This window comes from Streptomyces sp. NPDC050759 (genome assembly GCF_044456945.1).
Lineage (GTDB): Bacteria > Actinomycetota > Actinomycetes > Streptomycetales > Streptomycetaceae > Streptomyces.
Genome location: NZ_JBITGI010000012.1, coordinates 69,881 through 185,223, shown reverse-complemented (window position 1 = coordinate 185,223; position 115,343 = coordinate 69,881). Strand labels below are relative to the sequence as shown.

Below are 115,343 nucleotides of genomic sequence, written 5' to 3'. Positions count from 1 at the left end.
GAGTACGTCCTCGGCCTGATCCTCGCCCTCGCCAAGGACTTCCCCGGCACCTGGGAGCACCAGCGGCGCCGCGAGTGGCGCCCGCGCCCCAGTGACGGCATCACCGGACGCACCGTGCTGGTCTGGGGGACGGGTCCGATCGGCCGGGCCACCGCCCGGCTGTTGCGCGCCGTCGGGATGCGGGTGTCCGGCGCGGGCCGCAAGGCCCGCACGGACGACCCCGACTTCGGCACGGTCCACGGTGCGTCGACCCTGCGCTCCGCCCTGACGGAAGCGGACTACGTCGTCCTGGCCGCACCCCTCACCCAGGGCACTCGGGGCATGGTCGACGCCCCCGTGCTCGCCGCCATGAAGCCGGGGGCACGGCTGATCAACGTGGGCCGGGGCGGACTCGTCGACGAGGAGGCGCTCGTCGACCACCTCGCCGCCGGACGGCTCGGCGGCGCAGCCCTCGACGTGTTCGCCCAGGAACCGCTGCCTGCCGAATCGCCCCTGTGGGACATGCCCGGCGTGATGATCTCCCCGCACACGGCGGGCGAGACCACCAGCGAGCGGGAGGCGCTCGTCGAGGTGTTCCTCGACAACCTCACCCGGCACCTCGAGGGCCGACCCCTGCGCAACGTGGTGGACAAGCGGCGCGGATACGTGGTCGACGAGACGCACCCCGCCTGAGGGCGGCACTGTCGGCAGCAAATTACCGGCACTCAACACATCGCGCCCGCACACGTCTTGACTCCCGTTTTCAGCCACCCCAATACTCGTCGGCAACGTTCACGTGAACGTTCACGGGAGCTTGACATCGTTGTCCTACCCTGTCCCGGAAAGCGAGTGCGCGCCCATGCCACACCGAACGATGTCCCGCAGGCGCCTGCTCGGCGCCTCTCTCGGCGGGGCGGGTGCCGCTCTGCTGGGCCTGTCGGGGTGCGGGAGCGCGAGCGGCTCGATCTCCGCGGGCACCGACCACCTGACGATCTGGTACTGGAACGGCTCGCTGAGCGACAAGCTGCTAGCCACCTCCGCACGCGGCGTGCCGGGGGCGAGCGGGCTGAAGGTCAAGGGCGCCCCGATCGCGGGCGATTACCGGGGCAAGCTGCGGACCGTCATGGCGGCCCGCGCCTATGTGCCGGACCTGGCCTGTCTCAACTCCCCGATCGGGGACTACTTCCCGGACGAGAACGAGTTCGTGGACCTGAAGGACCTGGGCGCGGACGCCGTCGAGGACGAGTACCTCGCCTGGAAGTGGAAGAGCTGCATCAGCCCGGCCGGCCGGATGATCGGCTTCCCGCTGGACGCCGGTCCCACCGCGCTCTACTACCGCCGTGACCTGTTCGAGCAGGCCGGTCTGCCCACCGAACCGGAGGAGGTCGCCGAGGCCACCTCGACCTGGGAGAAGTACCTCCAGGTCGGCAAGACCCTCAAGGCGAGGGCGCCGGGCCATCCGTATCTGGTCTCGCAGATCGCCTATGTGTTCCGGATGGCGCTCTACCAGAGCCCCAAGCAGTTCGTCGACGCCGACAACCGCTTCATCGGCGACCAGGAACACGTGAAGCGCGCCTGGGATCTGGCCGTCGAGACCTACCGGCAGGGGCTGAGCGCCCGGACCCTCGACGGCACGCCCGACTTCAACTCGGCTCTCAGCGGCGGCCGTATCGGCACGATCAACAACGCGGTCTGGTACATCGGCGGCCTCAAGGAAACCGCGCCCAGGACCTCGGGGAAGTGGCGGCTGACCACCATGCCGGACGGTCCGGCGAACTACGGCGGGTCCTACGTCGGCATCACCCGCTACTGCCGTGATCCGGAAGGGGCGTTCGCCTTCCTGAAGTGGATGCTCGGGCCGGCGAACCAACTGAAGAGCTATCAGGAGATGTCGCTGTTCCCCACCACCCCGGCCGTCTACTCCCAGCCGGCGATGCGCGAACCGGACCCGTTCTTCGGCGGGCAGATCCCCGTCGACGTCTTCGGACCGGCGGCGAAGAAGGCCCCGGTGATCTTCTTCAGCGCCTACGAGAACACCGCGAACACCCCGGTCTACCAGGAGCTGACGAACGTGGAGACGCTCGGCAAGAACCCCGACAAGGCCTGGCGCGACGCCATGAACGCCGCCGAACGGGCGCTAGCCCAGCGGGGGGTGAGCTGACATGGCCACCCTGGCACAGGCACCCGCGTCCGACAGCACCGAGGAGCAGGTCCGTACGGAGGCACCGCGGGGCAGGTGGCGGCGTCATCTACCGCCGTACGTCGCCATCTCGCCGTACTACATCCTCTTCGCCCTCTTCGGCGCCTTCCCGGTGTTCTTCTCGTTCTACCTGTCCTTCCACGACTGGGACGGCATCGGGAGCATGAAGTTCGTCGGGTTCAGGCAGTACTACTGGCTGCTGCACGACTCGGTGTTCTGGCACTCGATCGTCAACACCTTCGAGATCTGGTTCATGTCCACGGTGCCGATGCTGTTCCTGGCGCTGGTGCTGGCGTTCCTGCTGCACTCACAGGTGCGGTACTCGGCCGCCTGGCGGGTGGCGTACTTCATTCCGAACGTCACCTCCATGGTCGCCATGACCATCGTGTTCGGGTCGGTCTTCGCGCAGGCGGGGCTCGCCAACTCGTTGCTCAAGGCGGTCGGGGTGGACGGCATCGGCTGGCTGACCTCCTCCCTCGGGATCAAGTCGGCGATCTCCCTCATGGTCATCTGGCGATGGGTCGGCTACAACGCCCTGATCTTCCTGGCCGGTCTCCAGGCCATCCCGAACGAACTCTTCGAGGCCGCCCGGGTCGACGGGGCGAGCAGCCGCCAGGTGCTGTTCCGGGTCGTCGTGCCGCAGCTCAGGCCGGTGATCCTGTTCGCCATCATCACCTCCACCATCGGCGGTCTCCAGATCTTCACCGAGTCGCAGGTGCTGTTCTACTCGGACGACCCGGGCACCGCGGGCGGTCCCGGCCAGGAAGGCATGACGATCGTGCTCTATCTGTGGCAGAAGTCCTTCAACGACCTCCAGTTCGGCTACGGCGCCGCGATGGGCTGGATCCTCTTCGCCCTGATCGCGGTCTTCGCCGTCATCAACTGGCGGCTGGTGTCCGGGGGCGACCGCGACGACCGCCGGGGCATCCCGCTGCTGCGCAAGGGAGGCCGCAATGGCCGCTGAGCACACGAGCTCCAACGCGGGCCTCGCGATCGGCGCCGGCAGCAGGCGGACCCGGGTCCTGGTACGGGTTGCCCTGCTCCTGGGGGTGCTGGTCTCCCTCTTCCCGTTCTACTGGCTGGTGGTGATGGCCTCCGTCACCACCCAGGACATCCTGGCCTACCCGCCCCGGCTGGTGCCGGGCACCCAACTCCTGCACAACATGCGGGAGGTGATCGACCGGATCGATTTCTTCACCTCCCTCTTCAACACGGTCGTGGTGGCCACGGTCGGCACGCTGCTGGTGCTCTTCTTCGACTCCCTGGCGGCCTTCGCCTTCGCCAAGTACGAGTTCCCGGGCAAGAGGATTCTCTTCGGCGTCCTGATGGCGACGTACATGATCCCGTCGCAGTTGGCGCTGGTGCCGCAGTTCGTCACCATGGCCGAGTTCGGCTGGGCGGGCACGCTGAAGGCGCTGATCATCCCGGGGGCGGCCAACGCGTTCGGTATCTTCTGGATGCGTCAGTACGCCCAGAACTCGCTGCCGGACGAGCTCCTCGACGCCGGCCGGATCGACGGCGCCGGGTTCTTCCGGCTCTACGCGCAGGTCGCGCTTCCGCTGTTCCGGCCCGCGCTCGCCTTCCTCGGCATCTTCACCTTCATCAGCCTCTGGAACGACTACATCTGGCCCCTGGTGGTGATGGTCAACCCCGACAAGGTCACCCTCCAGGTCGCCCTCGCCAACCTCAACATCGCCTACAACACCGACTACGCGGTGGTGATGGCCGGCGCGCTGATGAGCGTCCTGCCGCTGATCGTCGTCTTCCTGATCGGCGCACGGCACTTTCTGCGGGATCTGGCGGCGGGGGCGACGAAGATGTGAACGCGGGCGGGTACGGTCCCGGGATGGGGAAGAGCGAGGGCGTTCCGGAGAAGGTGGCCTGGGTTCTGGTGCGTGACGGGCGGGTGTTGGTGACCCGCTGCCGCGGTCTGGATGTCTTCTACTTCCCGGGCGGGAAGCGGGAGCCGGGTGAGTCCGATGCCGAGACCTTGGCGCGCGAGATCGCCGAGGAACTCCGGTCCCGGGTCGACACAGCCACGATGGTGCACGTCGGCACCTTCGAGACGCGGAGGGACGGCGACGGAGGCACGGAGTTCCGGATGATCTGCTACACCGCCGAGTACACCGGTCCGCTGGTTGCCTCGAGCGAGATCGAAGAGTCGGACTGGTTCGGCTACGACGATCGTGCGCGGGTCTCGGCCGTGGACCAGATGGTGTTCGACGCGCTGCACGCCTCCGGTCGGCTGCCCTGAGGGGACAGGCCAGGATTCGGTACCCTGCGGGGAGAGTCTCCGGTTCGCAGGGAGTATCTGGATGACGCAGGTCAGACCCATGCGCGCGGACGCTCGGCGCAACTACGAGCGGTTGCTGAAGGTGGCGGCGGAGGCCTTCGCCGAGCATGGGGAAGGTGCGTCGCTGGACGACATCGCCAAGCGGGCCGGTGTGGGGTCCGGGACGCTGTACCGGCATTTCCCCACGCGGCAGGCCCTGTTGGAGGCGGCGTACGTGGACCGCGTCGAGGGGTTCGCGCGCCGGGCCGACGAGCTCGCGGAGGAGTTGCCGCCGGGGGAGGCGCTGGCGGAGTGGCTGTACGAGCTGTGCGTCGGGACGATCCAGGTGCGGGGGCTGAAGACGCTGCTGGGGTCGGCGGTGGCCGACGAGAGCGAGGCGATGCTCACGGTGTGCGGGACGCATGTGCGGGGCGCGGCGACGCGCCTCGTGGAGGCGGCGCGGGCGGAGGGGACGCTGCGGGCGGACGTCGAGCCGATCGAGTTGCTTCGGCTGGCGCACGGGGTCGTCGGCGCGGCGGAGCTGGCGGACGGCGGGGGCGAGTCCATCCGGCGGTACCTGACACTGCTCACGGAGGGGCTGCGGGCGTAGGGCGCCTGTGGATGTGCCTCGCCGTGTGATCGTGCGCGTACGGGTGCGTCGTGGCTGGTCGCGCCCCGCGGCGGAGCCGCTGATGTCACAGCCCCGCGCCCCTTCTGGGGGCGCGGGGAGCCGAACAACCACCCCCCGGCTCTCCCTAGAGCGCCTGTGCCGCCGGCTTCACCATCCCCCGCACCGTGCGGGACTTCACGAAGTCGCCGATCGCCGTCATCTCCCACTCACCGGAGAACTGCTTGATCAGCTTGGCCATCATCACGCCCGTCTGCGCCTCCGCGTTCGTGAGGTCGAAGCGGACCAGCTCCTCTCCGCTCGCGGCGTCGATGAGGCGGCAGTACGCCTTGGCGACCTCCGTGAACTTCTGGCCGGAGAAGGAGTTGACCGTGAAGACGAGGCCGGTGACCTCCTGGGGGAGCCGGCCGAGGTCGACGACGATCACCTCGTCGTCACCGCCGCCCTCACCCGTGAGGTTGTCACCGGAGTGCTTGATCGCGCCGCCGACGATGGACAGCTTGCCGAAGTAGCAGCTGTCGATGTGGTTGCGCTGCGGCCCGTAGGCGATGACCGACGCGTCGAGGTCGATGTCCTTGCCGCGGTACGCGGGCTCCCAGCCGAGACCCATCTTGACCTGGGAGAGAAGCGGACGCCCGCCCTTGACCAGGGACACCGTCTGGTTCTTCTGGAGACTGACCCGACCCTTGTCGAGGTTGATCTTCCCGGCGCCGGGGGCGGGAGCGGGCGGAGCCGGGGGAGCGGCGGGCGCCGACGGCGCGGCGAGCCGCGGGTCGACGGCCGGGGCGGGCGAGGCCACCGGGGTCTGCACGGTCGGCGCGGGCGGCGGAGTCACCGGCTGCGGCGGGGCGACGGGGGCCGCGGCGGGCGTCGGGGCGGGCTCCTCCACCGTCACGCCGAAGTCCGTCGCGATCCCGGCCAGCCCGTTGGCGTACCCCTGCCCCACCGCCCGGGCCTTCCAGGCGCCGTTGCGCAGGTAGACCTCCACGATCACCAACGCCGTCTCGGTGCCGAGCTGCGGCGGCGTGAACGTGGCCAGCACGCTGTTGTCGTCCGCGTTGCGGATCGTGGCCGTCGGCTCGACGCCCTGGAAGGTCTGGCCCGCGGCGTCCGGGCTGGCGGTGACGACGATCTTCTCGATGCCGGGCGGTACGGCCGAGGTGTCGACGGTGATCGCGTCGGGGGCCGTACCGCCGCCCGAGCGGTACGTCACCCCCGGGCCTGAGGGCTGGTTGTAGAAGATGAAGTCGTCGTCGGAGCGCACCTTGCCGTCGGCGGTGAGCAGCAGGCCCGATACGTCGAGGCGCACGGGCGCGGCGACGTCCACCGTCACGCGGGCGGCGGACAGGGGGATGTTCGAGCCGGGGGTCATAGCTGTCATGCCCCGTGAACGATCGGGCCCACTTTGCCGTTCCCTTACCCGACGGCCAAATGGCCGAGCGGGGCTACGGCACCACCACGATCTTGCGTCCCACCCCCGCCGCGAACTGCTCCAGCGCCTCCGGATACCGGTCCAGGGGCAGCCGGTCGCTGATGAAGATGTCCGGGTCCAGGACACCGGTCGCGAAGAGTTCCGCCGCGCGTTCGAAGCTGTGCAGGACGGCCATCGAGCCGGTGATGGTGATCTCCTGGTTGTAGATGCGGTACGGGTCGATCGTCACCCGCGTCGCGTAGTCGGCCACCCCGAACTGGAGGAAGGTGCCCGCCTTGGCCACCCGCTCCAGGCCGTCCTGGATCGCCGCCGCGTTGCCCGTCGCGTCGACCACCAGGTCCCAGCCCTGCGGACGGTCCAGCTCGTCCGGGTTCGCGGCGGACGCCGAGACGCCGAGCCGGCGGGCCGTCTCCAGGCGGGTCGGGTTCACGTCCACCATGTCCACGCTCGCCGCGCCGGTCCGCTTGGCCAGCTCCAGCATCATCAGGCCCATCGTCCCCGAGCCGTAGATCAGGACATGGGCACCCAGGCGGGACTGCAGGACGTCGTAACCCCGGACCGCGCAGGACAACGGCTCCACCAGCGCCGCGTCCTGGGTACGGACGTGTTCGGGCAGCCGTACGCAATTGGCCACCGGCGCGACCGCGAACTGCGCCGCGCCACCCGCCGTCGTGACGCCGATCGCGGCCCACCGTTCGCAGAGGTTGTTGTGGCCCGTACGGCAGTACCGGCACTCGTAGCAGTACAGGGACGGGTCGACCGCCACCCGGTCGCCGACCGCGAGCTCGGTGACCTGGGTGCCGACGCCGACCACCTGGCCGGCGAACTCGTGGCCCGGCACGATCGGCAGCTTGGGGGCGAACTCGCCCTGGAGGATGTGCAGGTCGGTGCCGCACAGGCCGCACGCGGCGACCTCGACGACGACCTCGCGCGGGCCCGGCGTCGGGTCCGGGACCTCGGCGACGACGGCACGGCCCACGGACTCGATGACGGCGGCCTTCATTTCACGGCTCCCAGTGACAGGCCCTGGACCAGTTTGTCCTGGGCGGCGAACCCCGCGGCGAGCACCGGCAGGGAGATGACGAGCGACGCGGCGCACACCTTGGCCAGGAACAGGCCCTGGCTGGTGATGAAGCCGGTCAGGAAGACGGGGGCGGTCTCGGCCACCACGCCGGTCAGTACCCTCGCGAACAGCAGTTCGTTCCAGCTGAAGATGAAGCAGATCAGGGCCGTCGCCGCGATGCCGGGCAGGGCGATCGGGGCGACCACGCGCGCGAGGATCGTCGGAAGGCGGGCGCCGTCCACGCGCGCGGCCTCGATCACGGCCACCGGGACCTCGGCGAGGAAGGACTGCATCATCCAGACGGCGATCGGCAGGTTCATCGACGTGTAGAGGATGACCAGCAGCCAGATGTTGTCGAGCATGTCGGTGTTCTTCGCGAACAGGTAGATGGGGAGCAGGCCCGCCACCACCGGGAGCATCTTCGTCGACAGGAAGAAGAACAGGACGTCCGTCCACTTCTTCACCGGGCGGATCGACAGCGCGTACGCCGCCGGGAGGGCCAGGAGCAGGACGAAGAGCGTCGAGGCCAGGGAGGCGACCGTCGAGTTGATCAGTGCCGGCCAGGGGCTCGCGCCGCCGCCGGTGCCGAAGAACTCGCGGTAGCCGTCCAGGGTGAGGGCGGCGCCGAAGGAGGGCGGGTTGGTGGCCGCGTCCGTCTCCGAGTGAAAGGACGTCAGGGCCATCCACGCGATCGGCAGGAAGAAGACGATTCCCAGCAGCCAGGCCACCAGGCCCAGGCCGACTCCCTTGCGCGGTACGGCTCCTTTGGGCTTTACGGCGATCGTGCTCATGCCCGGCCCACCTCCTCACGGAACAGGGACGACACCACGCGCAGGGCGAAGGTCGCGATGATGATCGAGCCGATGACGACCAGGACGCCGGCGGCCGAGGCGAGGCCGTTCTCGTGGGCCTGGTAGAAGCTCTGGTAGACGGTGTAGGGAAGGTTGGCCGTGCCCAGGCCGCCGGACGTGATCGTGAAGACCGCGTCGAAGTTCTGGACGATGTAGATCGAGCCCAGCAGGGCGCCCAGCTCCAGATACCTGCGCAGGTGCGGGAGGGTCAGATAGCGGAAGATCTGCCAGTCGCTCGCGCCGTCCACCCGCGCGGCCTCCATCTGCTGCTGGTCGCGGCTCTGCAGGCCGGCCAGCAGGATGAGCATCATGAACGGCGTCCACTGCCAGACCAGGGAGGCCTCGACGGCGAGCAGCGGGGTGTTGGAGATCCAGTCCGGCTGTGGGCCGCCCACATAGTGCAACAACCCATTGAGCAGGCCGTATTCGGGGTTGTAGAGCACATGTTTCCAGAGCAGGGCGGCTGCCACCGGGACCACCAGGAACGGTGCGATCAGCAGGGTGCGGACCACGCCCCGGCCTTTGAAGCGCCGGTCCAGGAGCAGGGCCAGGAGCAGTCCGAGGACGAGGCTGACCAGGACCACCGTCACCGTCAGCAGGACCGTCGTCCATACGGAGTGGCGCAGGTCCGCGTCGGTGAGGACGTCCTTGTAGTTGTCGACCCCGGTGAAGTGACGGGCCTTGGGATAGAGGGAGTTCCAGTCGAAGAACGAGATCACCACCGTGGCCACGAACGGCAGCTGGGTGACCACGATCATGAAGATCAGGGCGGGGAGCAGCGGGGCGCGGGTGGCCCAGGCGCGGAGGCGGGCCTTCGACGGGTCCGCGGTGCGTACGGTCTCGGTGGCCGGCGGGGCCATGGTTGTCGCGGTCATCGTCCCTCGTACTCCTCGGAGATCTTCTCGGCGAGCTGCTGGGACTTCTTCAGGGCCGACTCGACGGACTGGCGTCCGGCGATGGCCGCGCTGATCTCCTGGGAGACCCGGGTGCCGAGATCGGTGAACTCGGGGATGCCGACGAACTGGATGCCGGGCGCGGGGCGCGGCTGCACCCCCGGGTCGTTCGGCCGGGCCTGCTCGATGGCCTCCTTGGTCATCTCCTGGAAGGCGGCGGCCTCTTTGACGTAGGCCGGGTTGGTGTACGTCGACGCGCGTTTGCCGGCCGGCACGTTGGACCAGCCGATCTGGTCGCCGACCAGCTGCTCGTACTGCTTGCTGGAGGCCCAGGAGACGAACTTCCAGGCCTTGTCGGGGTTGCGGGAGGCGTCCTGGATGCCCCAGGCCCAGGTGTAGAGCCAGCCGGAGGACTTGGTCTCCTCGACGGGGGCGGGGGCGTACCCCACCTTGCCCTTGACCGGGGAGCCCTTCGCCTCCAGGGAGCCGGCCGCGGAGGTGGCGTCGTACCACATGGCGACCTTGCCCTGGGTCATGTTGTTGAGGCACTCGGCGAAGCCGGACTGGGCGGCGCCGGACTCGCCGTGGTCGCGGACCAGGTCGACATAGAACTTCACCGCCTTCTCGAACTCGGGGGAGTCGAGGCGGGCCTTCCAGCCCTTGTCGAACCAGGTGCCGCCGAAGGTGTTCACGACCGTGGTGAGCGGGGCCATCACCTCGCCCCAGCCGGGCAGGCCGCGCAGACAGATGCCCTTCATGCCGGACTGGGCGCCGTCCACTTTCGCGGCCAGGTCGGCCACCTGGGTCCAGGTGGGACGGGCCGGCATCGTCAGGCCCTTCTGCGCGAAGACGTCCTTGCGGTACATCAGGAAGGACGACTCGCCGTAGAAGGGCTGGCCGTAGAGCTTGCCGTCGTCGCCGGTCAGCGACTGGCGCATGGGCGCGAGGACGTCCTTCTCGTCGTACGACGGGTCCTTGGTCACGTACGAGTTCATCTCGTGCAGCCAGCCGTTGCGGGCGTAGATGGGGATCTCGTAGTTGGACAGGGTCGCCACGTCGTACTGACCGGCCTGGTTGGCGAAGTCCTGGCTGATCTTGTCGCGGACGTCGTTCTCGGGCAGGACGGTGAAGTTGACCTTGATCCCGGTCTCCTTGGTGAAGTGGGCCCTGGTCAGCTTCTGCAGCTCGGTCATCTGGGGGTTGTTGACCATCAGGACGTTGATGGCGTCGCCGCCCGACCCCGTCCCGCCGGCTCCGACCCAGCAGCCGGAGAGCAGCGGGGCGAGCAGCGTCCCTGCGGCGGCCATGGCGAGCGTGGCTCGCGGCGGCCGTCGTCGGCTCTGGGTTCGCATGGATCGCTCCTGGACATAGAGGGATATATGGGGCACTTCATGGCGCGGAAGGCCCGCTGATCACGGCAGTTCGACCGTCAGACCCGGATGACCTGTGGTCCCAGCAGTGAGTACCGATGAGCCTCGGACGAGGGCAGCAGTGTGCTCGTCACGATCGCCTCCAGCGCGCCGATCTCCGCGAAGCGGCAGAAGCTGACCGCGCCGAACTTGGTGTGCACGCCGGCGAACACCGTGCGGCGGGCGGCCCTGATCGCCTGGGCCTTGACCTCGCTGACCGCGGGGTCGGGGGTGGTGAGGCCGTGTTCGCGGGAGATGCCGTTGGCGCCGATGAAGGCCAGGTCGAGGACGAAGCCGGCCAGCATCTTGGTCGTCCAGTGGTCGACGGTCGCCAGGGTGCCGGGGCGGACCCGGCCGCCGAGCAGCAGGACGGAGGTGTTCTCGGCCTCGGCGAGGGCGCCGGCGACCGGAAGGGACGCGGTGACCACGGTCAGCGGTCGGTCCCGGGGCAGGGCTTCGGCGATGAGCTGCGGGGTGAAGCCCTCGTCGACGAAGACGGTCTCGGCGTCCCCGAGCAGCTCGGCCGCGGCGGCCGCGACCCGGCGCTTCTCGGGCACATGGCTGGTGGCCCGGAAGGCGAGTGTGGTCTCGAACCCGGCGCTCTCCACGGGGTAGGCGCCGCCGTGCGTACGGCGGACCAGGCCGTGTTCCTCCAGGGCGCGGAGGTCTCGGCGCACGGTTTCCTTGGCCACGCCGAGTGCGGCGGCGAGCGCGTTGACGTCGACCGAGCCGGTGGCGCGGGCGGTGCGCACGATGTGCCGCTGGCGGTCTTCTGCGGTGTTCGTCATGGGCTCACCCGCCTTGCTGCTGTGCTGTCTGCCCGTTCGGGCTCTGGGGGAATTTCTACAGCGGGTGGGGTGTGGTGACCAGGTCTGTTGCGGGGGTGATAGTGACCGCGTGTGCCCGTTCGGGCGGGGTGGGCCTACCGGCTCGGGTCGTGCGGTTGGGTGGCGGCTGCGGGTCTGTTGTGGCTGGTCGCGCAGTTCCCCGCGCCCCTGATTGTGCGCTTCGCGCGACAATCAGCGGCTGTCGCCCGTGCCCGGATGTGGCTGCGGGCGGGCCCGTTCGGTGCCCGCCCGCCATGACGCCGGGATTTCAGTACGGCCAGATCGGTGGGTCCGTCACGAACTGGCCGCCCAGGTAGGCGTGGGCCTCGTTGCCGTCCTGGAGCTCGCCCTGTTCGGCGATCAGCTTCTCGGCGTAGGGCTCGGAGTCGTCCTGCGGGTCGTAGCCGAGCGCCCGCGCGGTGGTGAGGTCCCACCACAGGCGGGTGTTGGCGGAGGAGCCGTAGACCACGCTGTGGCCGACCTGCTCGGCGGTCAGGGCCGCGTGGAAGAGGCGGGCGCCGTCGGCCGGGCTCATCCACAGCGAGAGCATGCGCACGCTGGTCGGCTCGGGGAAGCAGGAGCCGATGCGCACGGAGACGGTCTCCAGGCCGTGCTTGTCCCAGTAGAACTGCGCGAGGTCCTCACCGAAGGACTTGGACAGGCCGTAGAAGGTGTCCGGGCGGCGCGGGGTGTCGATCGGGATGAGCGGGTCGGCGCCCTGGGGGCGCGGGGTGTAGCCGACGGCGTGGTTGGAGGAGGCGAAGACGATCCGTCCCACGCCCTCGGCGTGCGCGGCCTCGTACAGGTGGTACGTGCCCTCGATGTTCGCCTTGAGGATCTTCTCGAAAGGGGCTTCCAGGGAGATGCCCGCGAGGTGGATGATCGCGTCGACACCCCGTACGGCTTCGCGCACCGCGTCCTTGTCGGCGAGGTCGGCGACGACCGCGTCCGGCTCGCCCTCGATGGGCCGCAGATCGAGCAGACGCAGGTCGTAGCCGTAGGCCGGGAGGAGATCCCGCATCAGGGTGCCGAGCCCGCCGGCGGCACCGGTGAGCAGAACGGTACGGGGAGCGGGCATCCTCGGGTCTCCTTGGGGCGACGGCCGTATGAGTGCACGGTATTCACATTCGTGGACAAGCTAAGGATCATTGCGCTACTCCGTCAAGGGTGGCGCGACCCCTGTTCATAAATATAAACTTCGATCAGAATCCCGCACGCCCGTTTCTTCTCGTCCACTCGTTCTAGGGAGAGCCTGTGACGTCTGCCGACCTCGTCCATCGACTCGGCATCCCCAGCGGGCCGCTGTTCTTCCCGGTCACGGCGTACGGCGCCGACGGCTCGGTCGACCTCGACACATACCGCGCGCATGTGCGCCAGGGCGTCGAGGCGGGGGCCGCGGCCGTGTTCGCGTGCTGTGGCACCGGGGAGTTCCACGCGCTCACGCCCGAGGAGTTCGAGGCGTGCGTCCGCGCGGCCGTCGAGGAGACGGCGGGGCGGGTGCCGGTGGTGGCGGGCGCCGGATACGGCACCGCACTCGCCGTACGGTACGCACGGCTCGCCGAGGCGGCCGGGGCCGACGGGCTGCTCGCCATGCCGCCGTACCTCGTCGTCGCCGGGCAGGAGGGGCTGCTGCGGCACTACCGCGAGGTGACCGCCGCCACCGCGCTCCCGGTGATCGTCTACCAGCGCGACAACGCCGTCTTCACCCCGGAGACCGTGGTCGGACTGGCCCGCACCGAGGGGATCATCGGCCTCAAGGACGGCCTCGGCGACCTGGACCTGATGCAGCGGATCGTCAGCGCGGTGCGCACCGAGGTGCCCGGCGACTTCCTCTACTTCAACGGACTGCCGACCGCCGAGCAGACCCAGCTCGCCTACCAGGCCATCGGCGTCCCCCTGTACTCGTCCGCCGTCTTCTGCTTCGCCCCCGAGATCGCCCTCGCGTTCCACCGCGCCCTCATCGACGGTGACCGGGCCACCGCCGACCGTCTCCTCGACGGCTTCTACCGCCCCTTCGTCGAACTACGCGCGCGTGGCCGCGGATACGCGGTCTCCCTTGTGAAGGCCGGGGTCCGGATGCGGGGCCTCGACGTGGGTGAGGTCCGCCCGCCGCTGCACGAGCCGGGCGAGGATCATGTGAAGCAGCTCGCGGCGATCATCGAGCGCGGGTACGCGCTCCTGGAGGAGGCACAGTGAAGGCGTCGACGTTCGTCTACCCCTGGGACGTCAACGGGGACCCGGGGGCCGCGGACCGGATCGCCGGGCTCGGCGTACAGCAGGCGACCCTCGCCGCCGCCTACCACTCCACGCGCGCCCTGACCCCCCGCCACCCGCGCCACCGCATCGTCACCGCCGAGCACGCGTCCGTGCTGTACCCGACGGACGCACGCTGGGAAGGGCGCGAACTGCGTCCGTACGCGGCCGGCGACTGGGCCCCGGGCGACGCCTTCGGAGACGCTCTGTCGGAGCTCGTCCGGGCCGGTCTTGAGGTGCACACCTGGGTCGTCCTCGCGCACAACTCCCGCCTGGGCGCCGAGCACCCGAGCACGTCCGTCGTCAACGCCTACGGCGACCGCTACCCGTGGGCACCGTGCATCGCACAGCCCGCCACGCGCGCGTACCTCGTCGACCTCGCCGTCGAGGCGGCGCTGCGCCCGGGCGCGGCCGGCACCGAACTGGAGTCCCTCGGCTGGTACGGCCTCCAGCACCTGCACGCCCACGACAAGACCGGCGGGGTGCCGCTCGGCGACGCCGGGATGTACCTCATGGCGCTCTGTTTCTGCGGGACGTGCCGCGAGGGGTACGGCGAGCACGGGCTGGACGCCGACTCGCTGGCCGCCGCCGTACGGGCCGCCCTGGAGCCGCTGTGGCGGGGCGCGCCGGACGACGGGGGCTGGGCCGGGGTCGAGAAGCTGCTCGGCGCCGGTACGGCGGTGGCCACGCGCGCGTGGCGTGACGAAACCGCCCGTACGCTCCAGGAGTCGGCGGTCCGCGCGGTCCGCGCGGCCGCTCCCGAGGGCTTCCAGATCCTGCTGCACGCCGACCCCGTGACGTACCACGTCGGCGCCAACCCGGGTGTCGACCCCGAGCACATCCTGTCCGTCGCGGACGGTGTCGTCGTGCCCTGCGCGGGCGGACCGGACCTGCTCACGCCGTTCGCCCGGGCCCGCGCGGACGCGGTGATCGCCGCCAACTTCCCCGTCGTCTCGCAGATGGGCGGCAGCCCGGGCACGCTCGCGGCGGACGTGGCGCGTGCACGGGAGCTGGGCGCGACAGAGATCCGGCTGTATCACGCGGGATTGGCGTCGGACGGCGACCTGGACGCGATCCGTGAGGCACTGGCCGGCCTCTGAAACAGCGGTACGGCTGTGGCGAGCCACACCACGCCCAGGATGGCCGACAGCGGCCGCTGGTCGACCAGTTCGACCAGGGCCGCGCCGGCCGCGAGGCCGAGCACGTTCGGGGTGTACACCAGCGTGTGGGCCGTGGCGACGGCACGGCCCAGGAGCGCGTCCGGGGTCTCGCGCTGTACGGCGGTGAGCGCGGCGATCAGCACACAGGGGAGACCCGCGCCGATGGCCGCGCCGCACGCCAGGGCCAGCGGGTCGGACGGGACCGCCCGCAGGCCGGCGGCGACGGCGGTCAGGGCGATGCCGTACGCGGCGAACCGGCGCTCGCCCAGCCGCCGCAGCGCGGGCCCGGAGACCAGCCCCACCGCCACGGAACCGGCGCCCTGGACGGCGTACAGCGCACCGGCGTACGCGGGGGAGTGGCCGAGTCCGTCGATCACGGCGTAGACCAGCGCGCCGTTGAACCCGGCGCAGAGCATGGTGGTGCCGCCGGCCAGGACCAGGGGGCGGAGTATGGGGTGGGCCCCTATGTGGCGGGCTCCGGCGCCGACGGGAGTGCGCCTGGGCGGCCTCGGACGGCTGTCGGGTGAAAGGCGCCGGGACGGCTGCGGTGCGGTCTCGGTGGCCCGCGTGCGGGCGGACGCGTGCGCCGCCGCCGATGCCCGCCTGAACAGCGTGCGGCGGTCGGTGGTGGCCCGCCTGAGTCCGGGTGCCGTGCGCTTGAACGGCGTGGGGCGGCTGGAGTTGGTCGGGCGTCGCCCGGGTACCTTCGCCGTGGTCGCCGTGGTCGCCGTGGTCGCCGTGGTCGCCGTGGTCGCCGTTCGCCCGGACGGCTGGTCCCCGCCGCCAGCGCCCGTCGGCGGTGCGAGGGGATCCGGCCGGCCCTCGCGGACCCGCAGCCCGGCGTACAGCACCGCGGCGAGCACGAAGGTGATCGCGTCGAGGAGGGCCACGCCCGGACCGCCGTAGAGCGCGTAGAGGCCCGCGCCCGCGAGGGGGGCCACCAGCTTCATGCCCTCCGTGACCGCCGTCCGCAGACCGTTGAAGTCCCCGAGCAGCGACGGCGCGACGGCGCCCGCGACCAGGGCCGACTCCGCCGCGTCATGGACGACGCCTGCCACGCCGTACAGGAAGAGGACCGTGAGGACGAGCGGGACGCGGTCCGGGGAGTCGACGGTGAAGAGCACCGGCAGGAGGGCCGCCGGCAGCAGGTTCGCGCCGATCAGCAGGGGTTTGCGCGGGACACGGTCGGCGAGCGCGCCCAGCAGCGGGCCCGCCACGGTCGGCGCCCACATCGCGAGCATGCACAGCGCGGCCAGTCCGTCCGAGCCGGTGAGGTCCTTGACCCACACGCCCGACACCAGCCACAACGCCGAGGTGCCGAAGCCGGAGACCACGACCGCGGCGAGGAAGAACCCCGCGTCGCGGTCGCGCACGACGCGCAGCACGGGCCATGTCCGGGGTGTCCGGGGTGTCCGGGGTGTCCGGGGTGTCCTGGGTGTTCTCGTCATGCCTGGACATCGTGGATCTAAGGCCCTGGGGCGGGGATCGGGCAGATGCCCTGGATGTCCTCGCGGATCAGCCCCCCGCCGGGCACACGTCTCGGTAAGGGGCGTCCTGGATGTAGGTGTGCCACTGGGCACGCGAGAGCGTCGCGGCGGTGCCGGCGCAGATCGCGGTGGCCGCGTGGGAGGAGGTGACGGGGTAGCGCTGGAGGGGGGCGTGCGGGCTGGTGGCGTAGAGCGTGCCGCCGCGGGGGGTGAAGGCGAGGGAGACGATGCCCTCGCCGGGGGTGGTCAGGCCGCTGCCGAGGGGCTGCTGGTCGCTGGTGTCCCACAGCTGGAGCGAGCCGGAGTCGCCGGCGACGGCGAGGGTGCCGCCGTCCGGGCTGAAGGCCAGGGCGTCGACGGCCTCCGGGGAGCCGTTCGCCGGGGGGACGGGGAAGACGCTGGGCAGGACGCCGAGCCGGTGGGTGAGGCTGCCGTCCCACAGGGCGACGCGCCCCGACGCGTCGCCGACCGCGGCCCGGGAGCCGTCCGCGCTGAAGGCCACCGCCTCGGTCTCCTCTCCCAGGCCCACTGCCCGCCCCGTACCGGCACCGGAGGGCAGGGTGGTGAGGCGGTCGCCGGCGACGAGCAGGCGACCGTCCGGCCGCATGGCCAGCGCGGTGGGGTTCATGTCGCCGAGCACGGCGGTCCTGCGGCCGGTCGTGGTGTTCCAGGTCTCGCCGACGTAGCCGGTGGACGCGTCGCGGACGGTCACCAGCGACCGTCCGCCGGGGCCGAGGGCGATCGACTCCGCCGCCGCGGCGGCCGACGACGGTGCCAGGGCCGGCGTCGTGCGGACGTGACCACGCGCGAGGTCCCACAGGGCAAGCGACCGCGCCGAGGCGCCGTACGCGAAGGCCGTGCCGTCCGGGCTGAAGGCCATCAACGGCGGCGGCACGGTGTCCGACGCCGCCGTCTGCCCGGCTCCGTCGCCGACGGCGGGGAGCGGGGCGGCGGGCAGCGTACGCAGCAGGCGGCCGTCGCCCGTGTCCCGTAGCCGGAACGTGTAGCCGCTGTCGGACTCCTCGGCGGTGGCGAGCGTACGGCCGTCCGGGCTCAGCCGCACGGCGCTCAGCGGGGTGTCACGCCACGCGGAGGTGGTCGTCGGCCCCACGGCGAGCGTGTGCACCGTGCCCCCTTCGAGGTACCGCAACTCGGGCCGGTCGGGGTCCCAGGCGATGGCGCCGTACAGCCGCTGGTTGTTGAGGGAGTGGCGGAAGACGGGAGCATCGGGCGCGGAGAGCCGCCATACGGCGAGTTCGGCGGGGCCGGAGGCGGCCAGGAAACCGCCGTCCTCGCTGAAGGACACGGACGCGGCGTCCGGGTAGGCGATGTCCGCGACCTGATGCCCCGAGGCCGTGTCCCAGACGTGGACGTCCGTCTCGGAGACCACGGCGAGCAGGTGGCCGCGGGGGTCGAACTCCACGCGGGAGTCGTCGTCGCCGCAGGTCTTCGCGCCCGCGCTCGACCAGTCACCCGCCAGGTCGCGGTGCGAGGCGATGTCGTGGACCCGGATGGGACCGCTGACCGGGCAGACCGCCACCAGCCGGCCGTCCGCCGTGGCCGCCACGTTCGTCTCGCTGTCCGCCCGGGCCTCGAACAGCAGCCGACCGTCCGAGACGGCACGCAGTTGCTGCCGCGGCTGTTCGATGGCGCTCACCAGATAGCTCCGGGTGTCACCGCCGAAGGAGACGATGTTCTGCCCCGAGACCGGCGCCGGGCCGGCCCAGCGGCCCGAGGAGAGGTCCCACAGCCGCTCGCCCCAGTCGCCGTCGAGCTCGAGGAGCCGCCCGTCGCGGCCGGCAGCCGACGCTCCCGAGGTTCCCGCCGGCAGCCGCCCGGAGGCGATGGCCCGGTGGGTGACGGTGCTCCAGGTGCGCCAGGAACGGCCGTCGACGCTCAGCAGCACACGGCCGGAGCCGACGAGGAAGCGGGAGAACGTGTCACTCTGCGCGGGATCGGTGAAGGCGTCCCGCTCGGGCTGGGCCACGGCGTCCAGAAGGGCCGCGCGTGTCTCCGGCAGGGGCGCGATCCGCCAGGCGGCCAGGCTCAGCAGCATCGAGGTCCGCGGGTCCGTGGTCCGCATGGTCTCGGAGACCGCGGCGACCCGTCGGGCAGCGGTCTCCTCGTCGTCCCGGACCTCGGTGCCGTGCTGCTGCCAGGCGACCAGGCCGATCACCAGCGCCACGGCGAGCAGGCCGGAGAGCGTGGCGGCCAGGCGCCGGGTCCGCCGCCTGATGCGGGCGACGGCCTGCCGCTCCGCGTCGCGTGCGCCGAGGGCGGCGGTCAGGAACGCGCGCTCGGTCGAGGTGAGGTGCTCGTGCACCTCGCCCGGCGACCGCTCGCCCGGGGCGAACAGCTCAGCGGCTCGCTCCAGACGCACCCCCCGGTACAGGGCTCCCTGGTCGTGGCCCAGCTCCGCCCAGGCGAGCGCGGCCTCCCTCAGCCTGCGGTGCTCCGACAGCCGGACGCGGTCCTCGTCGATCCAGCCGCTGAGCCGCGGCCAGCAGCTGATGAGCGCCTCGTGGGCGAGTTCCACGGTGTCGCCGTCGAGGGTCAGCAGCCGGGCGGCGGCCAGCCGCTCCACGACCACCGGGAGTTCGGGGTCGGACCACTCGTCCAGCTCCGCGCGGCCGGCCGAACGGCGGGTGTCCGCCGTGCCCTCGCCCGGGGCGATCAGCCGCAGCAGCAGCCGGCGCGCGGTGACCTCCTGGGCGGGCGTCAGCGTGCCGTACGCCTGTTCCGCGGTGGCCGCGATCGCGCCGTGGACACCGCCCGCCGCCTCGTACGCGGCGAGGGTGAGGATGCGGCCGCGCCGCCGGCGCCAGGTCTCCAGCAGGGCGTGCGAGAGCATGGGCAGCGCGCCGGGCTGGTCGACGACCTCCTCGACGAGACGCGAGGTCAGCTCGCGTTCGACCACGAGGCCCGCCGCGCCGGCCGGACCGGTGACGGCCGCACGCAGCTCCGCCGGGCTCATCGGCCCCAGCAGCAGGCCGCAGTGGCGCAGGGCGTCAGCAAGTTCCGGGTGCTCGGCGCACTGCCCGTAGAAGTCGGCGCGCATCGCGATCATGGTGCGTAGCCGGGAGTGCGGGTCCCTGGCCGTGAGCAGCAGGTCGATGAAGCGGGTGCGCTCGGCCCGGTCCCGGCAGAGGGTGAAGACCTCCTCGAACTGGTCGACGATCAGCCAGCTGTCCGGCTCACCGTCCCCGGGCGCCAGCAGCCGGCCGTACGTGACCGCCGGCCGCTCGCCGGGGGTGACGATCCGCAGGGCAGCCGGGCGTCCCAGGCCCTGTGCGGCCTCCTGGGCGGCCGGGATCAGCCCGGCGCGCAGCAGCGAGGACTTGCCGCTGCCGGAGGCCCCGAACACCGCGGCGAAACGATGCTCCCGCACCAGGCCCAGCAGATCGGCCACGGGGCGGTCGCGGCCGAAGAACAGCTCACGGTCGCCCGGCTCGAACCGCGCAAGACCCCGGTACGGCGACGTCGTGTCGTCCTCGTGGGAATGGGCCGCCGTGTGCTCGTCGGCGGCCTCCTCGGCGGCGGTCTTCCAGCGCAGTTCCCACACGTCCGGGTCGGCGTCGCAGGCCTGCGCGTAGGCCCGTGCGACCGCCGTCGAGGGGAGCCGCTCGCCGGCCGCGGCCCTCGACAGCGTGGTCACCGAGACGCCGGTGCGCCGGGACATCTCCCGGTACGCGGGGTTGCCGGCCTCCCGGCGCAGCTGACGCAGGTCATACGCGAGCCTCTGGACCGGACCGGCGTCAGGGTCCACCGGGCGCTCGGGACGGCCCAATCGAAACTCCCCGGAAAGCAACAAACCACCTGTTGCCCGAACTATCGCGGAGTGACCGGTACCGGAACAATGCCCGGGCCGGTGACGTCGGTCACCGGCCCGGGCCCCGTGTCTCAGCGCGCTCGGCGCCGGGATCCGGTCACGCGTGCTCGTAGTAGGAGAGGTGGCTCTTCCAGTTGCCGACGGTGTCCGGGATGAAGGTGCCGCCGGGCGGGGTCACGATGAACTGGTCGTCCTTGGTGTTCGGGTCGGCCCGGTAGTTCAGCCCGTCACAGCTCACCAGAAGGCGCTCGGACGCGTTCTCGACCTCGTCGACGCACTTGCCGCTGTTGGACATCAGCTCGTCGCCGTCCATGAACCACCATTGGGTGGAGTCGCCGTAGTTGCAGGACTTCAGCACCACCTTGCCCGCGGAGGTGTAGCCGAGGCAGGAGTTGCCCTGGCCGATCAGGTAGCCGACCGCGCCGTCCCGGTTGGTGTGCGGCGTCTCGGCGACGTCCCAGGTGTAGTACGGCGAGTTCCAGTTGCCCGACCACAGGTTGTCGTGCACGTCGGAGCCGGTGGAGTGGGAGGGGATGCGGAACTGCAGGCCGTCGGCGATCGGCTGGCCGCGCTTCTCGGCGATGACCGGCTCGACGGAGCCGCCGCCGGTGTACGAGACGGGGAAGGCCCATGCGGTGGTGTGGGTGATGACGTAGTCCGCGGCGTTCTGGATGCTGCCGACCATGGCCGGTCCGGCGCTGCCGATGCGGTTGCCCACCGTCTTGAGGACGTTGCCGAGATCCTTGAGCGTGGCCCTGACACCCTGGCCGACGTATTTCTCGTCCAGCTTGTCGAGGCCGGAGAAGGTCAGCATGGAGATCGTGGCGTCGAAGAAGGCGGCCCCGACGCTCTTCCAGTTGATGTAGCCGTCGGTCAGGTACTGGAAGGCCAGGGCGCCGACGAATCCGCCGGTGAACGAGGCGAAGCGCACGCCCCACTTGCACCCGACCCCCGGACCGGTGAGCGAGCAGATCAGGGTGGAGGCGAGGATGGTGATCACCGCGTCGACGCCGATCTCGACCGCCCGTGCGGAGAGATAGGACCAGCCCGCCGTCTCCGCCTTGTGCATCTTGCTCGTGCAGTCGGCGAGGGCTTCCTTCTTCTTGGAGGCGACGATCTTCGCCTCCCGGGGCTTGACCGTGTAGGAAGCGTCCTGCACGGCGGCCGGCCCTGTCGTCACGGGGCGGGACGTCCGCTCGAACCCGGCCTCGAAGGCGTTGACCGTGTTGTCGCAGACCTGAGTGACCGAGATCTTGGGTGAGGCGGCCTTGAGAGCCGGTGCCCTCGCGTCGAGGACCGTGGCGGCCACGGCGGCGACCAGCACGGCGATGAGCAGTGTCCGTATCGGCACCCGTTGGAATGGGCGCCCACTGAACCAGGTCAGCACTGATGAGCTCCTTGGTCGGGATGAGTCGGATCAGCGGCCGTGGCGGTGCGGGTGTCGCCGGCACGCCTGGACCCCGGCAGGGGTCCGAACAAGCTCGATCCTCAGGCCGCCGAGGTTGTTGCCCAAGCCCCTCGCCGGGCCGGAAACAACGTGCTGACCTGCACGGACGTATCTGCCGCGGCCGCACCGATGAGTTTTCGGGATGCGGGCGGTCCACCCTGCACGGCCCCGGGCACCGTGCCCGGGAGTCGTGCCCGGGAACAGCGCCCCGGGCACCCTGAGGAGTGACGCATGACCGGCACGATCATCGACTTCGAGCCCCAGACCCGGATCATCGCCGGGCTGGCGGACGCCGTGACCGACGAGCGGCTCGCGGGCCCGACACCGTGTCCCGACCTCGCGGTGCACAATCTGCTGGGCCATCTGCTCGGCCTCGCCGCGGCCTTCCGTGACGCCGCCCGCAAGGACCTCGGCGCCACGACCGACACCCCGCCGACCGACTCCGTCCCGGACATCGGCCCCGGCTGGCGCGAGGAGCTCCCCAAGGTCCTCGACGAACTCGCCGAGGCCTGGCGCGACCCGGCCGCCTGGACCGGTATGACCCGCGCCGGCGGCGTGGACCTGCCCGGCGAAGTCGCCGCCGCCGTCGCGATCGACGAACTGGTCGTCCACGGCTGGGACCTGGCCCGCGCCACCGGCCAGACCTACGAGCCGGACCCCGCCGCGCTCCGGGTGACGTACGACTTCCTCCTCGCGGCGGTCGACGACCCCTCGCGCGGGGAGATCTTCGGCCCGGTCGTCCCGGTACCCCAGGACGCGCCGCTGCTGGACCGGGCGATCGGGCTCAGCGGGCGGGACCCGGGCTGGACGCCGTAACAGGGACCCGGCTGTCGTGGACGCCGTGACAGGGACCGGCTCTCGGGGACGACGTCGCGGAGGCGCCCCCGTCGGCGTCCCCTTCTCGCCGCCTCCGACACGGGCCCTGTCCGACGCACCCTGCCCGGCCGCCGTGTAGACACCGGTACGACCCCGCCGTAGAGGAACGGAAACCGGCGGCGGGCGGCAGGCCCGGACCGTACGCTCCCCACCATGCCGCCCCTCAGCCTCACCGTCCTCGGCACCGCCTCCCCGCACCCGGCGCCGGGCCGCCCCTGCTCCGGCTATCTGCTGCGCGGCGGGGGCGCCGAGGTGTGGGTGGACGCCGGGCCCGGCACCTTCGCGGAGTTGCAGCGGCACACGGATCCCTCCCGGCTGACGGCGATCTGGATCTCCCACCTGCACGCCGATCACAGCGCGGATCTGCTGTCCGCCGTGTACGCCTTCGCGTACGGCGGACTCACCCCGCCCGCCCCGATCCCGGTCTACGCGCCACCCGGCTGCGCCCACCGGCTCGCCGGGTTCTTCGGGCGGTCGGACGTGCGCTTCCTGGACGGCATCCTCGACTTTCATCCCCTGTACGACGGCCATGAGGTCAGGCACTGGAACCTCCGGCTTGTCTCCCGGGCCGTCGCTCACGACGCCGAGGCGTACGGGCTGCGCGCCGAGTGCGCCGGACGCGTCCTCGCGTACTCCGGGGACAGCGGGCCCTGCGCCGCCCTCGTCGAGCTCGCCGCGGAATCGGACGTGTTCCTGTGCGAGGCGGACATCGACCGGCATCACGAAGGCGAACAGGTCCACCTGACGCCCGAGGACGCCGGCGGCATCGCCCGCAAGGCCGGGGTGCGCGAACTGATCGTCACCCACGTCGGACCCACGCTCACCAGGGAGGCGGCCACCGCACGCGCGGCCGTCGCCTTCGCCGGGCGCACCAGTACGGCCTTCGAGGGCGCCACCCGGCTCGTCTGACCCTCCTCTTCACCGCAACTTCAACTTTCCTTGCCAGAAGCATTGACGAAACATGGCGCCCCTCCCTACCTTCAACGCGTCGTACTTCGTACGTCATATATGAGACGCGATACGCGAGATCAGATACGCAAGATCCGATACGCGAGATCCGAGAGGCGCGCATGACCTCTGTGCCCACGCCGATCCCCTCCCGCACGCAGTACGTGCTGGAGGAGATCAAACGCCGCATCCTCACCGGGCGTCTGACGCCTGGTCAGGCCCTGGTGGAGACCGAACTCGCCGCACAGTTCGGGGTGTCCAAGACCCCGGTGCGCGAGGCGCTCAAGACCCTGGCCGGGACCGGGCTCGTCGTGATGAGCCAGTACAAGGGCGTCACGGTGCGCATGGTGGACGCGGACATGGCGCGCGAGGTCTACGACGTCCGGCTGCTCCTCGAACCCGAGGCGCTGAAGCGGGCCGTACGGCGCGGGGCCTCCCTCGACGCGGCACGGGACGCGCTGACCCGGGCCGACGACGCCACCGACACCGCCGAACGCTCCCTCGCCAACCGGGAGTTCCACCGCTCCCTCTACCTGCCCTGCGGCAACCCGCTGCTCGGCCGGATGCTCGACGAGGTGCGCGACCAGGCCGCCCTCGTCTCCGCCGTCGCCTGGGCGGCCTCGCCCTCCTGGGAACGGGAGGCGGGCGAGCACCGGGAGATCCTGCGGCTCGCCCTGGAGGGCGACGCGGACGGAGCGGCCCGCGCCCTGCACGCCCACATCGCGTCCTTCGTGGAACGAGCGTTCCCCGGAGTGCTGGACGAGGAAGGTCAGGAATGAGCAGCGAGACGTTCGAGACCCGGCGGACGGCCCTGGCCGACGTGGTGGCGATCCCGGTGACCCCGTTCGCCGAGGACGGCAGCGTCGACCAGGACACCCACCGGGCCCTGCTGCGTCGGCTGCTCGACGGAGGGATCACCACCCTCACACCCAACGGGAACACCGGCGAGTTCTACGCCCTCACCCCCGAGGAGCGCCGTCTGGTCACCGAGTTGACCGTCGAGGAGGCCGGGGACGGGGCGAACATCCTCGTCGGCGTCGGTCACGACGTCCCGACCGCCGTGGCCTCCGCCCGCCATGCCCGCGAGCTCGGCGCCGGGATGGTCATGGTCCACCAGCCCGTCCACCCCTACGTCTCGCAGGGCGGCTGGGTCGACTACCACCGCGCGATCGCCTCGGCCGTCCCGGAGCTGGGCGTCGTTCCGTACATCCGCAACGCCCAGCTCAGCGGCGACCGCCTGGCCGAACTCGCCGACGCCTGCCCGAACGTGATCGGCGTGAAGTACGCCGTCCCGGACGCGGCCAGGTTCGGCGCCTTCGCACGGGACGCGGGACTCGAACGCTTCGTGTGGATCGCCGGGCTCGCCGAGCCCTACGCGCCCTCCTACTTCTCGGCGGGCGCCACCGGCTTCACCTCGGGGCTGGTGAACGTCGCCCCCACCGTCTCGCTCAACATGATCGAGGCGCTCCGATCCGGTGACTACCCGGCCGCCATGAAGGTCTGGGAGCAGATCCGCCGCTTCGAGGAACTCCGCGCGGCGAACGGCTCCGCCAACAACGTCACCGTCGTCAAGGAGGCCCTCGCCTCCCTCGGCCTGTGCCGCCGCGACGTGCGCCCGCCGAGCCGCGAGCTGCCCGAGGCCGAGCGCGCCGAGGTCGCCGCGATAGCCGCGGGGTGGTCGATATGACCGACAGGAAGCGTCCCGAAGAGCTCAGAAGCCACCAGTGGTACGGCAGCGAGGGCCAGCTGCGGACCTGGTCGCACAACGCCCGGATGCGCCAGCTCGGTTACGAGGCCGAGGAGTATCAGGGCCGCCCGGTGATCGCCGTCCTCAACACCTGGTCGGACATCAACCCCTGCCATGTCCATCTGCGCGAGCGCGCCGAGGCGGTCAAGCGGGGAGTGTGGCAGGCCGGGGGCTTCCCGCTCGAATTCCCGGTCTCCACCCTCTCGGAGACGTACCAGAAGCCCACCCCGATGCTTTACCGCAACCTCCTCGCGATGGAGACCGAGGAACTGCTGCGGTCGTATCCGATCGACGCGGCGGTGCTGCTCGGCGGCTGCGACAAGTCGACCCCTGCGCTGCTCATGGGCGCGACCTCGGCCGACGTCACCTCGATCTTCGTGCCCGCGGGGCCGATGCTGCCGGGGCACTGGCGGGGCGAGACCCTCGGGTCCGGCACCGACATGTGGAAGTACTGGGACGAGCACCGCGCGGGCAACCTGACGGACTGCGAACTGCGGGAACTGCAGGGCGGGTTGGCGCGCTCTCCCGGGCACTGCATGACCATGGGGACCGCGTCCACGATGACCGCGGCGGCGGAAACCCTTGGCATGACCCTGCCGGGTGCGTCCTCGATCCCGGCCGTCGACTCCGCGCACGAGCGGATGGCCGCGGCCTCCGGGCGGCGCGCCGTGGAACTCGCCTGGACCGGTCTCAGGCCGTCCGAGATCCTCACCCGCGAGGCCTTCGAGGACGCCGTCACCACGGTGCTCGGGCTCGGCGGCTCCACCAACGCGGTCATCCATCTGATCGCCATGGCCGGCCGGGCGGGCATCAAGCTCACCCTGGACGACTTCGACCGCATCGCGCGCACCGTGCCGGTGCTGGCGAACGTCCGGCCCGGCGGACAGACGTACCTCATGGAGGACTTCTACTTCGCCGGCGGTCTGCCCGCCTTCCTCTCGCGGATCACCGACCTGCTCCACCTGGACCGGCCGACCGTCAACGGCACCCTGGGCGAGCAGATCGCGGGGGCCGTCGTCCACAACGACGATGTCATCCGTACCCGCGAGAACCCGGTCGCCGACGAGGGCGGGGTCGCCGTCCTGCGCGGCAACCTCTGCCCGGACGGCGCCGTCATCAAGCACATCTCCGCCGAGCGGCACCTGCTCAAGCACACCGGCACCGCGGTCGTCTTCGACGACTACCGGACCATGCAACGCACCATCAACGACCCGGCGCTGAACATCACCGCCGACAGCGTGCTGGTGCTGCGCAACGCCGGACCCAAGGGCGGCCCGGGCATGCCCGAGTACGGGATGCTGCCCATCCCGGACCATCTGCTCAAGCAGGGCGTGCGGGACATGGTCCGGATCTCCGACGCCCGGATGAGCGGGACGAGTTACGGCGCGTGTGTGCTGCACGTGGCGCCCGAGTCGTACGTCGGCGGACCGCTCGGCCTCGTGCGCACCGGGGACAGCATCACCCTCGACGTCGAGGCACGCGCTCTCCAACTCAACGTGGACGACGAGGAGTTGGAGCGCCGACGGTCGGAGTGGACACCGCCGCCCGCGCGTTACGAGCGCGGCTACGGCGCGCTCTACAACGAACAGATCACCCAGGCCGACACCGGCTGCGACTTCGAGTTCCTCGCCCGCCCGGGCAAGGTCGCCGACCCGTACGCGAGCTGAACCACGACCCGCTTGCGCGGGCGGCACCATCACACAGCACGAACTGGCACAGCACAGCACAGCACGAACTGGCACAGCCATGTGCAGAGAGAAAGCGCTTCCCGCACCACGAACGCACGTCGCACGTCCGACGTACTGAGAACGGAGAACAGTCATGGCCCAAGCCGCAGCCGTGGCGAAACCGCCGGCGCCACCCCGGCGGCGCCGCGTCTCCGCCACGCCACGCAGGTTGCCGTACCTGCTGATCGCGCCGGCGGCCCTGCTGATGCTGGGCTTCATCGCCTACCCGGTCATCAGCGTCTTCTACTACAGCCTGCAGAACTACAACCCCACCAAGCCCTGGCGCAACGGGTACGCGGGCTTCGACAACTTCGTCCAGATCTTCACCAAGGACCCGCAGTTCTGGGACACGCTGACCTTCAGCGCGAAGTGGGTCTTCGTCGAGGTCGGACTCCAGCTGCTGTTCGGCCTGGCCCTCGCGCTGATCGTCAACCAGAGCTTCGTGGGCCGGGGGCTGGGGCGCGCGATGGTCTTCTCACCGTGGGCCGTCTCCGGTGTGCTGACCTCCGCGATCTGGGTGCTGCTCTACAACTCCCAGACGGGCATCACCCGTTACCTCGCCGACATGGGCATCGGCTCCTACGGCACCAGCTGGCTGTCGGACACCTCCACCGTCTTCTCGGCGGCGGTCGTCGCCGACCTGTGGCGCGGTGTGCCCTTCTTCGCGATCCTCATCCTCGCCGACCTCCAGTCCGTCTCGAAGGACCTGTACGAGGCCGCCGAGGTCGACGGGGCCAGCCGCTTCAAGCAGTTCTGGCACATCACGCTGCCGCACCTGAAGGACGCGATCATCCTGTCCACGCTGCTGCGCGCGGTGTGGGAGTTCAACAACGTCGACCTGCTCTACACGTTGACCGGTGGCGGACCGGCGGGCGAGACCACCACCCTCCCGCTCTACATCGCCAACACCAGCGTCGACGCCCACAACTTCGGCTACGCGTCCGCCCTGACCACGGTCGCGTTCGTGATCCTGCTCTTCTGCTCGATGGTCTATCTGCGGCTGAGCAAGTTCGGAGGCGGTTCCAAGTGATCACCAAGGAGGCCACGGAGGTCGCACCCGCGCCCGTGCGCGAGACACTCGAACCGCCGCGCTCGGTCAAGCACCGCCGGTCCTGGGACGAGGTCCCGCGCTGGCAGATCTACACACCGCTGTCGATCTACCTCGTCTTCACACTCATCCCCTTCTACTGGATCCTGCTCTTCGCGCTGCGCCCGGCCGGCTCGACCTCGCTCGTGCCCTGGCCGATCACCTTCGACCACTTCAAGAAGGTGTGGACGGAGCGGGCCTTCGGGACCTACTTCGAGAACAGCGTGTACGTCGGCCTCGCCACCCTGGTGATGACGACACTGGTCGCCCTGGCCGGCGGATACGCCCTCGCCCGGTTCGACTTCAAGGTCAAGAACGCGTTCATGCTGGCCCTGCTGTGCTCGCAGTTCGTGCCGGGTGCGCTGCTCCTGGTACCGCTGTTCGAGATCTTCGCCGAGCTGAAGATGATCAACTCGCTGGGCAGTGTCATCATCGCCGAGACGGTGTTCCAGCTGCCGCTGTCGATGATCCTGATCAGCAACTTCATCAAGAACGTGCCGTACTCCCTGGAGGAGGCGGCCTGGGTCGACGGCTGCAACAGGATGACGGCCTTCAGGATCGTCGTCCTGCCCCTCCTCCGGCCCGGCCTGATCGCCGTCGGTTCCTTCGCCTTCGTGCACTCCTGGAACCACTTCCTGTTCGCCCTGATGTTCCTCAACAACCAGGACAAGCAGACGATCCCGGTCGGCCTCAACACCCTGATGAGCGCGGACAGCGTCGACCTCGGCGCGCTGGCCGCCGGCGGCATCATCGCCGCCGTCCCCGTCGTGATCGTGTTCGCCTTCATCCAGAAGTGGCTGATCACGGGCTTCAGCGCGGGGGCGGTGAAGGGATGAGACTCCGTCGGATCAGCGGGATGTGCGTCGGCCCGGTGCCGACCTGTGCCGGGGTCGGTGCGGCAGCCGGAGGTTGCCGTGTCAACCGGGTTCAGCGAAGCGGCGAGGGCCAGGGCGAGGTGAGCCTCCGGTGGGCTTCGGTGGTCGGTGCCGGGCTGCGTGGTGCGCGGCTCGTGGCCGGGCGGCTGGTCTTCGTGGGTTCGGCCGGCGGTGCGGCGGCTGACGGCGGCGGTGTCCCCGTGGTCGCCGGCCGGGCCGCGGGTGCTCCGGTGGGGGCGATCGTCGGTTGCCGTGCGGTGATGCGTGACGGCGGTCGTCGTCCCGAGCTGCCCGCGCGCGGGGGCATGGGCGGGGCCCGGGGCGCCCGGACGTCGCGGGGTGCCGGACTCGACGTGGGGGCGAGTTGCCGTGCGGCGGTGCGTGACGGCGGTCGTCGTCCCGAGGTGCCCGCGCGCGGGGGCAGCTGCCGGGCCCGCGCCGCCCGGAAGCCGCAGGGTTCCGGACTCGACGCGGAGGCGGTGGCACGGTGAGGCTCCGTCAGATAGCGCTCGCGGGCGTCATGGTGGGGCTCCTCTGCCTCCCCGCCCACGCCGAGTCCCGCGACATCAGCCGGGACACCCTGCCCGCGAACGACGGCTGGGCTTCCGCGGGAGAAGGCACCACCGGAGGCTCCGCCGCCGACGCGGCACACGTCTACACCGTCACCGACCGGGCCGGACTGGTCCGCGCTCTCGACGGCGGCAGCGCCACTCCGAAGATCATCAGGATCGCCGGGACCGTCGACGCCAACACCGACGACGACGGCGACCACCTGGACTGCGCCGACTACGCCACCGACGGCTACGGCCTGAAGAAGTACCTCGCCGCCTACGACCCCCGCACCTGGGGCGCCGCCAAGCCCAGCGGCCCGCAGGAGGAGGCCCGCCAGGCGTCCGCGAAGAAGCAGGCCGAGCGGGTCGAGCTGCTCGTCGGGTCCAACACCACGATCGTCGGACTTGGCGACAAAGCGGTCCTCAAAGGCGGCAGCCTCCAGGTCAGGAACGCCGCCAACGTCATCATCCGCAACCTCGACCTCCGCGACGCCTACGACTGCTTCCCCGTCTGGCAGCCCAACACCGGCGGCCTCGGCGACTGGAAGACGGCGTACGACACCATCTGGCTGACCGGCTCCACGCATGTGTGGGTCGACCACGTGACCTTGAGCGACAAGGGCCACCCCGACGCCGCCGAGCCCACCTACTTCGCCCGCAACTACCTCCGCCACGACGGCCTGCTGGACATCACCAACGGCTCCGACCTGGTCACCGTCTCCTGGAGCCGGTTCGCCGACCACGACAAGGCGATGCTCATCGGCAACAGCGACACGGCCACCGGCGACCGCGGCAAGCTCCGGGTCACCCTGCACCACAACCAGTTCGAGTCCGTCGTGCAGCGCGTGCCCCGTGTCCGCTTCGGACAGGTGCACCTCTACAACAACCGGTACGTCGTACCGGGCGACGACTACCGCTACTCCCTCGGCGTCTCCACCGAGTCCGCGATCTACGCCGAGAACAACGCCTTCCACACCCCGGGCCACATCGAGGCGGCCGATCTGGTCAAGAGCTGGAACGGCAGCGCGCTGCACCAGACCGGCACCCTCTTCAACGGCTATCCGGTGGACCTGCTCGCGATCCACAACGCCTACAACTCGGGCAGCGAGCGTGACCTCACGGCGGACGTCGGCTGGACGCCTACCCTGCACACAAAGATCGACAGCGCCGAGGCGGCCGACCGAGCGGTGGCCCGCGGCGCGGGCGCAGGGAGGATCCCATGAGCACCGTAGACATCGTCCTGGCGGGCGCGCGCGGCCACGGCCGCTGGCACCTGGAGAACATCCGCCGGCTGCAGGACAAGGGGATCGTACGACTGGCGGGGATCTGCGAGCTGACCCCGCTGACCGGCGACGAGATCCCCGAAGGGCTGGGCACGCCCGAGCAGTCCGGCGACTTCGGCGCGCTCCTCGACTCCACCGGCGCACGGATCGCGGTGATCTGCACCCCGATCCCGACCCACACGGACCTGGCGCTCGTGGCGGCCCGGCGGGGCGTGCACATCCTGCTGGAGAAGCCCCCCGCCCCGTCGTACGCCGAGTTCCGCCGCATGGCCGACGGGGTCGCCGCGGCCGGGGTCGCCTGCCAGATCGGCTTCCAGTCGCTGGGCTCGCACGCCGTGCCCGCGATCCGTGAGCTGGTCCGGGAGGGCGCGATCGGCGCGGTGACCGGGATCGGCGGGGCCGGTGCCTGGGCACGCGCCGAGGCGTACTACCGGCGTGCGCCCTGGGCGGGCAAGCGGCGGATGAACGGCGTCGACGTGATCGACGGCGTGCTGACCAACCCCCTCGCACACGCCGTCGCCACCGCGCTCGCCCTGAACGGCACCACCCGCGCCGAGGACGTCACCCGTATCGAGACCGAGCTGCTGCGCGCCAACGACATCGAGTCCGACGACACCTCCTGCGTCCGCGTCACCACCGCGAACGGCCTCCAGGTGACCGTCGCCGCCACCCTGTGCGCCGAGGACCCCGACGAGCCGTACGTCGTCGTGCACGGCGACCGCGGCCGGATCACCTACTGGTACAAGCAGGACCGCGTGCTGCTCCAGCGGGCCGGTCACGGCCCCGAGGAGTACGAGTACGGCCGCACCGACCTGCTGGAGAACCTGGTCGACCACGTCACCGACGGCGATGACCTGCTCGTCGTGCCGGAGGTGACGGGCGCCTTCATGAAGGTCGTCGAGGCGATCCGGACGGCCCCGGACCCGACCCCGCTCCCGGCCACGGCCTGGCACCGCCTCCCCGACGAGGAACGCCGTGTCGTCCCCGGCATCGACGGACTCGTCGCGGCCGCCGCCGACAGCCTCGCCCTCTACTCCGAGCTGGGCGCCGACTGGGCCCGGCCACACGTCGCGAACGAGGTGAGCACATGACGACCCCCGATTCCCCGGTCCTGCGTGTCGCGGGCCGCCCGGTCGGCCGCTACGTCACCCGGCCCGAGCTGCCCGCCCGGCTCTCCCCGCGCCCCTACCTGCACCCCGTCACCACCCTGGCCGGCACGGCGGTCACCGAACTCAGCCCCGCCGACCACATCCACCACCTCGGCGTCGGTGTCGCCGTTCCCGACGTCGAGGGGCACAACTTCTGGGGCGGGCGCACCTACGTCCGCGACCAGGGCCCGACCGAGCTCGACAACCACGGCGCCCAGCGCCACAACTCCTTCCAGCTCCGCGACCCCGACGGCTTCGTGGAGGAGCTGCGCTGGGTCGCCGCCGGAACCGAGCTGCTGCGCGAGCGCCGTACCGTCGCCGCCACCGAACTGACCGGCGCAGCCTGGGCGTTGGACTTCACCTTCTCGCTCACCAACGTCACCTCGGACCCCCTGTCGATCGGCAGCCCCGCGACCAACGGCCGCCCGGGCGCGGCCTACGGCGGGTTCTTCTGGCGGGCCCGGAAGGAACAGGACGCGCCGGACGTCTTCACCGTCGACCGCGAGGGCGAGGACGCGATCCACGGCACCCGCGCCGACTGGGTCGCCCTCACCGGCGCCACCTGGACGCTCGTCTTCGCCGGGGCCACCGAACAGACCCGCCGCGACCCCTGGTTCGTGCGCGCCGACGAGTATCCGGGGGTCGGCTCCTCGCTGGCGTACGACGCAAGGCTGCCGATCCCGCCCGGCGAGACCGTCGTACGGCGGATCGTCACCGTCGTGGCCGACGGACGCCTGCCCCGGCTCGAGGCGGCGGCCCTGGTACGGAAGGCGGTCAGCCAGTGACCCACCCGAGCCCGAACCCGCCGGTGACGTACACGAATCCGATCCTGAACGCCGACTGGTCAGACCCGGACGTGCTCCGCGTCGGCGACGACTTCTACCTCACCGCCTCCAGCTTCGGCCGGGTCCCCGGCCTGCCGCTGCTGCACTCCCGCGACCTCGTCAACTGGACCCTGATCGGGCACGCCCTCGAACGCCTGGAACCGGCGGGTGAGTTCACCAAGCCCCGGCACGACTGCGGGGTCTGGGCGCCCTCCCTCCGCTACCACGACGAACGGTTCTGGATCTTCTGGGGCGACCCCGACCAGGGCATCTTCCAGATCAACGCCCCCGGGATCAGGGGCCCTTGGACCCGTCCGCACCTCGTCAAGTCGGGCAAGGGCCTGATCGACCCCTGCCCCCTGTGGGACGAGGAGACCGGCGAGGCCTACCTGGTGCACGCCTGGGCCAAGTCCCGTTCGGGGGTGAAGAACCGCCTCACCGGCCACCGCATGGACCTGGACGGCCGTGAACTCCTCGACGAGGGCAAGGTAATCGTCGACGGCGACCGGATCCCCGGCTGGTTCACCCTCGAAGGCCCCAAGCTCTACCGGCACGACGGCTGGTTCTGGATCCTCGCCCCCGCCGGGGGAGTGGAGACCGGCTGGCAGGGTGCCTTCCGCTCGCGCGGGTTCTTCGGCCCGTACGAGGAGAAGATCATCCTGGAGCAGCGGGACACCGACGTCAACGGGCCGCACCAGGGCGGCTGGGTGCGCACCCCATCAGGCCAGGACTGGTTCCTGCACTTCCAGCAGAAGGGCGCCTACGGCAGGGTCGTCCATCTCCAGCCGATGCGCTGGGGCAACGACGGCTGGCCGGTGCTCGGCGACGACGGCGCCCCCGTCGGCGTACACGTCAAGCCCGACCTGCCGCCGCAGCCGGACGCGGCGCCCGCCACCGACGACGACTTCCCCGGCGGACGCTTCGGCCGCCAGTGGCAGTGGACCGCGAACCCGCAGCCCGGCTGGGCCACCCACCACTCGGGCGACGGGCTACGGCTCACCTGTGTCCGTTCGGCCGACGCGCACGACCTGCGCAAACTGCCGAACGTCCTCACTCAGCGGCTGCCCGGCACGCCATCGGCGGTCGAGGTGGACCTGCACCTGCACAGCGAGGAGCCGGGGGCCCGCGCCGGACTCGCCGTCCTGGGCGATGCCTTCAGCTGGATCGGGCTCCAGCGCGGGGCCGACGGGAGCGTCCATCTCGTGCACCGGTTCGCCGAGGGCGTCGCCGAGCAGGAGCGGGACGCCGACCATCCGCGGCCGGCGCCCACCGGACGGGCACGGTTGCGGATCGAGATCGGCGCCGGGGCCCGCTGCCGGTTCTTCCATGACGTCGGCGACGGCCTGCGCCCCAGCGGCCCCGTCTTCGCCGCCACCCCCTGGCGCTGGGTCGGAGCCCTGCTCGGACTGTTCGCCCTCGCGCCCGCCGGAGGAGGACACGCCGGGGCGGCAACCTTCTCGCACTTCAGGATCGACCCCCTGTAACGCACCGAACCCGTAAGCCTGTTGGGAGCCGCAATGACGCAGCACCTTCATAGCAAGCGCTTGCAGAGACCGGGATACGGCACGGTCCTGGCCGCTGTCCTCGGCCTGGTGGCCGCGCTGAGCCTCGGGGCGATCGGGCAGGCCAAGGCTGCCGAGAAGACCCCGGTCGACCGCTGGAGCGACCGGGCCCACGGCTTCGCCTCACTCGCCGGCGGTACCACCGGAGGGGCCGGCGGCAAGGTCGTCACCGTCACCGACCAAGCAGCGCTGGCCACGTACGCGGCGGCCGAGGAGCCGTACGTCATACGGGTCTCGGGCGCGATAGCCGTCGAGCCCTTCGGCTCGGACATCGTCGTGGCCTCGAACAAGACGATCATCGGCGTCGGTGACACCGGCGAGATCGTCCACGGCGAGCTTCATCTCAACCCCGGCACGCACAACGTGATCATCCGCAACCTGACGATCCGTGACTCGTATGTCGAGGGCGACTGGGACGGCAAGACGACCGACTTCGACGCGATCCAGATGGACACCGTCGACCATGTCTGGATCGACCACAACCGCTTCACGCACATGGGCGACGGGCTGCTCGACATCCGCAAGGACAGCCGGTACATCACCGTCTCCTACAACCAGTTCACGAACCACAACAAGGCGTTCGGGATCGGCTGGACCACCAATGTCCTCACCGAGATGACGATCGACCACAACTGGTTCCGCGGCACCAAGCAGCGCAACCCCTCGGCGGACAACCTCGCCTACGCCCACCTGTACAACAACTACCTGTCCTCGCAGGTCGCCGACGGTGACCCGGTGTGGACGTACGGGAACTGGGCGCGCGGCAGGACGAAGATGGTCATCGAGAACAGCTACTACGACGGTGTCCAGCATCCCTACCAGGCCGACGCCACCGCCGAGTTGGTGCAGCGCGGGTCGATCCTGAGGAACACGACCGGGCGAACGGACGCGTGGGGTACGGCATTCGACCCGCGGTCCTTCTACGACTACCGGCTGGACCCGGCCGCAGCCGTGCCCTCGCTGGTGTCGAGGTTCTCCGGACCGCAGCAGCGGATCGGGGTGACCCTGCACGTCCCCGGTGACTACCCGACCGTGCAGGCCGCGGTGGACGCCGTGCCCGACGGCAACGCCGTGCCGGTGACGATCGCCGTCGCACCGGGTACCTACCGTGCCAAGGTGTACATCCCGGCGACCAAGCCCAGGATTGTGCTCCAGGGGACTGGACACGACCGGTCCGACACCGTCATCGTCTACGACACCCCCGCCGAGTACGGCGGTTCGACGGGCAGTGCGACGGTCCGGATCGCCGCGAACGACGTCACCGCCCGCCACCTCACCTTCAGCAACGACTTCGACGAGGCCGCGGTCGAGCTGAAGGGCGAGCAGGCCCTCGCGATGAAGACGACCGGTGACCGGATCGTCTTCGAGGACACCGCCTTCCTGGGCAACCAGGACACCCTGATGACCGACAGCCCCAAGCTGGACGTGATCAGCCGGGTCTATATCCGCGACTCGTACATCGAGGGCGATGTCGACTTCGTCTACGGCCGGGCGACGACGGTGATCGAGCGGTCCGTGATCCGGGCGCTGAGCCGGGGCTCGGACTCCAACAACGGCTACATCACGGCCGCTTCGACCTGGACGGGCAACCCGTACGGGTTCCTGATCACCCGGTCGAAGATCGTGAGCGACGCGCCGGACCAGTCCTTCCACCTGGGGCGGCCGTGGCACCCGGGCGGTGAACCCGCCGCCGTGGCCCAGGTGTTGATCCGCGACACCGAGCTGCCGGCCGCCGTGAAGTCCTCGCCGTGGACCGACATGAGCGGTTTCTCGTGGAAGGACGCGCGGTTCGCCGAGTACCGCAACTCCGGGCCGGGCGCGGCCCCGAGCGCCGACCGGCCACAGCTCGGTGCCGCCGACGCGAGGACCTACACGGTCGCGAACTACCTCAAGGGCACCGACGGCTGGGCGCCGTACGCCCGCCACTGACTTCCGGGCGCCACCGACTTCCCCCCACAGCTTCATATCTCCGCTGGAATCAGAAGAAGAAGAGAGCCGATCAATGAAGATCAGTATCCGCAGAAGCAGGCGCGCTGCCATAGCCGTCGCCCTCGGGTCCGTCCTGGCGCTGACCGCCACCGCCTGCGGTGACGACGGCAGCGGGTCCGGCGGTGACAAGGGAGACGAGGGCAGCGGCAAGGGCAAGATCGTCTTCTGGGACAACAACGGCGGTGTGCGCACCGACATCTGGAAGGAGATCATCGCCGACTTCCAGAAGGCGAACCCGGACATCAAGGTCCAGTACGTCGGCATCGCCTCCACCGAGTACCAGTCCAAGGTCGACACCGCCATCCAGGGCGGCGGCCTGCCGGACGTCGGCGGTGTCGGCGCGGCCATGCTCGCCGGCTTCTCCGCGCAGAACGCGCTGGAGCCGCTGGACAGCCGGCTCTCCAAGTCCTCCCTGAACGGCAAGCTCAACGAGGACATGGTCGGCGTGCTGAAGGCGGCGGGGGGCGGGGACGGCACGCTGTACTCGATCCCGACCTCCGCCAACAACGGCGTGCTGTACTACCGGACCGACCTGTTCAAGAAGGCGGGCCTCGACGAGCCGACCACCTGGGACAAGTTCTACGAGGCCGCGGACAAGCTCACCGACGCCAAGAAGAACGAGTTCGGTTACACCATCCGCGGCGGCGCCGGGTCCATCGCCCAGGCCCTGGACGCGATGTACGGGCAGAGCGGGATCACCTCGTTCTGGAACGGCGACAAGACCACCGTCAACGACCCGAAGAACGTGGCCGGGCTGGAGAAGTACGCGGCGCTGTACAAGAAGGTCACTCCGGCGGCCGACCTCAACAACGACTTCACCAAGATGGTCGCCCAGTGGGACTCCGGCACGATCGGGATGCTGAACCACAACCTGGGGTCGTACCAGGACCACGTGAAGGCGCTCGGGGTCGACAAGTTCCGGGGCATTCCGCAGCCGATCGGCGCCTCCGGCAAGCGGGTGCAGGTGTCCAACCCCGTGGACGGGATGGGGGTGTTCAAGAGCTCGAAGAACAAGGACGCCGCGTGGAAGTTCATCGAGTTCGCGACCTCGGCCGCGGAGAACTCGAAGTTCAACAAGGCCGCCGGGCAGGTGCCGTCGAACAACGACGCCGCCAAGGACGCCTGGATCTCGGAGGCCGAGCCCACGAAGCTGGCCGCCGCCGCGCTGACCGACGGTTCCACGACCATCGTCCAGCTGCCGTACTACCTGCCCGACTGGAACACCATCTCCAAGGCGGACAACGAGCCGAACTTCCAGAAGGTGCTGCTGGGTGACATGAGTGCGAAGGACTTCCTGGACACCATGGCCGACCAGCTGAACAAGGCTCAGGCCGAGTGGAAGGAACAGAACGGCTAAGAACTCGGGTGAATGCGGTCGTGGGGAGCTGCGCGTTCGTCGTGGCTGGTCGCGCAGTTCCCCGCGCCCCTGGAGTTGGGATGGTGTACCTGAAATGTCACTTACCCGTAGACAAATCACCGTAGCGGCCCTGGGGTCCGTGCCCCTCGCTTTCAGCGCAGCCGGCAATTCACATGCCGTGGGAAACCGCACCCTCTTCATCGCCGGTGATTCCACCGCCGCCCAGAAATACGCCGACGCCGCGCCCGAGACCGGGTGGGGCATGGCGCTCCCCTTCTTTCTGCACAAGGACCGGCGGGTCGCCAATCACGCGGTGAACGGGCGGAGTTCGAAGTCCTTCGTCGACGAGGGACGGCTCGATGTCATTCTCGGCGTCATTCGGCCGGGCGACTTCCTGCTGATCCAGTTCGGACACAACGACGAGAAGACCGCTGACCCCGCCCGCTACACCGAGCCCTGGACGACGTACCAGGACTATCTGCGCCTGTACATCGACGGTGCCCGCGCCCGTGGTGCCCGGCCCGTGCTGGCCACCTCGGTCGAGCGGCGGAAGTTCGACGCCTCCGGCAACGCGGTGCCGACCCACGGCGACTACCCGGCGGCGATGCGGGCGCTCGCCGGCGAGGAGGGGGTCGCGCTGCTCGACATCCAGGCCCTGTCGCTCGCGCTGTGGCAGAAGCTCGGGGTCGAGGAGACCAAGCGGTACTTCAACTGGACCGCTACCGAGCAGGACAACACGCACTTCAATCCGCCGGGTGCCATAGCCGTGGCCCGGCTCGTCGCCGGTGAGCTGCTGCGGCACCGCGTGCTGGCGCCCCGGGACGTGCGCCGGCTCGATGCCGAGATCCCGGAGTCCTGGATCACCTGGCCGTCGTCGGCCACCGTCTGACCACTCCTTCTTCGTTGTCGAAAGAGAGCCGCACCATGAACGCACAGAGATGGCATGAGCATGTCATTACAAGGGTGATGGCCGTGGCGGGTTGTTCCGCCCTGGTCCTCGCGGTCACCGGACCCACCGCCCAGGCCCAGGGCCATGACACCGCCCGCGAGACCCTCGCCGGCGGCGACGGCTGGGCCTCCGACGGCACCGGCACCACCGGAGGCGCGGCCGCCGACGCCGCCCACGTCTACACCGTCACCGACTGGGCCGGCTTCAAGGCCGCCCTCGCCGCGGGCGGGACCGCACCGAAGATCATCAAGGTGAAGGGGGTCATCGACGCGGTCTCCGAGGGCTGTGACTCCCTCGCGGCGCCCGGGTACGACTTCGACGCCTACCTGGCGAAGTACTCGCCCGAGGCCTGGGGCCTGGACACCGACCTGAGCGCCGAGCCCGACGACAGCCCCGAGGGACTGCGCCGCGTCTCCGCCGCCCAGCAGGACCAGACCATCAAGGCGAACGTGCCCGCCAACACCACGATCATCGGGGTCGGCAAGAACGCCGGGTTCAAGGGCGCGAGCCTGCAGATCAAGGCCGTCGACAACGTCATCGTCCGCAACCTCACCTTCGAGAGCCCCATCGACTGCTTCCCGCAGTGGGACCCGACCGACGGTGCCAAGGGCAACTGGAACTCCGAGTACGACACCGCCGTCGTCTACGGGTCCACCCATGTGTGGCTGGACCACAACACCTTCACCGACGGCAGCCACCCCGACAGCGCCGCGCCGACCTACTTCGGCATGCTCTACCAGCAGCACGACGGCGAACTGGACATCGTCCGCGGCGCGAACTACGTCACCGCCTCCTGGAACGTCTTCACCGAGCACGACAAGACGATCCTGATCGGCAACAGCGACAGCGAGTCCACGGCGGCGGGGGACCGGGGCAAGCTCAAGGTCACCTTCCACCACAACCTGTTCTCGAACCTCGTCGAGCGCGCGCCCCGGGTCCGCTTCGGCCAGGTCGACTCCTACAACAACCACTTCGTGGCGAACGACGACTACGCCTACAGCTTCGGCATCGGCAAGGAGTCCCAACTCGTCGCCGAGCACAACGCGTTCACGCTGCCGGCGGGGATCAGCGCGGCCAAGGTGCTCAAGCGGTGGAACGTCTCCCCGCTCACCGCCGCCGACAACTACGTCAACGGCAAGCCCACCGACCTGATCGCCGTCCACAACGCCGAGATCCCCGCCGAGACCCTGGAGTCCGGCGCCGGCTGGACGCCCACCCTGCGCACCAAGGTCGACCCGGCCAAGAAGGTGCCCGGGATCGTCGACCGCGGCGCGGGCGCCGGGCGCGTCTGCTGACACCACCCCCTTGACCGGCCGGGGCGGAATCCAGCGGCCGCCCCGGCCACCCACCTCACCCTTGTGTCGCATGTCCAAGGAGCACCCGCATGCCCTCGCACGACACCCGACTCCCCCTGTCCAGAAGGGGATTCCTGCTCGCGAGCACCGGAGCGGCGGCCGCGCTCGCCCTCGCGCCGGCCCCCGCGCACGCCGGCGCCAGGCGCCCGTTCGGCCGCTTCGGATCACCGGCCGCCCGGCTCACCCCGCAGACCCTCTACGTCGACCCGAAGGGCCGCGGCGACCACACCACCGTCAAGGACGCCGTCACCGCCGCCACCGGCAGCGGCTGGACCCTGGTCCTCGCCCCCGGCACCTACCGGGAGACCGTCGCCGTCGACGTCACCCGCACCGAGGCGACCTGGATCGGCGCCTCCGAGGATCCCCGGGACGTCGTGATCGTGTACGACAACGCGGCCGGCACCCCCAAGCCCGGCGGTGGCACCTACGGCACCACCGGATCCGCCACCACCACGGTCCAGGCCGACGGCTTCACCGCCCGCTGGATCACCTTCGCCAACGACTGGCTGCGCGCCGACCACCCCGGCATCACCGGCACCCAGGCCGTCGCCATCAAGGTCCAGGGCGACCGCTCCGCCTTCCACCACTGCCGCTTCCTCGGCCACCAGGACACCCTCTACGCCGACTCGATCGCCCTCACCTCCTTCGCCCGCCAGTACTTCTCGCACTGCTATGCCGAGGGCGACGTCGACTTCGTCTTCGGGCGGGCCACGGCCGTCTACGAGAACTGCCACTTCCGGACCCTGAACCGGACCGACCTGGCGGCGGCGCCGTACGGCTTCGTCTTCGCGCCCTCCACGGCGGGTGCCAACCCGCGCGGCTACCTCGTCACCAGGAGCCGCGTCAGCAGCGAAGCACCCGACGCCTTCTACAAGCTGGCCCGCCCGTGGGTGCCGAGCTCCGACACCACCGCCCGGCCCGCGCTCGTGGTGCGGGACACCTGGCTGGGCACCGGGATCGACGCGGCCGCCCCCTACACCAACATGTCGGACGCCTTCCCCTGGCAGAACCAGCGCTTCGCCGAGTACCGGAACACCGGCCCCGGCGCCAGGATCACCGTCCCGGAGAACCGGCCCCAACTCACCCGGGAACAGGCCGAGTCGGCGACCAGGGAGGCCTACCTCGGCGACTGGCGCCCCTGGAAGGAGACGTGCTGATGCGCAGGCGCACCCTCCTCGGGGCCGGTCTCGGGCTCGCCGTGGCCGGAGCGGCCCCCGCCTTCGCCACCGGAGGTCACCGCGTCCTCCACGTCCGCCCCGGCGACTCCATCCAGGCGGCCGTCGACGCGGTCGCCGGCCCCGGCTGGACGATCGTCGTGCACCCGGGCACCTATCGCGAGGTCGTCAACATCCCCGCGGACAAGGCGGAGTTGACCGTACGGGGTGCCGTCCCCGACCCCCGTGCCGCGGTCATCGTCTTCAACAATGCCAACGGCACCCAGAAGCCCGACGGTTCAGGCACCTACGGCACCGCCGGCTCCGCCACCTTCACCTCCGCGGCCCCCGGCCTCACCGTCCGGGACCTCACCCTCGCCAACGACTGGCTGCGCGCCGACCACCCCGACATCACCGGCACCCAGGCGGTCGCCGCCTACACCTACGGCGACCGCACCCACTTCGAGAACGTCCGCCTCCTGGCCCACCAGGACACCCTCTTCGTCGAGACGACCGCGCTCACCGCCTTCGACCGGCAGTACTTCCGCCGCTGTTACATCGAGGGCGACGTCGACTTCGTCTTCGGCCGGGCCACCGCCGTCTTCGAGGAGTGCCACTTCCACACCCTCCAGCGGGACGTCGGCTTCACCCCCAAGGGCATGGTCTTCGCCCCCTCCACCGCCCGCGCCAACCCCTACGGCATCCTCGCCGTCCGCTCCCGCATCACCTCCGGGGCCGAGGACGCGGCGTACAAGCTGGCACGGCCCTGGGTGCCGTCGTACGAGACGACCGCCTGGCCGTTCCTCGTCGTGCGGAACAGCCTGATCGGGCCCGGGATCGACCCGGTCGCGCCCTACACCAACATGCGCGAGGCCTATCCCTGGCAGACCATGCGCTTTCGGGAGTACGCCAACTCCGGCCCCGGCGCGGTGATTTCCGTCCCCGGCAACCGGCCCCAGCTGACCGCCGAAGAGGCCGCCGCGCACACCCGGCGCACGTATCTCGGGGACTGGAGGCCCTATGAACGCCGGTGACCCGGTGGGCCGACGGGCGTTCGTGGTGGGCGCCGGAGCGGCCGTGCTGGCCGGGGGAGCGGTGAGTCCCGCGGAAGCCGGGGTCGTGGACGGCCCGCTGCCCGACTTTTACCCGGTGCTGAAGAAGGAGCTGAACTTTCCCCTCGCTTGGGGGACTTCGCCGATCCGGGACTTCCGGGCCTGGCGGCGGACAGCCCGTGCCACGGTCGAGGAGCACCTCCTCGTCGACCGTGAGGACGGGACGCCGTACGACGCCCAATTCGACCTGGGCCCACAAGGCGACGGCTACACACGGGAGTCGGTCACCCTCTCCCTCACCCGTCACGAACGCGTCCGCGCCGCCCTGCTCACCCCGCACGGCCCCGGGCCGTTCCCCGCCGTGCTGCTGCTCCACGATCACGGGGCGAAGTTCGACATCGGCAAGGAGAAACTGGTCCGGCCCTGGTACGACGACACCCGCCTCGCCTCCGCGCAGACCTGGGCGGACAAGTACTTCAGCGGCCGGTTCGTCGGCGACGAGCTGGCCCGGCGCGGCTATGTCGTCCTGTGCGCGGACGCGCTCGGCTGGGGTGACCGCGGGCCGATCACCTACGAACAACAGCAGGCCCTCGCCTCCAACTTCTACAACCTCGGCTCCTCGCTCGCGGGGCTCATGGCCCGCGAGGACGCCCGCGCCGCCGGGTTCCTGGCCGGACTGAAAAGGGTCGACGCCAGGAGGGTCGCGGCTGTCGGCTTCTCCATGGGCGCCTACCGCGCCTGGCAGACCGCCGCACTCACCGACACCGTCAAGGCCACGGCAGCCGTCTGCTGGATGACCGGCCTCAAGGAAATGATGGTGCCCGGCAACAACACCCTGCGCGGGCAGTCCAGTTACTACATGCTCCACCCGGGGCTGCCCCGGTTCCTCGACTTCCCCGACGTGGCGAGCATCGCCGCCCCCAGGCCGATGCTCTTCTTCAACGGCGGGCTCGACCCGCTGTTCCCCGCCGACGGCGTCCAGGTCGCGTACGACAAATTGCGCGCCGTCTGGCACTCCCGCCACGCCGAGGAGCGGTTGCACCTGAAGACCTGGCCCGACCTCGGCCACGTCTTCGTCGACCGCATGCAGGACGAGGTCTTCGGCTGGCTCGACGCCGTCCTCTGAACCATCCCCCACCCGCACGAGAAGGGACCCGCACTCCATGTCTCGTCGTACCGCTCTCATCGCCACGGCCGCCCTCGCCCTCGGCTCCGGCATCGCCGTTCTCCCCACCCAGGCCCAGGCCGCGACGGTCGTCGTCAGCAACTCGACCGACCTGTCCAACGCCATCAAGAACGCCACCGCCGGCACCGTCATCCAGGTCCGAGGCGGCACCTACTACCCGACGGCCACCCTCCAGTCCACGGCCAACGGCAGCTCCTCCGCGCCGGTCACGCTCACCGCGTACGGCTCGGAGACCGTGAAGATCGACGGCTCGTCGCTCCCCGCCGGCGACTGGATCTTCAAGCTGACCGCCGACTACTGGAACGTCTCCAACCTCACCTTCCAGAACTCCCCGGACAGCGCGGTCGTCTGCCAGTCCTGCACCGGGACGGTCTGGAACAACATCAAGACCATCAACGGCGGCGACTCCGGCTTCACGCTCACCGGCGACGGGACCGTGAACAACACCGTCAAGAACATCGACTCCTACGGCAACTACGACGCCGCGAACCATGGCGAGAACGCCGACGGCATCGCCGTGAAGTTCGGCTCCGGCACCGGCAACCTCATCACCGGCGCCCGCCTCTACAACAACTCGGACGACGGGATCGACTTCTGGTCCTTCTCCTCGCCCGTCACCGTGGAGCACACCTGGTCCATGGGCAACGGCGTCAACCGCTGGTCCGACTCCGCCTTCGCGGGCGACGGCAACGGCTACAAGCTGGGCGGCGACGGCGAGGTCGTCGCGCACGTCATCAACAACTCCGCCGCCTGGGGCAACGCCGGCAACGGGTTCACCGAGAACTCCAACACCGGCGCGATCGTCATCAACCGCACCACCGCCTACGCCAACAGCAAGTGGGGCTACTACTTCGCCACCAGCTCCGCCAAGCTCGGCAAGAACCTCGCGGTGAGCAACGGCGGCGGCTCGGTGAGCAAGGGCTCCAAGGTCACCTCGTCCGGCAACAACTGGGACAGCGGGATCAGCACCCCCGCCTTCAAGTCGACGGACGCCTCGACGACGTACAACGCCCGCAGCTCCAGCGGCACTTTGCCCGCCACCACGTTCCTGACGACGGGCAGCACCACCATCGGCGCGACCATGAACTGACGCGGCCCGGGAATTGGGGCCCTTCCGCGTGCAGGGGCCCGTCAGTTCGCTGGCGGGCTCGTCGCCGGACCCATACCAAAACCTGTGAACGTGATGTGTGAAATGTGTGTGATTCATGTCATGCCCTGTTGTGCGTGATGCCTATTGCATGCCCACGTCACTCAAGGAGACGATCTCTTGACTTTTCTTTAGCTTCTCTTTATCTACGGGGCGACTTTGTTACGGATGAAAAACCCAAGGACGGCACGGCGGTACACCTCCGTCGTCGTTCTGGCAGGGGCGCTGCTGGCCTGGGGCATCGGCGTGAGCGGTGGAACGCCGGCGGTGGCCGCCGTCGCGTGTCCCTCGGGGGGCGAGTCGGACTTCAACGGGGACGGGGCCAGGGACACGGCAGTGGCCGACCCGGAGGCCACCGTGGGCGGTGTGGCCAAGGCGGGCGAGGTGCACATCGTCTACGGCGCAGGCAAGGGCGTCCTCACCCTCTCGCAGGCCCTTGACGGCATCCCGGGAGCGCCCGAGACGGGCGACCGGTACGGCGACTCGCTGGCCGTCTACGACGCCGACCTCGACGGCTGCAGCGACCTGGTGATCGGCACGCCCTACGAGGACATCGGCACGGTGGCCGACTCCGGGCTCGTGCACGTCGTGTACGGCTCCCCGAGCGGACTCAACGCCGGCACCAAAGTCGTCAAGGAGTTCTACCAGGGCAGCGACAGTCCGCTGGGCGGCGGCCCGGAGACCGAGGACTGGGTCGGGTACGCGGTGGCCGCCGGGAAGACCTCGGTCGGCACGCCCTACCTGTTGATCGGTGACCCCGGCGAGTCGATCGGCACCGTCGAGGACGCGGGCGCCTTCTACTACATCAGCGGCACCGCGCAGACCGTCGCCTTCGTCAGTCAGGACACCGACGTCGCCGGCGCCGTGGCAGGCACTGCCGAACGCGACGACCGCTTCGGGTCCTCGATCGCCGCGACCCCGACGCACTTCGCCGTCGGCACGCCCGGCGAAGCCCTCGGGACCGCGACCTTCGCCGGCGGCGTGGGTTTCTTCAGCCACGTACTCACCTCCAACTCCCCGAAGCCGCTGGGCGGCCTCGGCCAGGACCAGGACGTGATCTCCGACGACAAAGAGGTCGGCGACCAGTTCGGCGCCGCGCTCGCCATGGTCCCGTACCGTGCCTCCGGCGCCACCTCCACCACCGAGTCACTGCTCGCGGTGGGCGTGCCGGGCGAGGACCTGGCGACGACCGTCGACGCCGGCGCCGTCCAGGTCTTCAAGCTCGCTGCGAACGGCACCTTCACCGAGACCGCCTGGATCGACCAGAACACCGCGGACGTGGGCCAGGAGGCCGAAGCCGGCGACTTCTTCGGCAAGCGGCTCGCCGCCGTCAACTCCTCCCCGAATGCCACCTCCACGGCCACCACCACCCGGCTCGCGATCGGCGTGCCCGGCGAGGAGTCGACCGAGGAGTACGCGGAGAAGGGCGGCGTTCAGATCGTCCCGCTGGTCGGCGCGCCCGGAGCCTCGGACCAGTGGATCGACCCCGGCTACGGCGTCGGCTCCACCCCCGCGCCGCGCATGCTCACCGGCATCTCACTGGCCGCCACCCCCTCGCTGCTGTACGTCGGGATGCCCTACGGCCCGGCGGAGACCCGTGCGGTCTACGGCTTCCCGTGGAACGTGGCCTCCGGCGGCGCCGCGACCCAGACGATCAGGCCCGGCGAGGGCGGCATCCCCGCGACCGGCGTCGCCTTCGGAGCCGTCGTCAACTGATCGCCTCTCCACGGCCGGTCGCCGGCCCGCACCTCGGGCACGGCGCTCGGCCGGTGCAGAACCAGGCGCAGAGCACCGGTGGCACGCCCGCGTGAGGCCGTATACCCCGCCGGTGGCGCCCCTTTGACGCAACAGACTGACGCAACGGGAGAGTGGACGCGTGTCCGCAGACACACAGAGACCGATACGGCGTGGCGTACTGCTGCGTGCCGCCGTCGCGGCCGCAGTCACCGCGACGGTGGTGGCCGGCGGCCTGGCGGCCCTACCGGGCGAGGGGGGAGGCGCGGACCAGTCGACGGTTGCCGCCGGCCAGCCGATGACGACCGAGCAGCAAGCCATGGCCGCCGCGCAGGACAGCGGCAAGAAGACCGAGGTCGTCGGCCTGCGCACCGAGCGCCGTGAGATCTTCGCGGAGCCCGAAGGCACCTTCACGGCCCGCGAGTACACCGAGCCCGTGCGTACTGTGCAGGCCGGCAAGTGGGTCGACATCGATGCCACGCTGGTGAAGCGGGCCGACGGGAGCTGGGGGCCGAAGGCCACCACCGTCGGCCTGGCCTTCTCCGACGGTCAGGCGGGAAAGCCCTTCGTGACGATGCAGCGCGCGGGCCGTGCGTTCGCCCTGACCTGGCCGTACGGCACGCTGCCCGCGCCGACGGTGGAAGGGGAGACGGCCACCTACGTCGACGCCCTGCCCGGTGTCGATCTCAGCGTGCGTGCCGAGGCCGACGGTTTCGGTCACCTGCTGGTCATCAAGACGCCGGAGGCGGCGGCCGATCCGAGGCTGGCCCAGCTCGACCTGGGCATGGCGACCGACGGTCTTAAGGTCACGGAGGACGCGAGCGGGGCGATCCTCGCGGAGGACTCCGTCGTCGGCGGCACGGTCTTCCAGGCGGGCAAGCCCTCCATGTGGGACTCGGCCGCCGTGGCGGAGGCCGCGACGAAGAAGCAGGGGCCCCAGGCCGTCGCCAAGGCGCTGAAGGCCGCCGCGGCCGGCTCCGACGAGACCGCGGCCGCCGCCCCAGGCCCCGAGACGGCCCCCGAGCCGGCCCTCGAAGGCCCCGGCGGCGGTGGACGCGTTGCCCAGCTCGGCGTCGAGATCGGCAAGGGCAAGCTGAGCCTCGTCCCCGACCAGAAGTTCCTGAAGAGCGCGGACACCGTCTTCCCGGTCGTCATCGACCCGATCCAGCGCACCACCTCGCGCACCGCCTGGACCGGCGTGATGTCGGGGATGCCCAGTGAGCAGGACTGGAAGTACTCGGGCAGTGCGGGCGTGGGCAAGTGCCCCACCGACTACAACCCGGTCTCCTGCAACGGCGTCGGCACCCGCCGGGTGATGTTCACGATGCCGCTCTCCTTCTACAAGGGGAAGCAGATCCTGGGCGCGACGTTCTCCGCCCGGGTCGAGCACATCTACAGTGCCTCTCCGACCGCCGAGCCCATCCAGCTCTACCGGATCGGCGGACAGAACCACACGATCAACTCGTCCAGCAACTGGTCCAATACCTCGGACGACTGGGACGACTATCTGCAGACCGTCGACAAGGCGATCTCCCCGACCTCCTGCTCCAGCCAGGCCAACCTGCACTTCGAGAGCGGCAAGACCGGCGAGCTGACCAGCGAGATCAAGACGGGAGCGGCCGGCGGCTGGAACTCGATGACGCTGGGCCTGCGCGCGGCGGACGAGTCCCGCTTCGCCGGGTGGAAGCGGATCTGCGGCAACGCGTACCTGTCCATCTCGTACAACAACCTGCCGCGGCAGATCAAGACCTCCGACATGTCCACCGACCCCGGTGGCGCGTGCAAGTGGGGCGCGAGCCGTCCCACCGTCGACTCTCCGCCGAAGCTGCGGGCCATCGCCAGCGACCCGGACCACGGCAACGGCCAGACCGACAAGGTCAAGGTCGAGTTCAAGATCGAATGGGGCGGGAGCACCCCGGGCTCATACACCTACATCACGAAGGACGCGCTCTCCCCGACGGCCAACACCAAGTTCGAGCACACCGTCAAGTCGTCCATCCCCCACGACACCGTCATCTACTGGAGCGCACGCGCCAATGACGGCGACGGCGACGGCCCGTGGAGTTCGGACGGCGACACTGCCCAGCGCTGCGAGTTCATGTACGACAAGACCTGGCCGGGCAAGCCGCTCGTGCTGTCCAAGCAGTACCCGTCGGACACCGTCTACCACGACGGCGTGGGCACCTACGGCACCTTCACCTTCGCGCCCAACCCGAACGACTCCATCGCGGACACCGACGTCGTCAGGTACCAGTACTCCTTCGACGGCGCCGCGCTGACCACCCTCACGCCGACCACCGGGGGTGGATCCGTCTCCGCGCAGTGGGTGCCGACCCGTGCCGGACGGCACGTGCTCGAGGTGATCGCCATCGACAAGGCGGCGCACGCCAGCAGCAACTCCTACGACTTCCTGGTGGCCGAGGGCCGGCCGGTCGTCGGCCAATGGAACCTCGCAGACGAGGCGGGCGGCGAAGCGCACGACGAGAGTGGCGACTACTCCGCGACCGCAGGCAGCGCAGTCACTTTCGGCGCGGACGGCCCCGGCGGGAAGGCCGACAAGGCCGCCCACTTCGACGGCACCGCCGAGTCCTATCTCGATGTCAGCGAGACCGTGCTCGACACCGCCAAGAGCTTCAGCGTCAGCGCGTGGGTGCGGCCCACCGCGCTGAACAAGAACATGGCGGTGATCAGCCAGGACGGCACCGGCGAACCCGGCTTCGCCTTCGGCTACGACGCATCCGCGCAGACCTGGAAGTTCTCCGTGCCGGTCAACGACGTGGACTCGCTCGGCGAGTGGAAGGCCGTCTCCACCGGCCTGAGCGTGGTCAAGGACCAGTGGGTGCTGCTGACGGGCGTGTACGACGCGCAGAAGAGCACCGGCCCGCAGCTCCAGCTCTACGTCAACAAGGATCTGAAGGGCTCCGCCGCGCGGCGCTCCACCTGGAAGTCGTACGGTCCGCTGCAGATCGGCCGCGCCACGGCCAAGAGCGGCTACCGCGACAACTTCACGGGTGATCTCGCCGAGGTACGCGTCTTCGACCGGGTCCTCTCGGCGGCCGAGGTCACCGAGCTGATGACCGTCAAGCCGGTGCGCAAGGGCTACTGGCAGCTCGACGAGGCCACCAACGGCTCGGTGACCGAGACCGGCGGCGGCCAGGCGCTGACCCTGGCGGGCAACGCCTCCATCTACCGTCCGGCCGACGTGTTCGACACCGCCGCCCTGGTCGGCGGGGGCAACCTGGTCCTGGATGGCGACGGGGACTACGCCTCCACCGCCGCCGCCCCGGTCACCGGCAACACCAGCTTCACCGTGACAGCCCGTGCCCAGCTCACCTCGCTGAACCCGGCGAAGTCACAGACGGTGCTGTCCTTGCCGGGCGCCAACACCAACCGGATCCAGGTCCGCTACCAGGCGACGACCGGTCAGTGGGAACTGGCGGTCGCCAAGTCGGACGTGGCCGCACCCGAGGTCGTCACCTTCACCGACGACCAGGAACTGCCCGACACCGGCGGCTCCGGCCAGCACCTGGCGGTCGTCTACGACTCCTTCGCCAACTCGATCCGGCTGTATGTCGAGGGCCAGCTCGTCGCGGGCGCCTACGGCACGGACGACACCCTGTGGTCCGCCACCGGCGGCCTCCAGATTGGCCGATCACTGCGCGGGGCGAGCGAGTTCTTCGCCGGCGCGATCGACGAGGTCCGCGTCTACACCGGGGCGGCCGACCAGATCGCGGTGCAGCAGATGGCCGCGCTGATAGCCGTATCGGATATGTGACGGACCGTCACGTCCGCAGTACGCCGGGTCCGTTTGTGGACCCGGCGTGCCTGGCCTGCCTCGTTTCTTCGCCCACCCCTCATGACGTTCTCCCGATCAGGAAGTAGCCGAATGTTCATCCGTGGCCGCTCACTGAGCCGCCGCATGCCCAGATCGACGATCGTCGCGACAGTGCTCGGGCTCACGCTCGCGCTGCCCGCGTCGTCGGTCCAGGCATTGGCGCTCGACGACGGCGACCGGGGCCGCACCAGCCGCCCCGGCGTCCAGGACGACGGGGATCCCGCCAAGGGATCCGACGCGAAAGCGAAGTCCCGCCCCTCCGACCCCGCGCGCAAGGCCGCGGTCAAGGGACTCGACAAGGCGGTATGGCCCAAACAGGGCGGCGCCGAGGTGACCGTGAGCGCGGTCGGCTCGACCGAGGCCGGCGGCCTGCCGGTCAAGGTCGGCAAGGCGCTCAAGGCCGCGAAGGGCGTCAGGGCGTCCGAGGCAACCGAGAAGGTGCGTGTCGACGTCCTCGACCCGAAGCGTGCCGGGCAACTCGGCGCCGGCGTGCTCCTCGGCGTCGAACGCGCCGACGGAGTGGACGAAGCCGCGAAGGTCCGGCTGACGGTGGACTATTCGGAGTTCGCCGAGGGCTTCGGCGGCTCCTACGCCTCACGCCTCCAGCTGGTCCAGCTCCCCGCCTGTGCCACGGTCGCGACTCCGGGCAGCAAGGCGTGTCCGGAGCAGCCGAAGGTGCTGCAGACGGTGAACGACGTGAAGTCGGGCACAGTCTCCGCCGACGTGACGGCCGCCCCGGCTCCCGCCGAGGGCGTCTCGACGATGGCCGACACCGCGACCTCCCTGGTCGCGGTGGCCGCCGGCCCGTCGAGCGCGCAGGGCACGTACAAGGCGACGGCTCTGTCTCCGTCGGCGAGTTGGAGCGTCGCCCCTTCTTCTGGCGGGTTCAGCTGGAGTTACCCCCTGAACTCCGTTCCGACCCCGGGCGGCCTGACGCCGACCGTGGGCCTCGAATACTCCTCCCAGTCGGCGGACGGCCGCACCTCGACCACCAACAACCAGGGCTCATGGATCGGCGAGGGCTTCTCTTACGACCCCGGCTACATCGAGCGCCGCTACAAGCCGTGCTCCGAGGACGGTCATGACAGCTCGGGCGAGCAGTGCTGGGCGTTCGACAACGCCACGATCATGCTCAACGGCAGCTCCGGCGAGCTGGTCAAGGACGACACGACCGGTAAGTGGCACCTGTCGTCGGACAACGGTACGAAGGTCGAGCAGCTCACCGGCGCTACCAACGGCGACGACGGCAGCTCGGACGACAAGGGCGAGCACTGGAAGATCACGACCCCCGAGGGCACGGAGTACTCCTTCGGTCTGAATCGTCTGCCGGGATGGGCCACCGGCAACGAGGAGACGAACTCGGTGTGGACGGCGCCGGTCTTCGGCGATGACTCGGGTGAGCCCTGCTACAACGCGACTTTCACGAGCGCGTACTGCCAACAGGCGTGGCGTTGGAGTCTGGACTATGTCAAGGACACACACGGCAACGTGATGTCCTACTTCTACGACCGTGAGACGAACTACTACGCACTCAACGGCAAGACGGACGCCAACGGCACCATGTACCACCGCGGCGGCTGGCTCAAGCGCATCGACTACGGTCAGCAGGACACCAAGGTGTACGCGGCGAAGGCCCCGGCGCGGGTCGTCTTCAACACCGCCGAGCGCTGCCTGCCGACAGCCGGCTTCGACTGTGCGGAGAGCAAGCGCACGAAGGCGAATGCCACCTATTGGCCGGATGTGCCGGTAGACCAGGAGTGCAAGTCGGGCACGAAGTGCACCTCGCCCGTGCAGACGTTCTTCACGACGAAGCGGTTGACGTCGATCGTCACGCAGATGCGCAAGGACGCCACAAACTACTCGGATGTGGACGCCTGGACCCTCACGCACCTGTTCACAGACAACGGCGACGACTCCAAGACGCTGTGGCTGTCGAAGATCGACCATGAGGGCCGCGCTGGGACCACCGTGAAGCTGCCATCGGTGGAGCTTTTCGGCGAGCAGTTGGCCAACCGGGTGGACGCGATCGGGGACAACATCGCCCCGTTCCACCGTTTCCGGCTGTCGATGGTGCTCAGCGAGACGGGCGCCCAGCTCGATGTCACCTACGCGCCGGTGGATTGCGCGAAGGCCTCGTTGCCGAAGCCGGGTGAGTCGACCAAGCGCTGTTACCCGGTGAAGTGGGCTCCGCCGGGGTACGTCGAACCGATCACGGACTGGTTCCACAAGTACGTGGTGTCGGCGGTGATCGAGACCGACCGCACCGGTGGCAGCGACTCGATGGTGACGCGTTACGACTACCAGGGCGACGCGGCCTGGCGTAAGGCGAAGCCGGACGGCATCACGGACGAGAAGTACCTGACGTGGGGCGGCTGGCAGGGCTACGGGAAGGTCAAGGTCACCAGCGGCAGCTCAGACAAGCAGACCACCCGTGTGGACTACACGTACATGCAGGGCATGGACGGCGACAAGGACTCCACCGGCAACGCCCGCTCGGTGACGGTCAAGGACTCCACCGGGGCCTCCTACGCGGACGCCGAGGAATTCACCGGCCACCAGCTGGAGACGGCTACCTACGACGGCGACAAGCTGGTCTCCAAGACCATCGACACCCCGTGGAAGCACTACACGGCCACCCAGACCAGGAGCTGGGGCACCACCCGCGCCGCGATCGTGAAGTCTCAGACGGCCCGCGGCTTCAGCATGAAGTCCGACGGCACGTGGAGCGAGACGAAGTCCACGACGACGTACGACACGGCGAACGGCACCGGCCGCGTACTGATTGTCGACGACCAGGGCGACGTCTCCATCGCCAAGGACGACACCTGCACCCGCACCACGTATGCGGACAACACGGCGAAGAACATCCTGTCGCTGCCCGCGCGCAGCGAGGTCGTGTCCGTGAAGTGCGCGACGACGCCTGACCGCAAGACGCAGGTTCTGGCGGACGAGCGTACCTCGTACGACGGTGGCGCGTTCGGCGCGGCGCCCACGAAGGGCGACGCGACCAAGACCGAGCAGCTGACCGCGCACAACGGCACGACGGCGACGTACCAGGTCACCGGTGCCACCACCTACGACGACTACGGCCGTCCGAAGTCACAGCAGGACGCCAAGCAGTACGGAACGTCCGACGCGACGAAGACGGTCTACGCCGAGACCAACGGCCTGCTGTCGAGAACGACGGTCACCAACGCGCTCGGCCACAACACGATCACGGACTACGCCCAGGCCTGGGGTATGTCGGCGGGGCAGACCGACCCGAACGGCAAGCGCACCGACCTTGCTTACGACGCGCTGGGCCGCCTGACCTCGGTGTGGCTGGCGGACCGGGCCACGACCCAGACACCGAGCATCAAGTATTCGTACAACGTCCGCAAGGACAAGGTCACCGCGATCAAGACGGAGAAGATCGAGAACGACGGTACCTACGGCGCCGAGTACCAGTTGTACGACAGCATGCTGCGGCCCCGCCAGATCCAGACCGAGGGTCTGGACGGCACCCGCATGGTCGCCGACACGTTCTACGACGCGACCGGCAACACCAAGAAGACCAACGCCACATACAACGCGGCCGGCGCGGCCTCGGACGAGCTGCGGCTCGTGAGTAACAGTGAGGTCGGGGCGCAGAACCTGACCCAGTACGACGGCCTGGGCCGGCCGACCGCCCAGATCTTCGCGGTCAGCGGTGCGGAGCAGTGGCGCACCACGACGACCTACGACGGTGAGCTGACGAACGTCGACCCGCCGGTCGGTGGAGTGCCCAGCACGACGATCACGGACAGCGCCGGCAACCTCTCAGAGATCCGCCACTACCGCGGTGCCTCCCCGGCCGCAGGCGTGCCGTACGACTCGACCAAGTACACCTACAACACGGCGGGTTTGCTGGAGACCGTCACCGACGCCAAGAACAACGTGTGGCGTTATGAGTACGACCAGCTGGGCCGCAAGAAACTGAGCGTCGACCCCGATGCTGGGACTTCCCGTACGGAGTACGACGAGCTGGACCGGCCGGTCGCCTCGTACGACGGGCGCAACAAGAAGACGTCCACGGTCTACGACAAGCTCGGCCGTGTGCTCTCGACCTGGCAGGGCGACGCCGAAACCGGTACCAAGCTGAGCGAGACAAAGTACGACAAGGCCGGCTGGCTGGGCCAGGCTTACGGCTTCCTGAGCTACACGTCGCCGACGGATTACTTCGCCACCGCCGTCCAGTCGATGGACGAGTTCTACCGTCCGTTGAAGACCGCGTATCAGGTCCCGGCCTCGCAGGATTCCCTTGCCGGCACGTATGTCTACACCTCCACCTACAACCGGGACGGCACGCTCCAGAGCACCGGCCTCCCTGCCATCGGCGACCTGCCGGCGGAGGCGCTGACCTACACGTACGACGCGCTCCAGCGTCCGAGCACCATGACGGGCAGCACCTCGTACGTCACCAACACCGTGTACTCCAGAACCAGTCAGCTCCAACAGCTGGAACTGTCCACGGGTGGCAGCGGCAAGAAGGTCTGGCAGACCTTCGGCTACGAGACGGGAACCGACCGGCTGACCCGCTCGGTGGTCGACGTCTACGGTGCGACAGCCCCGGCGAGGGACGCGAAGTACTCCTACGACCAGGCGGGCAACGTCCTGTCGATCGCGGACACGGCCAATTCGGCCGCGCCGGACGTGCAGTGCTTCGCCTACGACAGTCGTCAGCGCCTTCAGGACGCCTGGACCCCGGCGGCCACCGCGACGACCGCGGCCGGCTCCGGCACCCGCGGCTCCACCACCCCGGTGGACGGCACCGGCCCGACCGCATGTGACGCGGCAGCCGGTTCGAGCGCACTGGGCGGTCCGGCCCCGTACTGGAAGTCGTACGAGACCGACGCCATCGGCAACCGCACCGCGGAAACCATCCACGACATCGGTCTGAACGCGGCGAAGAACATCACGCGCAGCTACACATACGGCGGCGCGGGCACCCTCGGCGACGGGCCGCACCAGGTCACCAAAGTCACCGAGAAGACCCCGACCGGAGACAAGCAGTCCTCGTACGAGTACGACGACTCCGGCAACACCACCAAGCGCACCATCGGCGGCAACGCGCAGTCCGTCCTCTGGAACGACCAGGGCAAGGTCAGCGAGGTCACCGAGGCGAACGGCTCGAAGACGAGCTACCTGTACGACGACTCCGGCAACCGTCTCGTACGCAAGGACACCACCGGCACGACGGTCTATCTGCCCGGCACGGAACTGAAACTGTCGGCGGACGGCACCAAGAAGGAGGCCACGCGCTACTACGAGTACGCAGGTCAGACCGTCGCGGTCCGCACGGCTGCGAAGGTGTCCTTCGTCGCCTCGGACCACCACGGCACGGGCGAGATGGCGATCGACTCCGCGACCGGGGCGATCTCCCAGCGCCGCTTCGACCCCTACGGCGTCGAGCGTGGGGAGAAGCTCGGCCCCTGGCCGGGCGAGAGGGGGTTCGTCGGCGGCACGATCGACACCTCGACCGGCCTGACTCATCTGGGGGCGCGGGAGTACGACGCGACGATCGGCAAGTTCATCTCGGTCGACCCGATCATCGACTACACCCAGCCGCAGCAGATCAACGGCTACGCCTACGCCAATAACTCGCCGGTCACAGAGGCCGACCCGAGCGGCCAGCTGTCGTCGTGCGGCCTTTTCGCGGGGATCTCCTGCACGGCCGGTTGTGACCCGCTGTGCGCGCCCGAAGAGACGAAGGTCAACGAGGCGAAGCAGGCGGTCAGCCAGGCTCAGAGCCAGCAGTCGACAGCCAAGAAGCGCATCAAATCGGCGGGCAAGGCGCTGATCAAGATCGCCCGCGACATCCTGGGCGTGGACGCGGCCCTGGACTGCATTTCCAGCGGTGACGTCGGGGCCTGTGGCGAGACCCTCCTCAACATCGCCGGCAGCTTCGCGGGCGGCCTCGCGGGCAAGATCCTCGCCAAGTACGGGGCCCCGTGGAAGTGGGCCAAGGGCATCAAACTCGTCAAGCGGGTAGCCGGGCTCGTCAAGGACCTGGTCGGCGGCGCGACGAGCCTCTTCAAGGCGAACAAGGCGCTGGGCAAGGCCAGAATGGGGCTGGCAAAGGCCACGGAGAAGCTGGCGGAGGCCAGAAAGAAGGCCGCGGCGGCTCTGAAGAAGAGCAAGAAGTCCGAGCCTGAGTGCCACAGCTTCCTGCCAGGCACAAAGGTCCTCCTCGCCGGCGGCAGCACCAAGCCCATCGAGAAGGTCGCACTCGGCGACAAGGTCGTCACCACCGACTCCAAGACCGGTAAGTCCACGGTCCACGAAGTCGCGGGCACCATCGTCACCGAGGATGACAAGCACTTCTCCGACCTCACGGTGAAGTCGGTATCGGGCAAAGCAGAGGTTCTGGTCGCCACGACCACTCACCCGTTCTGGGTCGAGTCCGAGCAGGAGTGGATCAAGGCCGGCGATCTCGAACCCGGCATGAAGCTGCGCACCCCGTCCGGCGCCACGGTCGAACTCACGGCCAACCGCCACTTCGACAAACGGCAGCGGACGCACGACCTCACCGTCACCGACATCCACGCGTACTATGTGCTCGCGGGGGCTACTCCAGTCCTGGTTCACAATTGCGGCGAGGTGGCAGTCGACACGAATGCTGTGACGGATGCTCTCTCCGGTGCAAAGACCGCTGAAGTTGATGCCGCGTTGGCGGGGCGTGCCCCGGTACTTTCACCGACTGCTCATCGTGAACTACTCGAAGGTGGGCACTCGGCAGATGCCATTGGTAGCTGGTTGTCGGAGCGGGGAGGACGCATGGGACCGGCTTCCACCAGCGAAGGCGTTGCTTCACTCCAGGCTCGCCTCAGGGGCATGTGGACGGGTAAGTCCTTCAATCCGATGATTGCCGACGACGACGCTTCGGTCTTGCATTCGGCGATTCAGGATGGACTGCCGATCATTACAAATGACAAGAGATTCTATAAGAATATCGAAAGGCTCGGATATTCGAGTGAGCGATATTAGTTGATCATATCTTTTGGGGTGCCCTGCTTGCCATATTGCGGGGCACCCCGGGCCGGGTAAACAGGCTGACAGAAGGTGGTTACATGCGTGAAAGTGAACTTGAGGAGATCGAGGAGTTGTGCTCTGCGGCCACTCCGGCGCCTTGGTTCGTTAGAACCTTGGACGATGACTCCGCCATGAATCTTGTGGCGGTGAGCACGGCTCCCGACACTGGCACTGCCGAGAGGTGGCCGAATTTTGATCATCGAGACATGATTGCCGCTACTTTGGTGCAGCACCCGCGATACGTTGATTCTGGTGACGAACGCTGGGACGAGAACGCGGCCTTCATTGCAATGGCACGGGAAGCTGTGCCGCGCCTTGTGGAAGAAGTCAGGCGTCTCCGGGCCCTGCTTGCGAGTGAGGAGAGTGGTCAATAATGGGCCATTCAGGTTTCTTGGTTAATCGCGAAACCAGGTTCTGAATTCCTTCCTCTCGTTGACCTGAGGTGCACCGAAGGCTAACCAAAGAGTGTGCAAGAAAGCAGCCCCTCCGTTCTTCCGGAGGGGCTGCTGTGACCTTCGGTGGAAGTCGCACCGATTCCGGCGATCGATTAGCTATTCTCATCTTCCGTATGTGTAATTGCACGTACGATCGATTGACGGCAGAAGGTCATATAACTACACGGGTCGCTGACGAGGTGAGCGGGAGGGTCGAGCACATCTTCGGCATACGGTTCGGTGGGTGGGAAACTATCGCAAGTAGACCAGGAGAATCGCGCGCTCATCGCTGCCGTTCGCGAGGCAATTGCCATTCTTGCTCGCGCGAAGGCAGTCTGCGAGGGAGGTTGAGGTCTGCCCGGTGCAGGCCGAGGAGTGCGCCCTTGCGGAGGCTGGTGTGCAGGGCGAGCTTGAACAGGGCGTGCATCCGGTGGCTGCTGGTGGTTTCGAGGAAGCGGCGGGCTTCGGCGAGGTGAAGGGTTCCGTTCGCTTGGGGTGTGGGGTGCCCATGCGGACGTTGCGAACGACGTTGCGCGGGTTCTCCTCCTCACGGACAGCATGCTCCAGTACCGACTTCAGGATGGAGTGGATGTAGGCGAGGGCGAGCGGCGACAGCCGGCGCCGGCAGCACTCTCCGGTGGCGCAGCAGCGCAGGCGTCGGGCGGCGAGGTCGCGCGTGCAGCAGCGGCACTGGGTGCGCAGGGTGTCGAGGAAGAGCCGGATGTCCTCCGCGGTGAGCCGGGCCATCTTCTTGGAGCCGAGGCTGGGCTGGATGTAGAGGCGGGCCACGGGCGGTAGCGGGCCAGGGTGTGCGGCCTCAGCCGGTGTACGGCGACGGTGTCCAGCCAGTCCGCCAGATACGCACCGAGGGTGCCCTGGATCGTGGGTGCCGGGATCGAGCAGGTGCTCGGCGCCAAGTAACTACCGGGAAACCTCAGTTCTTGAAGGCCGCCTCCATCATGGCCTTGGCCACGGTGGCGGCCAAACCGTTGCCGCTCACCTCGGAGCGCGCCGCGTTGGACTGCTCCACGACCACCGCCAATGCCCGCCCGGCCGCTTGACCCGTTTTTTGCCTGTGGAGGAGGTATCGATCGGGCAACGGGTCTCGCGCCCACCGGGGTGACGCGCGTAGAACGTCTGTCATGCATAAGTCACTGCGTATCGCAGCCGTCACCGCGGCGTGTGCGGTCGCCGCGGGCGCCCTCTACGGCGCCGGTGCGGCCACCGCCGGCCAGTCCACGGCGAACTCCACGCACGAGCCCTACAACATAGGGCTCCTGGTCAAGGACATCGACACCTACTACGGCACCGCGGCCGACGCGAACGGTGTCTACCAGGCGTCCCCCACCAGCCCGTACGCCAAGGACCTCGCGTCCCTCGACAAGGCCGCCCGGAAGTACATCGACCAGGCCGCCCGCAAGGCGCACCACAGGGGCGAGAAGCCCGCCGTCGTCTTCGACATCGACGACACGCTGCTGCTCAGCCTCGACTACGAGAAGCGCTACAACTACACGTACAACGCGACCACTTGGGCCGACTACGTGAACCGGGCCGACCGCCCGGCCGTCTTCGGCAGCCCCGAGCTCGTGCAGTACGCCGAGAAGAAGGGCGTCGAGGTCTTCTACAACTCGGGCCTGAGCGAGGCGCAGCGCTCGGCCGCGGTCGAGAACCTGAAGAAGATCGGCGCCGATGTGAACCTCGACGCCGACCACGTGTTCCTCAAGGACAAGGCGAACCCGCCGTCCTACCTGAGCGCCTGCGCCACGCCGGGCACCTGGACCTGCACCACCGTGCAGTACAAGTCCGGCACCCGCGCGCACATCGAGAAGGACCTGGGGTACGAGATCATCGCCAACTTCGGCGACCAGTACTCCGACCTGGACGGCGGTTACGCCGACAGGACGTACAAGCTCCCGAACCCGACGTACTTCGTGAGCTAGTTCCGCACCGGCCGGATCCCCTCGAGGGTCGGCACCACGGGCTTGATCGTGCCGTCCGCCGCGAACTCCAGCCTGTCGATGGTGGTTTCGCGGTGCATTCCGTCGCCGCCGGGCTTTCCCGGCCCGTTCAGGGCGAACCGGTGATAGACGATGTACCAGTCGTCGGTGCCGGGGACGTTCACCACGGAGTGGTGGCCGGTGGCGAGGATGCCGTACTCGGGACGCTTGGACAGGATCGTCCCCTTCTTGGTCCACGGGCCGAGCGGGGACGGTCCCGTCGCATAGGCGACGTGGTAGTTCTCGCTGCGGGTGTCGTCCTCGGACCACATGAAGTAGTACGTGCCGTTCCGCTTGATCACGAAGGAACCCTCGCGGAAGTTGTCCGGGGTGATGTCCTTGACCGCGGCGGCGTCGTAGGACGTCATGTCGTCGTTCAGCGGGACGACATAGCCGTGCCCGTTGCCCCAGTAGAGGTACGACGTCCCGTCGTCGTCCGTGAAGACGGCCGGGTCGATCATCTGGCCCTGCAGCGAGCCGCCCTTGGCCACGAGCGGCTTGCCCAGCGCGTCCTTGAAGGGACCGGCGGGGGAGTCCGCCACCGCCACACCGATCTGCTGCTCGGCGCAGAAGTAGAAGTAGTACTTGCCGTCCCGCTCCGCGATCGCCGGCGCCCACGCGTACTTGTCGGCCCACGACACGTCCGCGCCGAGGTCGAGGATGACCCCGTGGTCCTTCCAGTGGACCAGGTCCTTCGACGAGTACGCCTTGAACCGCGTCCCGCTCCAGCCGTTGAAGCCGTCGGTGGTCGGGTAGATCCAGTACTCGCCGTTCAGATAGTGCACGTCGGGGTCGGCGTTGAGGCCGGGCAGGACGGGGCTTCCGGTCCGCACCGCCTCGACCGTCCAGCTGCGGCTGGTGCCGTCGGCGGCCGTCACCGTGTACGACTGTGGCCTGCGGAAGTCGCGCCGGGTACCGGATCTGGGGGCGATGCTGGCGCCCTCACCCACGGCGATCTTCGGAGCGAGGTGCGTGAGGTCGGTGTCGGTCTGCACCGGGAGCACGACCTTCGACGCGGCCTCCGTGACGATCGCGTACCCCTTCTGGCCCTTGGCCGTCGCGTCGACGACCGAGGCGGGCGTCGATGGATACGCGGCCAGCAGCCGGTCGTACTCCTGCTGCGTCACCGGAAGCACCGTGCCGTGCCGGGGACTCGCGGGCAGCTGGTAGTTCGTGGACGGGGTCCACCTGCCCGAGTCGAGGTCGGTGGTCTCGAAGGGGACGTACCCGCGGCCGCCGTACTCGTCGATGAACAGGTACCACTTCTTCTCGGTGTTCGACTTGAACACCGTCGGACCCTCACCGCGGTCCATCGCACCGCTGCCGATGCAGTCCGCGACCAGGTCGTACTTCGTCGAGGTCAGACTCGTCGACTTCTCGCCGGTGATGAACTTGGCGCAGGGCGAGCTGGAGGTGGGGTCCCGCTCGTCCTTGGTATAGCGGTAGTAGGTGTCCTTGTACTTCACGACCGTCGAGTCGATGACCGAGTAGCCGGGGTCGTCCCAGACCTTGGGCGCGCTGAAGGTGCGGAAGTCCTTCGTGGTCGCGTACAGCATCTTGTTGTACGTCGATCCCGTGTGCCCGGGATCGTCGTCGGCGTACAGCTTCGACGCCCAGAAGACGACGTACTCACCGAGACTGTCGTCCCAATAGGCCTCCGGCGCCCAGGTGTTGCCCGCGTTGTCCGGGGCGACCTTCACCAGCCGCTGGTCGGTCCAGTGGACCAGGTCGGTGGACTCCCAGATCATGACCGACTTGCTGCCGTGCCGCTGGACGTCGTCCCAACTGCCGCTGCTGTTCTTGTACATGCGCAGGTCGGTCGCGATCAGAAAGAACTTGTCGCCCTTGGGGGAGCGGATCACGAAGGGGTCGCGCAGGCCCTTCTCGCCGATCGTCGACGTCAGGACCGGCTTGCCCTGGTTCAGCTCGCGCCAGTGCAGGGGGTCGTTGCCGCGGCTGAGGGCGTAGCGGATCTGCTCGCCGTCGGCGGTGCCCTCGCCGGTGAAGTAGGCGAAGAGATATCCGGCGTACTTGGGGTGGTTCACGGGTGGTGCTCCTGAGTGGGCGGAACCGGGCGGTGCGGTGAGAAGGGCCAGCAGTAGCGAGAGACAGGCGACGAGGAGGATACGAGGGCGCATGTCGCTCCTGTGAGTGTGGGGGTGTGGGGGTTTCTGTTGGGGGCTGTGCGCGCCTTCGGAGTGTTACGAGTGGGAAACAGCACGTCAATCGGTGAGTGCGCGAGGAGCAGCAGCGAAAGTTTCGGTTGTTTTCGTCGGGGCGCGGCAACTTCACCGGCCATGGCGGCGACTTCAGGGCGTCCCCACTGCCGAGGAAAGGAACGCCCCGTGCGTCACAGCACCGGTCGCCACCGCCGGACCCGCACGCTCTCCATCGCCGCGGCGGTCGCCGTCACCGCGGGCGCGGGCGGTGTGTATCTCGGCCTGTCGGGCGGCGGGGCCGAGGCCGCGTCGACGACGGTCACCGTCTCCGGGACAGCCCAGCTGGAGGCGGCGGTGCGGAACGCGAGCGCGGGTACGGTCATCCAGGTCCGCGCCGGGACGTACACCCCGTCGGCCACCCTCAAGTCCACGGCGAACGGCACGAGTTCGGCACGGATCACCTTGCGGGCGTACGGCAGCGAGAAGGTCAGGATCGACGGGTCCAGGCTGCCCGCCGGGTCCTGGCTGGCCGGGATCTACGGCGACTACTGGACCGTCCGGAACCTCACCTTCCAGAACTCCCCGGCCCAGGGCTTCGTCGTCACCTCCTCCGTCGGCGGTGTCTTCCAGAACCTCGTCACCGCGAACAACGGGGACTCCGGGTTCACGCTGCGGGGCGACGGGACCAGCGACAACCTCGTGCAGAACCTGGACAGTCACGGCAACTACGACCCGGCTGGGCACGGGCAGAACGCCGACGGGATCGCCGTGAAGTTCGGGTCCGGCACAGGCAACCGGATCACGGGGGCGCGTCTCTACGACAACTCCGACGACGGGCTCGACCTGTGGCAGTTCTCCTCGCCGGTCACCGTCGAGCACAGCTGGGCCTTCGGGAACGGCAGGAACCGGTGGGGGGACGGCGCCTTCGAGGGCAACGGCAACGGGTTCAAGCTGGGAGGCGGGGGCGTCACGGTGGCGCACCTCGTCAACAACTCCGCCGCGTGGGGCAACACCGGCGACGGGTTCACCGAGAACTCCAACACCGGGGCGATCGTGCTGAACCGCAACACGGCGTACGCCAACGCCGAGGCCGGGTTCTTCTTCGCCACGGGCAAGGCCCGGTTGGCGCGGAATCTGGCGGTGGGCAACAAGGGCGGGTCGTCCAAACGGAGTTCGTCCGCGGTGTCCGCGGCGAACAACTGGGACAGCGGGGTGCCGACCCCGGCATTCAGGTCGACGGATGCCACCACCGCGTACGGCACTCGCCGGCCGGGCGGTTCGCTGCCCTCGACCGCCTTCCTGACCACCGGCTCCACCACCATCGGCACCACGATGAACTGAGCGCGGAACGCGAAACGCCCCGCCTGTCGTCACAGGCGGGGCGTTCCTCGTGCCGGCCCGAGGGGGGCTCCAGCCGGCAGCTGCTGGCCGAGGGGGGCTCAGGCCAGCAGGTCCAGGCAGTCGAACGACGTGCCCGCGCTGAGATAGGCACTGCCGCCCGAGCCGCTCACGATGTCGAGCTTCAGGACGTTGTACTGCGTGGTGTCCGTCTTCCACGCACTACTAGGGACGTTGAAGACGAACGAATGGTTGTTCCCCCGGTACGAACCCGTGGTGAGGGAGCGCGTGCCGGGCTGCGTGGGGGCCGTGGGGATGGCCGAAACCCAGTCGTTGACGCTGACGCGGGGACGGCCGCCCGCGAAGGCGTCGGTCACCCCGACCCGCAGCGTGTGCGCGACGGCCGCCTGGGCCCTGGTCAGCTTGAAGTAGATCAGGACGCCGTCGTTGACGTCCTTCCACATGTACGCCGGGAAGGACGCCGCCTCGCCACCGCCGCCGATCGTGACGTTGCCGGTCCACTTGGCGGCGCGGCCGTCGGAGGGGTGGGCGTACGTCATCAGCTTGGCGTTCTTGAACTCACCGGGCGTGCCGTCCCAGTCGCCGAGCCGCCAGACGGCCTGGGCGGTGGACGGATCGCCGGTGATCGTGAGGCTGTGCAGGGAGGTCACCGCGCCCGCCGTGACCTTCACCGACGCGGTGTGCACCGCGAGTTCGCCCTTGTACACGGTCATCGTGTACGTCCCCGGCAGCATCCCCTTGCAGGAGTAGGCGCCGGTTCCGGTCGCGGCCTTCGCCCAGTACTGCGCGTCCGCGTTGGCGAAGCCCACCGTGTACGGGTGGGAGGTGTCCATGCCCTTCAGGCCGACCCCGGCCACCCTGCCCCGGCCCCCCGCGCCGACCCAGCCCGTGATGCCGAGACCGTCGACCCAGCCGGTGTCCAGCCTGTCGTGGAAGAGGGCGGACGACGGAGCGCCACCGTCGGTGAAGGCGAGGACGTACGGACCCTGGAGGCCGAAACGTTCCGCCTCGGTCTGCGCCTCGTTGTAGTGCAGGATCTCGTAGAGCCCGGCGCCCTTGTCGTTCGAGTGCCGCAGGAGCGAGCGGTAGAAGGGACCGCCGGAGGCCTTCTCATGGTTGGAGCGCACCAGCCAGAGGCCCACCGAGCCGGTGGTGAAGCCGACGTGGTCGTAGTCGATGGTCCGCTTGCCCGAGTAGTGCTTGGAGTGGGTCGTGCCGTCGGCCCTCTTCCAGACGTCACCGGCCTCGATGATCTTGTCGGAGGTCTCGATCCAGCTGTCTGAACCCGTGTTGGGGAACATCCCGGGCTTGAGGCGGACGATGTAGCGGGTCGCGGTGAAGGAGGCGTCCTTCTTGTCCGTCCAGAGGTAGACGTTGTTCTGGCCGCTGCGCGCCGCGTACCACTGGGTGATCGCGCCGTGCACGACCTTGATCAGAACGACCGGTCCGGACTTCCTGACGGCGACCGTGGAGGCCCCGAGCCCCGACTCGACGTGCGAGTTCTTGCCGCCGTAGCCCTGGTACTCCTTGCCCTTGTAGACCAGGGACGTGAGGTCGCCGGTCGTCTTCGAGACCTTGAAGACCAGGGAGGCTCCGGTGTCGACGACGTAGTTCCCGCCGTCGTCCGAGTAGCCGAAGGTCGCCGCGGAGGCGGCGGAGAGGAGGCCGGTGCCTCCCGCGACGGCGGCACCGGTGGCGGCCACGCCGAGCGCCGAGGCGCCGAGTACCCGCCGGCGGGTGAGGGGTCTCTTGTGCGTGCTCAAGGGAGGTGCTCCGTCATCAGGGGGACCGTGCACCCATTAAGTGGCCGCTGACGAGGAATCGGTTGCCGCGCCGGCGGAGGTTTTTCGGTAAGACTCCGGCAAGAGACTTAGGAGTCCCCTTCGTCCGCGCCGTCGTCCTGGGCCGCGAAGCCGCCCTTCACGGCGAGGTCCCCGGACTTCGTGGTCGCCGTCGCCGTGTAGCCGTCGCCCTTCGCGTCCCGGCCGCCGCGCTCGTGGTTGTACTGCCCGGCGAACACCCACTCGCCCTTCGGGACCGTACGGCCGTCCTTGAGCACCCAGGTGTAGACGAGGAAACCGTCCTCCTCGGCGACCGTCAGCGTGAAGTCGTCCTCGGGCAGTGAGCGCCAGGCGCCGGCGTTGCTGACACCGCCGGTCTGTTCGATCCGCAACTCGACCGTGAGCGCGGTCAGTTGCTCGGAGGTCTTGAAGGTCAGATCGCTCTGCGCCCAGAACTCGTTGCTGTGCGGGTCCACCGAGCCGTCCGACCACAGCGGGCCGTCCTCGACGCCGGAGGCCTGCACCTCGGTGGACGCGCTCGGCGTGCGCGAGGGCGTACCGCTCGGCTTCTCGGCCTGCTGCGTGGGGGTGGTCCTCGGTGTCGGATCCGCCGGCGGGGCGGGCGGCCGGCTGGTCGCGTCGGGCGACGGAGTGGGTGTGCCCGTGGTCGCGACGGACGTCTGCGCGGCCGGCTCGTCCTTGACCGCGGACGCCACCGCGTAACCGCCGAGGCCCAGCACACAGGCGACCGCGGCCGTGGCGCTCACCACCCGCACCCAGCCGTAGACCGGTGGCCGGGTCGCCCGGTGGTCGGGGCGGGTCTGTTCCGACATACCGCGCTCGATCCGGGCGAGGATCTGCTCGCGGTTCGGCTCGTGCGCCTCGGCCGCGTCCCGCAGCCGGGCGCGCAGTTCGCCGTGCACGTCCCGCCGCATGGTCATCGGTCCCTTCCTCCGGCCTCACCGGTGCGCGCCATCGCGGCGTGCACCCTCAGCGGAGCGTTCTGAGGGCCGAGCAGCCGCTGCAACTCGGCCATCCCCTTCGAGGTCTGGCTCTTCACCGTACCGACCGACACACCCAGGGCCAGCGCGGTGTCCTTCTCCGAGAGATCGAAGGCGTGCCGCAGCACGACACAGGCCCGCTTGCGGAACGGCAGCCTGCGCAGCGCCTCCTGGACGTCGACCACGCCCGCCACGTCGGGATTCTCGACCTTCTCCTCGCGCTGGGACCAGAACAGGGCGACGCGCCGGCGCTCACGGACCGCGCTGCGGATGCGGGTGCGGGCCAGATTGGCGACCACTCCGCGCGCGTACGCCGCCGGGTGGTCGGCCGCGCGCACCCGGTCCCAGCGGTGCCACAGCGCCAGCAGGGCGTCCGCCGCCAGATCGTCGGCGGCGTCCGACTCACCGGTCAACAAATGGGCGAGGCGGGACAGTTCGGCATAGTGGCGTTCGAAGAAGGCGTGGAACTCCACGGAGGCGGCGTCGTCGACGACTGTGCCCACGGGCTCCCTCTCCTTTGCGTGTCATGTGAATGACATGTGATCGTCCGGGGGTGGCCGGGCGGAGATCCGGAAGCGTAGCAGTGATCCAGTAAGGGTTTTCGTACGGTCCTTCGAACGATGTGTGACGGGGCGGCCCCCGAATCCGTAACACGAAGAAAACCTGAAGCGCGTTCAACGCAGGAACAATCCAGCCAGCATCCGCACACCGATCATTCAGGCACCAAGGAGCATCGACCATGTCCGTCGACCGGTACTTCAGGATCTCCGAGAGGGGATCCACCTTCGCCCGTGAGATACGCGGCGGCTTCGCCACGTTCTTCACGATGGCCTACATCCTTGTCCTGAATCCCATCATTCTCGGCAGCGCGAAGGACAAGTTCGGACACACGCTGGATGCGGTGCAGTTGACCACCGCGACGGCTCTGGTGGCCGCGGTCATGACGATCATCATGGGCGTGGGCGGCAACCTGCCGCTCGCGCTCGCCGCCGGGCTCGGGCTGAACGCGGTCGTCGCCTTCCAGATCGCCCCGCTGATGAGCTGGGACGACGCGATGGGTCTGGTCGTCCTGGAAGGTCTGCTCATCTGTGTGCTGGTGGTCACCGGACTGCGGGAGGCCGTCATGCACGCCATCCCGCAACCGCTCAAGCAGGCGATCAGTGTCGGGATCGGGCTGTTCATCGCGTTCATCGGATTCGTGGACGCCGGGTTCGTGAGCCGTATCCCCGACGCCGCCAACACCACCGTGCCGGTGCAGCTCGGCGGCACCGGCGCCCTCACCGGGTGGCCGATCCTCGTCTTCTGTCTCGGAGTGCTGCTGACGATCGGGCTGCTCGCCCGCAAGGTCAAGGGCGCGATCCTGATCAGCATCGTGACCATGACGGTCCTCGCGTTGATCATCAACTCGATCGCCGACATCAAGACGTGGGGGCTCACGACACCGGCGTGGCCCGACAAGGTCGTCGACACCCCCGACTTCGGACTGATCGGTCACTTCAGCCTGTTCGGTTCCTTCAGCGCGCCCGGCGTGGGGATCGTCACGGTCGTCCTGCTGATCTTCACGCTGATCCTGTCCGACTTCTTCGACACGATGGGCACGGTCGTCGGGATCACCGCGGAGGCGGGTCTCCTTGACGAGGAGGGCAAGGTGCCCAACCTCGGCCGGGTCCTGTTGATCGACGGGGCGGCGGCGGTGGCCGGTGGTGCGGCGTCCGCGTCCTCCGCCACGTCGTACATCGAGTCGGCGGCGGGCGTCGGTGAGGGCTCGCGCACCGGGTTCTCGAACCTGGTCACCGGCGGTCTGTTCGGCCTGGCGCTGTTCCTGACCCCGCTGCTGACCATCGTCCCGCTCCAGGCCGCCGCGCCCGCCCTGGTCGCCGTGGGCTTCCTGATGATGACGCAGGTCAAGCACATCGACTGGGACCGGTACGACATCGCGATCCCGGCGTTCCTGACCATCGCCGTGATGCCGTTCACCTACTCGATCACGAACGGGATCGGGGCCGGCTTCCTGGCGTACGTCGTGATCAAGGTGGTGCTGGGGAAGGCCAAGGAGATCCACTGGCTGTTGTGGGCGGCCTCGGCGCTGTTCCTCGTGTACTTCGCGATCGACCCCATCGAGCAGATCCTCGGCGCCAAGTAGCCACCGGGACACCTCAGTTCTTGAGGGCCGCCTCCATCATGGCCTTGGCCACGGGGGCGGCCAGCCCGTTTCCGCTCACCTCCGAGCGGGCCGCGTTCGACTGCTCCACGACCACCGCCACGGCGACCTCCTTGCCGTCGCCCTTTCCGTAGGACGTGAACCAGGCGTACGGCGTCTTGCTGTTGTTCTCGCCGTGCTGGGCCGTGCCCGTCTTGCCGCCCACCGTGACGCCGTCGATCAGGGCGTTCGTGCCGGTGCCCTTCTCCACCACCGTCTGCATCGCCGACTGGAGTTGTTCCGCCGTGCCGGAGCTGACGACCTGTTCGGTGCCCGCCTCGTCGTCGTAGTTCTTCAGGACGTCGCCGCCGTGGTCGGTGATCGTCGACACCATATGGGGCGTCACCAGCTTGCCGCCGTTGGCTATGGCCGCGGACACCATGGCCATCTGGAGCGGGGTGGCCGTGACGTCGTACTGGCCGATACCGGTCAGGGCCGTCGAGGACTTGTCCATGCCGGAGGGATAGACGCTGGTGTACGCCCGCACCGGCACGTCCTGCTGGTCGTCGTTGAAGCCGAACTTCTCGGCCGTCGCCCGCACCTTGTCCTGGCCGAGGTCGACGGCCATCTTCGCGAAGACGGTGTTGCAGGAGTACTCGAGCGCGACCCGGATCGAGGCGTTCTCGCAGGGCGCCGAGGCGCTCTCGTTCCCCAGCGGGGTCACCGTGCCCGGCAGCGTGTACGGGTCCGGGCTCTCGGTCTTCTCGTCCACCGAGGAGTACAGGCCGTCCTCCAGCGCGGCCGCGGCCACCACCAGCTTGAACGTCGAGCCGGGCGGCAGCGGCTGGCGCAGCGCGCGGTTGGTCAGAGGCTTGTCGGAGTCCGCGTTGAGCTGCTTCCAGGCACTGCCCGCGGTGTTGGCGTCCGTCAGCGAGGACGGGTCGTACGACGGCGTCGACACGACCGCGAGGATCTTGCCGGTCGCCGGGTCGATCGCGACGGCCGCGCCCTTCTTGTCGCCGAGCGCGTCGTACGCCGCCTTCTGCACGGCGGGGTCGATCGTCGTGATCACATCACCGGGCTCGGCCCGCTGGTTGGTGACCGTGTCCAAGACGGTCTTCAGCCGGCTGTCGGTGCCGTTGAGGAGACCGGCGTAGATGCCCTCCAGCTGGGTCGGGGCGTAGGCCTGCGAGGCGTAGCCCGTCACCGCCGCGTACAGCTTGCCGTTCGTGTACGTCCGCTTGTACGCGAGGTCGCTGTCCGTCACCTTCTCGGAACCCGTGACCGCTTTTCCGGCCACGATGATGTTCCCGAGCGGCGAGGAGTACGTCTCGATCGCGTTCCGCCGGTTGTCGTTGTCGTCCGCGAGTGCCTGGCCGTCGTAGAACTGCACCCAGGTCGCTCGGATCAGCAGAGCGAACACCAGGAGCAGCGCGAAGACCGATGCGCGCCTGATCGTCTTGTTCATCCCACACGGAAGACGATCAACGACGGACGAATCGTTCCCGAACGTCCGCTTTTCTCATCGGACGTTCATCTACGTCGGCTTCACGCGTCCAGCGTGAGCACGAACTCGTCGATCTCCGCCCCGCGCGCGTGGGCGTACCCGGAGGCCTCAGCGGTCACCCGGAATCCGCACTTCTCCAGGACGCGCAGGGAGCCGGTGTTGTCGGCGGCCGCGCGGGCGTACAGGGGCCGCTCGGGCACCTGGGCGACCAGCTCCCGCAGTGCTGCTGTGGCGATGCCGCGCCCCCAGTAGGCGCGGTCGATCCAGTACGTCACCTCGCGCTCGCCCGGTTCGCCGTACACGGCCGCGCTGCCCACCACGTCCCCGTCGGCCAGGATCGTGCGCTGCACGTCCGCGCCGGCCCGGATCCGTTTCCAGTGGGCGTCGAAGGCGTCCCGGTCGGCCGGGTCCTTCGGGGTGAAGGCCGCCATGTGCAGGGCCTCGGGGTCGTTCATCTGCCGGAAGAACACCGGCAGATCGCTGTCATGGACTTCGCGGAGAACGATCTGCATGCCTCAGAGCCTACGGGTGGCCAGTGTCAGCCGGTCCCGGGCGTCGAACAGCGCGTCCTTCACCATCTGTTCGTGCGCCGGGGTCAGCCGCGCCACCGGCACCGAGCAGCTGATGGCGTCCCGCGCGGGCGTGCGGTACGGGATCGCGACGCCGAAGCAGCGCAGCCCCAGCGTGTTCTCCTCACGGTCCACCGAGAAGCCCTGCTCCCGGATCTGGTGCAGCTCCTCGATGAGCTTCTCGCGGTCGGTGATCGTGTGCTCGGTGAGCGCGGGCAGGGTCTCCGGCAGCATCTTGCGGACCTGCTCGTCGGAGTACGTGCTCAGCAGCGCCTTGCCGAGGGAGGTGGAGTGCGCCGGGAGCCGGCGGCCCACTCTCGTGAAGGGCCGCAGGTAGTGCTGTGACTGCCGGGTGGCGAGGTAGACGACGTTCGTGCCGTCCAGACGCGCGAGGTGGATGGTCTCGGTGGTGTCGTCGGAGAGCCGGTCCAGGGTCGGCCGGGCCGCCGCGACCACCTCGTCGCCGTCGATGTAGGAGGTGCCGACGAGCAGCGCCCGCACCCCGATGCCGTACCGCGTGCCCGTCGCGTCGGTCTCCACCCAGCCCAGCTCGACCAGCGTGCGCAGCAACATGTAAAGACTGGACTTGGGGTACCCGACGGCCTCCTGGACCGCCGCGAGGGAGTGCATGCCGGGGCGTCCGGCGAAGTATTCGAGCAGTTCAACCGTCCGTACCGCGGACTTGACCTGTGACCCGCCGCCCGTCTCGCCAGCCGACATCGCCTTTGACCCCTTCGTTCGACGGGAACCCAGCTATATAGTCTCCAACAGCATATTCACCATCAGGGACAGCGTTCAGCATATCGAACGTTCCTGGTGGCTGACCCAGATACACGTGGAGGGACCCGCGGTGGCAGCAGCACCAGTCTGGAGTGTCGACCCCCGAACCGGGAAGCAGCGCGAGCAGGTTGCGGTGGAGGCCACGGCCCAGGAGGTGGACGCCGCCGTCCGCGCCGCGCACGACGCGCGTGCGTCGCTCGCCGACCGCACCGTCCGTGCGGCCTTCCTGCGCACCGCGGCCGACCGGCTCCAGGACTCCAAGGACCATCTCGTCGAGGCCGCCGACGCCGAGACCGCGCTCGGCCCGGTCCGGCTGACCGGCGAGCTCGCCCGCACCAGCTACCAGCTGCGGGCCTTCGCCGACATCGTCGACGAGGGCGAGTTCCTCGGCGTGGTGATCAACCACCCCGACGACACCGCCACCCCGCCGATCCCGGACCTGCGCCGCTACAAGGTCCCCCTCGGCGTCGTCGCCGTGTACTCGGCCTCCAACTTCCCCTTCGCCTTCTCGGTCGCCGGCGGCGACACGGCGAGCGCGCTCGCGGCCGGCAACCCCGTCGTCGTCAAGGCCCACCCCGACCACCCGGCCCTGTCCGAGCTGGTCGCGTCCGTGCTGCGCCGGGCCGCCGCCGAGCACGGCATTCCCGCGGGCGTGCTCGGTCTCGTCCACGGCTTCGAGGCCGGCATCGAACTGATCAAGCACCCGCTGGTCGCGGCCGCGGGCTTCACCGGTTCCGTGAAGGGCGGCCGTGCCCTGTTCGACGCGGCGGCCGCGCGGCCGGTGCCGATCCCGTTCCACGGCGAGCTGGGCTCCCTGAACCCCGTCGTGATCACCGAGGAGGCGGCGGCCGAGCGCGCGGAGGCCATCGGCGCCGGGCTCGCCGGCTCCATGACCCTCGGCGTCGGCCAGTTCTGTGTGAAGCCGGGCCTGGTCCTCGTACCGTCCGGCGCGGCGGGCGACGGCCTGCTGAAGTCCCTGACCGACGCCGTCAGCGACACCGACCCGGGTGTCCTTCTCGACCACCGTATGCGGGACAACTTCGTCGCCGGCGTCGCCGAGCGCGCGGAGCTTCCCGAGGTCGAGACGCCGGTGACGCCCGGAGCGGGCGGCGAGCACACGGTGAGCGCGGGCTTCCTCACGGTGGCGGCGGACAAGCTGACCACCGAGGGGGCCTACGACCTGCTCCTGGAGGAGTGCTTCGGTCCGGTGACCGTGGTGGTCCGCTACGACGACGACGAGCAGGCGCGGGCCGTGCTGTCCCGCCTGCCCGGCAACCTCACGGCGACGGTCCACCTGTCCACCGAGGAGGCGGCCGGTCACGGACGCGGCGGGGAGATCCTCGCGGAGCTGACGCCGCTGGCGGGGCGCGTCCTGGTGAACGGCTGGCCGACGGGTGTCGCGGTGGCCCCGGCCCAGCACCACGGAGGCCCGTACCCCGCGACGACGTCCACGTCGACGTCGGTGGGCGGCACGGCGATCGAGCGCTGGCTGCGGCCGGTGGCGTACCAGAACGCACCGGAGGCCCTGCTCCCGCCGGAACTGAGGGACGACAACCCCCTGGGCCTGCCCCGCCGCTTCAACAACCAGCTGGAGCGCTAGGCACCCGAAAGCCGCGCGCGGAGAGGGAACTGGAAAACTCTGAGGATGGACGTCGAACTTCCCGAACTCCCTTTCTCTCTCCGCACCTACGGCCCCGACGGGCACTGGAAGTACGAGGACGGCTTTCTCTCCGGCTGGGCCGGCCCGAGGCAGGACCGCTTCGTGCCGCCCACCGGGGAGTCCCTGGACCCGGCCGCCGACGCGCCGCGGCTGCTCGGTGCCCCGGAGGGGGACTTCCAGCTGATAGCCCGCGTCACGGTCGGCTTCAACGGATCGTTCGACGCGGGCGTGCTCTACGTCCATGTCGGCGAGCGGGCCTGGGCCAAACTCTGCCTGGAGAACTCCCCGGACGTGCCCACCGTCTGCACGGTCGTCACCCGGGGGCACTCCGACGACTGCAACTCCTTCACCGTGGACGGCAGTTCGGTGTGGCTGCGGGTCAGCCGCACCGGCCGCGCCTTCGCCTTCCACGCCTCCCGCGACGGCAAGCACTGGACCTTCGTCCGCCTCTTCACCCTGGGCGACGAGAAGGAGACCGACGCGGCCCTGATCGGCTTCATGGCGCAGTCGCCGATGGGGGAGGGCTGTGTGGTGACGTACGACCACATCGAGTACCGGCCCGAATGGCCGGCCGACCTGCGCGACGGAAGCTGAGCGCCGACGGGGGCCGGTGGGGAATGAGACCCGCTGCTTGAATGTTCACCCACTGAGCGGAGGGAGTCTCCGCAGCCGTCCGAGCTGGAGAGAGCCGTAGACATGCGCGTCGAGATCTGGAGCGACATCGCCTGCCCCTGGTGCTACGTGGGCAAGGCCCGCTTCGAGAAGGCGCTGGAGGCCTTCCCGCACCGTGACGGCGTCGAGGTGGTCCACCGGTCGTTCGAGCTGGATCCGGGGCGGGACAAGAGCGACGTCGAGCCCGTGCTCGCGATGCTCAGCAAGAAGTACGGCATGAGCGAGGCCCAGGCCCAGGCCGGCGAGGAGAACCTCGGCGCCCAGGCCGCCGCCGAAGGGCTCGCCTACCGGACCCGGGACCGCGACCACGGCAACACCTTCGACCTGCACCGGCTCCTCCACTTCGCCAAGGAACAGGGCAGGCAGGACGAGCTCGTCCAGATCTTCTACCGGGCCAACTTCGCCGAGGAGAGGTCCCTGTTCACCGAGGGTGACGAGCGCCTCGTGGAGCTCGCCGTGGAGGCCGGCCTGGACGCCGACGAGGTCCGCACGGTCCTCGCCGACCCCACCGCCTACGCCGACGACGTCCGCGCCGACGAGCGCGAGGCCGCCGAGCTCGGTGCCAACGGCGTCCCCTTCTTCGTCCTGGACCGCACGTACGGCGTCTCCGGAGCCCAGCCCGCCGAGGTCTTCACCCAGGCCCTCACCCAAGCCTGGGGCAACCGCTCCCCGCTGAAGCTGATCGACCAGCCCGACACGTCCGCGGATGCCTGCGGTCCCGACGGGTGCGCCGTACCCCGGCAGGGCTGACAAAAGCGCAGGTCGGCGCGGACGTATAAGCGTTCCTTGGTGAAACCACGGAGAAAGTCGCAATGGACCGAGAGGTCTTCCGGCCGCACAGTGGAGCCATGGAGACCTTCGAGAGCCTCGTCCGCGCCGAGTTCGCCCCGAAGAACACCTATCTCAACACGGCGAGCAGCGGTCTGCTCCCCGCACGCACCGTGACCGCCCTCCAGGAGGCGGTGCTGATCCGCGCCGAGGGCAGGCCGCTGGACCCGCTGTTCCAGGACGTGGAGCTGTCCCGCGCCGCGTTCGCCAGGCTCGCCGGCGTCCCGGTCACCCGGGTCGCGGCCGGCGCCTCCGTGTCCACCCACTCGGGCCTGGTCGCCGCCTCCCTGCCCCCGGGCGCCGAAGTCCTCACCGCCGAGGACGACTTCACCTCCGTCGTGAACCCCTTCCACACCCGCGGCGACCTCAAGGTCCGCATCGTGCCGCTGGAACGGCTCGCCGACTCCGTCCGCCCCGGCACCGCCCTCGTCGCGGTCAGCGCCGCCCAGTCCGCCGACGGCCGGATCGCCGACCTGCCCGCCCTGCGAGAGGCGGCCAGGGCACACGGAGCCCGCACCTACGTCGACTTCTCGCAGGCCGCGGGCTGGTTCCCGGTGGACGCGCGGTCGTACGACTACACCGTCTCCACCACCTTCAAGTGGCTGCTCGGCCCGCACGGCGCGGCCTTCCTCGCCGTGCCGGAGGACTTCGGCGACCTGAAGCCGGTGCTCGCCGGCTGGGTCGCGGGCGAGATCCCGTGGGACAGCTGCTACGGCCCCGTCGCCGAACTGGCCCACTCCGCCCGGCGGTTCGACGTCAGCCCCGCCCTGTTCACCTACTCGGGCACCCGCCGCTCCCTCGAACTCCTGGAGGAGCTCGGCGTGGACGCCGTGCGCGCCCACGACCTGGTCCTCGCGGACCGCTTCCGTACCGGACTCGCCGCCCTCGGCCACGCACCGCTGCCGGCCCCCGGCTCGCCGATCGTGTCCGTGCCCGGACTCGGCCACCGGCAGCGCGACTTGAGCGCCGCAGGCATCGAGGTCTCCGACCGCGCGGGCAACCTGCGCGCCTCCTTCCACCTCTACAACACCGCCGCCGATGTCGACCGGCTCCTGGACGCCCTGTCTGCCTGAACCGCTGGCGCCGCGCCGCCCGGGACGCTAGGAAGGGGCATCAAGGGGTGGTGGTGCCGTGGAGTCCACGGACGGGACGACGTCCGTACAGCAACCCGCAGACGCGGAGCTGCACCGGCGGCTGGTGTACGGAGACGAGTCCGCGCTGGCCGAGGCGTACGGGGCGTACGGCGGGCTGGTGCGGGCGGTCGCGGTGCGCGTGACCCGCAGCCGGGCCGCGGCCGAGGACGTGGCCCAGGAGGTCTTCGCGCAGCTGTGGAGCAGGCCGTACGCCTTCGACGCCCGCCGCGGCAGCCTGCGGACCTGGCTGTCGGTGCTGGCGCACCGGCGGGCCGTGGACTGGGTGCGCAGCGAGGCCCGGCACCGCAAGGACGTCCGCGCCGACGACCTGGCCCTGCACGGCATCCCGGACGCCTCTCCGGGCCCCGCCGAGGCGGTCGTCGACCGGGAGCGGTCCCTTCTGCTGCACACCGCTCTCGCCGAACTCCCGGAGCCGCAAAGGGAGGTGGTGCACCTCGCCTACTTCGCGGGCCGCACCTACCGGCAGGCCGCCGTCGAGCTCGGCATCCCCGAGGGCACCGCGAAGACCCGGCTGCGCACCGCTCTGCGCGCCCTCGCGGAGACTTTGGCCGACCCGCCCGACCCGGCGTGGGAAGAGGGCGCATGATGGCGGCAGGGGAACACAGGGAAGGGGGCGAGCGGTGACCGATCACGACGACGTACGCGACCTGCTGGCCGCCTGGGCCTTCGGCGTCCTGGAACCGGCCGAGGAGCGGCTGGTCCCACCGCACCTGGCCGAGTGCGAGCGCTGCGCGGCGGAGGCGGAACGGCTGCGCGCGACCGTACGACTGCTGGACGGCCCGCCGCTCGAGGAGCCGCCGTCCCCCCTCGGCACCCTTCTCACCGGCGCCCTCCGCGCCCGACCCGCGCCACCCCGTGTGGCCCGGCACGCCGCCCCCTATGCGGCCGCCGTCGCCGGGCTCGAGGCGCTGCTGCCCGAAATCGCTGGGCGCTGGTCGACGCCGGTCGTGCACGACTGGGACGTGCACGCGACGGTCGCCCATCTGCTGGCCGCCGACGAACATCTGGCCCTGCGGCTCGGGATCGACGCCCGGGTGCCGGGCGCGCGGATCGACGAGGACGCGGACTGGGCGGACGCCTGGGAGAGGCGAACCGCCGAGGTGATCGCCCATGAGTACGGCCGTACGCCCGAGGAGACCGTCGCCGACTGGTCCGCGCAGGCGGCCGCGCTCCTCGGCACCCCGTATGCCCGCGATCCCGAACTCGCTGCCGGGACAACCCTGTTGATGGGTCTCAGGCTGCCCGTCACCGAGCACTTCCTGGCGCGGGCCTTCGAGGCGTGGATCCATACCGACGACATCGGCCGCGCCCTGGGCCTGGCCGTGCCGCCGCCGCCCGAGGAGCACCTGGGGCAGCTGGTCAGGCTGGCCGTCCGCGTTCTCGGCACCGTCCTCGGGGCCGGGGCGCCGCCGGTGCTGTTCGCGGTCAGGGGCGGCGAGGAGTGGGTCCTGGGTTCGCAGAGCGATCCCGTGGCCGCCGAACTCACCCTGGATGCCGTGGACTTCTGTCTGCTGGTCGGCGGGCGGCAGGCGTCGGACACGGTTCCCCGGGACACCACGGGCGACGCGGCCGCCGTACGGAACGTACTGGAGCGGGCCGCGTCGCTGTCGTGGCTGTGAGCCGCAGGGTTACTTCACCGGCGTGAAGTCCCTTGCGCCAATGCTGCATTCTCCGGGGGACAACCCCCGGACCCCCGGCCGGGATCGAGCTACCGGACTGGAGTGAAATCCCTTGCTCCGATGAACGTCGGCCGCCGGATGGGCGCCGCGAACGGCTCCACGGCCTCGTTCTCCACGCTGTTGAACACGATGAACACGTTGCTGCGCGGGAACGGCGTGATGTTGTCGCCGGAGCCGTGCATGCAGTTGCAGTCGAACCAGGTCGCCGAACCGGCCTTGCCCGTGAACAGCTTGATGCCGTACTCCGAGGCCATCGCCGTCAGCGCCTCGTCCGACGGCGTGCCGGCGTCCTGCATCTGCAGCGACTGCTTGTAGTTGTCCTTCGGGGTGGCCCCCGCGCACCCGAGGAAGGTGCGGTGCGACCCCGGCATGATCATGAGGCCGCCGTTGGTGTCGTAGTTCTCGGTCAGCGCGATCGAGACGGACACCGTCCGCATGTTCGGCAGGCCGTCCTCGGCGTGCCAGGTCTCGAAGTCGGAGTGCCAGTAGAAGCCGCTGGCCCCGAAACCGGGCTTGACGTTGATCCGCGACTGGTGGACGTAGACGTCCGAGCCGAGGATCTGCCGGGCCCGGCCGACGACCCGCTCGTCGCGCACCAGACGCGCGAACACCTCGCTGATCTTGTGCACCTCGAAGACCGAGCGGATCTCCTTGGACTTCGGCTCGATGATCGAGCGCTCGTCCGCGCGGATGTCCGGGTCGGTGACGAGCCGCTCCAACTCACGCTGGTAGACGGGGACTTCGTCGGGGCCGATGATCTGGTCGACGGCGAGGAAGCCGTCGCGCTCGAACGACTCCAGATCGCCCGTGGCGATCGGGCCCGGCGTGCCGGGGGCCGACCAGACGACCGGGTCCTTGCGGGGCGTCGACACCTCGGTGGCGCCGCGGCTGGGATAGAGATCGGTGACGGTGGTGGTGGTCGTGGTGGTGGTCATGGGTGCGGTCACACCTCCTCGGATTCGGGTTCGGGTTCGGTGAGCAGCGGGTAGACGCCGTTCTCGTCGTGGTCCTCCCGGCCGGTCACGGGCGGGTTGAACACACAGATGCAGCGGAAGTCCTCCTTGACCCGCAGCGTGTGCCGCTCGTGACCGTCCAGCAGGTACATGGTCCCGGGGGTGATCGAGTGCGTCTGCCCGCTCTCGTGGTCGGTCAGCTCGGCCTCGCCCTCGACGCAGACGACGGCCTCGACGTGGTTCGCGTACCACATCGACGTCTCCGTACCCGCGTACAGGATCGTCTCGTGCAGCGAGAAGCCGACCCGCTCCTTGGCGAGCACGATGCGCTTGCTCTCCCAGGTGCCGGACGCGGCCCTCACATGCCGGTCGGTGCCTTCGATGTCCTTGAAAGAACGGACGATCACGGTGCTGCGATGCCTCCTACGTAGACGGTGGTTCAGACGGTTTCGCGTACGGAACGGGCGAGGATGCTGAGCCCCTCGTCCAGTTCCTCGGGGGTGATCGTGAGTGCCGGAAGCAGCTTCACGACCTCGCTCTCGGGGCCCGACGTCTCGATGAGCAGCCCGAGTTCGAAGGCGCGGTGCGCCACCCGTCCGGCGCGTGCCTTGTCGTGGAACTCCAGGCCCCACACGAGCCCGCGCCCGCGGTACTCCTTCACGTCGGCCAGGTTCTCCTCGGTGATGGAGATGAGCCCCTGCTCGATCTGCTCGCCGCGCTTGCGGGTCTGCTTCTCCATCGCGGACCCGTCCGCCCAGTACTGCTCCAGGGTGGCGGTGGCCGTGACGAAGGCGGGGTTGTTGCCGCGGAAGGTGCCGTTGTGCTCGCCCGGCTCCCAGATGTCCAGCTCCGGCTTGAACAGGCAGAGCGACATCGGAAGGCCGTAGCCGCTGATGGACTTGGACACGGTGACGATGTCCGGCGTGATGCCCGCCTCCTCGAAGGAGAAGAAGGCACCGGTGCGCCCGCAGCCCATCTGGATGTCGTCGACGATGAGCAGCATGTCCTGCCGCTCGCACAGCGCGGCGAGCGCCTGCAGCCACTCCCGCCGGGCGACGTTGATGCCGCCCTCGCCCTGCACGGTCTCGACGATCACGGCGGCCGGCTTGTTCAGGCCCGAGCCCTGGTCCTCCAGGAGCCGCTCGAACCACAGGAAGTCCTCGACGGTGCCGTCGAAGTAGTTGTCGAACGGCATCGGCGTGCCGTGCACCAGCGGGATACCGGCGCCGGCCCGCTTGAAGGCGTTGCCGGTGACGGCCAGGGAGCCCAGCGACATCCCGTGGAAGGCGTTGGTGAAGGACACGATGGCCTCGCGGCCCTTGACCTTCCGGGCGAGCTTGAGCGCCGACTCCACGGCGTTGGTCCCCGTCGGCCCCGGGAACATGACCTTGTACGGCAGGTCACGCGGCCGCAGCACCAGGTCCTGGAAGGTCTGGAGGAAGGCGCGCTTGGCGGTGGTCGACATGTCGAGCCCGTGCGTGACGCCGTCGCGCTCCAGGTAGTCGATCAACGCCCGTTTCAGCACGGGGTTGTTGTGGCCGTAGTTCAGTGAACCGGCGCCGGCGAAGAAGTCCAGGTACGCGTGGCCGTCCTCGTCGTACATGCGGCTGCCCTGCGCGCGGTCGAAGACGGTGGGCCAGCCGCGGCAGTAGCTGCGCACCTCGGACTCGAGGGTCTCGAAGACGCTGAGGTCGGGCTGGGTGATGGTCACGACGAATCGCTCCTCGGGTGCGTGGGGGGTCAGACGGAGGGAGTGGCGGAAGCGGGGGAGAGGGGCCCGATGCGGTAGAGGACCTCGGGGTCGTGCGGCCCGTCGGGGAACAGGCTCGTGTCGAACAGCACCTCGCGCTCCAGGCCGGCGCCACGGCGTTCGGCGAACGCCGTGAACAGCCGCTCGGAGGCGGTGTTGCCCGGCGTGATGGTGGTCTCGACGGTGGTCAGCCCGCGCTCGGCGGCGAGTCGCGCGGTCAGTCCGTCGAGCAGGGCGGCGGCGAGTCCGCGGCCGCGGTACGCCGAGTCCACCGCCACCTGCCAGACGAGCAGGGTGCCGGGCCGGTCCGGGCGGACGTACCCGGTGACGAAGCCGATCGGCTCCCCGCTGTCGTTCCGTGCGACGGCCGACGTGGCGGCGAAGTCGCGACACCACAGCAGATAGCTGTACGACGAGTTCAGGTCGAGGACCTCGGAGTCGCGGGCGATCCGCCACAGTGCGGCTCCGTCCGCGACCGTCGGCCGCTCGATGTGCAGGTCTGCTTGTGCGGCAGTCATGCGAATTGAATTTACCGAGGGAAATTCAAAATTGCATCGCCGGGTGGGGTTACGTGCGGGCGTTCCATGTGTTATCACGCGGGCGCGCGCCAACGCGCAAGAAGTGACCGTTATGTACGGTTACGCCCAGCAAATAAGGGGCAAATGGATCACGATGTGTAACGCGTCACAAGCATGTAACCCCCACGAGATCTACCCGAATTCAACCGCTTCGCGTTCGCAGAATCTTTGCGTTTAGGACCGGGGAAAGCGGGCAGAAGAATACGGGAAGCTGTTCTCTGATAAACACCGGAATTACCCTGGGAATTATACGCCGGTAACCCCGTCGATGCGTTCGCGCAAGATGTCGGCGTGTCCGTTGTGCCGCGCGTATTCCTCGATCAGGTGAATGAACACCCAGCGCAGACCGACCTCGATGCCGGCCATCGGTCCCTCGGCGATCCGCCCGGTGGCATCCAGCGACCGTCCCGCGCACAGTTCCCGCCCCCGAGCGATCTCCCGTCGCCAGACCGCGACCGCCTCGTCGAGCCCCCGCCGCGGGTCGAGCGCGTACCCGGTCGGCTCCTCGAACACGGGCGGCAGGTCGAGGCCTGCGACGACCCGCTGGAACCAGTTCCGCTCCACCTCGGCGAGATGCTGCACCAGCCCGAGCAGAGTGAGCGCGGACGGCTCGGCGGACGGAAGCCGCACCTGGGCGGCGTCGAGCCCTCGGCACTTCATCTCCAGGGTGGCCCGGTGATAGTCGAGCCAACTCTCCAGCATGGGCCGCTCGGCGCCGGTCAGTAGGGGGAGGGGGCGGCCGTCGGGAAGCGTGTGAGTGGTCATGGGCCGAGGCTGCCAAGGGACGAACGACCGCCGGATCCGTTCAGCCGCGAGCGCAAATGGACTCCGTGTCCGTGTGCGGTTGCGGCCCGTGGGCGCGGCCAGTTGCGACGGCGCCGCAGATGAGCCGTGACCCGGCACCTCGGCCAAGAGCCGGCGCCGCGCACCTTCAGTGAACCGCTACCGCCACGCGTCCTCCGCCGCGCGCAGCGCGCCCTCCACGTCCACCGCGAGTCCCTTCTCCCGCAGTGCCCCTCCCAGTGCCGCCAGGCTCGCCCGCACGGCTCCCCGCGTCGCATCGACCCCGTAGTGGTTGACCCGGATCATCTCCTTGGCCAGCGCACCCCCGCCCGCGGCCAGTGGCAGCGCGGGGTCGGACGCCAGCGCCCGGGCGACGAGTTCCGATGCCACCAGGCCGGAGGGGGAGCGCAGCGTCGTGGCGACGGGTGCGGCCTCGCGGTCCTCGTACACATAGGGCTCCAGTCCCGCGCCCAGCACCCGCGCCCCCGCCCGGGTCGCCGCGGCGGCGGCCCGGTGCCGGCCCATCACCGCGTCCAGTCCGTCCGCCTCGATCCGCTCGACGCACGCCTCCAGCGCCAGCATCTCCAACTGTGCCGGCGCGTGCGGCAGGACCTTCCGGCCGCCGTCGATCCAGCGCTCCTTCCAGTCGAGCAGCGACAGATACGACCGCCGCGGTGCCGCCGGATTCGCGGCCATCCGGGCCCACGCCCGCTCGCTCACCGACACCGCCGACACACCGGCCGGCCCACCCATCGCCTTCTGCGCCCCGATCACGCACAGGTCCACCCCCCACGCGTCCGGCAGCACCGGCTCCGCCCCCACGGAGGCGACCGCGTCCAGGTAGAAGAGGGCACCCTGCCGCCGTACGGCTTCTCCGATCTCCGCCACCGGGTTCGTGTTGCCGGTCGCCGCCTCCGCGTGCACCAGCGACACGAAGTCGATCGCCGGGTGCTCCTCGAACGCCGCGGAGATCTGCTCGGCCGTCACCGCCGTGTGGAAGGGCACCGCGAGGTCGATCACCGTCGCACCGCAGTCCCGCAGCCAGTTCCCGAAGGTCTGCCCGTACGGACCGGTGATGACGTTCAGCGCGGTCGTGCCCGGACCGGCGGCGGAGCGGATCGCCCCCTCCAGCGGCAGCAGCGCCTCGCCCTGCATGATCACGACGTCCTGTTCGGTGCGCAGCAACCGCGCCACGCGGTCCTCGATCGAGGCGAACTGCGCCGCGCCAAGTGGGGCCAGATCCAGGAAGGGGTGCGTCACGACGGTGCTCTCTTCGCTCACTGGGGTAGACGTGAACGAGCGTAACCGTTCCCCGCGACCCCCCGACGACCGGCGACTTCCCAGGCTGAACGGCCTCGCGACCATCGGTTTGGTTTGAGAGACTCAAACCTTTCCTTATAATCGGAACCCACAGTTCCCCCACAGGAGGCCTTCCGTGAACACCCTCTCCGGGCGCCGGACCCGCGTCCTGGCCGCCACCACCGCGACGGCCGGGCTCCTGCTCGTCGCTGCCTGTACCTCCAGCGACGACGGCGGCAGCGGTTCGAAGACCGCCGCGGGCGGGGTCGAACTGGTCAAGGGCGGACAGCTCACCACCTGCACCCACCTGCCCTACCCGCCCTTCCAGTCGGAGATCGACGGCAAGGTCCAGGGCTTCGACGTCTCGCTCATCGACCTGGTCGCCAAGGACCTGGGCGTGAAGCAGGAGATCCTCGACACCCCCTTCGAGAACTTCAAGACCGGCGCCTTCCTCAACTCCGGCTCGTGCGACCTGGCCGCGGCCGGCATGACCATCACTGAGGAGCGCAAGAAGAACGTCGACTTCTCGGACCCCTACTTCAACGCCACCCAGGCGCTCCTGGTCGCCAAGGGCAGCGGGATCTCCTCGCTCGCCGCCGCCAAGGCGAAGAAGGTGCAGCTCGGCGCCCAGGCGCAGACCACCGGCGAGGACTACGTCAAGAGCCAGGGCTTCGACCCGGTCTCCTTCGAGTCCTCCGACGCCGTCCTCAACGGCCTGCGCTCCGGCCAGGTCAAGGCCGTCGTCATCGACTACCCGGTCGTCCAGGGCTGGCTCAAGAACAAGGCCAACGCCGACGCCTTCCAGGTCGCCGACAACATCAACACCGGTGAGCAGTACGGCTTCACGGTGAAGAAGGGCAACACCAAACTTCTGGCCGCCGTCAACAAGGCGCTCGCGGACGCCAAGGCCGACGGCACGTACAAGAAGCTCTACGAGAAGTGGATCGGCCCGTACGACGAGTCGGCCGCGTCTCCCTCCGCCTCATGACCGCTACGGACACGCAACTCCAGCCTCGCAAAAAGGGTCTGAGCCGACGTCAGAAGCGCAGCCTGTCCCGTGGCGTCCAGTACGTCGTCTTCGTCGCCGTCGTGATCGCCTTCGCGGTCTCGGCGGACTGGGGGCGGCTGAAGAACCAGTTCGCGCAGGCGGACATCGCCGACCAGATGTTCCCCGACGTCATCACGCTGGCGCTGAAGAACACCGTGCTCTACACGCTGTCCGGCTTCGCCGTCGGACTCGTCCTCGGCATGGTCATCGCGCTGATGCGGCTGTCGTCGGTGGGCCCCTACCGCTGGTTCGCCGGCGTCTACATCGAGATCTTCCGCGGCCTGCCCGCGCTGCTGATCTTCATCTTCATCGGCGTGGCCGTACCCCTCGCGTTTCCCGGTACGGAGATCATCGGCGGCACGTACGGCAAGGTCGCCCTCGCGCTCGGCCTGGTCGCGGCCGCCTACATGGCGGAGACGATCCGCGCGGGCATCCAGGCGGTGCCCAAGGGGCAGATGGAGGCGGCCCGTTCGCTGGGCTTCTCACCGGCCCGCGCGATGGTCTCGATCATCATTCCGCAGGCGTTCCGGATCATCCTCCCGCCGCTGACCAACGAGTTGGTGCTCCTGTTCAAGGACTCCTCCCTCGTGCTGTTCCTCGGCGTCACCCTGGAGGAACGCGAACTGTCCAAGTACGGCCGCGACCTGGCCAGTACGACCGCCAACTCCACGCCGATCCTCGTCGCGGGGCTGTGCTATCTGCTGGTGACGATCCCGCTCGGGTTCGTGGTCCGCCGTATGGAGGCCAAGGCCCAGGAGGCCGTGAAATGACCGTTGAGACGAGCCGGCCGGAGATCGAAGTACGCGGCCTGTACAAGTCGTTCGGCACCAACGAGGTCCTCAAGGGCATCGACCTGGAGATCGGCCAGGGCGAGGTCGTCTGTGTGATCGGGCCCTCCGGCTCGGGCAAGTCGACGCTGCTGCGGTGCGTGAACCTCCTGGAGGAGCCGACGAAGGGCCAGGTCTTCGTCGGCGGCACCGAACTCACCGACCCCGACGTCGACATCGACGCCGTACGCCGCCGTATCGGCATGGTCTTCCAGCAGTTCAACCTGTTCCCGCACCTCACGGTGACCGACAACCTCACGCTGCCGCAGCGCAGGGTCCTGCGGCGGGACAAGGCACAGGCGGCCAGGGTGGCCGCCGAGAACCTGGAGCGCGTGGGCCTGGCGGAGAAGGCGAACGCCTACCCCGCCTCCCTCTCCGGCGGGCAGCAGCAGCGGGTCGCGATCGCCCGCTCGCTGTCGATGGGCCCCGAGGTGATGCTCTTCGACGAGCCGACCTCGGCTCTCGACCCGGAGCTGGTGGGCGACGTCCTCGCGGTGATGCGGATGCTCGCCCGGGAGGGCATGACGATGATGGTCGTCACCCACGAGATGACCTTCGCCCGCGAGGTCGCCGACCGGGTCGTCTTCATGGACGACGGCATGATCGTCGAGGACGGCACCCCGGCCCAGGTGATCGGCGCCCCGCGCCATGAACGCACCCGCCACTTCCTCTCCCGGCTCCTCGACCCGGCGATGGCCGACGTGGAGGAGGACGGCGCCTGAAAGGGACACCGAGGGCCCCCTTCGAGGGACCACCACCCTGGGAGCAGCGACCTCCCGCTGGCTAGGGTGCGGTCATGAGCGATCGCGCGGTGCTGCACGTGAAGGGGCGGATCCTGGCCGGCCCCGAGGACGTCCGGGACGAGCTGTGGGTGGTCGACGGGCGGATCTCCTACGACCGCCCCGTCGCCGCCCGCGACATCCGTACGGTGTCGGGCTGGGCGCTGCCCGGTCTGGTGGACGCCCACTGCCATGTGGGCCTGGGCGCGCACGGCCCGGTCGACCAGGACGTGGCCGAGAAGCAGGCCCTGGCCGACCGGGAGGCCGGCACCCTGCTGATCCGCGACGCCGGGTCGCCCTCCGACACCCGCTGGGTGGACGACCGCGAGGACCTCCCCAAGATCATCAGGGCCGGCCGTCACATCGCCCGCACCCGCCGCTACATCAGGAACTTCGCCTGGGAGATCGAGCCCGAGGATCTCGTCGCGTACGTCGCCCAGGAGGCCCGGCGGGGTGACGGCTGGGTCAAGCTGGTCGGCGACTGGATCGACCGCGAGGCGGGCGACCTGACCCCCAGCTGGCCCCGGGAGGCGGTCGAGGCGGCGATCGCGGAGGCCCACCGCCTGGGCGCCCGGGTCACCGCGCACTGCTTCGCCGAGAACTCCCTGACGGACCTGGTCGAGTCGGGCATCGACTGCGTCGAACACGCGACGGGCCTCACGGACGACCTGATCCCGCTGTTCGTCTCCCGGGGCGTCGCGATCGTGCCGACCCTGGTCAACATCGCGACCTTCCCGCAGCTCGCGGACGGCGGCGAGGCCAAGTTCCCCCGCTGGTCCGCCCATATGCGCCGGCTCCACGAACGCCGCTACGACACCGTACGCAACGCCTACGACGCCGGCATCCCGGTCTACGTCGGCACGGACGCGGGCGGCACCCTCCCGCACGGCCTGGTGGCGGCGGAGGTCGCGGAACTGGTGACGGCCGGCATCCCCCCGCTGGAGGCCCTGTCGGCGACGACATGGGGTGCCCGGAAGTGGCTGGGCCGCCCCGGCCTTGAAGAGGGTGCCGCCGCGGACCTGGTCGTGTACGAACAGGACCCGCGCACGGACGTCCGCGTACTGGCGAACCCGCTCCACGTGGTGCTGAACGGCCGGGTGGTGCAGTAGGCCCCGGGCCGCCGCCCGGACTTCTCCCGGATGGCACGGCGGCCGTACCCCTGTCACCGTGGAGGACGAGGGGGTGGGCCGCGCCGGGGGGTGGAGGAGGTCGCCATGCGCGTCGCACCCCTGACCGGTCTGGTGGCCGTGGTGTTCACGGTCGTCGGCCTTCTGCTGTTCGGCGACACCCCGGCGTACGACGCCCCGGGCCGCCAGGTGAGGTTCTACTACTCCGACCACCAGGGACAGCTCGGCGTGGGCCTGTACTTCCTGGTCGTCGCCTCGGTGCTCTTCGTCTTCTTCGCCGCGTATCTCGCCCGTCTGGTCCGGGACATCACGCCCGGTGACGGCTGGCTGCACCACGTCGTCTTCTCGGGCGGTGTCCTCGTCGCCGTGGGCTTCCTGGTGGGCGCGTCCCTCACCTTCGCCCTGCTGGACCTCTCGGACAAGTCCTCGGCGAGCCCTCAGGCGCTGCAGGCGCTCAACGCCGTCAACGAGGACTTCTTCATCCCGTTCGTGGGGGGCATGGGCCTGATGCTGCTGGCCACCGGCCTGGCGACGGTCCGTGCCCCGGACTCGCCCCTGCCCCGCTGGCTGGCCTGGGCGGCCGTGGTCGTCGGGGTGCTGGTGTTCATCCCCTGGGTCGGGTTCTTCGCCTTCATCGTCGCGGGCGTGTGGGTGGCCGTCGTGAGCGTCCTCCTGGCCCGCCGAACCCTCGCTGACTGAGAGCGTTTTCACTCACCTTCACGCTTCGGTGCACCGTACTGACCTGCGTCAACTTCCGAGCTTTGTCAGAACTGTTGACCCGTTCATGAAAGCGCTTTAACTTCCTCTTCGGTCTGAGCCACCAGGAAGAGGGAGAGCCTTGGCAGTCGTCCGACGAAAACGCTTCCAGAGCAGAGCCCTTTTCCTGCTGATGCTGCCCGGCCTCGCCTACTTCCTGCTCTTCCACTACGGCGCGTTGGTCGGCAACGTCATCGCGTTCAAGGAGTACGTCCCCTTCGATGGCCTGTGGGGCAGCCCCTGGACCGGACTCGGCAACTTCCGGCGGATGTTCGAGGACACCGCGTTCTGGGACGCGGTGCTCAACACCGTGTGGATCGCCGTGCTCCAGCTGGTCTTCTACTTCCCGGTCCCGCTCGGCCTCGCCCTGCTGCTGCACAGCCTCACCCGGAGCAGCGTCCGCCGGTTCGTGCAGTCGGTCGCCTATCTCCCGCACTTCATCTCATGGGTGATCGTCGTCGCGCTGTTCCAGCAGCTGCTCGGCGATACGGGACTGCTCAACTCCGGCCTGGACGGCATGGGATTGCACACCGTCGACATCATCGGCAACCCCGACGCCTTCAAGCCGCTGGTCGTCGCCCAGGTCATCTGGAAGGACGCCGGCTGGGGCACGATCATCTTCCTCGCCGCCCTCGCCCAGGTCGACGAGCAGCAGTACGAGGCCGCCGCGATCGACGGAGCGGGTCCCTGGCGGCGCTTCTGGCACGTCACCCTGCCCGCCATCCGCCCGGTGATCGTGCTGCTGCTCATCATGCGGCTCGGCGAGATCCTCTCGGTCGGCTTCGAGCAGATGCTGCTCCAGCGCGACGCGGTGGGCCCCGAGGCCTCCGAGATCATCGACACCTTCGTCTACTACCAGGGCATCGTCGGCGGCGACTACGGATTCGCCGCCGCCGCGGGCCTGTTCAAGGGCGTCGTCGGCGCCCTTCTCGTCTACGCCGCCAACAAGGTCGCCCACCGCCTCGGCGAACAGGGGGTCTACAAGTGAGTGCCCAGGCCCGTCCCGGATGGATGGAGAAACCGAAGCCGGTGACGCAGGCCGCGAAGGCGGTGGCCCTGGCGGTCGTCGTGCTGCTGGTCTGTGTGCCGTTCCTCGTCATCGTGTCGACCTCGCTCGCCTCCACCGAGGAGGTCGTCGACAACGGGGGCTGGGTGCTGTGGCCGACCGAGCCGAGCCTGAAGGCCTACCGCGACATCCTCGACGGCGGCATCGTCACCCACGCACTGGGCGTCAGCGTCGGCGTCACGGTCGTGGGAACCCTGCTGAGCCTCCTGTGCACGGTCACCCTCGCCTACGCCCTCGCCCGCCCCGGAGTCCTCGGCGGCCGGCCGGTACTCCTCCTGGTCCTGTTCACCTTCCTCTTCCCACCCGGCATGATCCCGAGCTTCCTGCTGGTCAAGGAGCTCGGCCTGCTGGACAGTTACGCCTCGCTGGTCCTGCCCGTCCTGGTCAACGTCTTCAACCTGGTCGTCCTGCGCGGCTTCTTCCAGGGCATCCCCGACGAGCTCTACGAGGCCGCGCGTCTCGACGGGGCGGGGGACTGGCGGGTGCTGGTCTCCGTCGTCCTGCCGCTGTCCAAGGCCGCGTTGGCCGTCGTGGGGCTCTTCTACGCGGTGGCCTACTGGAACTCCTGGTTCTACGCCTCCCTCTACCTGGAGAGCGACCACTGGCCCCTCCAACAGGTGCTGCGCACCTACGTGGTGGCCGGTTCCGGGCTCACCGACGCCACCACCGGCGAGGGCACCGTCACCGCCCCGCAGACCGTGCAGATGGCGGTCCTGGTGATCGCCACCGTGCCGATCCTGCTCATCTACCCCTTCCTGCAGAAGTACTTCACCAAGGGCGTGCTCACCGGCGCCATCAAGAGCTGACCCAAGCCGAGCTGACCAAGCCGACACGAGGTGATTCACCCATGCCCAGCATGTCCCGACGCACCCTGCTGCTGTCCGCGGCGGCCCTTTCCGTTCCCGGTGCGCTGACCGCCTGTTCCACCGGCTCCGGCGACAGCGACGTCTCCAACGCGGGCAAGAAGCTGGCCCCGTGGCCCGCGTACAAGGCCGCGAGCGGGCCCAAGCCGGACCTCGCCCCCACGGAGGCGGGCGTCCAGGCCGGATACACCGCCTACCCCGCCGACCTCGTCAGGTCCGTCTCCCGTACGCCGGGCGACGGCTCGACCGTCAAGGTCATGTCGGTGTCGTTCGGCACCCCGCCCAAGCCGGCCTCGGCGAACCGGTTCTGGGCGGCCGTCGAGAAGGCGCTGGGCGTGAAGATCGAGTACACGATCGTCTCCCAGGCCGACTACCAGAAGAAGATGGCCACGGTCATGGCGGGCGACCCCGACACCCTGCCCGACATCATCAACCTGTTCTCCGGCTTCGTCCTGCCCCGCGAGGCGGAGTTCGTGCAGCGACGGGCCGAGGACCTCACCCCGTACCTGTCCGGCGAGGCGATCACCGCGTACCCGAATCTGGCCGGGATCCCCACCCACGCCTGGCAGGACATGGGCCGCGTCGGCGGCCGCATCTACGGCATCCCGCTGGAACGCCCGCTGCCCGGCTCCACCCTCTGGCTCAACCAGGGCATGTTCACCGACGCCGGCATGAAGGAGGGCTGGACCTCCGAGGACTTCGCCGCCGTAGCCCAGCGGGCCACCAGTGGCCGCACCTACGCGCTCGGGGCCGCCAACGGCTCCCTGTTCGGCAACGCCGTGCACGCCGCCGCCCACCGCGCGCCCAACGAGTGGGCCGTCACCAAGGACGGCACCTTCCAGCACTGCGCGACCGACGAACGCTACAAGGCGGCCATCGCCTACCAGGCCCGGCTCCGCAAGAACGGCTCCTACTACCCCGACTCGACGTCCGTCTCCCAGATCGACCTCACCACGCTCTACTACAACGGCACCGTCGGCTCCATGCAGGACGGCTTCGGCGCCTACCTCCCCAAGTACCGCGAGTCGCAGGGCAAGCTGACCCCGGCCGCGGCGCTCCCGTACAGCGTGGACGGCGAGCCGGGCGGGATCGTCGCCGCCCGCCGCTCCTTCGGCTACACCGTCCTGAAGAAGGCCAAGAAGGAGCGCGTCGAGCTCCTCCTGCGCATCCTCGACTACCTGGCCGCCCCCTTCGGCAGCCAGGAGTGGGAGCTCGTCCACTACGGCGTCGAGGGCACCCACTTCACCCGCGGCAAGGACGGCTCCCCGGAGCCCACCGAGCTCGGCGAGGTCGAGAACAACACCAACCTGCCGCTGAAGTACCTCGCCGAGGGCCCGCAGGTGCTCTTCGTGCCGGGCATGCCGGACGCCGTACGGGCCCTGCACTCCTGGCAGCGAAAGGTCGTGCCGTACGCCATCCGCAACGCCTCCAACGGCCTGCAGTCCCGCACCAAGAACGCCCAGGGCACCACGCTCAGGGCGATGCTCGACGATGCCGTCACCGGGATCGTGGCCGGGCGGCTGCCGCTGTCGGAGTGGGACGCGGTGGTCAAGAAGTGGCGGGCCCAGGGCGGCGACAGAATGGCCGGGGAGTTCGCGAAGGACTACGCGGCCAATACGTGAGGCGCCGCCGGTGGAACAGGAGACGCGGGGGATGGAGAACGACATGACGGACCCGGGGTCCAGGCGGCGGGTCACGATCCGTGAGGTCGCCGAGCGCGCGGGGGTGTCGATGGCGACGGCCTCGCGCGCGCTCAGCGGCAACCATCCGGTGCCGGCCGCGACCCGGGCCCGTGTCCTGCGTGCCGCCCGCGATCTCGACTACGTCGCCAACGCGCATGCCCGGGCGCTGGTCGGCGGGGGCCGCAAGATGGCCGCCGTCGTCGTCCGGCAGGTCACCAGCCCCTTCTACGCCCAGGTCGCCGAGGGAGTGGAGGCCGAGGCTGCCGACCGTGGGTGGCTGTGCGTGGTCGGGGCGACCGGCGGGGATCCGCAGCGGGAGATGGAGTTCGTGCAGCTGATGCGGGAGGAGGGGGCCCGGCTCGTGATCCTCGTCGGCGGGGTCGTCGAGGACGACGCGTACCGCTCGCGCGTGGCCCACTACGCCCAGGCCCTCGACTCCTCCGGGGCACGGCTGGTGCTGTGCGGCCGTCCCGCCCCGGACCCGGACATCCCGGCACTGGTCGTCGAGTTCGACAACGAGGCGGGGGCCCGGGCGATCACCGGGCACCTGCTGTCCGCGGGGCACCGGCGGATCGTCTTCCTCGGGGGGCTGCCCGGGAACACCGCCCTCGACGCGCGCGTCGCGGGATACCGGGCCGCGCTCGCCGAGCACGGGCTGCCCCCGGCGGCCGCACGGGTCGTCGACTGCGGCCTCGGACGGGCGGCAGGGCTGCGGGCGATGGCCGAACTGCTCAAGGAGACCCGGGAGTTCACGGCGGTGGTCGCCGGGGACGACATGGTCGCGGCGGGGGCGCTGCGTGCCATCGCCGACGCCGGGCTCGGGGTGCCGGCGGACATCTCCGTCGTCGGCTACAACGACATCCCGCTCGCCGAGGACTTCAACCCACCCCTGACGACGGTCCGGACGCCCGCCGAGGAACTCGGCCGCGCCGCCGTACGCATCGCCCTGCGCGACCCCGAACACGCCGCCGGAAGCCACCATCTGCTGGGCACGCACATCGTCGTACGCAAAAGCGTCGCCCCACCACCGACCGACGGAGGACTCACCCCCGTATGACCGCGCCGCATGTGTCGCCGACCGACGACCCGACGCACCACCACCCCGACCTCCCGCCCACCGACCCCCTCCTCTCCCCCCTCACCGGCTGGACCCGGGCCCACTGGGAAGCCGTCGCCGACCGGCTGCTCGACGGACTCCTGCCCTACGCCACCCCGGGCTTCGCCCAGTACCGGCTGCCCGGGCCGCCCAGCCACTCCGGGGCCTGGTCCGACGGCCTTGAGGGGTTCGCGCGGTCCTTCCTGCTCGCCGCCTTCCGGATCGCCGGGTCGGCGGGGCGGGTCGGCCCCGCGCTCGTCGAGCGGTACGCCGCCGGACTAGCCGCCGGTACCGATCCGCACCACCCCGAGCACTGGCCGCCGATCGCCGACCGCGCCCAGCCGATGGTGGAGGCGGCCTCGATCGCCCTCGCGCTGCACGAGTCCCGGCCCTGGCTGTGGGACCGGCTCGACGACGGTGTGCGGGAACGGGTCGTCGAGTGGCTCGGCCGGTTCGTCGGGGCGAAGGCCAACGACTCCAACTGGCGGCTCTTCCAGGTGATCACGGAGGAGTTCCTGGCCTCCGTCGGCGCCCCGCACAGCCGGGCGGAGATCGACGCAGGCCTCGCCCGGCTGGACGACTGGTACCGGGGCGGCGGCTGGTACACCGACGGGGACGGGAAGAAGTTCGACTACTACAACGCCTGGGCGCTGCACGTGTACCCGGTCCTCTGGGCTCGGATCGCGGGACCGCGCGCCGACCCGGGGACCGTGGCCCGCCACCGCGACCGGCTGCGCGAGTTCCTCGGCGTCCACCAGTACTTCTTCGGCTCCGACGGCGCCCCCGTCCACCAGGGCCGCTCCCTCACCTACCGGTTCGCCGCCGCCGCCCCGCTCTGGGCGGGAGCCCTCGCCGACGCCACCCCCCTGCCGCCCGGCCTCACCCGCCGCCTGGCCTCCGGCACCCTGAAGCACTTCACCGAGCGGGGCGTCCCCGACGAGCGCGGCCTGCTCACCCTCGGCTGGTACCGGCCGTTCGGAGGAGTGCTCCAGCGCTACTCGGGCCCCGCCTCCCCGTACTGGGCCAGCAAGGCGTTCCTCGGCCTGCTGCTGCCGGCGGACCACCCGGTGTGGATGGCCCTGGAGGAGCCCGGCCCCGTCGACACCACCGACACCGTCCTCGCGCTCCCCGCCCCGGGCTGGCTGCTCCACTCGACCGCTTCCGACGGGATCGTCCGCCTCGTCAACCACGGCACCGACCGCCTCCCGCCCCCACCCGCGACCGACGACGACAGCCCGCACTACGCGAAGCTCGCCTACTCCACCGCGACCGCCCCCGAGACCCCCCTCGGTCCCGACAACCACCTCGCCCTGCTCGCCCCGGACGGCACGCCGTCCCCCCGCGGCCGTATCCACCCGCTGGACTGCGAGGGCCGCAGGGCCGCCTCCTGGCACCTCGCACTCGGGCACCGTGTCGAGACGGTGAGCGTGGTGCATGGGCCGTGGGAGGTACGCGTGCACCGCATCCCGGTGGCCGACGTCCCGGTGCGGGAAGGGGGTTGGGCCCTCGCCGACGACAGCGGGCCGCCGATCGCCGAGTCCGGGCCCGGCTGGGCGCGGGTCCGCCGGGCCGCGGACGGACTGACGAGCGCCGTCGTCGGGCTGTACGGCTGGGGCGAGGCGGACGGCACGGTCGTGGCGGCCGAACACACCAACGCCTGCGGCCGTTACTCGGCGACCCCCGTCCTCGAAGGCACCGGCCCTCTCCTGGTCACCCTCGTGGCTCTCGGCACCGACGTAAAGGTCAGCGGAGCGGATGCCACGCTCACCGTCGGCGGCACCGTCGAGATCCGTTTCCCCGACGGCACCCGCCTCAGTGCTGGGCCAGCGTCACGGCCTGATCCAGGGCCTGCAGAAAGGAGTTGACCGTCGCCCGGTCCCGCACCGCGAGCCGCAGCCACTCCTCGCCGAGCCCCGGGAACGTGTCCCCGCGCCGCACCGCGAAACCGAGATCGCGCAGATGCCGTCGTACGACAGCCGCCCTCGGCAGTCGTACGAGGACGAAGGGGCCCTGTGCCGGCTCGACCACCCGGAGTCCGTCCGAGGCGAACTCCCGCAGCCCGGCGACGAGATGGGCCCGGTCGGTGGCCACGCGGTGGGCCGCGTGGGCGGCCTCCGCCACGGCGCGCGGCTCCATGCACGCCACGGCCGCCGCGAGGGCCGGTGTGGAGACCGGCCACAGCGGCTGGGCCCGATCCAGGGCGGCGATCGTCTCCGGGGCGGCGAGGACGTAACCGATCCGCAGTCCGGCCAGGCCCCAGGTCTTCGTCAGGCTGCGCAGGACGACGAGTCCGGGCACGTCCGTCCGCCCGGCCAGGGCCTCGCGCTCGCCCGGCACCGCGTCCAGGAACGCCTCGTCCACCACCAAGGTCCGCCCAGGGCGGGCCAGTTCGGCGATCGTGGCGGCCGGATGCAGGACCGAGGTGGGGTTGGTCGGGTTGCCGACGACCACCAGGTCGGCGTCCTCGGGGACGGCCGCCGGGTCGAGCCGGAAGCCGTCCTCCTCTCGCAGCAGCACCCGGTCGACGGTGTGCCCGGCATCCCGCAGCGCGGCCTCCGGCTCGGTGAACTGCGGGTGCACCACCACCGGATGACGAACCGTCAGAGCCCGCGCGAGCAGCACGAACGCCTCGGCGGCCCCCGCCGTCAGCAGCACCCGTTCCACGGGCACCTCGTGCCGGGCCGCCACCGCCGCCCGGGCCGCACGCCCGTCGGGATAGGCGGCGAGCCCGGCCAGGGATCCGGCGATCCGCTCGCGCAGCCAGAGCGGGGGAGTGTCCGCGCGGACGTTCACGGCGAGGTCGGTGAGCCGGGCCCCGTCGTCCCGTACCTCGGCGTCGCCGTGGTGCCGCAGGTCGTGGCCGCCGGCCCGGTCAGTGCGCATGGGTGTGGGCGCCGTGGTGGTGGTCGTGGTGGTGATGGTGGCCGTCGTCGTCCGGGTGGAAGTGCGGCTGCTGGGGCAGACCCACCTTGTCCTCGAAGCCCGGCAGCGCGATGCGGTACACGCACGAGTCGCAGTTCATCCGCAGATCGCCCTTGACGGCCTCCTCGTACCGCTCCATCACCAGGTCGAGCAGCTCCGGCTCCGGACCGATGACCTCCGCCGAGCGCACCTCCACCTCCGGGTGCGCGGCCGCCCAGCCCTCGGTCTGCTGCTTCACCCGGTCCGGCAGGATGCCGGTGAACAGGAAGTAGGGCAGTACGACGATCCTGCGCGCCCCCAGTGCCACACACCGGTCGAGGCCGCTCGGCACGTCCGGCGCGGCCAGCGACACGAACGCCGTCTCCACGCCCGCGTATCCGCGCCCCTCCCACAGCAGCCGGGCCGCCTTGTACACCTCGGCGTTGGCATCGGGGTCGGTGGAACCCCGACCGACGAGCAGCACGGTCACGTCCGCCCTGTCCATCGGGGTGCGCCCGCCGGTGGCGCCCAGTGCCTCGTCGAGGCGCCGCTCCAGCACGTTCAGCAGCGCCGGGTGCGGGCCCAGCGGGCGCCCGTAGGTGTACGAGATCCCGGGGTGACGTTCCTTCTCGCGGGACAGTGCCGCCGGGATGTCGCCCTTGGCGTGTCCGGCGGACACCAGCATCAGCGGCACGGCGGCGAACCGGCGGACCCCGCGCTCCACCAGCTCGGTCACCGCGTCGGTGAGCGGCGGCGGGGACAGCTCGATGAAGCCGCCCGCGACCGGCAGTTCGGGGTGGCGGGCCCCCAGCTCCCGGACGAAGTCGCGGAACGCCTCGGCCCCGGCCTCGTCCCGGGTGCCATGACCGGCGATGAGCAGGGCGGGCGGCGGGGTGGTCACGATGTCTCCTCGGAAGGGTGAATGGGGTGGTACAGCAGGGCGTTGAGCGCGGCGGAGGCGACCGCCGAACCGCCCTTCTCGGACACGTTGCTCACGGCGGGCAGCCCGCTCTCGCGCAACGCGGCCTTGGACTCGACCGCGCCGACGAAGCCGACGGGAAGCCCGATGACGAGCGCCGGGGCCGCGTCCAGGGTCAGCAACTCCTCCAGCGCGGTGGGCGCGTTGCCGATCACCCAGATCGCCCCGGGGCCGACCTGCTCGTGGGCGAGACGGATCGCGTGGGCCGAACGGGTCAGCCCCGGCCCCGACTTGGCGTCCCTCAGCCGGCACACGGTCTCCCGCCGGGTGATGCCGGCCGCGACCATCTCCACGTCCGTGACGACGGGCGCACCGGAGTGCAGCGCGGTGTGCGCCTTCTCCAGGTCGCCCTCGTCCATGACGAGATCGGTGGCGTACTCCAGATCGGCGGCGGAGTGGATGACCCTCTCCACCACCGCCCGGGTCAGCGGCGGGAAGTGCGAGGTGTCCAGGCGGGCGCGCAGCCGCCGGTAGGACTCCACCTCGATCGGGTGGACGACACGGTTCACTTGGCGCCCTCCTGCCAGCGGTAGCCGCGCGGCGTCACCATACGCCCCGCGATGTCGCGGGTCGCCGTGTTGCCCACCGTCACGACCGTCATCATGTCGACCACGGCCGGGTCGAGAGCGGCCAGGGTCGTCAGCCGGACGGACTCGTCGGGCCGCGACGCGTTCCGTACGACCCCGACCGGCGTCGCCGGCTCCCGGTGCTCGGCGAGGATCGCCAGCGCCTTGGGCAGCTGCCAGTCCCGGCCCCGGGAACGGGGGTTGTAGAAGGTGACCACGATGTCCGCCTCGGCCGCGGCCCGCACCCGCCGCTCGATGACCTCCCAGGGGGTGTGCAGGTCGGACAGGCTGATGGCCACGTGGTCGTGGCCCAGCGGGGCACCGAGGATCGCGGCCGCCGCGAGCGCTGCCGTGACCCCCGGCACCCCGATCACGTCGATGTCGTCGGAGGCCTCGGCGAGCGCGGGCGAGGCCATGGCGTACACGCCGGCGTCCCCGCTGCCGATGAGCGCGACGGCCTGGCCCTTGCGGGCCTCTTCGACGGCCGTACGCGCCCGCTCCTCCTCGGCCCCCAGGCCCGACTCCAGAACCCGCGTCCCGGGCCGCAGCAGATCACGGATCTGGTCGACGTACTGATCGAGCCCGACGAGCACGGAAGCACGGCGGAGCTCCGCCTTCGCGCGGGGCGTGAGCAGGTCCCGGGCGCCCGGTCCGAGTCCCACGACCGCGAGCCGCCCGCGCGCGGGACGGCGTACGACCGCACAGGTCGCCATGGCGGGCGTAGCGGCCGATTTCCGCTTGGGGACGAGGAGTTCACCACCCTGGACGAGCGCCGCGGCCTCCGCGACCGACGGCGTGCCCACGGCGGCCAGGGGCGCGTCCGACGGGTTGGGCACCTCTATGGCGGCCAACTCCTCGGCGGAGTGGGTGACCAGGGGCACGCCGAGCCGCTCGGCCGCCGCCACGATCCCCGGCTCCTGAGCCTTGGCGTCCACGGTGGCGAGGTGGGCGATCGACTGCGAGGACAGCCCTGCCTCGCGCAACGAACCCTCGATCAGCTCCAGCACCTCCTCGACGGGCGCGCCCTTGGAGGCGCCGACGCCGACGACGAGTGTGGGCGGACGCAGCACGACCTCGTGCTCGGCCGGCGGCTCGACCAGCCGGTCCGTCACGCGGATGCCGTACGCCCCCTCCGCGACGACCGGCAGCGGCGGCAGCGGCCAGCCCGACTCGTTGTGCAGGGCGATGGGCTCCCCGTCCAGGAGCGCCCTCGACACGGCCGCCACCGCGCCCTCCACCGGCAGCCCGAGCGTGTCGAGCCCGGGCACCCCCACCGCGTCGGTCGCCGTCGTCACCACGGGCTCGGCACCCAGCAACTCCCCGACTTCCCGGGCGAGTTCGTTGGCTCCGCCGCCATGCCCGCCGACCAGGGACACGGCGAACCGGCCGCCCTCGTCGACACACACGACACCCGGGTCGGACGCCTTGTCGCCCAGCAGCGGCGCGATCAGCCGTACGACCGCCCCCGTGGCCAGGAAACACACGAGCTGCTCGCACTCCGCGAACGCCCGCCGTACGGCGTCGCCCACGGGCCCGTCGTACACGCGCGTACGGTCCGGCCATGCCGCGGCCAGCCGGTCGCGTGCCGCCGCCCCCGCCGCGGTGGCGGAAATGAGGCCGATCACTGGGCAACTCCTTCATGAGAAACGGGGTTTCTGGCACCCCACAGCAGAAAGACCGGATTGGTCGCCGCGAGCCGGGTCACGTCCCCGGGCAGCGGCGCGAGCCGAGACGACTGGAGCAGCACACCGTCGCAGTCGAACCCGGCGTCGGTGAGCGCCGCGCGCACGGCCGGCACCCGGTCCAGCGCGGCCATGGCGACGACCACGCTCCGCCGTGCCCGCCGCGCGCACTCGGCGACGATGTCGGGCAGTTCGCGTCCACCACCGCCGACGAACACGGCGTCCGGGTCGTCGAGTTCCGCGAGGGCGTCCGGCGCGGAGCCGTGCACGACCCGTACGTCGACCTCGTGGGCGGCCGCGTTGGCGCGGATCCGCTCGACACCGTCGGGTGCCTTCTCGACCGCGACGACGGCGGCGCCGAGCCGCGCGCACTCCACGGCCACGGAACCGGACCCCGCGCCGACGTCCCACACCAGATCCCCGAGCCGCGGCCCGAGCCGCGCCAGCGCCAGCGCCCGCACCTCGAACTTGGTGATCATCGAGTCGCGGTGGGTGAACTCGTCCTCGGCGAGGGCCCATCGGGAGGGAGCTGGCGAAGGCCCGGCGACCGTGCGCACGGCACCGAGCGCCCGCGACTCGTCGAGACACAGCACGACACTCACGGCGGACCCCCAGTCCCGGGCGGCGGCCTCGGCGGGGGTTACACGTTCGACGCGCTCGTCTTCGGTGCCCAAGGCAGAGGCGATGATGAGAACGCGTTGCGGTATGGCGCCCTGAAGGGGCGCGGGGCTGTATCGATGTGCGGCTCCGCCGCGGGGCGCGACCGGCCCAGACGGCGCCGCAGCCGCCATACGACCTTCCTCGGCACCCCCTTTCGCGCCCATCGCCAGTGCCATCCCCAGTTCCGCGGGACCCGCCCCCGGCCCCGTCAGCACCGCCACCTTCGGCCGAGCCCGGCACACGTTCACCGCCGTCCGCAGATCCCGCCCGTGCGCACTGACCACCACCGCGTCGTCCCACGGCAGTCCGACCCGCGCGAAGGCCGCGGCGACGGAGGAGACACCAGGCCGCACGTCCAGTGCGGCGGGCCCGAACCGCTCGGCCAGCACCCGCACGATCCCGAAGAACCCGGGGTCGCCGGAGGCCAGCACGACGACCCGGCTTCCCTTGTCGTGATGCCGTTCGATGATGTCCAGCGCCGGTGCCAGTGGTCCGAGGACGACCCGCTCGGCGTCCGCGGGGACCACCGCGGCATCCAGGTGCCGCCGCCCGCCCACCACCAGCTCGGCGCCGGCCAGGCACTCCTGGGGCGGCGCCGCCGTCCCCGTACCCACGACCGTGATCATGTGCCGGCACCCCGCGCCGCGCGCAGCGCCCGCCGGGCCTCCGGGTCGGCCTTGCGGTACCCGTGGAAGTGACCGGGGTGGTAGAGGTGCGACCGGGTGCCCTCGGAGTCCAGCGCCGGGCCGACCAGGAAGAGCGTGTGCTTCCAGAGCTTGTGCTCCTTGACGGTCTCCTCCAGCGTCTCGATCGTGCACCGCACGACCAGCTCCTCCGGCCAGGTCGCCTGGTAGGCGACGACGACCGGGGTGGAGGTCGGATAGCCGCCCTCGAGCAGCTCCCGCACCAGCTGCCCGCTGCGCGCCGCGGACAGGAAGATCGCCATGGTCGTGCCGTGCTTGGCGAACTCCCGCACCTCCTCACCGGGCGGCATGGGCGTCTTGCCGCCGCCGAGCCGGGTGAGCACGACGGACTGCGCGACCTCGGGGATGGTCAGCTCGCGCCGCGCGAGCGCGGCGACCGCGGAGAACGCCGAGACACCGGGCACGACCTCGGTCTCGATGCCGATCCGCGCACACCGGTCGAGCTGCTCCTGCGTACCGCCCCACAGGGCGGGGTCGCCGGAGTGGATCCGGGCGACCTTGAGGCCCTCGTCGCGCGCCCGCTCGTACACCGCGACGACGTCCTCGAGGGACATGGTCGCCGAGTCGAGGATCTCCGCGTCCTCGCGCGCGTGCTCGAGGACCTCCGCCTGCACCAGGCTCGCGGCCCAGATCACGACGTCGGCCTCGGCGATGGCGCGCGCGGCCCGGAACGTCAGCAGATCGGCGGCGCCGGGGCCGGCACCGACGAAGGTCACCTTGCCGGTGGGGGCATCGGCCATGGGAATCGGTCCTCTCGTTGCAAAAGATGTCAAGGGTGTCGCCGGTGCGGTGGCCGGATGTGCGCGAACGGGGGCTGATCGGATACCAAGTCCCTATGGCGGTCTTCGTCGCGCTCGGCGCGTTCCTGATGACGCTGGCCGGCGGCTGGACGGCACAGCGGGTGACCGACCGCCGTCATCTGGTCCTCGGACTGGCCGGCGGCCTGATGCTCGGCGTGGTCGGCCTGGACCTGCTGCCGGAGGCGCTGCACGCGGCCGGCGACGAGGTCTTCGGCGTCCCCGCGGCCCTGCTCCTCTTCGTGGCCGGCTTTCTGCTGGCCCATCTGGTGGAACGTCTGCTGGCGGCCCGTCAGGCGGCGCACGGCGGCGAGGAGAGCAACGGCCGGGCGCCCGAGGTGGGCCTCACGGCCGCCGCCGCGATGGTCGGCCACAGCGCCATGGACGGCGTGGCGATCGGCGCCGCCTTCCAGGTGGGCGGCGGCATGGGCACCGCGGTCGCGCTCGCCGTGGTGGCCCACGACTTCGCGGACGGCTTCAACACGTACACGATCACGAGCCTGTACGGGAACGCCCGCCGCAGAGCGCTGGGGATGCTGTTCGCGGACGCGGCGGCCCCGGTGGTGGGCGCCGCCTCGACGTCGTTCGTGACCATCCCGGAGAGCCTGCTCGGCGGCTACCTCGGCCTCTTCGGCGGCGCGCTCCTCTATCTCGCGGCGGCCGAGATCCTCCCCGAGGCCCACCACGAACACCCCGCCCGCTCCACCCTGCTGTGCACCGTCGCGGGCGTGGGTTTCATCTGGCTGGTGGTGGGCCTGGCCGGCTGATCCGGCGGCTCTGGAGGGGCTTGCGGAGGGGTCTGCGGAGGGCGTCACAACTTGCCACCTCGGCTGCCGTCCCGCCGCGCGGGCGCGATGAGGGTGGAGAGATACGGCAGGGGAGTCCCGTCGAGCTCACCGGCGGGCCGGATGGACTCGGCCTCCATGCCCAGCGCCGATCCCCATACGGCGTCCTCGATCCGCCCGGTCTCCCTGAGCGCCTGGGCCACCTCACCGGCCAGCCGCCCGAACTTGTACGCGACCACGGTCCCGGGCCCGTTGAGCGCGTCCTTGAGGACGGCGGAACCGGCGGTGACGGGCACCAGCGTGAGCGGCTCGGTGCCCTCGGTCAGTACGGCCCCGGACCGCGCCGCGAGATCCTGCATGGCGGTGATCCCGGGCACGGTCTCGACGACGGCGTCGGGCACGAGCTGGCCGATGGTGTGGGCGAGATACGTGAAGGTGGAGTAGACGTTGGGGTCGCCGATGGTGGCGAAGGCGACGCACGAGTGGGCGGCGAGCAACTCGGCGACCCGCTCCCCGGCCGCGTCCCAGGCGGCCTCGCGCCGGGCGTGATCCGTGCGCTCATTGAGGGCGAAGACGACCCGGACGACCTTCTCCTGCGGCACGTAGTGCAGCACGGTCGCCTCGGCCCGCCCCCGCTCACCCGTGTCCATGACCGGTACGACGACCACGTCGGCGGCGCGCAGGGCGTTGACGCCCTTGACGGTCACCAGCTCCGGATCCCCGGGCCCGACCCCGACCCCGATCAACCTGCTGCTGCTCATGACGTCCGGCACCTCTCCACGAACCGACGGGCGACACCGGGCTGCGAGGCCCAGTGCGTGTGCAGATAACTCGCGTGCACACCACGCTGTACAAATCCCTCGAGCCGCCGCCGGGGCACCCGCACACCCCAGGCCGCGGCGTCCCCCGCCTCCGGCTCCACCACGGTCCGATGGAACTCGTGCCCCCGCATCCGCGTCCCGGCGACGGCGAGCGAACTGTCGCTGACGGCGACGGCGTCGCGATACCCGAGGGTGAGCTTTTCCTCCATCCGCGCCGAGGCGTCGAGCACCCCGCACATCGGCTGCCCATCGAGCTCACGGCACAGATAGAGCAGGCCGGCACACTCGGCGGCGACGGGAGCGCCGGTCTCTGCGAGGGCGGCGACGGCTTTCCGCAACGGTTCGTTGGCGGACAGGTCAGCGGCGTAGACCTCGGGGAATCCACCGCCGATGACCAACCCTGCCGTCCTGTCCGGCAGTTGCTCAGCGCGGAGAGGATCGAAGGGGACGACCTCGGCACCGGCGGCGGTGAGCAGTTCGGCGTGCTCGGCGTAGGAGAAGGTGAAGGCAGGCCCGCCGGCGACAGCGACTCGTACCGGCCCGTCGGAAACCGGGTGCGGCTGAGTGGGGGCTGGTCGCGCAGTTCCCCGCGCCCCTGGGTGGGTGACCTGAGCCGAATCCAGCCCCTCCGGCGTTTGAGGAGCGGGGGTCCAGGGGGCGGAGCCCCCTGGGGACGGGACGGGTAGGGGCGGCGGGGGCGAGGAACCCAACACCTCAGCCGCATCCCAAGCCGCACACGACAACGCACCCGCACCCCGAGCCAGCGCAACCAGCCCATCGAGATCGCACCCGGCACGGACCTGTTCCGCCATCGCCGCGACAGCGGACACCGCCTCCCCCCGCCGCTCCGCGACCGGCACCAACCCCAGATGCCGAGAAGGCGTGTCCACCTGGGCCACCCGCCGCAGCACCCCGAACACCGGCACCCCGGCCGACTCCAGCGCCTCCCGCAACAACGCCTCATGACGGTCGGAGGCGACCTTGTTGAGGATCACACCCCCCACCCGCACCTCGGGATCCCACGACGCGAACCCGTGCACCAGAGCTGCGACGGACCGGGATTGCGACGAGGCGTCGACGACCAGCACCACCGGCGCCCGCAACAGCTTCGCCACATGAGCCGTGGACGCCAGCTCCCCTTCCCCCGCGGCCCCGTCGAACATCCCCATCACCCCCTCCACGACGGCGATGTCACACCCGCGCGCCCCGTGCAGGAACAGCGGAGCCACCAGCTCCGGCCCACACAGATACGCGTCGAGATTCCGCCCCACCCGCCCGCTCGCGAGCGCGTGATACCCGGGATCGATGTAGTCCGGCCCCACCTTGTGCGGAGACACGGCGAGCCCCCGCGCGGCGAACGCGGCCATCAACCCCGTGGCGACGGTGGTCTTGCCGCTGCCGGACGACGGCGCGGCGATGACCAGCCGAGGGACGGAAGAAGTCACCACTCGATGCCCCTCTGCCCCTTCTGGCCGGCGTCCATGGGGTGCTTCACCTTGGACATGTCGGTCACGAGATCGGCGAAATCGACCAGCTTCTCGGGCGCGTTGCGGCCGGTGATGACCACGTGCTGAGTCCCGGGCCGATTCCTGAGCACGTCAAGAACCTCATCCGTGTCCACCCACCCCCAGTGCATCGGGTAGGCGAACTCATCGAGCACATACAGCTTGTACGTCTCGGCGGCGAGATCCCGCTTGACCTGCTCCCAGCCCTCCCGGGCCTTCTCCTCGTTGTCCATCTGGGCATCGCGCTGCACCCAGGACCAGCCCTCACCCATCTTGTGCCAGTCGACCGACCCGCCCTCCCCGGACGCCCCCAGCACGCGCAGCGCGTTCTCCTCGCCGACCTTCCACTTCGCCGACTTGACGAACTGGAACACCCCGATGGGCCACCCCTGGTTCCAGGCCCGCAGGGCGAGCCCGAAGGCGGCGGTCGACTTGCCCTTCCCGACACCGGTGTGCACGACCACCAGCGGCCGGTTACGACGCTGACGGGTGGTCAGCCCGTCGTCCGGCACGACACTCGGCTGTCCCTGAGGCATTACGCGGCCCTCCTCTGTACGTCCTTCACCAGTCCGGCGATCGAGTCGGCCCGCAACTCGTCCAACGTCACGGCCGTACCGTCCAGTTCACCCGCGAGCTGCCCGGCGAGTCCCAGCCGCACCGGCCCGGACTCACAGTCGACGACGACGGAGGCGACGCCGTCCGCGGCGAACAGCCGGGCCGCCCGCCCCGCGAGCGCGACCGGTTCGGGCCCGCCGGTGGCCCGTCCGTCCGTCACCACGACGACCAGCGCCCGCCGCGCGGGATCCCGCAGCCGCTCCACGCGCAGCACCTCGTGCGCCCGCAGCAGCCCGGCCGCGAGCGGTGTACGGCCACCGGTCGGCAATGTCTCCAGCCGGGCGGCCGCGGCGTCCACCGACGACGTGGGCGGCAGGGCGACCTCCGCCGCCGACCCCCGGAACGTCACCAGTCCCACCTTGTCCCGCCGCTGGTACGCGTCGAGGAGCAGCGACAGCACGGCCCCCTTCACCGCACTCATCCGCTGCCGTGCCGCCATCGACCCCGAGGCGTCGACGACGAACAGCACGAGATTCCCCTCGCGCCCCTCCCGCGTCGCCTGCCGCAGATCGTCCCGCCGGACGACGAGCCCACGCCCCGTCCGCCCCCGCGCCCGCTGATGCGGGGCCGCTGCCTGCACGGTGGCCGCCAGGTGCAGCTTGGTCAGGGCCCCTTGGGGCCGCCGCGCACCGGTCGTCCGCCCGTGCTCGGTCCGCGCACGGGACCGCCGCCCGGCAGCGCCGTCCCCGAGCCCGGGCACGCTGAGCACCTTGGTGCGGAAGGGCTCGGAGGCCCGTGCGGCGGACTGCTCCCCGGCACCGGCACCGGAGGCCTGCGGCTCGTCGCCGTCCCCCGCTTCCGGCTGCGCACCGTCCCCCGCCTCCGGCTGCGCACCGGAATCCCCGTCGGCCTGCGGCCCGTCGGACGACGGCGGCTGCCCGCCACCCCCACCGGGCCCGTCCGGGTCGGGATCCTCGTCGCCCTCGCCGCTGAACTCCTCCAGCGTCTCGTCGAGCTTGTCCTCGTCAAGTCCCGGCGCGTCAAAGGGATTACGGCGGCGGCGGTGCGGCAGCGCGAGAAGCGCGGCCTGCCGCACGTCCTCCGCGAGCACATCGGTCCGCCCGGCCCACGCCGCCAGCGCGGTCGCCGTGCGCGCCATCACGATGTCGGCCCGCATGCCGTCCACCTCGAACGCGGCACAGGTCGCCGCGATCTGCCGGAGCGCCCCGTCGCCCAGCCGCACCGACGGCAGCAACTCCCGCGCGGCCACGATCCGTTGCCGTACGGAGGCCTCCTCGTCCGCCCAACGGGCCGCGAACCCGGCCGGATCGTCGTCGTACGCGAGCCGCCGCCGCACGACCTCCACCCGCTGGTCCGGCTCCCGCGAGGCCGCGACCTCGACGGTGAGCCCGAACCGGTCGAGCAACTGCGGCCGCAGCTCGCCCTCTTCGGGGTTCATGGTGCCGACGAGCAGGAACTTCGAGGCGTGCCGTACCGAGACGCCCTCCCGCTCGACGTACGAAGCCCCCATCGCGGCGGCGTCGAGGAGCAGGTCGACCAAGTGGTCGTGGAGGAGGTTGACCTCGTCGACGTAGAGGATCCCGCGGTGCGCGTCGGCGAGGAGTCCCGGCTCGAAGGCCTTCACGCCCTCCGCGAGCGCCCGCTCGATGTCGAGGGCGCCGACGAGCCGGTCCTCGGAGGCGCCGACGGGGAGTTCGACCATACGGGAGGGGCGCATGCCGCCGTTGCCCGCCTCGTGCGGACCGTCCGGGCAGGACGGGTCCGGCGCCGCGGGATCACAGGAGAACCGGCAGCCCGGGACGACCGCGACCTCGGGCAGCAGCGCCGAGAGCGCGCGCACCGCAGTCGACTTGGCGGTGCCCTTCTCACCGCGCACCAGCACACCGCCGACCGCCGGCGACACGGCGTTCAGCAGCAGCGCGAGCCGCAGGTCCTCCTGGCCGACGACGGCCGTGAACGGAAACGGGGTACTCACTTCTCGTCACCCTCCAAGTCGCCCTCGAGCTCCAGGTACGTGGCCCGCAGCCGCTCCAGCGTGTCCGCGTCCGGCTCGGCCCACAGTCCACGGTCGGCGGCCTCCAGGAGCCGCTCCGTGATGCCCCGCAGCGCCCAGGGGTTGGACTTCTTCATGAAGTCCCGGTTCTCCGGGTCGAAGACGTACTCCGCGCTGAGTTTCTCGTACATCCAGTCGTCGACCACGCCCGCCGTGGCGTCGTAGCCGAAGAGGTAGTCGACGGTCGCCGCCATCTCGAAGGCGCCCTTGTAGCCGTGCCGGCGCATGGCCGCCATCCAGCGCGGGTTGACCACCCGGGCCCGGAAGACCCGGTGTGTCTCCTCGCCGAGTGTCCGCGTCCTCACCTGGTCCGGGGTGGCCGAATCGCCCACGTACGCCTCGGGGTTGGCGCCCGTGAGATGGCGCACCATGGCGACCATGCCGCCGTGGTACTGGAAGTAGTCGTCGGCGTCGACCAGGTCGTGCTCGCGGGTGTCGACGTTCTTCGCGGCGACGTTGATCCGCTTGAACGCGGTCTCCATGTCCCCGCGCGCCGCCCGCCCGTCCAGCCCGCGCCCGTAGGCGTAGCCGCCCCACACCGCGTACACCTCGGCGAGGTCGGCGTCCGAGCGCCAATTGCGGGCGTCGATCAGCGGCAGCAGACCGGCACCGTACGCCCCCGGCTTGGACCCGAAGATCCGGGCCGTCGCGCGCCGCCGGTCACCGTGCTCGACGGTGTCCTCGTCGGCGTGCGCCTTCACGAAGTTCCCGTCGGCCGGCTCGTCCAGCTCGGCGACCGTGCGGACGGCGTCGTCGATCAGGCCGACGACGTGCGGGAACGCGTCCCGGAAGAAGCCGGAGATACGGACCGTGACGTCGATGCGGGGACGGCCGAGCTCGGTCAGGGGAACGACCTCGAAGCCGGTGACCCGCCGCGAAGCGTCGTCCCACACCGGACGGCAGCCAAGGAGCGCGAGGATCTCGGCGATGTCGTCGCCCTGCGTGCGCATGGCCGACGTGCCCCAGACGGTCAGTCCCACGGACTTGGGGTACTCACCGGTGTCGGCCAGGTACCGCTGCACGAGTGAGTCGGCGAGCGACTGCCCGACCTCCCAACTCAGCCTGGAGGGAATGGCCTTGGGGTCGACGGAGTAGAAGTTCCGGCCGGTCGGCAGGACGTTGACGAGACCGCGGGTCGGCGAGCCGGAAGGCCCCGCCGGGACGTAACCGCCGTCCAGGGCCTTGAGGATGTGCGCGATCTCGTCCGTCGTACGGGCCAGCCGGGGCACGACCTCGGTGCAGGCGAACTCCAGCACGGCGACGGCCTCGGGGAGGTCGGTGCCGAGGACGTCACGCACCAGACCGGGGACGGCCGTCACGTCCCAGGACACGGCCTCCATGCCCTCCGCGACCCGCCGGCACAGTTGCTCCAGCAGATCGATCGCGTCGGCGGCGCTGCGCGCAGGACCGTCGACGAGGTCGGACAGCTCCACCGGAACCTTCACCGGCGCACCCGGCTCGGCGAGCAACTCCTTCTCCACCAGCCCGAAGTGAGCGGCGAAGGAGGCCCGCAGCCCCGGCAGGGCGTTCGCCTGCCCGCCCCACACCTGCGAGGCGCGCAGCACGGCCAGCACGAGGTTGACGCGGGCCTCGTCGACCGGACCGCCGCCGAGGATGTGCAGCCCGTCCCGGATCTGCACGTCCTTGATCTCGCACAGATAGCCGTCGATGTGCATGACGAACTCGTCGAACGCCGTGTCGTCCGGCTGCTCGTCGACATGCAGGTCGTGGTGGAGCTCGGCCGCCTTGACCAGCGTCCAGATCTGCGCGCGGACGGCCGGGGCCTTGGTCGGGTCCAGGTCGGAGACGAGCGCGTACTCGTCGAGGAGCTGCTCCAGCTTGGCGAGGTCGCCGTAGGTGTCGGCCCGCGCCATCGGCGGCACCAGGTGGTCGACCACGGTGGCGTGTCCGCGCCGCTTGGCCTGGGTGCCCTCGCCGGGGTCGTTCACGATGAAGGGGTAGATCAGCGGAAGTTCACCGAGCACCGCGTCCGGAGCACAACCCCCGCTCAGGCCGAGGCCCTTGCCCGGCAGCCACTCCATCGTGCCGTGCTTGCCCATGTGGACGATCGCGTCGGCACCGAAAGAGTTTTCGAGCCACCGGTACGCGGCCATGTAGTGGTGGGACGGCGGCATGTCCGGGTCGTGGTAGATCGCGATCGGGTTCTCCCCGAAACCGCGCGGCGGCTGGATCATCACGACGACGTTCCCGAACTGGAGCGAGGCCAGCACGATGTCGTCCCCGTCGACGTACAGGCTGCCCGGCGGCTCGCCCCACGCCTCCAGCATGGCTGCCTTGAGGTCCGGGTCGAGCTTGTCGAACCAGGCACGGTAGTCGGCGAGCGGCACGCGTGCGGGCGCGGCGGCCAGCTGCTCCTCGGTGAGCCATTCGACGTCGTGGCCACCGGCGTTGATGAGCGTGTGGATCAACTCGTCGCCGTTGTCGGGATGCCCCTCGACCACGTATCCGGCGTCCCGGAGCGCGTCCAGCACCTGGATGGCCGAGGCGGGGGTGTCCAGTCCCACCGCGTTGCCGACCCGCGAGTGCTTGGTCGGATAGGCGGTGAAGACCAGCGCGAGCTTCTTCTCGGCGTTCGGCTTGTGCCGCAACTCCGCGTGCCGTACGGCGATCCCGGCGACCCGCGCCGCCCGCTCGGGGTCCGCAACGTACACCGGGACGTCGTCGGGCCCCTGCTCCTTGAAGGAGAACGGCACGGTGATCAGCCGTCCGTCGAACTCCGGGATCGCGACCTGCATGGCCGCGTCCATGGGGGAGAGCGCGGCGTCCGACTCTTCCCACGCGGCCCTGGACGAGGTGAGGCAGAGCCCCTGCAGCACCGGCACATCGAGGTCGGCCAGCGCCCCGATGTCCCATGCTTCCTCGTCACCGCCCGCCGAGGCCTGCGAGGCGTGGGTGCCGCCGGCGGCGAGGACGGTGGCGATGAGGGAGTCGGCCCGGGCGAGGAGCTCGTAGAGCCCGGCGTCGGCACCGCGCAGTGAACCGCAGTACACGGGAAGGGCGTTGACACCCCGCGCCTCGATCGCGTCGCACAGGGTGTCCACGAAGGCGGTGTTGCCGCTGAGTTCATGGGCCCGGTAGAAGAGCACGCCGACGGTCGGGCGGCCTTCCACGAAAGCCGGGTCGCCGTGGACGCCGTACTCCGGCATCTTCCGCGGCTCGGCGAACCCCTCGCCGGTCAGCAGCACGGTGTCGGACAGGAACCGGGCGAGTTCCTCCAGGTTCGCGGGCCCGCCCTCGACGAGGTACCTGAGCGCCTCGGCCACGACACCGGCCGGTACGGACGACTCGGCCATCAACTCGGCGTCCGGCACGGTCTCGCCGCCGAGCAGCACGGTCGGGACGCCGGAGGCCTTCAGCGCGGCGAGCCCGTCCTCCCAGGCCCGCTTGCCGCCGAGCAGCCGTACGACGGCGATGTCCGCGCCGTCCAGAAGTGCGGGCAGCTCGTCCGTCACGCTGATGCGCGTCGGGTTGCCGATCCGGTACTCGGCACCGGAAGCGGCCCGGGCCGCCAGCAGATCCGTGTCGGCGGTGGACAACAACAACACTGTGCTCATGCGGGCGCTCCCGGTGGAATGAAAGGCAGTCCTTGCGGCGCGCCGGACTCGATGAGCCGCCACAGCGCGTCCGTGTCCGCGTGCTGTTCGATCAGGTCGCCGAGCCGGTCGAGCTGCTCCTCGCGCAGCGCGGCGAACGAGGTGTCGGGGGCCGGCACGAACCGGCGGCCCGCGGCGGCCGCCACCTCCCGCAGGAAGGCCCGCCGGAAGCCGTCCGACTCCAGCGAGCCGTGCCAGTGCGTGCCCCAGGTCTGGCCGACGCGGCAACCGTCCAGGAAGGGGACACCTCCGCCGACGTCGGCGACCCCGTGATGGATCTCGTACCCCTCGACGTGCTCGCCGAGGGCTTCTCCCACCGGCCGGGTGAGGGTCTTCTCCCGCGCGAACCGCACCCGTACGGGAAGGACCCCGAGCCCCTCGACGTGCCCCTGCCGGCTCTCGACCTCGTCCTCGATGTGCTCGCCGAGGATCTGGAAGCCACCGCAGATACCGAGAACGGGCCGCTGCTCGGCGACCCTGCGCCCGATGGCCTCCGCGAGCCCCCGCTCCCGCAGCCACTCCAGCGCCCGTACGGTCCCACGGGTTCCCGGGATCACGACGAGGTCGGCGTCCGCCAGCTCCTCCGCCCGGTCCACGAACCGCACCACCACACCGGGTTCGGCGGCCAGCGCGTCGACGTCGGTGAAGTTGGACATCAGCGGAATCGCACAGACGGCGACCCGCAGCACGTCCTCACCCACCGGAGGGCTCACCGCGGACTCCCGGACCGTCCCCCGCAGAGACACCCGCAGCCCGTCCTCCTCGTCGATCCCGAGCCCGTGCCGGAAGGGCAGCACGCCGTACGTGCGCCGCCCGGTGAGGCCGTGGAGCATGTCGAGCCCCGGCTCCAGCAGCGAGACATCCCCCCGGAACTTGTTCACGAGGAACCCGGCGACGAGGGCCTGATCCTCTTCCGAGAGCAGCGCGACGGTCCCGAAGAAGGAGGCGAAGACCCCACCGCGGTCGATGTCGCCCACGACGAGCACCGGAATGCGGGCATTGCGGGCGATCCCCATGTTGACGATGTCGGTACGCCGCAGATTGATCTCGGCCGGACTTCCGGCCCCCTCACAGATCACCGCGTCATACGTGCCCCGCAACTCGGCCAGACAGTCGAGCACGGTCCCGAGGAGCCGCTGCTGCCGCCCCCCGTGATATCCCCGGGCACTCAACTCCCCGACCGGCTTCCCGAGCAGCACGACCTGACTACTCTGCTCGCCACCGGGCTTGAGCAGCACGGGATTCATCAGCGCGGTCGGCTCGATGCGGCAGGCCTGCGCCTGCATGGCCTGGGCCCGCCCGATCTCCGCGCCCTCCCTCGTCACGAACGAGTTGAGGGACATGTTCTGCGCCTTGAACGGCGCGACCTTCACCCCCTGCCGCACCAGCCACCGGCAGATCCCGGCGGTGACGACACTCTTGCCGGCATCCGAGGTGGTCCCGGCGACGAGAAGACCCCCGCCACTCATGCCGAACGCCCCTTCACGAAGGCCCGCGCGGCAACACCGACGCCGAGCGCGAGCAGCCCGATGCGCCGTGACAGCCGTACGGCGCGCTCGATGTCGTACGTGGCGACGGCGCGCCCCGCCTGATTCAGCACCGGCCGATGCTCGACCCGCCCCGCGTACGAGAGGGTCCCCCCGAGCCGGACACCCAGCGCCCCGGCGAACGAGGCTTCGACGGGCCCGGCGTTAGGGCTGGGATGCTGATGTGCGTCCTCCCGCCAGGCCCGCACGGCACCCCGCGGACTGCCACCGGCCAGGACGGCGAGTACGGCGGTCAGCCGCGCCCCCGGCCACCCGGCGAGGTCGTCGAGCCGGGCCGAAGCCCACCCGAAGCGGCGGTAGGTGACCGACCGGTGCCCCACCATGGCGTCGAGCGTGTTCACGGCCCGGAACCCGAGCAGCCCCGGCACCCCGGCGACGGCCCCCCACACGAGCGCCCCCACCACGGCATCGGAGGTGTTCTCGGCGACGGACTCCACGACGGCCCGCGCGATCCCGTCGGCATCGAGGGCCTGAGGATCGCGCCCACACAGATGCGGCAGCCGGTCCCGGGCCGCCTCGACGTCGCCGGCCTCCAGCGCCCGCCCGATGACCCGGGCCTCCCGCACCAGTGAAGTCCCGCCCACGACGGCCCAGGTGGCGGCGCCGGTGAGCACGATGGAGGCGGTACGGGACGGACGTACGACATGCTCCGCGACGGCACCGAGCCCCACCGCACCGCCCACACATACGGCGGTGTGCAGCGTGCCCCACCCCCGGTGGTCCCGCCACAACACCCGCTCCACGGCGCCCGAGGCCCGTCCGAACGCGGCGACCGGATGCCCCCGACGGGGGTCACCGAGCAGAAGGTCACCGATCAGACCGGCGGCGGCGCCGTACGCGAAAACGCGATCGGCACGCACCGGCTCAGCCGATCGCGGGGTCGTTCAAGTGCCTGGAACTGCAGGTCGATCGGCAGGCGAGCATCGCGTCATGTCCTCACTCAGGGTGTCCACGCCCTGGTTCGACGAGTCCGGCGGCGAGAGTTCCTGGCTCCCGGGGCTACCTACCCCGGTGACAGTGGCGGGACCGCGCCGGATTCGCACCGGCTTCCTCTTCTGCCGCCGTATATGGCTCCGGCAGTCCACCACGGCCCTTCGAGAACCGTCAACTTGCTGCTGACCTGCGGCGGGGGAGTGTGCAGAACCCCACATCGCCGGTCATGGAAGACGGCCGGGCGGGCACGGAAACCGAAGTTCCGTGCCCGCCCGGCCGTCGAGTGACGGGTGCCGTCAGGCCACGATCAGAGAGATCCCGTACGCCACCGCCGCCGCGCACGCCGCGAAGCAGGCGTAGGCGCCGGTGACCGCGAGGGTGGCCGAGTCGCCCTGGGCGGTGGCCCGTTCCTGGCGGGACAGGCCCATGATGCCGAGGGTGAACAGGGCCACGAGGCCCACGGTGACGACGAGGCTGACGCCGAAGACGGAGCCGAGTGCTTCCCAGTCGATCTTCATGGTGAGGCTTCCTTAGTACTGCGGGCTCAGACGGCGGCCGGCGGGGAGGCCGGTTCCGTCGTGGCGGGCGGGGCCGGGATCGTGGCGGTGAGGACCTCGGTCACCGTGCTCGCGGGCGGCGGGGTCACCGCGGCGATCGCCGTGGTCACCACGCCGGCCGGCTCGTCGGTGTGGTTGACGTTGGACGCGTCCACGACCTCGCGCCGCGAGATCTTCCAGATCGCCGCGCTGGAGGCGACGAGGAAGACCGCCACGACCGCCGTACCCCAGTCGCCGAGGTCCGTGACCGACTCGGCCAGGGCGCCCACCAGGGCCGCCGCCGGGAGCGTCAGACCCCAGGCGACGAACATGCGCGTCGCCGTCGACCAGCGGACGACCCCGCCCTTGCGGCCGAGGCCCGCGCCCATCACCGAACCGGAGACGGAGTGCGTGGTGGAGAGGGAGAAACCGAGGTGGGACGAGGCCAGGATGACGGTGGCCGCGCTGGTCTGGGCGGCGAAGCCCTGCTGCGGCTGGAGGTCGGTCAGGCCCTTGCCCATGGTGCGGATGATGCGCCAGCCGCCGAGGTAGGTGCCGAGCGCGATGGCGAGGCCCGCCGAGAGGATGACCCAGGTGGGCGGGTCGGAGTCGGGCGCGACGACACCGCCGGCGACCAGGGCGAGGGTGATGATGCCCATCGTCTTCTGCGCGTCGTTGGTGCCGTGGGCCAGCGAGACCAGGCCGGCCGAGGCGATCTGGCCGGTGCGGTAGCCCTTCGCGGCGGCCTTGCCGTCGGCCTTCTTGCCCAGGGTGTAGGAGAGCCGGGTGGCCAGCATGGCGGCGACGCCCGCGACGATCGGCGCCGCGATCGCCGGGATCAGGACCTTGGTGACGAGCGCGTCGCCGTGGACCGCGCCCATGCCCGCCGAGGCGATGGTGGCGCCGATCAGACCGCCCATGAGGGCGTGCGAGGAACTGGAGGGCAGACCCACCAGCCAGGTCAGCAGGTTCCAGAGGATCGCGCCGACCAGGGCGGCGAAGATGACCTCGGGACGGATGCCGGTCTCGTCGACGAGACCCTTGGAGATCGTGTTGGCGACCTCCACCGAGAGGAAGGCGCCCACAAGGTTGAGCACGGCGGACATGGCCACCGCGACCTTGGGCTTGAGCGCACCGGTCGAGATGGTGGTGGCCATCGCGTTGGCGGTGTCGTGAAAACCGTTCGTGAAATCGAACGCGAGTGCGGTTACCACCGCAATCGCGAGGATCAGCGAGAAGTTTTCCATTTACCCAGGCAATCGTTCGAGGTCATTGGCCCGTTGAACGTAGGTAACCTGGATGAACGGAAGGTGAACTGGGACGGGCCGCAAGGTGACCGCAATCTTCTGCTACGGCTACGCCCCCCTGGCGAACCTCCTCAGCTGACTGGCCGAACCGTTGAAGAGATTCTGGTCACCCGGCAGGCTGCCGCTGTTGTCGTACTGCCAGATCGTCCAGTACGACCACCCGACGGGCAGCGCTCCCGCGTCCGCCGAGTCGTAGCGGGCCACCCACAGCGCGTGGTCGGAGGCGAAGGCGCTGCTACCGCCCGTGCACCTGTTCCACCAGTGGGCGGTCGTGTAAATCACCGGACGGCGCCCGGTGAGCCGCTTCATCTCGCTGCTGAACGACTTGATCCAGCCGACCAGCTGCGCCTTGGTCATGCGGTAGCACTTGTGCTTCTTGTCGTACGGGTTGTACTCGATGTCGAGCGCGGGCGGCAGCGTCCAGCCGTCCGCGGACCAGGCGCCGCCGTTGCGTACGAAGTACGCGGCCTGCGTCCTGCCCGACGACTTGTCCGGCAGTGCGAAGTGGTACGCCCCGCGGATGATGCCCGCGTCGCGCGCGCCGTTGTACTGCTGACCGAAGTGCGGATTGCGGTAGTTGGTGGACTCGGTCGCCTTGACGTAGACGAACTTGGCGCCCTTGGCCCTGGCCTTCTGCCAGTCGACGTTCTTCTGGTGCGAAGAGACGTCGTGCCCCTTGGGCGGGCTCGCCGCCGAGGCGGGTGTCCCGGCGACCACCATGCCTCCCACAGCGAGCATGGCCACGGCCAGAGCGTGGGTTCGGTGACGGGCAGTCTTGCGATCACGGGCCATGTGTCCCCCCGGAATGGCGTCGTGCACAACAAAGCCCAGAGATTACTGGAAGATAATCAAATAACGGGCGATCTCAGGCCAAGCCGTGAGGGAGGGGCGCGTAAACGAAAATGCGCCCTTTCCGAGCTCGGGTATGCGCCCTACAGTGCCCCGGCTGGCAGGATCGCGGTATGGCTGAGGAACGGCGTGACCCACGGGACGTACGGGGTGTCGGTGCCGAGGAGGCGGACGCCTGGACGGAGTTGGTCGACACCGCCCGCCGGACGGTGTCCGACGGACTGGTCGTCGGCACCTCCGGCAACGTCTCGGTGCGCGTCGCGGACACGGTCCTGGTCACCCCGTCGGGCGTCCCCTATGACCGCCTCACCCCGGACGACGTGACAGGCGTCGACCTCGACGGCCGACAGATCCTCGGCAGCCTGGTCCCCACGAGCGAACTCCCCATGCACCTGGCGGTCTACCGCAACACCGACGCCCGCGCGATCGTCCACACCCACGCGGTGCACGCCACGGCCGTCTCCACGCTGGTGCCCGAGCTCCCCGCGATCCACTACATGACCGGCGCCCTCGGCGGCCCCGTCCGGGTTGCCCCCTACGCCACCTACGGCACCGACGAGTTGGCCGAGAACATGCTCCACGCCCTCGCCGACCGCTCCGCCTGCCTCCTCCAGAACCACGGCACGATCGCCTACGGCAGCACCCTCTCCCAGGCCTACGACCGCACCGCCCAACTGGAATGGATGTGCCACCTGTGGCTGACGGCCCGCGCGGTACCGGGCCTGACCCCGAACCTCCTGACGGAGGAACAGGTGGCGGAGGCGGGGGAGCGGTTGCGAGGTTATGGGCAGCGGTCCTGAGGTGGTGCCGGGTCGGGTTGTCGGCCGGCTGCGGGCCGGTGGGGGCTGGTCGCGCAGTTCCCCGCGCCCCTAGGGGGTTGCAGTCACCCTCGCCGCAATGGACCGCGCGCCACGATGGGCCGTTGGCCGCGTACGGCGGCAAGGGGCCGGGGTGGGGGGTGTCCGCCCGCAGCGGCCGGCGTCCGTTACAGGGCACAGCCAAAGCAGCCGAGCCGCCGGACCGAGGACGGACACC

At 70.2% G+C, this 115,343-nt stretch carries 93 protein-coding genes and 1 riboswitch (1 of these 94 cut by a window edge); of the genes, 53 read left to right on the top strand and 40 right to left on the bottom strand.

The genetic code is table 11. From position 1 onward, the window contains the following. The 6 genes from ACIBJB_RS31330 to ACIBJB_RS31305 all read left to right on the top strand — a co-directional run. A protein-coding gene (locus ACIBJB_RS31330) for a D-2-hydroxyacid dehydrogenase (RefSeq protein WP_398935468.1) crosses the window boundary here: on the top strand, nucleotides 1-672 show its 3' portion. 312 nt of this gene lie to the left of the window's left edge; 672 of the gene's 984 nt are visible here — the last part of the coding sequence; its start codon lies beyond the left edge, outside the window; the stop codon is at nucleotides 670-672. 166 nt (nucleotides 673-838) lie between these two features. Further along, a complete protein-coding gene (locus ACIBJB_RS31325) occupies nucleotides 839-2,140 on the top strand; it encodes an ABC transporter substrate-binding protein (RefSeq protein WP_398935466.1) in 1,302 nt (433 codons plus the stop codon). Nucleotide 2,141: 1 nt separating this feature from the next. After that, nucleotides 2,142-3,143, top strand: a complete 1,002-nt coding sequence (locus ACIBJB_RS31320; RefSeq protein WP_398935463.1) for a carbohydrate ABC transporter permease — start codon at nucleotides 2,142-2,144, stop codon at nucleotides 3,141-3,143. Continuing rightward, on the top strand, nucleotides 3,133-4,002 hold the full coding sequence (locus ACIBJB_RS31315) for a carbohydrate ABC transporter permease (RefSeq protein ID WP_062038508.1): 870 nt from the start codon (nucleotides 3,133-3,135) through the stop codon (nucleotides 4,000-4,002). The genes ACIBJB_RS31320 and ACIBJB_RS31315 overlap by 11 nt, the downstream gene beginning before the upstream one ends. A gap of 23 nt (nucleotides 4,003-4,025) precedes the next feature. After that, nucleotides 4,026-4,433: an NUDIX domain-containing protein gene (locus ACIBJB_RS31310; RefSeq protein ID WP_398935461.1), complete on the top strand. Its 408-nt coding sequence runs from the start codon at nucleotides 4,026-4,028 to the stop codon at nucleotides 4,431-4,433. Nucleotides 4,434-4,494: 61 nt separating this feature from the next. After that, nucleotides 4,495-5,061 (top strand): TetR/AcrR family transcriptional regulator, encoded by a 567-nt coding sequence (locus tag ACIBJB_RS31305; protein WP_398935459.1) that lies wholly within the window; start codon nucleotides 4,495-4,497, stop codon nucleotides 5,059-5,061. A gap of 145 nt (nucleotides 5,062-5,206) precedes the next feature. On the opposite strand, the gene ACIBJB_RS31300 is transcribed toward ACIBJB_RS31305, so the two are convergent. From ACIBJB_RS31300 to ACIBJB_RS31270, 7 genes are all read right to left on the bottom strand, one after another. Next, complete coding sequence (locus ACIBJB_RS31300) at nucleotides 5,207-6,451, bottom strand: TerD family protein (RefSeq protein ID WP_398935729.1); 1,245 nt, start codon at nucleotides 6,449-6,451, stop codon at nucleotides 5,207-5,209. Nucleotides 6,452-6,524: 73 nt separating this feature from the next. Beyond that, complete coding sequence (locus ACIBJB_RS31295; protein ID WP_398935457.1) at nucleotides 6,525-7,514, bottom strand: zinc-dependent alcohol dehydrogenase family protein; 990 nt, start codon at nucleotides 7,512-7,514, stop codon at nucleotides 6,525-6,527. Next, the gene (locus ACIBJB_RS31290) at nucleotides 7,511-8,365 is read right to left on the bottom strand and encodes a carbohydrate ABC transporter permease (protein ID WP_398935455.1); all 855 of its coding nucleotides are present in this window, start codon (nucleotides 8,363-8,365) and stop codon (nucleotides 7,511-7,513) included. The genes ACIBJB_RS31295 and ACIBJB_RS31290 overlap by 4 nt, the downstream gene beginning before the upstream one ends. Beyond that, nucleotides 8,362-9,300, bottom strand: a complete 939-nt coding sequence (locus tag ACIBJB_RS31285) for a carbohydrate ABC transporter permease (protein WP_059206220.1) — start codon at nucleotides 9,298-9,300, stop codon at nucleotides 8,362-8,364. The genes ACIBJB_RS31290 and ACIBJB_RS31285 overlap by 4 nt, the downstream gene beginning before the upstream one ends. Then, on the bottom strand, nucleotides 9,297-10,670 hold the full coding sequence (locus ACIBJB_RS31280) for an ABC transporter substrate-binding protein (protein WP_398935452.1): 1,374 nt from the start codon (nucleotides 10,668-10,670) through the stop codon (nucleotides 9,297-9,299). The genes ACIBJB_RS31285 and ACIBJB_RS31280 overlap by 4 nt, the downstream gene beginning before the upstream one ends. Before the next feature lie 77 nt (nucleotides 10,671-10,747). Continuing rightward, entirely contained in the window at nucleotides 10,748-11,515 is a 768-nt protein-coding gene (locus ACIBJB_RS31275) for a DeoR/GlpR family DNA-binding transcription regulator (RefSeq protein ID WP_398935450.1), read from the bottom strand. Nucleotides 11,516-11,822: 307 nt separating this feature from the next. Further along, nucleotides 11,823-12,632: an NAD-dependent epimerase/dehydratase family protein gene (locus ACIBJB_RS31270; protein WP_398935448.1), complete on the bottom strand. Its 810-nt coding sequence runs from the start codon at nucleotides 12,630-12,632 to the stop codon at nucleotides 11,823-11,825. A 176-nt stretch (nucleotides 12,633-12,808) separates the two neighbouring features. Here ACIBJB_RS31270 and ACIBJB_RS31265 point away from each other — a divergent pair, with 176 nt between their 5' ends. Together ACIBJB_RS31265 and ACIBJB_RS31260 are read left to right on the top strand one after the other, a co-directional pair. Then, entirely contained in the window at nucleotides 12,809-13,750 is a 942-nt protein-coding gene (locus tag ACIBJB_RS31265; protein WP_398935446.1) for a 5-dehydro-4-deoxyglucarate dehydratase, read from the top strand. After that, the gene (locus ACIBJB_RS31260) at nucleotides 13,747-14,907 is read left to right on the top strand and encodes a hypothetical protein (protein WP_398935444.1); all 1,161 of its coding nucleotides are present in this window, start codon (nucleotides 13,747-13,749) and stop codon (nucleotides 14,905-14,907) included. Before ACIBJB_RS31265 ends, ACIBJB_RS31260 begins: the two co-directional genes overlap by 4 nt. Here ACIBJB_RS31260 and ACIBJB_RS31255 read toward each other — a convergent pair. The 3 genes from ACIBJB_RS31255 to ACIBJB_RS31245 all read right to left on the bottom strand — a co-directional run bounded on the left by ACIBJB_RS31255 (nucleotide 14,844) and on the right by ACIBJB_RS31245 (nucleotide 21,634). After that, the gene (locus tag ACIBJB_RS31255) at nucleotides 14,844-16,352 is read right to left on the bottom strand and encodes an MFS transporter (RefSeq protein ID WP_398935442.1); all 1,509 of its coding nucleotides are present in this window, start codon (nucleotides 16,350-16,352) and stop codon (nucleotides 14,844-14,846) included. The genes ACIBJB_RS31260 and ACIBJB_RS31255 overlap by 64 nt on opposite strands. A 130-nt stretch (nucleotides 16,353-16,482) precedes the next feature. Beyond that, the gene (locus ACIBJB_RS31250; RefSeq protein WP_398935440.1) at nucleotides 16,483-20,220 is read right to left on the bottom strand and encodes a helix-turn-helix domain-containing protein; all 3,738 of its coding nucleotides are present in this window, start codon (nucleotides 20,218-20,220) and stop codon (nucleotides 16,483-16,485) included. A gap of 160 nt (nucleotides 20,221-20,380) precedes the next feature. Further along, on the bottom strand, nucleotides 20,381-21,634 hold the full coding sequence (locus ACIBJB_RS31245; RefSeq protein WP_398935438.1) for a hypothetical protein: 1,254 nt from the start codon (nucleotides 21,632-21,634) through the stop codon (nucleotides 20,381-20,383). A gap of 327 nt (nucleotides 21,635-21,961) precedes the next feature. On the opposite strand from ACIBJB_RS31245, the gene ACIBJB_RS31240 reads away from it, so the two are divergent. The 24 genes from ACIBJB_RS31240 to ACIBJB_RS31125 all read left to right on the top strand — a co-directional run bounded on the left by ACIBJB_RS31240 (nucleotide 21,962) and on the right by ACIBJB_RS31125 (nucleotide 57,540). After that, nucleotides 21,962-22,546 carry a TIGR03086 family metal-binding protein gene (locus ACIBJB_RS31240; protein ID WP_398935436.1) on the top strand — a complete coding sequence of 195 codons (585 nt, stop codon included), beginning with the start codon at nucleotides 21,962-21,964 and terminating at the stop codon, nucleotides 22,544-22,546. 213 nt (nucleotides 22,547-22,759) lie between these two features. Continuing rightward, the gene (locus tag ACIBJB_RS31235) at nucleotides 22,760-23,515 is read left to right on the top strand and encodes an MBL fold metallo-hydrolase (protein ID WP_398935434.1); all 756 of its coding nucleotides are present in this window, start codon (nucleotides 22,760-22,762) and stop codon (nucleotides 23,513-23,515) included. A 161-nt stretch (nucleotides 23,516-23,676) separates the two neighbouring features. Further along, complete coding sequence (locus tag ACIBJB_RS31230) at nucleotides 23,677-24,333, top strand: GntR family transcriptional regulator (RefSeq protein WP_057618286.1); 657 nt, start codon at nucleotides 23,677-23,679, stop codon at nucleotides 24,331-24,333. Further along, entirely contained in the window at nucleotides 24,330-25,241 is a 912-nt protein-coding gene (locus ACIBJB_RS31225) for a dihydrodipicolinate synthase family protein (protein WP_398935432.1), read from the top strand. Before ACIBJB_RS31230 ends, ACIBJB_RS31225 begins: the two co-directional genes overlap by 4 nt. Beyond that, on the top strand, nucleotides 25,238-26,968 hold the full coding sequence (gene araD, locus ACIBJB_RS31220; protein WP_398935430.1) for an L-arabinonate dehydratase: 1,731 nt from the start codon (nucleotides 25,238-25,240) through the stop codon (nucleotides 26,966-26,968). Before ACIBJB_RS31225 ends, araD begins: the two co-directional genes overlap by 4 nt. A gap of 154 nt (nucleotides 26,969-27,122) precedes the next feature. Continuing rightward, nucleotides 27,123-28,058, top strand: a complete 936-nt coding sequence (locus tag ACIBJB_RS31215; protein ID WP_398935428.1) for a carbohydrate ABC transporter permease — start codon at nucleotides 27,123-27,125, stop codon at nucleotides 28,056-28,058. Further along, on the top strand, nucleotides 28,055-28,951 hold the full coding sequence (locus tag ACIBJB_RS31210) for a carbohydrate ABC transporter permease (protein ID WP_398935426.1): 897 nt from the start codon (nucleotides 28,055-28,057) through the stop codon (nucleotides 28,949-28,951). The genes ACIBJB_RS31215 and ACIBJB_RS31210 overlap by 4 nt, the downstream gene beginning before the upstream one ends. A gap of 119 nt (nucleotides 28,952-29,070) precedes the next feature. Continuing rightward, nucleotides 29,071-29,481 carry a hypothetical protein gene (locus ACIBJB_RS31205; RefSeq protein WP_398935424.1) on the top strand — a complete coding sequence of 137 codons (411 nt, stop codon included), beginning with the start codon at nucleotides 29,071-29,073 and terminating at the stop codon, nucleotides 29,479-29,481. 29 nt (nucleotides 29,482-29,510) lie between these two features. Next, on the top strand, nucleotides 29,511-30,764 hold the full coding sequence (locus tag ACIBJB_RS31200) for a polysaccharide lyase family 1 protein (RefSeq protein ID WP_398935727.1): 1,254 nt from the start codon (nucleotides 29,511-29,513) through the stop codon (nucleotides 30,762-30,764). After that, entirely contained in the window at nucleotides 30,761-31,915 is a 1,155-nt protein-coding gene (locus tag ACIBJB_RS31195) for a Gfo/Idh/MocA family protein (protein ID WP_398935422.1), read from the top strand. The genes ACIBJB_RS31200 and ACIBJB_RS31195 overlap by 4 nt, the downstream gene beginning before the upstream one ends. After that, on the top strand, nucleotides 31,912-32,757 hold the full coding sequence (locus ACIBJB_RS31190; RefSeq protein WP_398935419.1) for a PmoA family protein: 846 nt from the start codon (nucleotides 31,912-31,914) through the stop codon (nucleotides 32,755-32,757). Before ACIBJB_RS31195 ends, ACIBJB_RS31190 begins: the two co-directional genes overlap by 4 nt. A gap of 23 nt (nucleotides 32,758-32,780) precedes the next feature. Beyond that, a complete protein-coding gene (locus tag ACIBJB_RS31185) occupies nucleotides 32,781-34,280 on the top strand; it encodes a family 43 glycosylhydrolase (RefSeq protein WP_398935725.1) in 1,500 nt (499 codons plus the stop codon). 33 nt (nucleotides 34,281-34,313) lie between these two features. Continuing rightward, nucleotides 34,314-36,287: a pectinesterase family protein gene (locus tag ACIBJB_RS31180; protein ID WP_398935416.1), complete on the top strand. Its 1,974-nt coding sequence runs from the start codon at nucleotides 34,314-34,316 to the stop codon at nucleotides 36,285-36,287. A gap of 73 nt (nucleotides 36,288-36,360) precedes the next feature. Further along, entirely contained in the window at nucleotides 36,361-37,704 is a 1,344-nt protein-coding gene (locus ACIBJB_RS31175; protein ID WP_398935414.1) for an ABC transporter substrate-binding protein, read from the top strand. 94 nt (nucleotides 37,705-37,798) lie between these two features. Continuing rightward, nucleotides 37,799-38,593 (top strand): rhamnogalacturonan acetylesterase, encoded by a 795-nt coding sequence (locus tag ACIBJB_RS31170; RefSeq protein WP_398935412.1) that lies wholly within the window; start codon nucleotides 37,799-37,801, stop codon nucleotides 38,591-38,593. A 35-nt stretch (nucleotides 38,594-38,628) separates the two neighbouring features. After that, nucleotides 38,629-39,948 carry a polysaccharide lyase family 1 protein gene (locus ACIBJB_RS31165; RefSeq protein WP_398935410.1) on the top strand — a complete coding sequence of 440 codons (1,320 nt, stop codon included), beginning with the start codon at nucleotides 38,629-38,631 and terminating at the stop codon, nucleotides 39,946-39,948. An 89-nt stretch (nucleotides 39,949-40,037) separates the two neighbouring features. After that, complete coding sequence (locus ACIBJB_RS31160) at nucleotides 40,038-41,165, top strand: pectinesterase family protein (protein WP_398935408.1); 1,128 nt, start codon at nucleotides 40,038-40,040, stop codon at nucleotides 41,163-41,165. Continuing rightward, on the top strand, nucleotides 41,165-42,196 hold the full coding sequence (locus ACIBJB_RS31155; RefSeq protein ID WP_398935406.1) for a pectinesterase family protein: 1,032 nt from the start codon (nucleotides 41,165-41,167) through the stop codon (nucleotides 42,194-42,196). The genes ACIBJB_RS31160 and ACIBJB_RS31155 overlap by 1 nt, the downstream gene beginning before the upstream one ends. Further along, nucleotides 42,183-43,340: a dienelactone hydrolase family protein gene (locus ACIBJB_RS31150; RefSeq protein WP_398935404.1), complete on the top strand. Its 1,158-nt coding sequence runs from the start codon at nucleotides 42,183-42,185 to the stop codon at nucleotides 43,338-43,340. Before ACIBJB_RS31155 ends, ACIBJB_RS31150 begins: the two co-directional genes overlap by 14 nt. A 37-nt stretch (nucleotides 43,341-43,377) precedes the next feature. Next, nucleotides 43,378-44,490 carry a chondroitinase-B domain-containing protein gene (locus ACIBJB_RS31145; protein WP_398935402.1) on the top strand — a complete coding sequence of 371 codons (1,113 nt, stop codon included), beginning with the start codon at nucleotides 43,378-43,380 and terminating at the stop codon, nucleotides 44,488-44,490. Nucleotides 44,491-44,715: 225 nt separating this feature from the next. Continuing rightward, nucleotides 44,716-46,263, top strand: a complete 1,548-nt coding sequence (locus tag ACIBJB_RS31140) for a VCBS repeat-containing protein (RefSeq protein ID WP_398935399.1) — start codon at nucleotides 44,716-44,718, stop codon at nucleotides 46,261-46,263. 160 nt (nucleotides 46,264-46,423) lie between these two features. Further along, nucleotides 46,424-50,056 (top strand): LamG domain-containing protein, encoded by a 3,633-nt coding sequence (locus tag ACIBJB_RS31135; protein ID WP_398935397.1) that lies wholly within the window; start codon nucleotides 46,424-46,426, stop codon nucleotides 50,054-50,056. 144 nt (nucleotides 50,057-50,200) lie between these two features. Next, on the top strand, nucleotides 50,201-57,121 hold the full coding sequence (locus tag ACIBJB_RS31130; RefSeq protein WP_398935395.1) for a polymorphic toxin-type HINT domain-containing protein: 6,921 nt from the start codon (nucleotides 50,201-50,203) through the stop codon (nucleotides 57,119-57,121). An 83-nt stretch (nucleotides 57,122-57,204) separates the two neighbouring features. Then, nucleotides 57,205-57,540 (top strand): hypothetical protein, encoded by a 336-nt coding sequence (locus ACIBJB_RS31125; protein WP_398935393.1) that lies wholly within the window; start codon nucleotides 57,205-57,207, stop codon nucleotides 57,538-57,540. A 312-nt stretch (nucleotides 57,541-57,852) separates the two neighbouring features. On the opposite strand, the gene ACIBJB_RS31120 is transcribed toward ACIBJB_RS31125, so the two are convergent. Beyond that, nucleotides 57,853-58,389: a hypothetical protein gene (locus ACIBJB_RS31120; protein WP_398935391.1), complete on the bottom strand. Its 537-nt coding sequence runs from the start codon at nucleotides 58,387-58,389 to the stop codon at nucleotides 57,853-57,855. Nucleotides 58,390-58,742: 353 nt separating this feature from the next. On the opposite strand from ACIBJB_RS31120, the gene ACIBJB_RS31115 reads away from it, so the two are divergent. Continuing rightward, nucleotides 58,743-59,540, top strand: coding sequence for an HAD family acid phosphatase (locus ACIBJB_RS31115; protein ID WP_398935389.1), 798 nt, complete (start codon nucleotides 58,743-58,745; stop codon nucleotides 59,538-59,540). On the opposite strand, the gene ACIBJB_RS31110 is transcribed toward ACIBJB_RS31115, so the two are convergent. Continuing rightward, a complete protein-coding gene (locus tag ACIBJB_RS31110) occupies nucleotides 59,537-61,735 on the bottom strand; it encodes a family 43 glycosylhydrolase (protein ID WP_398935387.1) in 2,199 nt (732 codons plus the stop codon). The two genes, ACIBJB_RS31115 and ACIBJB_RS31110, sit on opposite strands and share 4 nt — an antisense overlap. A 207-nt stretch (nucleotides 61,736-61,942) precedes the next feature. Here ACIBJB_RS31110 and ACIBJB_RS31105 point away from each other — a divergent pair, with 207 nt between their 5' ends. Then, the gene (locus tag ACIBJB_RS31105; protein WP_398935385.1) at nucleotides 61,943-63,097 is read left to right on the top strand and encodes a right-handed parallel beta-helix repeat-containing protein; all 1,155 of its coding nucleotides are present in this window, start codon (nucleotides 61,943-61,945) and stop codon (nucleotides 63,095-63,097) included. Between the two features lie 98 nt (nucleotides 63,098-63,195). On the opposite strand, the gene ACIBJB_RS31100 is transcribed toward ACIBJB_RS31105, so the two are convergent. From ACIBJB_RS31100 to ACIBJB_RS31090, 3 genes are all read right to left on the bottom strand, one after another. Then, nucleotides 63,196-64,878, bottom strand: a complete 1,683-nt coding sequence (locus ACIBJB_RS31100; RefSeq protein WP_398935383.1) for a rhamnogalacturonan lyase B N-terminal domain-containing protein — start codon at nucleotides 64,876-64,878, stop codon at nucleotides 63,196-63,198. Between the two features lie 107 nt (nucleotides 64,879-64,985). Then, complete coding sequence (locus tag ACIBJB_RS31095) at nucleotides 64,986-65,837, bottom strand: hypothetical protein (protein ID WP_398935381.1); 852 nt, start codon at nucleotides 65,835-65,837, stop codon at nucleotides 64,986-64,988. Next, nucleotides 65,834-66,400, bottom strand: a complete 567-nt coding sequence (locus tag ACIBJB_RS31090; protein WP_398935379.1) for a SigE family RNA polymerase sigma factor — start codon at nucleotides 66,398-66,400, stop codon at nucleotides 65,834-65,836. The genes ACIBJB_RS31095 and ACIBJB_RS31090 overlap by 4 nt, the downstream gene beginning before the upstream one ends. A 236-nt stretch (nucleotides 66,401-66,636) precedes the next feature. Here ACIBJB_RS31090 and ACIBJB_RS31085 point away from each other — a divergent pair, with 236 nt between their 5' ends. After that, complete coding sequence (locus ACIBJB_RS31085) at nucleotides 66,637-68,040, top strand: NCS2 family permease (protein ID WP_398935377.1); 1,404 nt, start codon at nucleotides 66,637-66,639, stop codon at nucleotides 68,038-68,040. Nucleotides 68,041-68,053: 13 nt separating this feature from the next. Here the strand turns inward: ACIBJB_RS31085 and ACIBJB_RS31080 are convergent, their stop codons facing one another. From ACIBJB_RS31080 to ACIBJB_RS31070, 3 genes are all read right to left on the bottom strand, one after another. Next, nucleotides 68,054-69,505: a peptidoglycan D,D-transpeptidase FtsI family protein gene (locus tag ACIBJB_RS31080; protein ID WP_398935375.1), complete on the bottom strand. Its 1,452-nt coding sequence runs from the start codon at nucleotides 69,503-69,505 to the stop codon at nucleotides 68,054-68,056. 80 nt (nucleotides 69,506-69,585) lie between these two features. After that, on the bottom strand, nucleotides 69,586-70,056 hold the full coding sequence (locus ACIBJB_RS31075) for a GNAT family N-acetyltransferase (RefSeq protein ID WP_398935373.1): 471 nt from the start codon (nucleotides 70,054-70,056) through the stop codon (nucleotides 69,586-69,588). Between the two features lie 3 nt (nucleotides 70,057-70,059). Then, nucleotides 70,060-70,833 carry an IclR family transcriptional regulator gene (locus ACIBJB_RS31070; RefSeq protein ID WP_007381154.1) on the bottom strand — a complete coding sequence of 258 codons (774 nt, stop codon included), beginning with the start codon at nucleotides 70,831-70,833 and terminating at the stop codon, nucleotides 70,060-70,062. 130 nt (nucleotides 70,834-70,963) lie between these two features. On the opposite strand from ACIBJB_RS31070, the gene ACIBJB_RS31065 reads away from it, so the two are divergent. The 6 genes from ACIBJB_RS31065 (at nucleotide 70,964) to ACIBJB_RS31040 (ending at nucleotide 76,826) form a co-directional block, all read left to right on the top strand. Then, nucleotides 70,964-72,493 (top strand): aldehyde dehydrogenase (NADP(+)), encoded by a 1,530-nt coding sequence (locus ACIBJB_RS31065; protein ID WP_398935371.1) that lies wholly within the window; start codon nucleotides 70,964-70,966, stop codon nucleotides 72,491-72,493. Nucleotides 72,494-72,538: 45 nt separating this feature from the next. After that, nucleotides 72,539-73,147, top strand: coding sequence for a DUF1349 domain-containing protein (locus ACIBJB_RS31060; protein ID WP_398935369.1), 609 nt, complete (start codon nucleotides 72,539-72,541; stop codon nucleotides 73,145-73,147). A 102-nt stretch (nucleotides 73,148-73,249) separates the two neighbouring features. Further along, the gene (locus ACIBJB_RS31055) at nucleotides 73,250-73,975 is read left to right on the top strand and encodes a DsbA family oxidoreductase (protein ID WP_398935367.1); all 726 of its coding nucleotides are present in this window, start codon (nucleotides 73,250-73,252) and stop codon (nucleotides 73,973-73,975) included. A gap of 98 nt (nucleotides 73,976-74,073) precedes the next feature. Then, nucleotides 74,074-75,126, top strand: coding sequence for an aminotransferase class V-fold PLP-dependent enzyme (locus tag ACIBJB_RS31050; protein WP_398935365.1), 1,053 nt, complete (start codon nucleotides 74,074-74,076; stop codon nucleotides 75,124-75,126). Between the two features lie 58 nt (nucleotides 75,127-75,184). After that, on the top strand, nucleotides 75,185-75,793 hold the full coding sequence (locus ACIBJB_RS31045) for an RNA polymerase sigma factor (RefSeq protein WP_398935363.1): 609 nt from the start codon (nucleotides 75,185-75,187) through the stop codon (nucleotides 75,791-75,793). Nucleotides 75,794-75,827: 34 nt separating this feature from the next. Next, on the top strand, nucleotides 75,828-76,826 hold the full coding sequence (locus ACIBJB_RS31040; protein WP_398935361.1) for a maleylpyruvate isomerase family mycothiol-dependent enzyme: 999 nt from the start codon (nucleotides 75,828-75,830) through the stop codon (nucleotides 76,824-76,826). Nucleotides 76,827-76,915: 89 nt separating this feature from the next. Here the strand turns inward: ACIBJB_RS31040 and thpD are convergent, their stop codons facing one another. The 6 genes from thpD to ACIBJB_RS31010 form a co-directional block, all read right to left on the bottom strand. Beyond that, nucleotides 76,916-77,821, bottom strand: a complete 906-nt coding sequence (gene thpD / locus ACIBJB_RS31035; protein ID WP_398935358.1) for an ectoine hydroxylase — start codon at nucleotides 77,819-77,821, stop codon at nucleotides 76,916-76,918. A gap of 8 nt (nucleotides 77,822-77,829) precedes the next feature. Next, a complete protein-coding gene (locus ACIBJB_RS31030) occupies nucleotides 77,830-78,246 on the bottom strand; it encodes an ectoine synthase (RefSeq protein ID WP_398935355.1) in 417 nt (138 codons plus the stop codon). Nucleotides 78,247-78,278: 32 nt separating this feature from the next. After that, a complete protein-coding gene (ectB, locus tag ACIBJB_RS31025) occupies nucleotides 78,279-79,550 on the bottom strand; it encodes a diaminobutyrate--2-oxoglutarate transaminase (protein ID WP_398935353.1) in 1,272 nt (423 codons plus the stop codon). A 29-nt stretch (nucleotides 79,551-79,579) separates the two neighbouring features. Beyond that, nucleotides 79,580-80,107, bottom strand: a complete 528-nt coding sequence (gene ectA, locus ACIBJB_RS31020) for a diaminobutyrate acetyltransferase (RefSeq protein WP_398935351.1) — start codon at nucleotides 80,105-80,107, stop codon at nucleotides 79,580-79,582. Between the two features lie 306 nt (nucleotides 80,108-80,413). Then, entirely contained in the window at nucleotides 80,414-80,932 is a 519-nt protein-coding gene (locus tag ACIBJB_RS31015) for a DinB family protein (RefSeq protein WP_398935349.1), read from the bottom strand. Between the two features lie 177 nt (nucleotides 80,933-81,109). Then, nucleotides 81,110-82,210, bottom strand: a complete 1,101-nt coding sequence (locus ACIBJB_RS31010) for a pyridoxal-phosphate-dependent aminotransferase family protein (RefSeq protein WP_398935723.1) — start codon at nucleotides 82,208-82,210, stop codon at nucleotides 81,110-81,112. 175 nt (nucleotides 82,211-82,385) lie between these two features. Here ACIBJB_RS31010 and ACIBJB_RS31005 point away from each other — a divergent pair, with 175 nt between their 5' ends. From ACIBJB_RS31005 to ACIBJB_RS30960, 10 genes are all read left to right on the top strand, one after another. After that, nucleotides 82,386-83,237 (top strand): transporter substrate-binding domain-containing protein, encoded by an 852-nt coding sequence (locus ACIBJB_RS31005; protein WP_398935347.1) that lies wholly within the window; start codon nucleotides 82,386-82,388, stop codon nucleotides 83,235-83,237. Beyond that, on the top strand, nucleotides 83,234-84,067 hold the full coding sequence (locus ACIBJB_RS31000) for an amino acid ABC transporter permease (protein WP_398935345.1): 834 nt from the start codon (nucleotides 83,234-83,236) through the stop codon (nucleotides 84,065-84,067). Before ACIBJB_RS31005 ends, ACIBJB_RS31000 begins: the two co-directional genes overlap by 4 nt. After that, nucleotides 84,064-84,846: an amino acid ABC transporter ATP-binding protein gene (locus ACIBJB_RS30995; RefSeq protein WP_398935343.1), complete on the top strand. Its 783-nt coding sequence runs from the start codon at nucleotides 84,064-84,066 to the stop codon at nucleotides 84,844-84,846. The genes ACIBJB_RS31000 and ACIBJB_RS30995 overlap by 4 nt, the downstream gene beginning before the upstream one ends. Nucleotides 84,847-84,920: 74 nt before the next feature. Next, nucleotides 84,921-86,012 carry an amidohydrolase family protein gene (locus ACIBJB_RS30990; protein ID WP_398935341.1) on the top strand — a complete coding sequence of 364 codons (1,092 nt, stop codon included), beginning with the start codon at nucleotides 84,921-84,923 and terminating at the stop codon, nucleotides 86,010-86,012. A gap of 105 nt (nucleotides 86,013-86,117) precedes the next feature. Further along, a complete protein-coding gene (locus tag ACIBJB_RS30985) occupies nucleotides 86,118-86,729 on the top strand; it encodes a hypothetical protein (RefSeq protein ID WP_398935339.1) in 612 nt (203 codons plus the stop codon). 190 nt (nucleotides 86,730-86,919) lie between these two features. Continuing rightward, the gene (locus ACIBJB_RS30980; RefSeq protein ID WP_398935721.1) at nucleotides 86,920-87,774 is read left to right on the top strand and encodes an ABC transporter permease; all 855 of its coding nucleotides are present in this window, start codon (nucleotides 86,920-86,922) and stop codon (nucleotides 87,772-87,774) included. Then, nucleotides 87,771-88,658, top strand: a complete 888-nt coding sequence (locus ACIBJB_RS30975; RefSeq protein ID WP_398935337.1) for a carbohydrate ABC transporter permease — start codon at nucleotides 87,771-87,773, stop codon at nucleotides 88,656-88,658. Before ACIBJB_RS30980 ends, ACIBJB_RS30975 begins: the two co-directional genes overlap by 4 nt. Nucleotides 88,659-88,699: 41 nt before the next feature. Then, the gene (locus tag ACIBJB_RS30970) at nucleotides 88,700-90,337 is read left to right on the top strand and encodes an extracellular solute-binding protein (protein WP_398935335.1); all 1,638 of its coding nucleotides are present in this window, start codon (nucleotides 88,700-88,702) and stop codon (nucleotides 90,335-90,337) included. Between the two features lie 43 nt (nucleotides 90,338-90,380). Further along, the gene (locus ACIBJB_RS30965) at nucleotides 90,381-91,454 is read left to right on the top strand and encodes a LacI family DNA-binding transcriptional regulator (protein WP_398935333.1); all 1,074 of its coding nucleotides are present in this window, start codon (nucleotides 90,381-90,383) and stop codon (nucleotides 91,452-91,454) included. After that, nucleotides 91,451-93,358, top strand: a complete 1,908-nt coding sequence (locus ACIBJB_RS30960) for a DUF2264 domain-containing protein (RefSeq protein WP_398935331.1) — start codon at nucleotides 91,451-91,453, stop codon at nucleotides 93,356-93,358. The genes ACIBJB_RS30965 and ACIBJB_RS30960 overlap by 4 nt, the downstream gene beginning before the upstream one ends. Here the strand turns inward: ACIBJB_RS30960 and cobC are convergent. Genes cobC through cobM form a run of 6 tightly spaced genes read right to left on the bottom strand, consistent with a single transcriptional unit; the run spans nucleotide 93,306 to nucleotide 99,725 of the window. Further along, a complete protein-coding gene (cobC, locus tag ACIBJB_RS30955) occupies nucleotides 93,306-94,376 on the bottom strand; it encodes an Rv2231c family pyridoxal phosphate-dependent protein CobC (protein ID WP_398935329.1) in 1,071 nt (356 codons plus the stop codon). The two genes, ACIBJB_RS30960 and cobC, sit on opposite strands and share 53 nt — an antisense overlap. Beyond that, nucleotides 94,366-95,295 (bottom strand): sirohydrochlorin chelatase, encoded by a 930-nt coding sequence (locus tag ACIBJB_RS30950; RefSeq protein ID WP_398935327.1) that lies wholly within the window; start codon nucleotides 95,293-95,295, stop codon nucleotides 94,366-94,368. Before ACIBJB_RS30950 ends, cobC begins: the two co-directional genes overlap by 11 nt. After that, on the bottom strand, nucleotides 95,292-95,882 hold the full coding sequence (locus tag ACIBJB_RS30945) for a precorrin-8X methylmutase (RefSeq protein ID WP_398935324.1): 591 nt from the start codon (nucleotides 95,880-95,882) through the stop codon (nucleotides 95,292-95,294). The genes ACIBJB_RS30950 and ACIBJB_RS30945 overlap by 4 nt, the downstream gene beginning before the upstream one ends. Next, nucleotides 95,879-97,564, bottom strand: coding sequence for a precorrin-3B C(17)-methyltransferase (gene cobJ, locus ACIBJB_RS30940; RefSeq protein ID WP_398935322.1), 1,686 nt, complete (start codon nucleotides 97,562-97,564; stop codon nucleotides 95,879-95,881). The genes ACIBJB_RS30945 and cobJ overlap by 4 nt, the downstream gene beginning before the upstream one ends. After that, the gene (cbiE, locus tag ACIBJB_RS30935; RefSeq protein ID WP_398935320.1) at nucleotides 97,561-98,907 is read right to left on the bottom strand and encodes a precorrin-6y C5,15-methyltransferase (decarboxylating) subunit CbiE; all 1,347 of its coding nucleotides are present in this window, start codon (nucleotides 98,905-98,907) and stop codon (nucleotides 97,561-97,563) included. The genes cobJ and cbiE overlap by 4 nt, the downstream gene beginning before the upstream one ends. Then, nucleotides 98,904-99,725, bottom strand: a complete 822-nt coding sequence (gene cobM / locus ACIBJB_RS30930; RefSeq protein ID WP_398935318.1) for a precorrin-4 C(11)-methyltransferase — start codon at nucleotides 99,723-99,725, stop codon at nucleotides 98,904-98,906. The genes cbiE and cobM overlap by 4 nt, the downstream gene beginning before the upstream one ends. A gap of 95 nt (nucleotides 99,726-99,820) precedes the next feature. On the opposite strand from cobM, the gene ACIBJB_RS30925 reads away from it, so the two are divergent. Next, nucleotides 99,821-100,549 carry a ZIP family metal transporter gene (locus tag ACIBJB_RS30925; protein ID WP_398935316.1) on the top strand — a complete coding sequence of 243 codons (729 nt, stop codon included), beginning with the start codon at nucleotides 99,821-99,823 and terminating at the stop codon, nucleotides 100,547-100,549. A 44-nt stretch (nucleotides 100,550-100,593) separates the two neighbouring features. Here the strand turns inward: ACIBJB_RS30925 and cobI are convergent, their stop codons facing one another. From cobI to ACIBJB_RS30875, 10 genes are all read right to left on the bottom strand, one after another. After that, a complete protein-coding gene (gene cobI, locus ACIBJB_RS30920; protein ID WP_398935314.1) occupies nucleotides 100,594-101,340 on the bottom strand; it encodes a precorrin-2 C(20)-methyltransferase in 747 nt (248 codons plus the stop codon). Beyond that, nucleotides 101,325-102,833: a cobyrinate a,c-diamide synthase gene (locus ACIBJB_RS30915; protein ID WP_398935312.1), complete on the bottom strand. Its 1,509-nt coding sequence runs from the start codon at nucleotides 102,831-102,833 to the stop codon at nucleotides 101,325-101,327. The genes cobI and ACIBJB_RS30915 overlap by 16 nt, the downstream gene beginning before the upstream one ends. Further along, nucleotides 102,830-103,429 (bottom strand): cob(I)yrinic acid a,c-diamide adenosyltransferase, encoded by a 600-nt coding sequence (gene cobO, locus ACIBJB_RS30910; protein WP_398935310.1) that lies wholly within the window; start codon nucleotides 103,427-103,429, stop codon nucleotides 102,830-102,832. Before cobO ends, ACIBJB_RS30915 begins: the two co-directional genes overlap by 4 nt. After that, nucleotides 103,429-105,444, bottom strand: a complete 2,016-nt coding sequence (locus ACIBJB_RS30905) for a putative cobaltochelatase (protein WP_398935308.1) — start codon at nucleotides 105,442-105,444, stop codon at nucleotides 103,429-103,431. The genes cobO and ACIBJB_RS30905 overlap by 1 nt, the downstream gene beginning before the upstream one ends. Continuing rightward, on the bottom strand, nucleotides 105,441-109,097 hold the full coding sequence (gene cobN, locus ACIBJB_RS30900) for a cobaltochelatase subunit CobN (protein WP_398935306.1): 3,657 nt from the start codon (nucleotides 109,095-109,097) through the stop codon (nucleotides 105,441-105,443). The genes ACIBJB_RS30905 and cobN overlap by 4 nt, the downstream gene beginning before the upstream one ends. Further along, nucleotides 109,094-110,605 (bottom strand): cobyric acid synthase, encoded by a 1,512-nt coding sequence (locus ACIBJB_RS30895; RefSeq protein WP_398935304.1) that lies wholly within the window; start codon nucleotides 110,603-110,605, stop codon nucleotides 109,094-109,096. The genes cobN and ACIBJB_RS30895 overlap by 4 nt, the downstream gene beginning before the upstream one ends. Continuing rightward, nucleotides 110,602-111,543, bottom strand: a complete 942-nt coding sequence (locus ACIBJB_RS30890) for a cobalamin biosynthesis protein (protein WP_398935302.1) — start codon at nucleotides 111,541-111,543, stop codon at nucleotides 110,602-110,604. Before ACIBJB_RS30890 ends, ACIBJB_RS30895 begins: the two co-directional genes overlap by 4 nt. Before the next feature lie 97 nt (nucleotides 111,544-111,640). Continuing rightward, nucleotides 111,641-111,784: riboswitch (cobalamin riboswitch) on the bottom strand. 128 nt (nucleotides 111,785-111,912) lie between these two features. Beyond that, nucleotides 111,913-112,134 (bottom strand): hypothetical protein, encoded by a 222-nt coding sequence (locus ACIBJB_RS30885; RefSeq protein WP_398935300.1) that lies wholly within the window; start codon nucleotides 112,132-112,134, stop codon nucleotides 111,913-111,915. A gap of 26 nt (nucleotides 112,135-112,160) precedes the next feature. Then, nucleotides 112,161-113,399: an anion permease gene (locus ACIBJB_RS30880; protein ID WP_398935298.1), complete on the bottom strand. Its 1,239-nt coding sequence runs from the start codon at nucleotides 113,397-113,399 to the stop codon at nucleotides 112,161-112,163. 108 nt (nucleotides 113,400-113,507) lie between these two features. Next, nucleotides 113,508-114,251 (bottom strand): lysozyme, encoded by a 744-nt coding sequence (locus ACIBJB_RS30875; RefSeq protein ID WP_398935296.1) that lies wholly within the window; start codon nucleotides 114,249-114,251, stop codon nucleotides 113,508-113,510. A 170-nt stretch (nucleotides 114,252-114,421) separates the two neighbouring features. Between ACIBJB_RS30875 and ACIBJB_RS30870 the strand changes: the two genes are divergently transcribed. Further along, entirely contained in the window at nucleotides 114,422-115,108 is a 687-nt protein-coding gene (locus ACIBJB_RS30870; RefSeq protein WP_398935294.1) for a class II aldolase/adducin family protein, read from the top strand. Nucleotides 115,109-115,343: the final 235 nt, after the last annotated feature.

Coding starts and splice junctions, on each gene's coding strand:
- ACIBJB_RS31280 (WP_398935452.1), bottom strand. CDS start 10,670: ATGCGAACCCAGAGCCGACGACGGCCGCCGCGAGCCACGCTCGCCATG.
- ACIBJB_RS31195 (WP_398935422.1), top strand. CDS start 30,761: ATGAGCACCGTAGACATCGTCCTGGCGGGCGCGCGCGGCCACGGCCGC.
- cobO (WP_398935310.1), bottom strand. CDS start 103,429: ATGCCTCAGGGACAGCCGAGTGTCGTGCCGGACGACGGGCTGACCACC.
- ACIBJB_RS31095 (WP_398935381.1), bottom strand. CDS start 65,837: ATGACCATGCGGCGGGACGTGCACGGCGAACTGCGCGCCCGGCTGCGG.
- ACIBJB_RS31145 (WP_398935402.1), top strand. CDS start 43,378: ATGTCTCGTCGTACCGCTCTCATCGCCACGGCCGCCCTCGCCCTCGGC.
- ACIBJB_RS31125 (WP_398935393.1), top strand. CDS start 57,205: ATGCGTGAAAGTGAACTTGAGGAGATCGAGGAGTTGTGCTCTGCGGCC.
- ACIBJB_RS31070 (WP_007381154.1), bottom strand. CDS start 70,833: ATGTCGGCTGGCGAGACGGGCGGCGGGTCACAGGTCAAGTCCGCGGTA.
- cbiE (WP_398935320.1), bottom strand. CDS start 98,907: ATGATCACGGTCGTGGGTACGGGGACGGCGGCGCCGCCCCAGGAGTGC.
- ACIBJB_RS31050 (WP_398935365.1), top strand. CDS start 74,074: ATGGAGACCTTCGAGAGCCTCGTCCGCGCCGAGTTCGCCCCGAAGAAC.
- ACIBJB_RS31325 (WP_398935466.1), top strand. CDS start 839: ATGCCACACCGAACGATGTCCCGCAGGCGCCTGCTCGGCGCCTCTCTC.
- ACIBJB_RS30995 (WP_398935343.1), top strand. CDS start 84,064: ATGACCGTTGAGACGAGCCGGCCGGAGATCGAAGTACGCGGCCTGTAC.
- ACIBJB_RS31270 (WP_398935448.1), bottom strand. CDS start 12,632: ATGCCCGCTCCCCGTACCGTTCTGCTCACCGGTGCCGCCGGCGGGCTC.
- ACIBJB_RS30985 (WP_398935339.1), top strand. CDS start 86,118: ATGCGCGTCGCACCCCTGACCGGTCTGGTGGCCGTGGTGTTCACGGTC.
- ACIBJB_RS30970 (WP_398935335.1), top strand. CDS start 88,700: ATGCCCAGCATGTCCCGACGCACCCTGCTGCTGTCCGCGGCGGCCCTT.
- ACIBJB_RS31000 (WP_398935345.1), top strand. CDS start 83,234: ATGACCGCTACGGACACGCAACTCCAGCCTCGCAAAAAGGGTCTGAGC.
- ACIBJB_RS31215 (WP_398935428.1), top strand. CDS start 27,123: ATGGCCCAAGCCGCAGCCGTGGCGAAACCGCCGGCGCCACCCCGGCGG.
- ACIBJB_RS31305 (WP_398935459.1), top strand. CDS start 4,495: ATGACGCAGGTCAGACCCATGCGCGCGGACGCTCGGCGCAACTACGAG.
- ACIBJB_RS30960 (WP_398935331.1), top strand. CDS start 91,451: ATGACCGCGCCGCATGTGTCGCCGACCGACGACCCGACGCACCACCAC.
- ACIBJB_RS30875 (WP_398935296.1), bottom strand. CDS start 114,251: ATGGCCCGTGATCGCAAGACTGCCCGTCACCGAACCCACGCTCTGGCC.
- ACIBJB_RS30880 (WP_398935298.1), bottom strand. CDS start 113,399: ATGGAAAACTTCTCGCTGATCCTCGCGATTGCGGTGGTAACCGCACTC.
- ACIBJB_RS30925 (WP_398935316.1), top strand. CDS start 99,821: ATGGCGGTCTTCGTCGCGCTCGGCGCGTTCCTGATGACGCTGGCCGGC.
- ACIBJB_RS30990 (WP_398935341.1), top strand. CDS start 84,921: ATGAGCGATCGCGCGGTGCTGCACGTGAAGGGGCGGATCCTGGCCGGC.
- ACIBJB_RS31175 (WP_398935414.1), top strand. CDS start 36,361: ATGAAGATCAGTATCCGCAGAAGCAGGCGCGCTGCCATAGCCGTCGCC.
- ACIBJB_RS31015 (WP_398935349.1), bottom strand. CDS start 80,932: ATGACCACTCACACGCTTCCCGACGGCCGCCCCCTCCCCCTACTGACC.
- ACIBJB_RS31085 (WP_398935377.1), top strand. CDS start 66,637: ATGTCCGTCGACCGGTACTTCAGGATCTCCGAGAGGGGATCCACCTTC.
- ACIBJB_RS31275 (WP_398935450.1), bottom strand. CDS start 11,515: ATGACGAACACCGCAGAAGACCGCCAGCGGCACATCGTGCGCACCGCC.
- ACIBJB_RS30895 (WP_398935304.1), bottom strand. CDS start 110,605: ATGAGTGGCGGGGGTCTTCTCGTCGCCGGGACCACCTCGGATGCCGGC.
- thpD (WP_398935358.1), bottom strand. CDS start 77,821: ATGACCACCACCACGACCACCACCACCGTCACCGATCTCTATCCCAGC.
- ACIBJB_RS31115 (WP_398935389.1), top strand. CDS start 58,743: ATGCATAAGTCACTGCGTATCGCAGCCGTCACCGCGGCGTGTGCGGTC.
- ACIBJB_RS31075 (WP_398935373.1), bottom strand. CDS start 70,056: ATGCAGATCGTTCTCCGCGAAGTCCATGACAGCGATCTGCCGGTGTTC.
- cobM (WP_398935318.1), bottom strand. CDS start 99,725: ATGGCCGATGCCCCCACCGGCAAGGTGACCTTCGTCGGTGCCGGCCCC.
- ACIBJB_RS31155 (WP_398935406.1), top strand. CDS start 41,165: ATGCGCAGGCGCACCCTCCTCGGGGCCGGTCTCGGGCTCGCCGTGGCC.
- cobN (WP_398935306.1), bottom strand. CDS start 109,097: ATGAGCACAGTGTTGTTGTTGTCCACCGCCGACACGGATCTGCTGGCG.
- ACIBJB_RS31285 (WP_059206220.1), bottom strand. CDS start 9,300: ATGACCGCGACAACCATGGCCCCGCCGGCCACCGAGACCGTACGCACC.
- ACIBJB_RS31290 (WP_398935455.1), bottom strand. CDS start 8,365: ATGAGCACGATCGCCGTAAAGCCCAAAGGAGCCGTACCGCGCAAGGGA.
- ACIBJB_RS31140 (WP_398935399.1), top strand. CDS start 44,716: ATGAAAAACCCAAGGACGGCACGGCGGTACACCTCCGTCGTCGTTCTG.
- ACIBJB_RS31295 (WP_398935457.1), bottom strand. CDS start 7,514: ATGAAGGCCGCCGTCATCGAGTCCGTGGGCCGTGCCGTCGTCGCCGAG.
- ACIBJB_RS31240 (WP_398935436.1), top strand. CDS start 21,962: ATGACCGGCACGATCATCGACTTCGAGCCCCAGACCCGGATCATCGCC.
- araD (WP_398935430.1), top strand. CDS start 25,238: ATGACCGACAGGAAGCGTCCCGAAGAGCTCAGAAGCCACCAGTGGTAC.
- ACIBJB_RS30885 (WP_398935300.1), bottom strand. CDS start 112,134: ATGAAGATCGACTGGGAAGCACTCGGCTCCGTCTTCGGCGTCAGCCTC.
- ACIBJB_RS31315 (WP_062038508.1), top strand. CDS start 3,133: ATGGCCGCTGAGCACACGAGCTCCAACGCGGGCCTCGCGATCGGCGCC.
- ACIBJB_RS31320 (WP_398935463.1), top strand. CDS start 2,142: ATGGCCACCCTGGCACAGGCACCCGCGTCCGACAGCACCGAGGAGCAG.
- ACIBJB_RS31165 (WP_398935410.1), top strand. CDS start 38,629: ATGAACGCACAGAGATGGCATGAGCATGTCATTACAAGGGTGATGGCC.
- ACIBJB_RS31300 (WP_398935729.1), bottom strand. CDS start 6,451: ATGACCCCCGGCTCGAACATCCCCCTGTCCGCCGCCCGCGTGACGGTG.
- ACIBJB_RS30980 (WP_398935721.1), top strand. CDS start 86,920: ATGCTGCCCGGCCTCGCCTACTTCCTGCTCTTCCACTACGGCGCGTTG.
- ACIBJB_RS31055 (WP_398935367.1), top strand. CDS start 73,250: ATGCGCGTCGAGATCTGGAGCGACATCGCCTGCCCCTGGTGCTACGTG.
- ACIBJB_RS30870 (WP_398935294.1), top strand. CDS start 114,422: ATGGCTGAGGAACGGCGTGACCCACGGGACGTACGGGGTGTCGGTGCC.
- ACIBJB_RS31060 (WP_398935369.1), top strand. CDS start 72,539: ATGGACGTCGAACTTCCCGAACTCCCTTTCTCTCTCCGCACCTACGGC.
- ACIBJB_RS31225 (WP_398935432.1), top strand. CDS start 24,330: ATGAGCAGCGAGACGTTCGAGACCCGGCGGACGGCCCTGGCCGACGTG.
- cobC (WP_398935329.1), bottom strand. CDS start 94,376: ATGCGCACTGACCGGGCCGGCGGCCACGACCTGCGGCACCACGGCGAC.
- ACIBJB_RS31310 (WP_398935461.1), top strand. CDS start 4,026: ATGGGGAAGAGCGAGGGCGTTCCGGAGAAGGTGGCCTGGGTTCTGGTG.
- ACIBJB_RS31180 (WP_398935416.1), top strand. CDS start 34,314: ATGACGCAGCACCTTCATAGCAAGCGCTTGCAGAGACCGGGATACGGC.
- ectA (WP_398935351.1), bottom strand. CDS start 80,107: ATGACTGCCGCACAAGCAGACCTGCACATCGAGCGGCCGACGGTCGCG.
- ACIBJB_RS31160 (WP_398935408.1), top strand. CDS start 40,038: ATGCCCTCGCACGACACCCGACTCCCCCTGTCCAGAAGGGGATTCCTG.
- ACIBJB_RS31200 (WP_398935727.1), top strand. CDS start 29,511: ATGGTGGGGCTCCTCTGCCTCCCCGCCCACGCCGAGTCCCGCGACATC.
- ACIBJB_RS31230 (WP_057618286.1), top strand. CDS start 23,677: ATGACCTCTGTGCCCACGCCGATCCCCTCCCGCACGCAGTACGTGCTG.
- ACIBJB_RS30965 (WP_398935333.1), top strand. CDS start 90,381: ATGACGGACCCGGGGTCCAGGCGGCGGGTCACGATCCGTGAGGTCGCC.
- ACIBJB_RS31235 (WP_398935434.1), top strand. CDS start 22,760: ATGCCGCCCCTCAGCCTCACCGTCCTCGGCACCGCCTCCCCGCACCCG.
- ACIBJB_RS31080 (WP_398935375.1), bottom strand. CDS start 69,505: ATGAACAAGACGATCAGGCGCGCATCGGTCTTCGCGCTGCTCCTGGTG.
- ACIBJB_RS31190 (WP_398935419.1), top strand. CDS start 31,912: ATGACGACCCCCGATTCCCCGGTCCTGCGTGTCGCGGGCCGCCCGGTC.
- ACIBJB_RS31150 (WP_398935404.1), top strand. CDS start 42,183: ATGAACGCCGGTGACCCGGTGGGCCGACGGGCGTTCGTGGTGGGCGCC.
- ACIBJB_RS31110 (WP_398935387.1), bottom strand. CDS start 61,735: ATGCGCCCTCGTATCCTCCTCGTCGCCTGTCTCTCGCTACTGCTGGCC.
- ACIBJB_RS31130 (WP_398935395.1), top strand. CDS start 50,201: ATGCCCAGATCGACGATCGTCGCGACAGTGCTCGGGCTCACGCTCGCG.
- ACIBJB_RS31170 (WP_398935412.1), top strand. CDS start 37,799: ATGTCACTTACCCGTAGACAAATCACCGTAGCGGCCCTGGGGTCCGTG.